Annotated in this window: 107 protein-coding genes, 3 pseudogenes and 1 riboswitch (2 of these 111 running past the window's edge); of the genes and pseudogenes, 66 read left to right on the top strand and 44 right to left on the bottom strand. The window is 54.4% G+C overall.

Annotated elements, in window-relative coordinates; all coding sequences use genetic code 11:
* The 8 genes in view from FFS28_RS04005 to FFS28_RS03970 are tightly spaced (at most 12 nt apart) and all read left to right on the top strand, a layout consistent with a single transcriptional unit that may run on beyond the window.
* Positions 1-937, top strand: partial view of a DUF2345 domain-containing protein gene (locus FFS28_RS04005; protein WP_137848841.1) — the end only. The gene continues 1,577 nt to the left of window position 1, outside the view; only the last 937 of its 2,514 coding nucleotides appear in the window; the start codon falls outside the window, past its left edge; the stop codon is at positions 935-937.
* Positions 934-3,042, top strand: coding sequence for a T6SS effector phospholipase Tle3 domain-containing protein (locus FFS28_RS04000; RefSeq protein WP_137848840.1), 2,109 nt, complete (start codon positions 934-936; stop codon positions 3,040-3,042). Before FFS28_RS04005 ends, FFS28_RS04000 begins: the two co-directional genes overlap by 4 nt.
* A 9-nt stretch (positions 3,043-3,051) precedes the next feature.
* Positions 3,052-3,759, top strand: a complete 708-nt coding sequence (locus FFS28_RS03995; RefSeq protein ID WP_137848839.1) for a T6SS immunity protein Tli3 family protein — start codon at positions 3,052-3,054, stop codon at positions 3,757-3,759.
* A 3-nt stretch (positions 3,760-3,762) separates the two neighbouring features.
* The gene (locus tag FFS28_RS03990) at positions 3,763-4,470 is read left to right on the top strand and encodes a T6SS immunity protein Tli3 family protein (RefSeq protein ID WP_137848838.1); all 708 of its coding nucleotides are present in this window, start codon (positions 3,763-3,765) and stop codon (positions 4,468-4,470) included.
* Positions 4,471-4,473: 3 nt separating this feature from the next.
* Positions 4,474-5,193 (top strand): T6SS immunity protein Tli3 family protein, encoded by a 720-nt coding sequence (locus tag FFS28_RS03985; RefSeq protein ID WP_137848837.1) that lies wholly within the window; start codon positions 4,474-4,476, stop codon positions 5,191-5,193.
* A gap of 3 nt (positions 5,194-5,196) precedes the next feature.
* Positions 5,197-5,904, top strand: a complete 708-nt coding sequence (locus tag FFS28_RS03980; RefSeq protein ID WP_137848836.1) for a T6SS immunity protein Tli3 family protein — start codon at positions 5,197-5,199, stop codon at positions 5,902-5,904.
* A 12-nt stretch (positions 5,905-5,916) separates the two neighbouring features.
* Positions 5,917-6,174 (top strand): PAAR domain-containing protein, encoded by a 258-nt coding sequence (locus FFS28_RS03975; RefSeq protein ID WP_137848835.1) that lies wholly within the window; start codon positions 5,917-5,919, stop codon positions 6,172-6,174.
* Positions 6,174-7,556, top strand: coding sequence for a hypothetical protein (locus FFS28_RS03970; RefSeq protein ID WP_137848834.1), 1,383 nt, complete (start codon positions 6,174-6,176; stop codon positions 7,554-7,556). Before FFS28_RS03975 ends, FFS28_RS03970 begins: the two co-directional genes overlap by 1 nt.
* A gap of 103 nt (positions 7,557-7,659) precedes the next feature.
* On the opposite strand, the gene purT is transcribed toward FFS28_RS03970, so the two are convergent.
* The gene (gene purT / locus FFS28_RS03965; protein ID WP_137848833.1) at positions 7,660-8,838 is read right to left on the bottom strand and encodes a formate-dependent phosphoribosylglycinamide formyltransferase; all 1,179 of its coding nucleotides are present in this window, start codon (positions 8,836-8,838) and stop codon (positions 7,660-7,662) included.
* A gap of 171 nt (positions 8,839-9,009) precedes the next feature.
* Here purT and FFS28_RS03960 point away from each other — a divergent pair, with 171 nt between their 5' ends.
* The gene (locus tag FFS28_RS03960; protein WP_137848832.1) at positions 9,010-9,666 is read left to right on the top strand and encodes a tellurite resistance TerB family protein; all 657 of its coding nucleotides are present in this window, start codon (positions 9,010-9,012) and stop codon (positions 9,664-9,666) included.
* An 87-nt stretch (positions 9,667-9,753) separates the two neighbouring features.
* Positions 9,754-11,814, top strand: coding sequence for an oligopeptidase B (gene ptrB / locus FFS28_RS03955; protein WP_137848831.1), 2,061 nt, complete (start codon positions 9,754-9,756; stop codon positions 11,812-11,814).
* Here ptrB and exoX read toward each other — a convergent pair.
* From exoX to FFS28_RS03940, 3 genes are all read right to left on the bottom strand, one after another.
* Positions 11,811-12,473 (bottom strand): exodeoxyribonuclease X, encoded by a 663-nt coding sequence (gene exoX, locus FFS28_RS03950; protein ID WP_137848830.1) that lies wholly within the window; start codon positions 12,471-12,473, stop codon positions 11,811-11,813. The two genes, ptrB and exoX, sit on opposite strands and share 4 nt — an antisense overlap.
* A gap of 23 nt (positions 12,474-12,496) precedes the next feature.
* Positions 12,497-13,147, bottom strand: coding sequence for a carbon-nitrogen hydrolase family protein (locus FFS28_RS03945; RefSeq protein ID WP_137848829.1), 651 nt, complete (start codon positions 13,145-13,147; stop codon positions 12,497-12,499).
* A 110-nt stretch (positions 13,148-13,257) separates the two neighbouring features.
* Positions 13,258-13,488, bottom strand: coding sequence for a DNA polymerase III subunit theta (locus FFS28_RS03940; RefSeq protein ID WP_006176029.1), 231 nt, complete (start codon positions 13,486-13,488; stop codon positions 13,258-13,260).
* Between the two features lie 137 nt (positions 13,489-13,625).
* Between FFS28_RS03940 and yobA the strand changes: the two genes are divergently transcribed.
* From yobA to FFS28_RS03925, 3 genes are read left to right on the top strand one after another with little or no spacing between them, the layout of a single operon-like run.
* Positions 13,626-13,997 carry a CopC domain-containing protein YobA gene (yobA, locus tag FFS28_RS03935; protein ID WP_137848828.1) on the top strand — a complete coding sequence of 124 codons (372 nt, stop codon included), beginning with the start codon at positions 13,626-13,628 and terminating at the stop codon, positions 13,995-13,997.
* 1 nt (position 13,998) lies between these two features.
* Complete coding sequence (copD, locus tag FFS28_RS03930; RefSeq protein WP_137848827.1) at positions 13,999-14,868, top strand: copper homeostasis membrane protein CopD; 870 nt, start codon at positions 13,999-14,001, stop codon at positions 14,866-14,868.
* A 14-nt stretch (positions 14,869-14,882) separates the two neighbouring features.
* Complete coding sequence (locus tag FFS28_RS03925; RefSeq protein ID WP_006176023.1) at positions 14,883-15,221, top strand: YebY family protein; 339 nt, start codon at positions 14,883-14,885, stop codon at positions 15,219-15,221.
* A gap of 321 nt (positions 15,222-15,542) precedes the next feature.
* On the opposite strand, the pseudogene FFS28_RS03920 reads toward FFS28_RS03925, so the two are convergent.
* A pseudogene (locus tag FFS28_RS03920) lies at positions 15,543-15,815 on the bottom strand (tyrosine-type recombinase/integrase); the annotation flags it as partial.
* A gap of 98 nt (positions 15,816-15,913) precedes the next feature.
* On the opposite strand from FFS28_RS03920, the gene FFS28_RS03915 reads away from it, so the two are divergent.
* The gene (locus FFS28_RS03915) at positions 15,914-16,282 is read left to right on the top strand and encodes a hypothetical protein (RefSeq protein WP_137848826.1); all 369 of its coding nucleotides are present in this window, start codon (positions 15,914-15,916) and stop codon (positions 16,280-16,282) included.
* Entirely contained in the window at positions 16,282-16,788 is a 507-nt protein-coding gene (locus tag FFS28_RS03910) for a YqhG/Tai3 family protein (protein ID WP_137848825.1), read from the top strand. Before FFS28_RS03915 ends, FFS28_RS03910 begins: the two co-directional genes overlap by 1 nt.
* A gap of 134 nt (positions 16,789-16,922) precedes the next feature.
* On the opposite strand, the gene FFS28_RS03905 is transcribed toward FFS28_RS03910, so the two are convergent.
* Positions 16,923-17,873 (bottom strand): VirK/YbjX family protein, encoded by a 951-nt coding sequence (locus FFS28_RS03905; protein ID WP_137848824.1) that lies wholly within the window; start codon positions 17,871-17,873, stop codon positions 16,923-16,925.
* Between the two features lie 169 nt (positions 17,874-18,042).
* Between FFS28_RS03905 and pphA the strand changes: the two genes are divergently transcribed.
* The gene (gene pphA / locus FFS28_RS03900) at positions 18,043-18,687 is read left to right on the top strand and encodes a protein-serine/threonine phosphatase (protein WP_137848823.1); all 645 of its coding nucleotides are present in this window, start codon (positions 18,043-18,045) and stop codon (positions 18,685-18,687) included.
* A gap of 34 nt (positions 18,688-18,721) precedes the next feature.
* Here the strand turns inward: pphA and FFS28_RS03895 are convergent, their stop codons facing one another.
* The 4 genes from FFS28_RS03895 to yebS form a co-directional block, all read right to left on the bottom strand.
* On the bottom strand, positions 18,722-18,961 hold the full coding sequence (locus FFS28_RS03895) for a YebV family protein (RefSeq protein WP_006176013.1): 240 nt from the start codon (positions 18,959-18,961) through the stop codon (positions 18,722-18,724).
* A 105-nt stretch (positions 18,962-19,066) separates the two neighbouring features.
* On the bottom strand, positions 19,067-20,530 hold the full coding sequence (gene rsmF / locus FFS28_RS03890; RefSeq protein WP_137848822.1) for a 16S rRNA (cytosine(1407)-C(5))-methyltransferase RsmF: 1,464 nt from the start codon (positions 20,528-20,530) through the stop codon (positions 19,067-19,069).
* A gap of 56 nt (positions 20,531-20,586) precedes the next feature.
* A complete protein-coding gene (locus FFS28_RS03885; protein WP_137848821.1) occupies positions 20,587-23,220 on the bottom strand; it encodes a PqiB family protein in 2,634 nt (877 codons plus the stop codon).
* Positions 23,189-24,472 (bottom strand): membrane integrity lipid transport subunit YebS, encoded by a 1,284-nt coding sequence (gene yebS / locus FFS28_RS03880; RefSeq protein WP_137848820.1) that lies wholly within the window; start codon positions 24,470-24,472, stop codon positions 23,189-23,191. Before yebS ends, FFS28_RS03885 begins: the two co-directional genes overlap by 32 nt.
* Positions 24,473-24,604: 132 nt before the next feature.
* Here yebS and msrC point away from each other — a divergent pair, with 132 nt between their 5' ends.
* The 4 genes from msrC to htpX all read left to right on the top strand — a co-directional run bounded on the left by msrC (position 24,605) and on the right by htpX (position 29,028).
* Positions 24,605-25,102, top strand: coding sequence for a free L-methionine (R)-S-oxide reductase MsrC (gene msrC / locus FFS28_RS03875; protein ID WP_006176006.1), 498 nt, complete (start codon positions 24,605-24,607; stop codon positions 25,100-25,102).
* 96 nt (positions 25,103-25,198) lie between these two features.
* The gene (proQ, locus tag FFS28_RS03870) at positions 25,199-25,885 is read left to right on the top strand and encodes an RNA chaperone ProQ (RefSeq protein ID WP_137848819.1); all 687 of its coding nucleotides are present in this window, start codon (positions 25,199-25,201) and stop codon (positions 25,883-25,885) included.
* Between the two features lie 19 nt (positions 25,886-25,904).
* Positions 25,905-27,953 (top strand): carboxy terminal-processing peptidase, encoded by a 2,049-nt coding sequence (gene prc, locus FFS28_RS03865; protein ID WP_137848818.1) that lies wholly within the window; start codon positions 25,905-25,907, stop codon positions 27,951-27,953.
* A gap of 193 nt (positions 27,954-28,146) precedes the next feature.
* Positions 28,147-29,028 carry a protease HtpX gene (gene htpX / locus FFS28_RS03860; protein WP_101737478.1) on the top strand — a complete coding sequence of 294 codons (882 nt, stop codon included), beginning with the start codon at positions 28,147-28,149 and terminating at the stop codon, positions 29,026-29,028.
* 51 nt (positions 29,029-29,079) lie between these two features.
* Here htpX and FFS28_RS03855 read toward each other — a convergent pair whose 3' ends face one another.
* Positions 29,080-30,453, bottom strand: a complete 1,374-nt coding sequence (locus tag FFS28_RS03855) for an MFS transporter (protein WP_137848817.1) — start codon at positions 30,451-30,453, stop codon at positions 29,080-29,082.
* Positions 30,454-30,631: 178 nt separating this feature from the next.
* On the opposite strand from FFS28_RS03855, the gene kdgR reads away from it, so the two are divergent.
* Positions 30,632-31,423 carry a DNA-binding transcriptional regulator KdgR gene (gene kdgR, locus FFS28_RS03850; protein ID WP_006175999.1) on the top strand — a complete coding sequence of 264 codons (792 nt, stop codon included), beginning with the start codon at positions 30,632-30,634 and terminating at the stop codon, positions 31,421-31,423.
* A gap of 61 nt (positions 31,424-31,484) precedes the next feature.
* On the opposite strand, the gene FFS28_RS03845 is transcribed toward kdgR, so the two are convergent.
* The gene (locus FFS28_RS03845) at positions 31,485-31,724 is read right to left on the bottom strand and encodes a YobH family protein (protein WP_042320581.1); all 240 of its coding nucleotides are present in this window, start codon (positions 31,722-31,724) and stop codon (positions 31,485-31,487) included.
* Positions 31,725-31,883: 159 nt separating this feature from the next.
* Here FFS28_RS03845 and mgrB point away from each other — a divergent pair, with 159 nt between their 5' ends.
* The 7 genes from mgrB to rlmA all read left to right on the top strand — a co-directional run bounded on the left by mgrB (position 31,884) and on the right by rlmA (position 37,119).
* Entirely contained in the window at positions 31,884-32,027 is a 144-nt protein-coding gene (gene mgrB, locus FFS28_RS03840) for a PhoP/PhoQ regulatory lipoprotein MgrB (RefSeq protein ID WP_006175995.1), read from the top strand.
* Between the two features lie 74 nt (positions 32,028-32,101).
* On the top strand, positions 32,102-32,392 hold the full coding sequence (locus FFS28_RS03835) for a YebO family protein (protein WP_137848816.1): 291 nt from the start codon (positions 32,102-32,104) through the stop codon (positions 32,390-32,392).
* 23 nt (positions 32,393-32,415) lie between these two features.
* On the top strand, positions 32,416-33,405 hold the full coding sequence (locus FFS28_RS03830; protein ID WP_137848815.1) for an MBL fold metallo-hydrolase: 990 nt from the start codon (positions 32,416-32,418) through the stop codon (positions 33,403-33,405).
* Positions 33,406-33,930: 525 nt separating this feature from the next.
* Positions 33,931-34,047, top strand: coding sequence for a DUF2627 domain-containing protein (locus FFS28_RS03825; protein WP_042320041.1), 117 nt, complete (start codon positions 33,931-33,933; stop codon positions 34,045-34,047).
* A 39-nt stretch (positions 34,048-34,086) separates the two neighbouring features.
* A complete protein-coding gene (gene cspE / locus FFS28_RS03820; protein ID WP_001062678.1) occupies positions 34,087-34,296 on the top strand; it encodes a transcription antiterminator/RNA stability regulator CspE in 210 nt (69 codons plus the stop codon).
* 236 nt (positions 34,297-34,532) lie between these two features.
* Complete coding sequence (gene ftsI2, locus FFS28_RS03815; protein WP_474210460.1) at positions 34,533-36,233, top strand: peptidoglycan DD-transpeptidase FtsI2/PBP3(PARA); 1,701 nt, start codon at positions 34,533-34,535, stop codon at positions 36,231-36,233.
* Positions 36,234-36,303: 70 nt separating this feature from the next.
* Entirely contained in the window at positions 36,304-37,119 is an 816-nt protein-coding gene (gene rlmA, locus FFS28_RS03810; RefSeq protein WP_137848813.1) for a 23S rRNA (guanine(745)-N(1))-methyltransferase, read from the top strand.
* On the opposite strand, the gene mntP is transcribed toward rlmA, so the two are convergent.
* From mntP to manX, 5 genes are all read right to left on the bottom strand, one after another.
* Positions 37,116-37,682, bottom strand: coding sequence for a manganese efflux pump MntP (mntP, locus tag FFS28_RS03805; protein WP_137848812.1), 567 nt, complete (start codon positions 37,680-37,682; stop codon positions 37,116-37,118). The two genes, rlmA and mntP, sit on opposite strands and share 4 nt — an antisense overlap.
* Before the next feature lie 10 nt (positions 37,683-37,692).
* Positions 37,693-37,882: riboswitch (yybP-ykoY riboswitch) on the bottom strand.
* Positions 37,883-38,079: 197 nt separating this feature from the next.
* Complete coding sequence (locus tag FFS28_RS03800) at positions 38,080-38,538, bottom strand: DUF986 family protein (RefSeq protein ID WP_006175981.1); 459 nt, start codon at positions 38,536-38,538, stop codon at positions 38,080-38,082.
* 52 nt (positions 38,539-38,590) lie between these two features.
* A complete protein-coding gene (locus FFS28_RS03795; RefSeq protein ID WP_006175979.1) occupies positions 38,591-39,442 on the bottom strand; it encodes a PTS mannose transporter subunit IID in 852 nt (283 codons plus the stop codon).
* A 12-nt stretch (positions 39,443-39,454) separates the two neighbouring features.
* A complete protein-coding gene (gene manY, locus FFS28_RS03790; protein WP_006175977.1) occupies positions 39,455-40,255 on the bottom strand; it encodes a PTS mannose transporter subunit IIC in 801 nt (266 codons plus the stop codon).
* Positions 40,256-40,301: 46 nt separating this feature from the next.
* Positions 40,302-41,264 carry a PTS mannose transporter subunit IIAB gene (gene manX, locus FFS28_RS03785; protein WP_006175975.1) on the bottom strand — a complete coding sequence of 321 codons (963 nt, stop codon included), beginning with the start codon at positions 41,262-41,264 and terminating at the stop codon, positions 40,302-40,304.
* Positions 41,265-41,725: 461 nt separating this feature from the next.
* Here manX and yoaE point away from each other — a divergent pair, with 461 nt between their 5' ends.
* On the top strand, positions 41,726-43,285 hold the full coding sequence (gene yoaE, locus FFS28_RS03780) for a CNNM family cation transport protein YoaE (protein WP_006175974.1): 1,560 nt from the start codon (positions 41,726-41,728) through the stop codon (positions 43,283-43,285).
* 6 nt (positions 43,286-43,291) lie between these two features.
* Here the strand turns inward: yoaE and pdeD are convergent, their stop codons facing one another.
* The 4 genes from pdeD to pabB form a co-directional block, all read right to left on the bottom strand.
* Positions 43,292-44,890 carry a cyclic di-3',5'-guanosine monophosphate phosphodiesterase PdeD gene (gene pdeD, locus FFS28_RS03775; RefSeq protein ID WP_137848811.1) on the bottom strand — a complete coding sequence of 533 codons (1,599 nt, stop codon included), beginning with the start codon at positions 44,888-44,890 and terminating at the stop codon, positions 43,292-43,294.
* 130 nt (positions 44,891-45,020) lie between these two features.
* Positions 45,021-46,385 (bottom strand): L-serine ammonia-lyase, encoded by a 1,365-nt coding sequence (sdaA, locus tag FFS28_RS03770; RefSeq protein ID WP_042320025.1) that lies wholly within the window; start codon positions 46,383-46,385, stop codon positions 45,021-45,023.
* A gap of 183 nt (positions 46,386-46,568) precedes the next feature.
* The gene (locus FFS28_RS03765; RefSeq protein WP_058610213.1) at positions 46,569-47,147 is read right to left on the bottom strand and encodes a CoA pyrophosphatase; all 579 of its coding nucleotides are present in this window, start codon (positions 47,145-47,147) and stop codon (positions 46,569-46,571) included.
* A 3-nt stretch (positions 47,148-47,150) separates the two neighbouring features.
* Positions 47,151-48,500: an aminodeoxychorismate synthase component 1 gene (gene pabB / locus FFS28_RS03760; RefSeq protein ID WP_137848810.1), complete on the bottom strand. Its 1,350-nt coding sequence runs from the start codon at positions 48,498-48,500 to the stop codon at positions 47,151-47,153.
* Positions 48,501-48,560: 60 nt separating this feature from the next.
* On the opposite strand from pabB, the gene FFS28_RS03755 reads away from it, so the two are divergent.
* A complete protein-coding gene (locus tag FFS28_RS03755; RefSeq protein WP_003859925.1) occupies positions 48,561-48,743 on the top strand; it encodes a YoaH family protein in 183 nt (60 codons plus the stop codon).
* A 6-nt stretch (positions 48,744-48,749) separates the two neighbouring features.
* Here FFS28_RS03755 and FFS28_RS03750 read toward each other — a convergent pair whose 3' ends face one another.
* Positions 48,750-49,094: a RidA family protein gene (locus FFS28_RS03750; RefSeq protein WP_042320579.1), complete on the bottom strand. Its 345-nt coding sequence runs from the start codon at positions 49,092-49,094 to the stop codon at positions 48,750-48,752.
* A 132-nt stretch (positions 49,095-49,226) separates the two neighbouring features.
* On the opposite strand from FFS28_RS03750, the gene yoaA reads away from it, so the two are divergent.
* The 5 genes from yoaA (at position 49,227) to rnd (ending at position 55,606) form a co-directional block, all read left to right on the top strand.
* Positions 49,227-51,137, top strand: a complete 1,911-nt coding sequence (gene yoaA, locus FFS28_RS03745) for a DNA repair helicase YoaA (protein ID WP_006175964.1) — start codon at positions 49,227-49,229, stop codon at positions 51,135-51,137.
* A 66-nt stretch (positions 51,138-51,203) separates the two neighbouring features.
* Positions 51,204-51,899, top strand: a complete 696-nt coding sequence (tsaB, locus tag FFS28_RS03740; RefSeq protein WP_006175962.1) for a tRNA (adenosine(37)-N6)-threonylcarbamoyltransferase complex dimerization subunit type 1 TsaB — start codon at positions 51,204-51,206, stop codon at positions 51,897-51,899.
* Positions 51,900-51,936: 37 nt separating this feature from the next.
* The gene (locus tag FFS28_RS03735; protein WP_137848809.1) at positions 51,937-52,518 is read left to right on the top strand and encodes a Slp/YeaY family lipoprotein; all 582 of its coding nucleotides are present in this window, start codon (positions 51,937-51,939) and stop codon (positions 52,516-52,518) included.
* 203 nt (positions 52,519-52,721) lie between these two features.
* Positions 52,722-54,407, top strand: coding sequence for a long-chain-fatty-acid--CoA ligase FadD (gene fadD, locus FFS28_RS03730; protein ID WP_137848808.1), 1,686 nt, complete (start codon positions 52,722-52,724; stop codon positions 54,405-54,407).
* A gap of 71 nt (positions 54,408-54,478) precedes the next feature.
* On the top strand, positions 54,479-55,606 hold the full coding sequence (gene rnd / locus FFS28_RS03725) for a ribonuclease D (RefSeq protein WP_102892052.1): 1,128 nt from the start codon (positions 54,479-54,481) through the stop codon (positions 55,604-55,606).
* Between the two features lie 85 nt (positions 55,607-55,691).
* Here rnd and minE read toward each other — a convergent pair whose 3' ends face one another.
* The 3 genes from minE to minC are packed head-to-tail and all read right to left on the bottom strand — an operon-like array spanning position 55,692 to position 57,504.
* Entirely contained in the window at positions 55,692-55,958 is a 267-nt protein-coding gene (gene minE, locus FFS28_RS03720) for a cell division topological specificity factor MinE (RefSeq protein WP_003859937.1), read from the bottom strand.
* A gap of 3 nt (positions 55,959-55,961) precedes the next feature.
* Positions 55,962-56,774, bottom strand: coding sequence for a septum site-determining protein MinD (gene minD, locus FFS28_RS03715; RefSeq protein WP_137848807.1), 813 nt, complete (start codon positions 56,772-56,774; stop codon positions 55,962-55,964).
* A 22-nt stretch (positions 56,775-56,796) separates the two neighbouring features.
* On the bottom strand, positions 56,797-57,504 hold the full coding sequence (gene minC, locus FFS28_RS03710) for a septum site-determining protein MinC (protein WP_137848806.1): 708 nt from the start codon (positions 57,502-57,504) through the stop codon (positions 56,797-56,799).
* A gap of 124 nt (positions 57,505-57,628) precedes the next feature.
* Between minC and FFS28_RS03705 the strand changes: the two genes are divergently transcribed.
* The 3 genes from FFS28_RS03705 to ycgN all read left to right on the top strand — a co-directional run bounded on the left by FFS28_RS03705 (position 57,629) and on the right by ycgN (position 59,145).
* Positions 57,629-57,904 (top strand): YcgL domain-containing protein, encoded by a 276-nt coding sequence (locus FFS28_RS03705; RefSeq protein ID WP_058610254.1) that lies wholly within the window; start codon positions 57,629-57,631, stop codon positions 57,902-57,904.
* A gap of 47 nt (positions 57,905-57,951) precedes the next feature.
* On the top strand, positions 57,952-58,611 hold the full coding sequence (locus FFS28_RS03700) for a fumarylacetoacetate hydrolase family protein (protein WP_058610221.1): 660 nt from the start codon (positions 57,952-57,954) through the stop codon (positions 58,609-58,611).
* Between the two features lie 93 nt (positions 58,612-58,704).
* Complete coding sequence (gene ycgN, locus FFS28_RS03695) at positions 58,705-59,145, top strand: cysteine cluster protein YcgN (RefSeq protein WP_137848805.1); 441 nt, start codon at positions 58,705-58,707, stop codon at positions 59,143-59,145.
* Between the two features lie 115 nt (positions 59,146-59,260).
* Here ycgN and dsbB read toward each other — a convergent pair whose 3' ends face one another.
* The gene (gene dsbB / locus FFS28_RS03690; protein WP_088208285.1) at positions 59,261-59,791 is read right to left on the bottom strand and encodes a disulfide bond formation protein DsbB; all 531 of its coding nucleotides are present in this window, start codon (positions 59,789-59,791) and stop codon (positions 59,261-59,263) included.
* 143 nt (positions 59,792-59,934) lie between these two features.
* A complete protein-coding gene (gene nhaB / locus FFS28_RS03685) occupies positions 59,935-61,473 on the bottom strand; it encodes a Na(+)/H(+) antiporter NhaB (protein WP_137848804.1) in 1,539 nt (512 codons plus the stop codon).
* A 201-nt stretch (positions 61,474-61,674) separates the two neighbouring features.
* Here nhaB and fadR point away from each other — a divergent pair, with 201 nt between their 5' ends.
* A complete protein-coding gene (gene fadR / locus FFS28_RS03680; RefSeq protein WP_006175945.1) occupies positions 61,675-62,394 on the top strand; it encodes a fatty acid metabolism transcriptional regulator FadR in 720 nt (239 codons plus the stop codon).
* Between the two features lie 113 nt (positions 62,395-62,507).
* Here the strand turns inward: fadR and FFS28_RS03675 are convergent, their stop codons facing one another.
* Positions 62,508-64,040 (bottom strand): SpoVR family protein, encoded by a 1,533-nt coding sequence (locus FFS28_RS03675; RefSeq protein ID WP_006175940.1) that lies wholly within the window; start codon positions 64,038-64,040, stop codon positions 62,508-62,510.
* A gap of 321 nt (positions 64,041-64,361) precedes the next feature.
* Between FFS28_RS03675 and FFS28_RS03670 the strand changes: the two genes are divergently transcribed.
* Complete coding sequence (locus FFS28_RS03670; protein WP_137848803.1) at positions 64,362-65,660, top strand: D-amino acid dehydrogenase; 1,299 nt, start codon at positions 64,362-64,364, stop codon at positions 65,658-65,660.
* 9 nt (positions 65,661-65,669) lie between these two features.
* Positions 65,670-66,740: a catabolic alanine racemase DadX gene (gene dadX / locus FFS28_RS03665; RefSeq protein WP_006175937.1), complete on the top strand. Its 1,071-nt coding sequence runs from the start codon at positions 65,670-65,672 to the stop codon at positions 66,738-66,740.
* Between the two features lie 52 nt (positions 66,741-66,792).
* On the opposite strand, the gene FFS28_RS03660 is transcribed toward dadX, so the two are convergent.
* Both FFS28_RS03660 and ldcA read right to left on the bottom strand, forming a co-directional pair.
* Positions 66,793-68,526: a potassium/proton antiporter gene (locus FFS28_RS03660; protein ID WP_101737491.1), complete on the bottom strand. Its 1,734-nt coding sequence runs from the start codon at positions 68,524-68,526 to the stop codon at positions 66,793-66,795.
* A 97-nt stretch (positions 68,527-68,623) separates the two neighbouring features.
* Positions 68,624-69,538: a muramoyltetrapeptide carboxypeptidase gene (ldcA, locus tag FFS28_RS03655; RefSeq protein WP_137848802.1), complete on the bottom strand. Its 915-nt coding sequence runs from the start codon at positions 69,536-69,538 to the stop codon at positions 68,624-68,626.
* Between the two features lie 108 nt (positions 69,539-69,646).
* On the opposite strand from ldcA, the gene emtA reads away from it, so the two are divergent.
* Entirely contained in the window at positions 69,647-70,258 is a 612-nt protein-coding gene (gene emtA, locus FFS28_RS03650; RefSeq protein ID WP_042320010.1) for a membrane-bound lytic murein transglycosylase EmtA, read from the top strand.
* Between the two features lie 35 nt (positions 70,259-70,293).
* On the opposite strand, the gene ycgR is transcribed toward emtA, so the two are convergent.
* The gene (gene ycgR / locus FFS28_RS03645; RefSeq protein ID WP_101737493.1) at positions 70,294-71,025 is read right to left on the bottom strand and encodes a flagellar brake protein YcgR; all 732 of its coding nucleotides are present in this window, start codon (positions 71,023-71,025) and stop codon (positions 70,294-70,296) included.
* 206 nt (positions 71,026-71,231) lie between these two features.
* Here ycgR and FFS28_RS03640 point away from each other — a divergent pair, with 206 nt between their 5' ends.
* The gene (locus FFS28_RS03640) at positions 71,232-71,486 is read left to right on the top strand and encodes a GlsB/YeaQ/YmgE family stress response membrane protein (protein ID WP_006175932.1); all 255 of its coding nucleotides are present in this window, start codon (positions 71,232-71,234) and stop codon (positions 71,484-71,486) included.
* Positions 71,487-71,600: 114 nt separating this feature from the next.
* On the top strand, positions 71,601-73,703 hold the full coding sequence (locus FFS28_RS03635; RefSeq protein ID WP_137848801.1) for a TonB-dependent siderophore receptor: 2,103 nt from the start codon (positions 71,601-71,603) through the stop codon (positions 73,701-73,703).
* An 88-nt stretch (positions 73,704-73,791) separates the two neighbouring features.
* Here the strand turns inward: FFS28_RS03635 and FFS28_RS03630 are convergent, their stop codons facing one another.
* Positions 73,792-75,474, bottom strand: coding sequence for an alpha,alpha-trehalase (locus FFS28_RS03630; protein WP_137848800.1), 1,683 nt, complete (start codon positions 75,472-75,474; stop codon positions 73,792-73,794).
* 434 nt (positions 75,475-75,908) lie between these two features.
* On the opposite strand from FFS28_RS03630, the gene FFS28_RS03625 reads away from it, so the two are divergent.
* Positions 75,909-77,249, top strand: coding sequence for a carbohydrate porin (locus FFS28_RS03625; protein ID WP_137848799.1), 1,341 nt, complete (start codon positions 75,909-75,911; stop codon positions 77,247-77,249).
* A gap of 12 nt (positions 77,250-77,261) precedes the next feature.
* On the opposite strand, the gene FFS28_RS03620 is transcribed toward FFS28_RS03625, so the two are convergent.
* Positions 77,262-78,218, bottom strand: coding sequence for an AraC family transcriptional regulator (locus FFS28_RS03620; RefSeq protein ID WP_137848798.1), 957 nt, complete (start codon positions 78,216-78,218; stop codon positions 77,262-77,264).
* Between the two features lie 116 nt (positions 78,219-78,334).
* On the opposite strand from FFS28_RS03620, the gene FFS28_RS03615 reads away from it, so the two are divergent.
* From FFS28_RS03615 to FFS28_RS03605, 3 genes and pseudogenes are all read left to right on the top strand, one after another.
* A complete protein-coding gene (locus FFS28_RS03615; protein ID WP_088208295.1) occupies positions 78,335-79,528 on the top strand; it encodes an MFS transporter in 1,194 nt (397 codons plus the stop codon).
* A gap of 123 nt (positions 79,529-79,651) precedes the next feature.
* The gene (locus tag FFS28_RS03610; RefSeq protein WP_137848797.1) at positions 79,652-80,611 is read left to right on the top strand and encodes a fatty acid desaturase; all 960 of its coding nucleotides are present in this window, start codon (positions 79,652-79,654) and stop codon (positions 80,609-80,611) included.
* Positions 80,604-81,388: pseudogene (locus FFS28_RS03605) on the top strand (phosphate/phosphite/phosphonate ABC transporter substrate-binding protein). Before FFS28_RS03610 ends, FFS28_RS03605 begins: the two are co-directional and overlap by 8 nt.
* On the opposite strand, the gene FFS28_RS03600 reads toward FFS28_RS03605, so the two are convergent.
* On the bottom strand, positions 81,368-83,671 hold the full coding sequence (locus FFS28_RS03600) for an FdhF/YdeP family oxidoreductase (RefSeq protein WP_137848796.1): 2,304 nt from the start codon (positions 83,669-83,671) through the stop codon (positions 81,368-81,370). The pseudogene FFS28_RS03605 and the gene FFS28_RS03600 sit on opposite strands and share 21 nt — an antisense overlap.
* Positions 83,672-83,855: 184 nt before the next feature.
* Here FFS28_RS03600 and FFS28_RS03595 point away from each other — a divergent pair, with 184 nt between their 5' ends.
* From FFS28_RS03595 to FFS28_RS03580, 4 genes are all read left to right on the top strand, one after another.
* Complete coding sequence (locus tag FFS28_RS03595; RefSeq protein WP_137848795.1) at positions 83,856-84,668, top strand: ABC transporter ATP-binding protein; 813 nt, start codon at positions 83,856-83,858, stop codon at positions 84,666-84,668.
* A 21-nt stretch (positions 84,669-84,689) separates the two neighbouring features.
* Entirely contained in the window at positions 84,690-85,646 is a 957-nt protein-coding gene (locus FFS28_RS03590) for an ABC transporter substrate-binding protein (protein ID WP_137848794.1), read from the top strand.
* Positions 85,646-86,653, top strand: a complete 1,008-nt coding sequence (locus FFS28_RS03585; protein WP_137848793.1) for a FecCD family ABC transporter permease — start codon at positions 85,646-85,648, stop codon at positions 86,651-86,653. The genes FFS28_RS03590 and FFS28_RS03585 overlap by 1 nt, the downstream gene beginning before the upstream one ends.
* Before the next feature lie 440 nt (positions 86,654-87,093).
* Positions 87,094-88,389 carry a phage tail tape measure protein gene (locus tag FFS28_RS03580; protein WP_137848792.1) on the top strand — a complete coding sequence of 432 codons (1,296 nt, stop codon included), beginning with the start codon at positions 87,094-87,096 and terminating at the stop codon, positions 88,387-88,389.
* Between the two features lie 132 nt (positions 88,390-88,521).
* Here FFS28_RS03580 and FFS28_RS03575 read toward each other — a convergent pair whose 3' ends face one another.
* A complete protein-coding gene (locus FFS28_RS03575) occupies positions 88,522-89,505 on the bottom strand; it encodes a BrxR family helix-turn-helix transcriptional regulator (protein ID WP_482849013.1) in 984 nt (327 codons plus the stop codon).
* Between the two features lie 186 nt (positions 89,506-89,691).
* Here FFS28_RS03575 and FFS28_RS03570 point away from each other — a divergent pair, with 186 nt between their 5' ends.
* The 5 genes from FFS28_RS03570 to FFS28_RS03550 all read left to right on the top strand — a co-directional run bounded on the left by FFS28_RS03570 (position 89,692) and on the right by FFS28_RS03550 (position 97,728).
* Entirely contained in the window at positions 89,692-91,098 is a 1,407-nt protein-coding gene (locus FFS28_RS03570) for a Wadjet anti-phage system protein JetA family protein (RefSeq protein WP_039294301.1), read from the top strand.
* On the top strand, positions 91,088-91,759 hold the full coding sequence (locus FFS28_RS03565; protein ID WP_137848790.1) for a DUF4194 domain-containing protein: 672 nt from the start codon (positions 91,088-91,090) through the stop codon (positions 91,757-91,759). The genes FFS28_RS03570 and FFS28_RS03565 overlap by 11 nt, the downstream gene beginning before the upstream one ends.
* Positions 91,743-95,255 (top strand): SbcC/MukB-like Walker B domain-containing protein, encoded by a 3,513-nt coding sequence (locus FFS28_RS03560; RefSeq protein ID WP_137848789.1) that lies wholly within the window; start codon positions 91,743-91,745, stop codon positions 95,253-95,255. The genes FFS28_RS03565 and FFS28_RS03560 overlap by 17 nt, the downstream gene beginning before the upstream one ends.
* A gap of 1 nt (position 95,256) precedes the next feature.
* Complete coding sequence (locus tag FFS28_RS03555) at positions 95,257-96,495, top strand: Wadjet anti-phage system protein JetD domain-containing protein (protein WP_212743966.1); 1,239 nt, start codon at positions 95,257-95,259, stop codon at positions 96,493-96,495.
* Between the two features lie 255 nt (positions 96,496-96,750).
* Complete coding sequence (locus tag FFS28_RS03550; protein ID WP_137848787.1) at positions 96,751-97,728, top strand: hypothetical protein; 978 nt, start codon at positions 96,751-96,753, stop codon at positions 97,726-97,728.
* 596 nt (positions 97,729-98,324) lie between these two features.
* Here FFS28_RS03550 and FFS28_RS03540 read toward each other — a convergent pair.
* The 3 genes and pseudogenes from FFS28_RS03540 to pth all read right to left on the bottom strand — a co-directional run bounded on the left by FFS28_RS03540 (position 98,325) and on the right by pth (position 101,529).
* Positions 98,325-99,509, bottom strand: a pseudogene (locus FFS28_RS03540) (tyrosine-type recombinase/integrase).
* A 214-nt stretch (positions 99,510-99,723) separates the two neighbouring features.
* Positions 99,724-100,818 (bottom strand): redox-regulated ATPase YchF, encoded by a 1,095-nt coding sequence (gene ychF, locus FFS28_RS03535; protein ID WP_006175915.1) that lies wholly within the window; start codon positions 100,816-100,818, stop codon positions 99,724-99,726.
* A 126-nt stretch (positions 100,819-100,944) separates the two neighbouring features.
* Positions 100,945-101,529 (bottom strand): aminoacyl-tRNA hydrolase, encoded by a 585-nt coding sequence (gene pth / locus FFS28_RS03530; RefSeq protein WP_006175913.1) that lies wholly within the window; start codon positions 101,527-101,529, stop codon positions 100,945-100,947.
* A 273-nt stretch (positions 101,530-101,802) separates the two neighbouring features.
* Here pth and ychH point away from each other — a divergent pair, with 273 nt between their 5' ends.
* Positions 101,803-102,078, top strand: a complete 276-nt coding sequence (gene ychH, locus FFS28_RS03525; RefSeq protein ID WP_137848786.1) for a stress-induced protein YchH — start codon at positions 101,803-101,805, stop codon at positions 102,076-102,078.
* 56 nt (positions 102,079-102,134) lie between these two features.
* On the opposite strand, the gene dauA is transcribed toward ychH, so the two are convergent.
* The 4 genes from dauA to lolB form a co-directional block, all read right to left on the bottom strand.
* Positions 102,135-103,814 carry a C4-dicarboxylic acid transporter DauA gene (dauA, locus tag FFS28_RS03520; RefSeq protein ID WP_137273331.1) on the bottom strand — a complete coding sequence of 560 codons (1,680 nt, stop codon included), beginning with the start codon at positions 103,812-103,814 and terminating at the stop codon, positions 102,135-102,137.
* Between the two features lie 124 nt (positions 103,815-103,938).
* Positions 103,939-104,886, bottom strand: coding sequence for a ribose-phosphate diphosphokinase (gene prs, locus FFS28_RS03515; RefSeq protein ID WP_003856663.1), 948 nt, complete (start codon positions 104,884-104,886; stop codon positions 103,939-103,941).
* A 123-nt stretch (positions 104,887-105,009) separates the two neighbouring features.
* A complete protein-coding gene (gene ispE, locus FFS28_RS03510; protein WP_137848785.1) occupies positions 105,010-105,879 on the bottom strand; it encodes a 4-(cytidine 5'-diphospho)-2-C-methyl-D-erythritol kinase in 870 nt (289 codons plus the stop codon).
* Positions 105,876-106,487, bottom strand: coding sequence for a lipoprotein insertase outer membrane protein LolB (lolB, locus tag FFS28_RS03505; RefSeq protein WP_137848784.1), 612 nt, complete (start codon positions 106,485-106,487; stop codon positions 105,876-105,878). The genes ispE and lolB overlap by 4 nt, the downstream gene beginning before the upstream one ends.
* Before the next feature lie 200 nt (positions 106,488-106,687).
* On the opposite strand from lolB, the gene hemA reads away from it, so the two are divergent.
* Genes hemA through kdsA form a run of 6 tightly spaced genes read left to right on the top strand, consistent with a single transcriptional unit; the run spans position 106,688 to position 111,991 of the window.
* Positions 106,688-107,944 carry a glutamyl-tRNA reductase gene (gene hemA, locus FFS28_RS03500; RefSeq protein ID WP_042319992.1) on the top strand — a complete coding sequence of 419 codons (1,257 nt, stop codon included), beginning with the start codon at positions 106,688-106,690 and terminating at the stop codon, positions 107,942-107,944.
* A gap of 41 nt (positions 107,945-107,985) precedes the next feature.
* Positions 107,986-109,068 carry a peptide chain release factor 1 gene (gene prfA / locus FFS28_RS03495; protein WP_006175899.1) on the top strand — a complete coding sequence of 361 codons (1,083 nt, stop codon included), beginning with the start codon at positions 107,986-107,988 and terminating at the stop codon, positions 109,066-109,068.
* Complete coding sequence (gene prmC / locus FFS28_RS03490) at positions 109,068-109,898, top strand: peptide chain release factor N(5)-glutamine methyltransferase (RefSeq protein ID WP_137848783.1); 831 nt, start codon at positions 109,068-109,070, stop codon at positions 109,896-109,898. Before prfA ends, prmC begins: the two co-directional genes overlap by 1 nt.
* Positions 109,895-110,287, top strand: coding sequence for an invasion regulator SirB2 (gene sirB2, locus FFS28_RS03485; RefSeq protein ID WP_137848782.1), 393 nt, complete (start codon positions 109,895-109,897; stop codon positions 110,285-110,287). The genes prmC and sirB2 overlap by 4 nt, the downstream gene beginning before the upstream one ends.
* 3 nt (positions 110,288-110,290) lie before the next feature.
* On the top strand, positions 110,291-111,100 hold the full coding sequence (gene sirB1 / locus FFS28_RS03480; RefSeq protein WP_006175892.1) for an invasion regulator SirB1: 810 nt from the start codon (positions 110,291-110,293) through the stop codon (positions 111,098-111,100).
* A 36-nt stretch (positions 111,101-111,136) separates the two neighbouring features.
* Positions 111,137-111,991, top strand: a complete 855-nt coding sequence (kdsA, locus tag FFS28_RS03475; protein ID WP_006175888.1) for a 3-deoxy-8-phosphooctulonate synthase — start codon at positions 111,137-111,139, stop codon at positions 111,989-111,991.
* Positions 111,992-112,065: 74 nt separating this feature from the next.
* Here the strand turns inward: kdsA and chaA are convergent, their stop codons facing one another.
* Positions 112,066-113,166, bottom strand: a complete 1,101-nt coding sequence (gene chaA, locus FFS28_RS03470) for a sodium-potassium/proton antiporter ChaA (RefSeq protein ID WP_042319988.1) — start codon at positions 113,164-113,166, stop codon at positions 112,066-112,068.
* A gap of 269 nt (positions 113,167-113,435) precedes the next feature.
* On the opposite strand from chaA, the gene chaB reads away from it, so the two are divergent.
* Positions 113,436-113,666: a putative cation transport regulator ChaB gene (chaB, locus tag FFS28_RS03465; protein ID WP_006175884.1), complete on the top strand. Its 231-nt coding sequence runs from the start codon at positions 113,436-113,438 to the stop codon at positions 113,664-113,666.
* Between the two features lie 177 nt (positions 113,667-113,843).
* On the top strand, positions 113,844-114,542 hold the full coding sequence (locus FFS28_RS03460) for a gamma-glutamylcyclotransferase (RefSeq protein WP_137848781.1): 699 nt from the start codon (positions 113,844-113,846) through the stop codon (positions 114,540-114,542).
* 22 nt (positions 114,543-114,564) lie between these two features.
* On the opposite strand, the gene FFS28_RS03455 is transcribed toward FFS28_RS03460, so the two are convergent.
* Positions 114,565-115,343: the end of a methyl-accepting chemotaxis protein gene (locus tag FFS28_RS03455; protein ID WP_137848780.1), read on the bottom strand. 1,006 nt of this gene lie beyond the right edge of the window; 779 of the gene's 1,785 nt are visible here — the last part of the coding sequence; its start codon lies beyond the right edge, outside the window; it ends in the stop codon at positions 114,565-114,567.

Below are 115,343 nucleotides of genomic sequence, written 5' to 3'. Positions count from 1 at the left end.
GCAAGTCAGCGTTGGGCATCTGGTGGATGCTGAAGGGAAAAAGCGCGGAGAGGGTATAGAGGCCCGCACCGACGACTGGATGGCGCTGCGAGCCTCCAAAGGGGTAATGATTACCACCGAGGCCCAGCCGCGCGCGGCGGGCAAACAGCTTGATATGACCGCTGCCATTGCTCAACTGGAAAAAGCCTTATCGCTGGCAATGACCCTGCAACAAAGTGCGTTAACGGCAGGTGCAGGCAATGTGGAAACCGATCGGCAAAGGGCGCTCAGCCAGACGCTGAGCAACCTCACGGGACCGGGCATTCTTTCGTATGGCATGAGCGGGATTGCACACGTGACTCCGGATAGCCTGCAACTTTCAGCCGGGGAAGACCTGATTGCAACGTCGCAAAGCAACGCCAGCATGAATGTGGTGAAAAAATTCTCGCTGGCTGTGGGGGAGAAGCTATCGCTGTTTGCCCGCAAACTCGGCATACAGATGATTGCCGGTGCGGGGGATATTACGACGCAGGCGCAGCGTGGAGGTATGCACATGCTGTCGCAACAGGATTTCACGCTGACGAGTACTGCCGGAAAGATGAACGGTAGTGCTAAAGAAGGCATGCAATTTGTCTGCGGCGGGGGTGGGATCCGCATTAGTCCGAGTGGGTTGGTCACGATTTTCTCACCGACAGGTATCGAATTGAAAGCGCCGAGCCTGAAATACGAGGGCCCGGAAAGTGCGTCGATACAACCGCCAGCCTTTGACAAAGGTGTGTTCAAACTCCGTTACAAGCTGCATGCGGGTGATGACCCGGAGCAGATTCTGGCAAACAAAAAATTCAGGCTAACAAATTCGGCTGGTCAGGTGGTGGAAGGGGTAACGGACAACCGCGGTCAGTCACCGCTGCTTGATGCCGACGACCTCGACAGTTACAAAATGGAGTTGTTGGAATGAAGGATACGAAGATAAAACCGTATGCTCCGAGGATCGTCTCTGAAGGCGACATCCCGGTACACAAAAACCTGGGAGAAGTTGCCCAGACGCGCAACGTCGGGGTGCCTCGCCCTATGCCGGGTATCGTTATTCTTGTCCATGGAGTGAATGACGTGGGTGAGGCCTACCAGAACCAGGAGAGGGGCATTCTTGCAGGGTTGGGAAAACGGCTTAACCGCCAGGATTTTTACGCCCACGAATGGAAGGACTACAGGATCATCACCCCCGGTCGATCTCCCATTATACCGTTTTACTGGGGGTATAAGCCTGTCACGCATGATGACTACAGGGCGGATCAGAAACGTTACCGGGAAGAAGTCGGCAAATTAAGCCACAGCGCTCATCTGCCCTATGACGCTTATCAGGAAGATAACGAGAACAATAAAAAAGTTCTGGGAAATGACGGGCAAGGACCGTTTAAGTATCAGAACGATAACTTTAAAAACGCATTAGATACGAATTTTGCCAAGGGGGGCGGGACGTTTGCTAATGCAACAACCAATATTCCCGATATGTTAGGACCGGGAGCGGGTGGCATAGCGCTGGCGGCCGCAGGGTTTGCCACGTTGTACATGAACGGTGGCGATTATACGCACCCGATTTTCCCGAATCCGCACCGCATTTATCAGTTTTTTGCTGCTCAGCGCCTGGCCGATTTGATTATCCAGATTAGAAGTGAGCCTGTCACAGCGAAGGATGTTATTAACATTGTGTCGCACAGTCAGGGTACGATCATTACCATGCTGGCAAATATGCTCGTCAAGCAGGCAAATTTCGTTCCGGTTAACTGTACCATCCTTAATCATTCGCCGTATTCGCTTGAAGGCCGCCTCAGTGAGGATTTACAACCCGGTCATCACCAGACAGCGTTTGCCCGTCAGGAGACGTTCAAAAACTTCTGCGCTTTAATGGCTACGCAGTATAAAGACGGTGAACTGTCTGATGCTGACCTCCTGGCGATGGAAGCCGACTGTACGTTACGTAAACCTTCTGATAATCCATTGCGAAAGGAGATTAAATACCGACGCGACAATAATGGCAAAGTGTATAACTATTGGTGTCCGCAAGATGGCACCGTCTCACTGCAAAATATTCAGGGCTTTGGCTGGAGAGGCATACCTGCTCAAATTGCAAGCAATATTCCCAACCTTCGTCAGAGGGCGTTCTGCCAGCACCGCTGGGTGGGGCGCCTGGAGACTGAGCTGTTCAGTATGGCCCCGGAACGTAAAGGTGATTTCTGCACCACACCTGTGATGAACGCGAGTTATTCATATAATGACGTGGTGATTAACGGAGAAGAGTTACCCGAGCCGTTTATATTCAAGCTACAGGGTCAGGATAACCATCCTGATAACGATCCGAAAACCTCTGACGAACCCTACTCAACTTATATCGATCCGGACAGTCCGGACGCTTACATTTCCTACTCTGCCAAAGCCTATGCAATTAAACGTACAGCGTCGGCAACGTATGTGGTTAATAGCTATCAAAGTATTGGCTGGCGTCCCGGTCATGTATTGACGCCTTATGAGCGAGAGGTTGAGAGCATTGAACGCAAGCATAAGGTTATTCATGGTGAGGTGTCAGGTTCAAAAGATTTTCAATTGCTCACTCTGACCTGGCTCAAAACACCAGAAGAATTACAGGCTGAATGGCAGAAAATCGATCCGGTTGGTTACAGCCAGCACTCATCTATTGTAATGAGTGAATTCGCACCTTCACATGCGATGGCGTTTGATCTGGCAATTGGGCAGTGCAAATCATTCGATTACCAGGCGGGAAAATTCTGGGAAGGGTTATTACATCGTGCGGACTGGCGTGATCCGCAGAATAGTTATCAACCTGCTACTGAATATCACCGAAGCGGAAAATTACCTGAAACACAAACCAAATTTTACATGAATAAACCCGATGAGGTGCTACCTAAAGGAGAGTATGGCGTGAAAAATCAGTTTAACCATGCCACAACTATAAAGCCGTCAGGAGATGTGGCCAAGGGAAATCAGGTAGTAGCAAATCTGCAATGGGATATGCCGAAGCCCATGAGTGATAATCAACTAGCTTAAGGATTAAGCATGAAAAAATTATTTATAAGACTTGTGTCCACTGCTATCCTTTTTGTGACCGGTTGCCAGGCGAAAGAACCGCCAACGCAGATAGTTTATCGTTTTGATGAACATCGTTACCTCGAGCTCAAAGGATGGGACTGCGAAGGGGAACTCTGGTATACGGATACTCAACTGGGTATTCATACCGAACCAGTCAGTCAATTTTATCGAATTTTTACCAAAAAATTTATTCATCCTTCAGAACGCTATATTGCCATACCAACCTGGGATGACCCAGGAACAATAATATCAAAAGATTATGGTAAAACATGGTTCCCCCAGTTTTTTTCGGTAGGTCCCAACGAACCTGATGGTACTAATCAACCATATTATGACGATATAATCTCTTTCACCGTCGTCAACGATCAAGGTTTTTTGCAGACCAGGCACCGACTGTATATGTCCTCAAAACCCTTTGAAGATCCTCGGATTCTGCCCGGCGGGCCGGGGATTACCTATACCGTGGATGATGGAATGGGCAATAAAGTAAATGGGGTGCTGGAACCTCATTCTTCGGGTTGGGCCTGGGGGACAGTCTATTTGACGAAACAAGGACTGGCACACAGCACGCAACAATTTAAGACCAACTGGCAAGATTTACCCGACAGCGTTCCCGAAGTGAAGGGATATACCGGCTGGGATCATATGCGATGTGATATCAATGCGGGGCGATAACTGATGAAAGGATTCTGTATCGTTCTTGCAGCTACAACCGTTTGGCTGGCGACAGGTTGCCAGGCGAAAGAGCCACCGACGCAGGTGGTTTACCGGTTTGATGATCATCGTTATCTCGAACTAAAAGGATGGGACTGCGAAGGGGAACTCTGGTATACGGATACTCAACGGGCCATTCATACCGAACCAGTCAGCCAGTTTTATCGAATTTTCACTAAAAAATTCATACATCCTTCAGAGCGCTATATTGCTATCCCTACATGGGACTCTCCGGGAACAATCATTTCAAAAGATTACGGAAAAACCTGGTTCCCGCAATTTTTTTCAGTCGGTTCTAACGAACCTAATGGAGATTCTTCGCCATCCTACGAGGATATTATTTCTTTAACTGTCGTTAATGACCAAGGTTTTTTACAGACCAGGCACCGACTGTATATGTCCTCAAAACCCTTTGAAGATCCGCGGATTCTGCCCGGTGGCCCGGGGATTACCTATACCGTGGATGATGGTATGGGAAATAAAGTTTATGGAAAGCTAAAACCGGGTTTTTCTGGACCAGCTTGGGGAATGGATTACATCACCAGACAGGGTCTCAAAGAGGATATATCTCAATTTAAGTTAAATTATCAGGGTCTACCGGATAAGGTCCCCGAAGTGAAGGGCTATACCGGCTGGGATCATATGCGCTGTGATATGAATGCGGGGCGATAACTGATGAAAGGATTCTGTATCGTTTTTGCAGCTACGTCCGTTTGGCTGGCGACAGGTTGTCAGGCGAAAGAACCGCCAACGCAGGTAGTATATCGGTTTGATGGTCATCGCTACCTCGAACTCAAAGGCTGGGATTGCGAAGGGGAAATCTGGTACATCGATATAAAGCGAGGTATCCGTTCACAAATAGCCAGCCAGTTTTATCGAATCTTTACCAAAAAATTCGTGCATCCATCAGAACGCTATCTCGCAATTCCATGGTGGGGAAATGTTACTGGTGGGTTTTCAGTATCCAAAGATTATGGGAAAACATGGGAAAGAGGGGGGGCAACTATGTCGCCAGGAAGTAACGAACCTGACGGAAGTAACGCTCCTTATTATGATGATGTTATCTCTTTCACCGTCGTCAACGATCAGGGTTTTTTACAGACCAGGCACCGACTCTATATGTCCTCAAAACCCTTTGAAGATCCTCGGATTCTGCCCGGCGGGCCGGGTATTACCTATACCGTGGATGACGGTATGGGAAATAAAGTCAGTGGCAAGCTGGAACCCCGTTCACCTGGCTGGGCCTGGGGGATGGTCTATATGACTAAGCAGGGGCTTGAGGGCAGCACGCAGCAACTCAAGACTAATTGGCAAGATTTACCCGACAGCGTACCCGAAGTGAAGGGATATACCGGCTGGGATCACATGCGCTGTGATATGAATGCGGGGCGATAACTAATGAAAGGATTCTGTATCGTTCTTGCAGCTACGTCCGTTTGGCTGGCGACAGGTTGCCAGGCGAAAGAGCCACCGACGCAGGTGGTTTACCGGTTTGATGATCATCGTTATCTCGAACTAAAAGGATGGGACTGCGAAGGGGAACTCTGGTATACGGATACTCAACGGGCCATTCATACCGAACCAGTCAGCCAGTTTTATCGAATTTTCACTAAAAAATTCATACATCCTTCAGAGCGCTATATTGCTATCCCTACATGGGACTCTCCGGGAACAATCATTTCAAAAGATTACGGAAAAACCTGGTTCCCGCAATTTTTTTCAGTCGGTTCTAACGAACCTAATGGAGATTCTTCGCCATCCTACGAGGATATTATTTCTTTAACTGTCGTTAATGACCAAGGTTTTTTACAGACCAGGCACCGACTGTATATGTCCTCAAAACCCTTTGAAGATCCTCGGATTCTGCCCGGCGGGTCGGGGATTAACTATACCGTGGATGATGGTATGGGAAATAAAGTAAATGGGGTGCTGGAACCTCATTCTTCGGGTTGGGCCTGGGGGACAGTCTATTTAACGAAACAAGGACTGGTGCACAGCACGCAACAATTTAAGACCAACTGTCAAGATTTACCCGACAGCGTACCCGAAGTGAAGGGCTATACCGGCTGGGATCATATGCGCTGTGATATGAATGCGGGGCGATAGGGAGAGTAAATAATGAAAGGCGTTATTCGATTACACGATCCGCTGGTAAGCGGAGGCAAAGTTACAAAAGCTTCCGGTGCAGACTTTATGGGTAAGGCCGTGGCATTGAAAGATGATTTGGTGCAGTGTCCGACCCACAGAGGCATTTTCCCAATCAATGAATGTCACCCAACCTGGACCATGAAGGGTCGTGGGGTTGTGGTAGATGGCTGTCATGCGGCGTGCGGATGCGAAATTAAAAGTACCTTGCCCGTTGCGGGAGCAGCGTAATGAGAGCGTGGTGGTTATACAAGAAACAGCCTGACCCCGATACCGATGTACCGGTTGTCGTTATTATACTCATATATGTGATATCCGTCGGAATGGGCCTGCTGATGCGGGCTCTTACCTGGCCTGAGACAGAACACGTGACTGCTATATTTTTTGTACCCTCAGTTATTCTGCCTATCTGTATGGTGTCTGTCTTTATTTATACAGGACTCATATTTCATAACGCCACGCTTCACTACTTTGAAACCCGTAAGTTCATTGAAAAAGAAAGAGAGAATAATTTAAAAGCGTATGCGCGGAAAAACATCGCTATCGCAGCATGGTCTGTAATCACTCCTCTGGAGCAACCTGCACTGAATATGTTGAAGCTGGAAGGGGAATTTCCGCTGGCACCGAAAACGCCGGTTAAGATTCAACTTGAAGGTCGGTTCGATCAAACTCGTGATGAGCAAATTTTTTACCGTTTATTGGCTCCAATGGCTGAAAAGTTGAAGGGATATAACTACCGAATTTTTGAAACTCTTCTCTGGGTTCGTGGAGGGAGTGAGTCCTGTATTGACGAGCTGAGACGATCTCTGGCGTTGTTGGGGATCGAACATGCCAGTGAATGTAATATTGAGCACAGCGCGGAATGCCCTGGTTACGCACTTATCGGTAAATGGATGAACGCTTCAAATGACAGAGTTGAAAACCGATTGATAGTTATCGTTGATTTGCATCAAGAGGGCGCTAACTCAGCGAGTATGGAAAATGCGAGTGCGTTCCTCCTGACCAGTCATTATATCGGTGAAGAAGGTGAAAAACCGGTGTATCTTTACCAACCTATGTCAGAAGTGACAGATGTAGAAGAAAAAATGGCGGTTTACCTGGCGACGGGCTCCGTGCTTACCCCGAAAAAACTTTGGTATACCGGGCTATCTCGAACGGAAAAATATCCTTTAATACAGGCACTGGATGAAAAAGGGCTGGCGATAGAACGCCTGGATATAGATGTCTCTTTGGGAGAAAAAAGCGCCGGGTATCGGTGGCTGGCGCTGGGACTGGCGACAGATGCAGTTAAATATGCCCAGGGGGAACAACTGATAGCATATTCGGAAAAAAATAAACTGAGCATAACTGCCCTTTCTTCCAAAAAAACGGATATCCCGGAAAAACTTATATGGGGTGACTGGAATAACCCTCTTCTTCCAGCAGGTATGGCGGCTTTATTTTGTGTGCTTTCTCTCGTTGCATATCATATTAGTTTTACATCTAAAAATGAGACGCTAACAGGCTGGGAAATCGCTGCGGCGATCATTATACCCATCGTTCTTTTTATTGGCACAGGTGTGTATGTTTTTATAATGAAGACCAGTGAAGCTTACAGGGATGTAGGGTACTGAAAAGACCACGAGAGGTGGGGCTTCTACTGCAGGTGAAGTCTACGTGCAGGATGCAAATGCATAACAAAGCGGCTGGCCACCAATGTGACCAGCTAACTTTTTATTACCCTTTAACGTTCACCGCACTGGCGGCCGTTTTCGCTCTCGCGACCGCATCCTCCACGGCCTGACCGGTGGCTAACGCCACGCCTAACCGACGCGTTCCGTCGATGTCTGGCTTACCAAACAGGCGCACCTGCAAACCGGCACCCACCGCGTTCTCGACGTTATCAAACGTGACGTTCTGGCTGGTTAACTGCGGCAGGATCACCGCTGACGCGGCCGGGCCGTACTGACGGATGCCGCCAACCGGCAGGCCGAGGAAAGCCCGCACGTGCAGGGCGAATTCGGAAAGATCCTGTGAAATCAGCGTTACCATCCCGGTATCGTGCGGACGCGGGGAGACTTCACTGAAAATCACCTCGTCACCGCAGACAAACAGTTCCACGCCAAACAGCCCGTATCCGCCGAGCGCCAGCACCGTCTTGCGGGCGATCTCCTGCGCGCGTTGCAGCGCCAGAGCGCTCATTCGCTGCGGCTGCCAGGATTCACGGTAATCGCCATCTTCCTGGCGATGACCGATCGGATCGCAGAAGTGTACGCCGTCTGCGGCACTGATGGTCAGCAGGGTGATCTCGAAATCAAACTTCACGACGCCCTCGACAATCACGCGTCCGGCCCCTGCGCGGCCACCCTGTTGTGCATAATCCCAGGCGCTATCCAGCTGTAAGCTGTCACGGATAAAGCTCTGACCTTTCCCTGAGGAGCTCATCACCGGCTTAATGATGCACGGGTATCCAATCTCCTTAACGGCCTGCAGAAAACCGGCTTTGTCGCCAGCAAAACGGTAGCTGGAGGTGGGGAGTTGCAACTCTTCTGCCGCCAGGCGACGAATGCCCTCGCGGTTCATGGTAAGTTTCGCGGCGTTTGCGCTGGGTACGACGCGCTGGCCTTCCTGCTCAAGCGCGACCAGCGTATCGGTGGCGATGGCTTCGATTTCAGGCACCACATAATGCGGTTTTTCTTTGGCAATCAGCGCGCGCAGAGCCTCGCCGTCCAGCATGTTAATCACATAAGAACGATGCGCGACATGCATGGCCGGCGCGTCCGGATAACGATCAACAGCAATCACCTCAACGCCTAAACGCTGGCACTCGATGGCGACTTCTTTACCCAGTTCACCCGATCCCAGCAGCATTACGCGCGTCGCTGCCGGACGCAGCGCGGTTCCTAAACGTGTCATAACTATCCCCCTGAAAAAGTTGCGTGCAGTATAAACGAAAACGTTTGCGTCTGTCTTGTCAGGGGCAAAGGTGACGGGCAAGAAATTTGCGCTTCTTTAGTGCCAACAGACATTTCCTGACGTCCACTCGCTTAGGCTGTGAAGCATGTTCACCGTTAAGCGAGAGAAATCATGTCAGGTTGGTTGAATCAATTGCAATCCATGCTGGGTCAGAAAACGTCCTCTTCGGGGACGGGCGAGCAGGGGCTCAGTAAACTTCTGGTTCCCGGTGCGCTGGGCGGGCTGGCAGGGCTACTGGTCGCGAACAAATCCTCACGCAAGCTGTTGACCAAATATGGCACTGGCGCGCTGCTTGCGGGCGGAGGGGCTATCGCCGGCTCCGTGCTGTGGAACAAATACAAAGATAAGGTGCGTACCGCGCATAACGATGAGCCGCACTATGGTGAGCATACCTCGCCGCTGGATATTCGTACGGAACGGTTGATTCTGGCGCTGGTGTTTGCCGCGAAGAGCGACGGACATATCGACGACCAGGAGCGCACGGCAATTGAACAACAGATGAGCGAGGCGGGCGTCGAAGCACAGGGCAGGGCGCTGGTGGCGAAGGCCATCGAACAGCCGCTTGACCCGCAGCGACTGGCTCAAAGCGTTAAAAATGAAGAGGAGGCGCTTGAACTCTATTTCCTGAGCTGCGCGGCTATTGATATCGATCACTTTATGGAGCGGAGCTACCTTAATGCGCTGGGCGATGCCCTGAAGATCCCTCAGGACGTGCGGGAAGGCATCGAGAAGGATATTCAGCAGCAAAAACAGGCCCTGGCGGGCTAATGCTTTCCTAAACTGGCTATGTTTCGCTTGCATCATGCGTGTGTTTTGCCAACCTTATAGGGTGTAAAACTCAAAAGTAAAACGAACATGCCACCGAAAGCCCGACGCACTGCTTACGCGATCACCACGCATGGAGATACGCGTATCGACAACTATTACTGGCTGCGGGACGATACGCGCTCGCAGCCGGATGTCCTCGACTATCTGCACGAGGAAAATGACTATGGCCGTAAGGTCATGGCCAGCCAGCAGGCGCTGCAGGATCGCTTGCTGAACGAAATGGTGCAGCGTGTCCCGCAGCGCGATATTTCCGCGCCCTGGACTAAAAATGGCTATCGCTATCGCCATGTCTATGAGCCTGGCAACGAGTATGCTATCTACCAGCGTCAGTCCGTGCTCAGCGCCGAGTGGGATGAGTGGGACATCTTGCTGGATGCCAACAAGCGCGCGGCCCACAGCGAGTTTTATACATTAGGCGGCATGTCCATCTCGCCGGATAACGCCATTATGGCGCTGGCGGAAGATTATCTCTCGCGCCGTCAGTACGGCCTGCGCTTTCGCAATCTGGAAACCGGAAACTGGTATCCGGAAATGCTGGACAACGTCTCGCCGGACTTCGTCTGGGCGAACGATTCCGAAACGGTCTACTACGTAAAAAAACATGCCTCCACGCTGCTGCCTTACCAGGTCTGGCGGCATACCGTGGGCACCTCGTCTGCCGACGACGAACTGGTGTATGAAGAAAAAGATGAGACGTATTATGTCAGCCTGCATAAAACATCGTCCCGCCACTATGTGATCATCTACCTGGCCAGTGCGACCACCTCGGAAGTGCTCTTGCTTGATGCGGAACTTCCCGATGCACAGCCGCTTTGCTTCCTGCCTCGCCGCAAAGATCACGAATACAGCCTCGACCATTTCCAGCACAGCTTTTACCTGCGCTCCAACCGTGAGGGTAAGAACTTCGGGCTGTATAAAACCAAGGTGCGCGACGAGCGCAAATGGGAAGTGCTTATTCCCGCGCGTGAACAGGTCATGCTCGAGGGCTTTACCCTGTTTACCGACTGGCTGGTGGTGGAGGAGCGCCAGCGCGGGCTGACCAGCATCCGGCAGATCAACCGTAAAACGCGGGAAGTGGTGGGTATCGCCTTTGACGATCCGGCCTATGTGACCTGGATTGGTTTTAACCCTGAACCTGAATCGTCGCGGCTGCGCTATGGGTATTCGTCAATGACCACCCCTGATACGCTGTTTGAGCTGGACATGGACACCGGGCAGCGTCAGGTGATCAAGCAGGCCGAGGTGAAAGGCTTCGACTCTGACAATTACCGCAGCGAGCACCTGTGGGTGACCGCGCGGGACGGTGCGGAAGTGCCCGTGTCGCTGGTCTATCACAAGGCGCATTTCAGTAAGGGTAAAAACCCGCTACTGGTTTACGGCTATGGCTCGTACGGATCCAGCATGGACGCCGACTTTAGCAGCAGCAGGCTGAGCCTGCTCGACCGGGGTTTTGTCTATGCCATCGCCCATATTCGCGGCGGCGGCGAGCTGGGTCAGCAGTGGTACGAAGACGGTAAGTTCCTGAAAAAGAAAAACACCTTCTACGACTATCTGGACGTGTGCGATGCGCTGGTGGAGCAGGGCTATGGTCATCCCGATCTCTGCTTTGGCATGGGCGGCAGCGCCGGTGGCATGCTGATGGGGGCGGTAATCAACCTGCGTCCCGATCGCTTCAAGGGCGTTATCGCCCAGGTGCCGTTCGTGGATGTGGTGACCACCATGCTGGATGAATCTATCCCGCTGACCACCGGGGAGTTCGAAGAGTGGGGAAATCCGCAGGATGAAACTTATTATCGCTACATGAAAGAGTACAGCCCGTACGACAACGTTGAGGCGAAAGCCTATCCGCATATGCTGGTGACGACGGGCCTGCATGATTCGCAGGTGCAGTACTGGGAGCCGGCGAAATGGGTGGCGAAACTGCGCGAGCTTAAAACCGACGATAATCTGCTGTTGCTCTGCACCGACATGGATTCCGGGCACGGCGGGAAATCGGGGCGCTTCAAATCCTATGAAGGGGTGGCGCTGGAGTATGCGTTTCTGATTGGCCTGGCGCAGGATACGTTGCCAGGCCGTGCAGAACGTTAGGCTTCGCCGAGATAGTGCTTCAGCGTTAAGCGCAGCTCCGGGCTCATTCTGTCGAGGTTGTTATACAGCCAGCGCAGATAGCCCGGATCGTTGTCCGCGACTTCGGCTACCGCTTTGCCGCGGTATTTGCCGAAGGTGAAGGTGGTTAACAGCGCAGGGCGACCGGTTATGGTTGCCATATCTTCCGGCGTCCAGCCTGACGTATTCATAATATCAACCAGCAGCGCAGCGGTGATATAGCAGTCATACAGCGCGCGGTGGTGATGCAGCCCCTCCGGCGTTTGGACGCTGAGCTTGCGGGATTTATACAGCGCCATATTGCTGTATTTGATCCCCGGCCACAGGCGGCGCGCGAGCTTCATGGTGCAGATCCACTCCCCGGGCATCTCCGGCAGCACGCGACGGTCGAAGCTGGCGTTGTGCGCCACATACCAGGGGCTACCGTGATAGTGAGGGATAACCTCCTCAATCCAGGGTTTATCCGCCACCATCGATTCCGTGATGCGATGGATAGCCATCGCCTGCGGGCTGATCGGGCGATCGGGGCGAACCAGATGACTCATTGGGTTGACTATCTGTCCGTCGACAACGTCGACAGAGGCCACTTCCACAATCCCGCCCTGAAGATCGCAAGTTTCGGTATCGATGACGCGCAGCATTGAATGCTCCTGACCAAAAACGCTTAGCGTAATGGAATGATATCCCCTTGCCAACCCCGTCTGTCCAGTGAGCCGGTTAACAGCAGTTCCCCTTTATCGGCGCGAACGATGAGCTGCCCTCTCTCATCCCACAGTGCGCTGCCGCTGCGCGCGTTAGCCATTAAGACCGCAATGGCATATTTATGGGCAAAACGCTGTAACGTGCCGATGGACTGACGCCAGCGGTTATCCCCCACGTCCTGACTGCTGGTAAAGAGCGTCGCCTGAGGATCGAGATCGAGGGCATCTGCCGGGGTTTCGATAATGGTTAACCGCTTTTCGCCCGGCGTCAGGCTCGCACCGCTGCCCTGAGGGTAGCGCAGGATCGACTCGCGGTAGGGCGCGAAAAGGGCAAGGCCCTTGTGGCGCTGCCCATGCTTTTCGAGCGGAAGCCCGGCAACAATGGTGATGCCGTAGGTCTGGGCGGCAAGGAGGAGAGGGGCGAGTTGGGTATCGTCCGGCGGCGGGGGAAGCGTCGCCGTGCCGGGGCCAGTGAGCGAGAGCTCCGGGAACACCAGCAGATCGCATTGCAAACGAACCGCTCTATCGACGAAGCGGAGGTGATGTTCAACATGATCGTCAACACTGCCGTGCTGTCGGGCATACTGTGCCGCAGCAATATTCCAGCGTGACATCGTGATTTCCTTATACACTGAGTCGCTGTGATCTAAGAATACACCTATTTCTATAAGGTTTTTCTTATCCTGCCACAATGCGCGTAAGGAAGTGTAACGAGTCTTTAATGTTATTTAACTTTAGGCTCGTACGGCAGACGGGAAAGGTTTACGGAGGCGAGACGGTGCGCAATTAAGCGCTCACGGAACCAGTCGCGCAGGTGTGCAGGCTGTTCACGCTCAACCACCTCTGCCACGATGGGCATGTTATAGCGCTCTTTGAACGCGACGCCAGCGGCGGCGAGGTCGACGTTTACTTTGTCCATCTCCTCCTGAGGAAGGGCAGCCAGATTAGTCTTCATTTCCTTCTCCTTTGTTATGCGGCGGCAACGTTACCGCGATTACACGATGATGACAAGTCAGCGCAGGATGTTCCTCGACTCGGATATTATACAGCGTTATCCTTTGCCATACAGGCATAACAAAAAGGAATGATAAGATGAACGTTTCCTCTTCACGTGCAGTACAGGCGTTGGCTTTCCTGGTCGCGTACGTTGTGGCACCGTCCGCGCTGGCTCATGCTCATCTTCAGCAACAGACCCCGGCAGCGAACGCCCAGGTTTCGGCACCGCAGCTCCTTACGCTGAGTTTTTCTGAGGGTATCGAACCGCAGTTCAGCGGCGTGGTCGTAACCGATGACCAGCAGAACGCGGTTAAAACGGGCGCGGTGAAGCGCGATGAGAAAAACAAGGCGCAGCTTATTGTTCCGCTTGAGCAACCGCTGACGGCGGGTACCTATCAGGTCGACTGGCATGTGGTGTCGGTAGATGGCCACAAAACGAAAGGCAGCTATCACTTTAGCGTGAAATAGTATGCTGGCGTCGCTCTACGTTGCGCTGCGCTTTATCCATTTTGGCGCGCTGATGCTGATTTTTGGCAACGCGCTTTACAGCGTCTGGTTTGCCCCTTCCTCCCTGCATCGTCTGATGTCGAGACGCTTTCAGTCTCAGCAGCAGCGTGCCGCCGTCATCAGCCTGACGGCTGCGCTTTTAATGTTTGCGGTTCAAGGGGGACTGATGGCCAACGGCTGGCCCGATGTGGTCAACCCGGATATCTGGCACAGCGTACTCACCACGCAGTTTGGCGGCGTCTGGCTGTGGCAGATGATCCTTGCCGTTGTCACCGTGGGTGTTGCCTGGCTTGTGCCGCAGAAAGGCTCAAGGCTGTTACTGCTCGCCATGGGCCAATGCGTGCTGCTGGCAGGCGTCGGGCATGCAACCATGAACGAGGGGCTTGCAGGCGCATTGCACCGGCTTAACCATGCCGTACATTTGTTATGCGCTGCCACCTGGGTTGGGGGGCTGCTCCCGCTGCTGTTTTGTATGCAACTGGCGAAAGGGCGCTGGCGGGTTGCTGCGATCTACACCATGATGCGCTTTTCCCGGGTGGGACATTATGCCGTGGCGGGTGTCGTGCTGACGGGGATAGTCAACGCGCTCTTTATTCTGGGATGGGATCTGCCATGGCATTCGGCGTACGGACAGCTTTTATTGTTCAAATGTGCGCTGGTGGCGATGATGGTGGTAATTGCGCTGGCGAATCGGTATTTTCTGGTGCCACGCTTTCGTTCGGATGCCGGGCGAGAACAACAAATTTTTATCAGGATGACACAGGCAGAGGTTGTTCTGGGTGCGCTGGTGCTGGCTACGGTCAGCCTGTTTGCCACCTGGGAACCTTACTGACAAGGTTAAGACTTATGAAAAAAACAGTGCTTTCTCTTTTACTGCTGGCCTGCACCGGGAGTGCGCTGGCGGCACCGCAGGTTATTACCGTCAGCCGTTTTGAGGTGGGTAAGGATAAGTGGGCATTTAATCGCGAAGAGGTGATGCTGACCTGCCGTCCTGGCCACGCTCTGTATGCAATTAACCCCAGCACGCTGGTACAGTACCCGTTGAACGATACTGCTAAGCAGCAGGTTGCCAGCGGGAAGAGCAACGGCCAGCCCATCAGCGTGATTCAAATTGATGACCCGGCAAATCCTGGGCAAAAGATGAGCCTTGCGCCGTTTATCGCACGCGCTGAAACGCTCTGCTAGACCTCGGGTTTCCAATAAAAAAAACCGCAGACGCTGATGCAGCACTGCGGTTTTCTTGTATTTAATGATGCTCTGACGCTTTTTTTCAGGCCACTTTTGCTGTGGACTGGAAAACCTGGCGTCGTCATCTATTCTTAAAGTGCAAGGCGATTGAGCCTGCATTAATGCCAACTTTTAGCGCACGGCTCTCTCCCAAGAGCCATTTCCCTGGACCGAATACAGGAATCGTATTCGGTCTCTTTTTATCTATTTGTATTTTAAGGGTTTTTTCGGTCTCAACACGAATTCCCCCGAAAATTACTCGAACATTCCATATTCTGTCTAAACCATAACATACTCTGCACCGCGTGAGTCCAGGTATTTTTTCGTCATTGTTAAATTTTTGTGGCCCAGCAATCGCTGCGCAAAATCCTCTCCACGCTCTTTTTCATACAGCCTGCTCGCCAGACTTCTGATCTCATGGAACGGAGGTGGGTTAGGTCCGAATTTTAATCCAGTTGAGTCTCTTATTTCTGCAAATGTCAGGTGAGTCCGGCAGGGGTATTCGCGAGGGTGCACTGCACCAGTACCCCTGTCAGATCGCCGTATTTTAGAAATTGTTGAAATCAGAGGTAAAATCAGCATTTTTAATCCCCTTCGTTAATTATGGTTAATGTGATAATTCCGCTATAAATTACTTAAGGGAACTAAGAATGGGCTGGAATAAAGAGGCTGCTGTATCGTATCTCCGATCGCACGCACTAGGGCGCTCTCATAGCGAATGCGCTAAGTTTACCCGTCTGGCAATCCAGGCTGGTGGCGTTAAGGTCGCGAACACAGATTATGCAAAGGACTACGGGGCACAATTATTACGGGCGGGATTTAGTGAGGTTCCGCCCGGCTCCTCCACAATTTCAGGGGATGTGGCTGTGATCCAGCCGTATCCTGGAGGAAACGGCATAGGCCACATGACGATGTATGACGGCACAAAGTGGATTTCTGACTTCGTTCAAAAAAGCATGTATCCCGGCCCCGGCTACCGCAAAATGCAGCCCGCCTTCAAGATTTACAGGATGAATTGATGAAAATAATATTTTTATCAGTCGTCATGTTGATGGCGGGATGTAGTTCGACTGCCAATCAAGATAAGCAGGCGAAAGACCTTACCGCTTCATTTTATAGGTCTTATTTGTATGAATTTGGGAGCGACGAAGCCAGGCCTTACCCCGTTGAGCAGCTACGCAAATACGTTTCAGCTGATACCCTTGCTCGCATTGATACTGTTCAGGATATCCCTGAACAGGAATTAATAGAGTCTGACTATTTCACCTACGCGCAGGATTATTCACGCGATTGGCTACCCGCCTTACGAGTGGAAAACGCCAGGCCATTTTTAAACGGTGAAGTTGTCCAGGTAATAGAGGGGGCAGGAAACGGAAAGAGCATTCATCTGGAAGTATTCCTTCGACGTGAAGATGGCGCATGGAAGATATACAGGGTCCGAGATGTCACTAATAACTTCGAACACCCTATATTCAGTGCCGGAGCGATCGCCCGGGCGAAAGCTGCAGCTGAAAGCGGCCTGTAAACCATAATATTACTCATGCCCTGGCATCCGCCGGGGCTTTTTTTGCCTTTGCGGAATGTCAGTCATGCCCTACAAACAGGCCGCCTCGGTAGTATTCATTGAGTTTTTACAACTCAATACTGAACCGATCATCCTCATGCTGGTTGCCAGCGCGCGTTTACCGCGGCGTCGATCTGATCCAGCAGCTCGAAGCGGCGGCGGTATTCGGCCCGTTTTTTACTTGCAATGTCGTCCAGCGATTTGCGCTTGATCGCCAGCGGTAGCTGCCAGCAGAAAGGTGACACCTTTTTAGCATCCAGGCTTTCCCAGAATTCGTCGTAGCTGGCGTGGAAATGTCGCCCTTTACTCAGCCGGTAACGCAACGCCCGGAACACGTGCCCCTCATCGCTGACGGCAAAAATGGCGGTAATGCGTGTCTGCTTAGCCAGCGTCAGCAGGGCTTCCATCAGCACGCGTTTCGGGAACAGGCCGTGGCAGGCGCGGGTGGCTTGCTTGATCACGTCGCGGGAAACGTGGCGACGAGGTCCCTGCAGGCCGCCAATGACTATCACCGGTTGGCCCTTACTGCGGGCCACGCTGAAGGTCAGGCTGGCGAGCAGCGTGTTGTCGTTGTCGCGCAACCACAGCGTGCTTTCACCCTCACGCTCGGCGCTCAGGGCAGACGAAGCGTTAAGGGTATAAACGGCAGCGTTTTTCGCCTGAAACTGCGCGATGGTCTGCTCTTTCGGGCTACTCAGCGCATGGGCAAGCGTGGGATCGCTCAGCCCATCGATCCAGTGATAGTGGCTTATCACCGCGTCGGCGCGATCGCTGGCGTTAAGGCCGCGCATCAGATACTGGCGATGCGTTTTGCTGGGTAACGTAATCTGGGAAGCGAGAAGTCTGTCAAAATCATCCCGGCTGGATAATGCTTCCAGCATGCGATGGGTGGATGACCAGAAAAGGAGCGAGCGCAAAAAGAACTTGAGCCGATATTCGCGTTTTTGCCAGATGGGGCCGGGGACGAGTTTTCCTTTCACCAGTTCGGAGATGATATGAGTACGATGTGGATAAAGCACATCGTTTTGCAGGTGGATGTTTGACACGTGATGACCTCTCGTTTTATTCGCTTCCTATTCTAGAGGGGGGATATAAAGGGATTAATAGCGCGCGGATCTTTATTTCCGTTTGGTTTACGGTTTGTTGGGATTTGTCAATCTCAGGCTTATCTGATGCTATTTTCTGAGGCGGCTATACTTTCTTGGAGGGGGCATTATGTATCAGCGAAGAAACGGTGAGGAGTGGCGTCACGTCTGGGTAGCGGGTGACATTCATGGCTGCTATCAGACACTTATGGGCGAACTCAAGCGCCGCCATTTTAATCCTTATGAAGATTTACTCATCTCCGTGGGCGATATTATCGATCGCGGTCCGGACAGCCTGAAATGCCTCCAGCTGCTGAATGAAAAATGGTTCTGCGCGGTGCGGGGTAATCATGAGCAAATGGCCCTCGACAGTCTGGAAAATAATGATTTTTCACTCTGGACGCTGAACGGGGGAATGTGGTTTTCGCGGCTCGATAAAGCCTCGCAAAATCTGGCCATCACGTTATTAGAAGCGTGTCGAACGCTGCCGTATATTATTGAGATACCCTGCGCGAATGGCCTGAACGTTGTCGCTCATGCAGATTATCCGGCAAAAGAATATGTCTGGAACCAACCCGTCAGCGCGCAACGCATAGTGTGGGATCGGGACCGGCTGATGGGGTTTATGGCAGGCAAAGGGCAGGGCATTAGCGGCGCGGACCATTTTTGGTTCGGGCATACGCCTGTTGATCGACGCTATGATTTTCACAATCTGCATTACATCGACACGGGAGCGGTCTTCGACGGTTACTTAACGCTGGTGCAGTTGCAGTAATAAATAACCCGCCTTCGGGCGGGTTCTCTTTAGGTCAGGCAAGACGCAGGACCCAGGCATCGGTTTTACTGTCGTAGTGCTCGCGGTAAAGGACGGAATGTTCGCCATCAAGAATGGCCGGCACGCTGGTGTCGGCGTCCCAGGCGTCGAGTTGCATACACAGATCCGGGTCGGATTTGCAGGGGATACTTAACGTTCGATCGCCTTGTGCTTCGCCGCGCAACTCTGCGTCGTCGATTTCGAAAGCGCCAATACGCACGCTGGTTTTCGTCATAGTGCTCTCCGGGTTTGGGTTAAAAATCTGGTATGACCAGTACAGTCACCCAGTTTTTAGCGTAGCCAAGGAGAGCAAAATCGCCAGTAAAAAAATGCGCTTTTTTTAGTCGGTGCGATCGTTACCGGTAAACAAACGCCCGTCGCGCACCAGCTCACGCGGATAGCTGTTCTTCAGCCGCGAGCCGACTTTTTTTGCCAGCCCCAGCGGATAGCCCTGATAAGTCACGATGACCTCATCGCGCGCCGGAGTGTTTTCCGGGTAAACGTCACGCCCGCGGTACCACTCTTCAGCTTCCTGATGCGTCAGGGCAAAGGTATTCTCGTCTCCGGCAAGAGCAATCACCGCTTCGTGCTGCCAGCGATAGCCTTTGTTGTGAACTTCCGCCAGGCGAATACCGAGGCGGGAGAAACGCACTTTGCCAATCAGCGGCTCAATGTTGGCCGGGAAAAGCCAAATCTCTTTGTCGCGCGACCACAGGTGCAGGCTCTCGTCCCAGACCAGGCCAACCTGGCTTGCCGCTTCCTTAAGCTGTGCGGTTTCACGGCCCTTAAGCGGGGCGAACGGAAATTTCCCCACCTTGAACGACGGCGCGGGCAACGGGGGAACGGCTTGAGTTTTGCGCAACCGTGCGACGAAGAAGCCTTCACAGTCGTAAATCTGTGGGAAGACGTGGAGGAAGCCTTCCGGCGTTGCGGACTCTTTTGCCGCGTTAAACAGATCGTCGAGCGGGAGAAACTCCACTGCATCGGGATACTGAGCTTTCAGCCACAGGCAGACGTCTTCATTTTCGTCGCGGTTAAGCGTACAGGTGGAGTACACCAGCGTTCCGCCGGGGCGCAGAGCGTGGAAGGCGCTGTCGATCAGCTCCCGCTGCGTGGCGGCAATGTCCAGATTGCTCTCCACTGACCAGTTTTTTAAGGCATCGGGGTCTTTACGCACGACGCCTTCGCCGGAGCAGGGGGCATCGAGCAGGATCGCATCAAAGGTTTCAGGCAGGGCAGCGCCAAATACGCGGCCGTCGAAGTGCGTCAGCGCGACGTTATGGATCCCGCAGCGGCTGATATTGGCATGCAGAACTTTAACGCGGCTGGCGGAGAATTCATTGGCAAGAATGGCCCCCTGATTGCCCATCCGCGCCGCTATCTGGGTGGTTTTGGAACCCGGCGCAGCGGCGACGTCCATCACGCGCGCGGGCGAATTACCGTCGGCAAAGAGCGCGGCGACCGGCAGCATGGAGCTGGCTTCCTGAATATAAAACAGACCGCTCAGATGCTCGGCAGTGCTGCCCAGCGGCAGGGCCTCTTCATCATCGCGCTCGATCCAGAAACCCTCTTCGCACCACGGAACCGGCGTCAACTGCCAGCGGTAGGGCGAAACCAGTTCAAGAAAGGCCTCAACGCTGATTTTCAGGGTATTGACGCGAATGCTGCGGCGCAGCGGACGCTGGCAGGCAGCGATAAAATCGTCAAAGGAGAGATGAGCAGGAAGCGCCTCGCGCATCTGCGCCAGGAATTGTTCAGGAAGAAATACGGAGTTTTGAGCCACGGGCACACCACAGGGAAACATTCAGGCGCGCAGTGTAACATAAAGGCTCCGGCGCGTTGACACCGGAGCCTGCAGGATTAACGCGGCAGAGCGGTTCCCCACTCGCGCCACTCTTTCGGTTCACTCTCCAGCAGCAGGAAGTGTTTGCCCGGCTGCGCTTTCGGTGCCAGTGGCGTGCCTGGCGGAGTCGCAAAGGCAATACCGCCACGTATGAACTGGTTGAAGGTGCCGGTTTTCACCACGCCGCCCGTCAGCCCGAAGTCCAGCGAATAGCCTGAGGCCAGCCAGAACACCGAGTTGTTGCGCACCAGATGCTGATAACGTTCGCTGATGCGCAGCGTCACCATCACGCGATCGGCAAGCGAGCCGAGCGTCAGGCCGGTCACGGTGCCTACCTCCATGCCGCGGAACAGGACCGGGGTACCGATGTTCAGCGATCCGGCCTCCGGCACCTCAACCACGATACTCAGCCCGTCAAGGTAGCGGGAGTCCGTGATGGTGGCTTCCTGCAGCTCAAAATCGCGACGCGCGTTGCCACGCCCCGGTTCGACGTTGATGTACGGCTGCAAAATGGTGTCAAGATGTTCAACGCCCGCCGCCGAGATTTGCGGTGTCACCACGGAGAAACGCGTGCCGGTTCGGGCGAAGGTCTGCACGTATTCCGGATAGAGTACGGCGGTTGCCTGTACTTCATTTCGCGCAGTAATCAGCGTCAGCTTCTGGATCTGCCCGATATCGATGCCGAGATAGCGGATCGGCATGCCTTCGGCAAGCTTGCCCGCATCAAAGGCGTGAAGCGTAATCTGGCCCCCCACGGCGCGCGCAGCCGTTTCGGACGGGAAGAGAATACGTTTGTCACCTTTACGTAAATTGCCCCCGGCACCCGTCAGATTGTCGAAACTGATTGCCCCGCGCAGCGCACGCGAAAGAGGGGAGGCCTGCACGGTCAGCCCGCTGCCGTTAAGCTGCACCTTAGCCCCGCCTTCGGCCCAGAACACGCTGTTTGGCGTCAGCAGTTTGCGGTACTCGGGCTTGATGTGCAGCTCAATATCAAAGGCTTCGGCACGGGGACGTACAGTAATGACCTCGCCCACTTCAAACTTACGGTAAAGCACCACTGAGCCGGCCTGCACGTCTGGCAGGGTTTCCGCCGTTAAGGTCAGCGTGGTAGTCGGCAGATCGCTCAGGCTGTTTTCAATGGCTTTATCCAGGTTGGCATACAGAGGGTAACTGTCGCGCAGCGGCCCTTTGTTACCCGGCAGGATCCGGACCCCGCCGTTAACCCATTCGCTGGCGCTGGCGCCAAGGAACTCAATGCCGTCGAGGCCGACCTTCACGTCCACACGGCTATTGACGACAAACTTGCTGTCACCGCGCACCAGGTCGCTGTACTTCGGATCGATGGCGGCAGAGAACGAGACGCCTTTTTCGGTGAGCTTGCGCTCCAGCACCTGGCCGACCTGCACGCCGTGTAAAATCAACGGCTGGCCCGCTTCGATCCCGTAGCTTTCCGGGGCGGTCAGCGTCACCGTCACCACGCCCGGTTTTTGCAGAAGGGCTTTATCTGCAGGAGCGACAACAAAGTTATTGCTCGGCTGGCCTTCACCCGGGATCAGCTCAAAGGTATTGCCCGTCAGCAGGCTGCTGAGGCTGGCATCGTTCAGGGACAGTTTGGGGCTGCGCATTTCGATACGGGTTTTCTCCCGCAGGAGATCGACCACGCTTGGGTCGACGGTCATCTCGCCGGTGACAGAGCCACCCGGATTGAGCGTCATTTTGGTGAGCTGGCCCACCTCCAGCCCCTGATACATCAGCGGGGTGGAACCGGCTTTCAGCCCTTTGGCGTCCGGCAGGGCGAGCTTAACGATCACCCCGCGTTGGCTATGGGCGAGGTCCGCATACAGGCCAAAGGTGTCATCGGCGGCGGCGGGGCTGGAGTTTTCCGGCGAGTCAAAGGCGATCGCGCCATTGACCAGCGCCGCCAGACTCTCGAGTTTGACCTTCGCGCCGCTCAGGCTCAGATCTGCATCCACGCCTGAGACGTTCCAGAAGCGGCTGCCTTTTTTAACCAGATTGGTAAAGCGCCGCTCAATCAGCACATCAATGGTGACGCCCTGTTTGTTGGGGTTAATCGCATAATCGTAAACGCGGCCCACGGGGATTTTGCGGAAATAGACCAGCGAGCCGCTATTCAGCGAACCCAAATCCGGAGATTGCAGGTGGATCATCAAATCGCCGTTGTTGAGACGGTATTTCGGCTGCGTGTCCAGCGCGACGAAGTGATCCTGCGGTTCCCCTTTGCCCGGCATCATGCCGATGTAGTTCCCGCCAACGAGCGCATCCAGCCCGGACACGCCGGCCAGCGACGCTTTCGGCGTGACAAGCCAGAACTGGGTTTCGCTGCGCAGGGCATCCTTCATATCAGACTTGATGCTGGCGCTGACCTGAATTTTATTCAGCCCCTTACCGAGCTTGATATCCTGAACGGTTCCGACTTCCACCCCCTGGAAGCGCACCGGGGTGCGCCCGGCCACAATGCCGTCGGCGGACTGGAAATCAATGGTGATGGTATTGCCGCGATCTTCATAGCTCGTCCAGATGAGCCAGCCTGCAATCATCAACGCGATGACGGGCAGCAGCCAGAAGGGCGAAATACGGCGTTTTGTTTTAATTCTCGCTTCAGTCTGCGAAGCGGGCGTTTCCTGACTCATGTGCGTCCCAAAGTAAGCGGCTGTCCAGCCATTCCACTGCAAGAATAGTCAATATCACCGCAGAGCCGAAATAAAAAGCTGCGGGTCCCATAGTAAAAGCAAGGAGCTGATCGCGATTAATGAGCGACATCATCAACGAAATCACAAACAGATCCAACATCGACCAGCGGCCAATCCAGGTAACGAAACGCAAAAGCAAGATGCGCGTACGTAATCCTTGTTCACATTTGAAGTGAATGCTGATGAGTAGCGTAAACATCACCATCACCTTGGTAAACGGCACCAGAATACTGGCGATAAAGACTATCGCCGCCACCCCGACGTTGCTGTGGCCAAGAGAGATAATACCGGAAAGGATAGTATCTTCCTGACGGGCGCCGTTCACATAAATCACGGAGATAGGCAGCATATTTGCCGGGATCAAAAACACGATCGAGGCAATCAGCGCCGCCCAGCATTTTTGCAGGCTGTTGTTGCGCCGCAGCCTCAACGGGATGTGGCAGCGCGGACAACGACCGCGCGCATCCGGCAGGCCGGTGTAATGGCAGCCCAGACAGACGCGAAGATTTTCATCAGCCCGTGTTGCGGGGCGCTGGGGATAAAATCGTTCCCACAACTGCTCAACGTTCAGGTGAATCAGGGTCAGAATGCTCAGCAGTACCAGCGAGATAAAGGCGAAAAGCCCAATGCCGGGCTGCAGAAACGCATAATCCTGCACCTTGATGGAAGCAACGCCAATGCCCACCAGATAAATATCCAGCATCACCCACTCTTTCAGCTTGTCCAGCATGAGCAACACGGGCCGCAGATTCATGCCGAGAATGTTGCCGAACCACAGATATGCAATGGCGGCCACCAGCACCAGCGGGGCGCCTATAGTGCAAAACAGCACCATCGCTGCGGTGAGCGGGTCGCCCTGACGGGTCATCTGCCAGATACCCTGCACCACGTTTGCATCGATACGCACGCCGAGAAGGTACAATTTCAGCAGCGGCTCGCTCCAGGCAAACGGCATCAGCAGCAGCATGGCCGTCGCCATTGCCGCGAGTCGGGTTAACGACCAGTCGCGCCCGTCCCGGATTTTGGCATCGCAGCGAGGGCAAAAAGCACTTTGATGCGATTTCATCTTCGGCAGCATAAAAAGCGTATCGCACTGGGGGCAACGCTGATAATGTGCACGGGGCAAAGCTTCGCTTACCGTATGGACGGTGATCTTTCTTGTCGGCGTAATCCTGGGTATTTTTATGGGCATCTGTCGCGCACGGATAAGTATTGTTGAACGTTATATTAACTCATGATTTGATTCATCTTGAGCATGAGCGCATTTAATGCTTATTTTAATAGCCTATGCGGTAAATTTGTAAGACAACTAAGTGATTGAATAATGAACAAATCAGAATTCTACGCGGATCTTAATCGCGATTTTCAGGCATTGATGGCAGGTGAAACCAGCTTCTTAGCCACTCTGGCAAATACTAGTGCATTACTGTTTGAACGTCTCTCTGGCGTGAACTGGGCCGGTTTTTATCTTCTTGAAGATAACACGCTGGTGCTGGGTCCTTTCCAGGGAAAAATCGCCTGTGTGCGTATTCCGGTTGGCCGTGGCGTATGCGGGACGGCGGTCGCGACTAACCAGGTCCAGCGCGTAGAAGATGTCCATGCTTTTGATGGCCACATTGCCTGCGATGCTGCCAGCAATTCTGAAATCGTCCTTCCGCTGGTGGTGAAGGGGCAGATTATGGGTGTTCTGGACATCGACAGTACCGACTTTGGCCGCTTTAGCGCTGAAGACGAGCAGGGGCTGCGCGAGCTGGTCGCGAACCTGGAAAACGTGTTGGCAACAACCGATTATCAAAAATTCTTTGCGAGCGTCGCAGGATAATCAACGGATAACGTAGCATTTACTGATAGCGTCATTATAATGACGCCTGTTCATGCCTGCGCTTGTTGGCAACGTCCGTTGTAATCAGGAAATTTCATGGAAAATCAACCTAAGTTGAATAGCAGTAAAGAAGTTATCGCATTTCTGGCAGAGCGTTTCCCACAGTGCTTCAGCGCTGAAGGTGAAGCTCGCCCCCTGAAAGTCGGTATTTTTCAGGATTTAGTCGCGCGCGTTGAGGGTGAGATGAATCTCAGCAAAACCCAGCTTCGCTCTGCCTTACGTCTTTATACTTCGAGCTGGCGTTACCTGTACGGTATCAAAGCGGGCGCTACCCGTGTCGACCTCGACGGCAACCCTTGCGGTGAGCTGGACGAGCAGCACGTTGAACACGCGCGTAAACAGCTGGAAGAAGCGAAAGCTCGCGTTCAGGCACAGCGTGCTGAGCAGCAAGCGAAAAAACGCGAAGCCGCCGCGGCAAACGGCCAGGAAGAAGCGCCTCGTCGTGAGCGTAAACCGCGTCCGGCACCGCGTCGCAATGATAATAACGATCGCAAACCGCGTACTGATAAGCCAGCAGCTAAAGCCCCGCGTGCGCCTCGTGAAGAGCCGCGCCACACTCCGGTTTCGGACATCAACGCGCTGAGCGTGGGTCAGGCACTGAAAGTGAAAGCGGGTAACAATGCAATGGATGCCACCGTTCTGGAAATCACCAAAGATGGCGTTCGTGTGCAGCTGACTTCTGGTATGTCAATGATTGTACGCGCAGAACACTTGTTGTTCTGAAACGGAGGCCAAGCCTGGCATGAACACTTTTTTTAAGCTCACCGCGTTAGCGGGCCTGTTTGCTATAGCAGGCCACGCTTTCGCAGTGGACGATATTACGCGTGCTGATCAAATTCCGGTGTTGAAGGAAGAGACGCAGCACGCGACGGTGAGTGAGCGCGTGACGTCGCGCTTCACTCGGTCGCACTATCGTCAGTTCGATCTCGATCAGGCCTTTTCGGCCAAAATTTTCGACCGCTATCTGAACTTGCTGGATTACAGCCATAACGTGCTGCTGGCCAGCGACATCGAAAAGTTTGCCAAACGTAAATCCGAAGTGGGTGATGAACTGCGTTCCGGCAAGCTGGACCTGTTTTACGATCTGTATAATCTGTCGCAGCAGCGCCGTTTTGAACGCTATCAATACGCGTTAAAAGTGCTGGAACGTCCGATGGATTTTACCGACAACGACACCTTTAATCTGGACCGCAGCAAAGCGCCATGGCCGAAAGACGAAGCCGAGCTGAATGCGCTGTGGGACGGTAAAGTCAAATACGACGAACTGAGCCTCAAGCTCACGGGCAAAGACGAGAAAGAGATTCGTGAGACGTTAAACCGTCGCTACAAATTTGCTATCCGTCGTCTCGCGCAGACTAACAGTGAAGATGTGTTCTCACTGGCGATGACCGCGTTTGCCCATGAAATCGATCCGCATACCAACTATCTCTCCCCGCGTAATACCGAGCAGTTCAATACCGAAATGAGCCTGTCTCTGGAAGGTATCGGCGCGGTGCTGCAGATGGACGATGATTACACCATGATCAACTCCATGGTGGCGGGCGGCCCTGCAGCGAAGAGCAAAGCCATTAGCGTTGGCGATCGCATCGTGGGCGTGGGTCAAACCGGACAAAAAATGGTTGATGTGATCGGCTGGCGTCTTGATGACGTCGTCGCGCTGATCAAGGGACCGAAAGGCAGCAAAGTGCGCCTTGAGATCCTGCCTGCCGGGAAAGGCACCAAAACCCGTATCGTTACCCTGACCCGCGAGCGCATCCGTCTGGAAGACCGCGCGGTGAAAATGTCGGTGAAAACCGTCGGGAAAGAGAAGGTGGGCGTGCTTGATATCCCGGGCTTCTATGTTGGGCTGACCGACGATGTGAAAGTGCAGCTGCAGAAGCTTGAGAAGCAGAATGTCAGCAGCGTCATCATCGACCTGCGCAGCAATGGCGGTGGGGCGCTGACCGAAGCCGTTTCACTGTCTGGCCTGTTCATTCCGTCTGGTCCGGTGGTTCAGGTGCGCGATAACAACGGTAAAGTGCGTGAAGACGCCGATACCGATGGAGTGGTGTACTATAAAGGCCCGCTGGTGGTCTTAGTGGATCGCTTCAGTGCCTCTGCATCCGAAATCTTTGCCGCTGCGATGCAGGATTATGGCCGTGCGCTGATTGTGGGTGAACCGACCTTCGGGAAAGGCACCGTACAGCAGTACCGTTCTCTCAACCGTATTTACGACCAAATGCTGCGCCCGGAATGGCCTGCACTGGGGTCGGTTCAATACACCATCCAGAAGTTCTACCGTGTGAATGGCGGCAGTACGCAGCGTAAAGGCGTTACGCCGGATATTCTGATGCCAACAGGTACGGAAGAGACGGAAACGGGTGAGAAGTTTGAGGATAACGCGCTGCCGTGGGATAGCATCAACGCTGCCACCTTCGTCAAGTCTGGCGACATGACGCAGTTTGGCCCGGCCTTGCTTAAGGACCATCAGGAACGCATCGCCAAAGATCCGGAATTCCAGTACATCATGAAGGACATTGCGCGCTTCAATGCCCTGAAAGAAAAACGGAATATTGTCTCTCTGAACTACGCTCAGCGTGAGAAAGAGAACAACGAGGATGACGCGACGCGTCTGGCGCGGGTTAACGATCGCTTCAAGCGAGAAGGCAAACCGCTGCTTAAGAAACTGGACGATCTGCCGAAAGATTACCAGGAGCCGGATCCGTATCTGGACGAGACGGTGCATATCGCGCTCGACTTGGCGAATCTGGAAAAAGGCAAGCCAGCACTGCAGCCGACACCGGCGAAATAAATACCCAACAGGCACAAGAAATTGTGCCTGTTTTTTTTAGTTCTGCAACCTCCCGTCAAACTGACCTTCAATTGTGTAAAGTTGTGTCTTTCTGGTGACTTACGCCCCCCGAATCCTTGAAAATAGCCACAATACCCATACGATGTGGGTAATCGCATAGTGCGCTTTGTTAAACTGAGGTTAAAAGAAAATTATGATGCGAATCGCGCTCTTCCTGCTCACCAACCTGGCGGTGATGGTGGTATTCGGGCTTGTGCTAAGCCTGACAGGAATTCAGTCGAGCAGCGTTCAAGGCTTGTTGATCATGGCGCTGCTGTTTGGTTTTGGTGGCTCCTTTATATCTCTGCTGATGTCGAAGTGGATGGCGCTCAAATCCGTGGGTGGCGAGGTCATCGAACAACCGCGTAATGACATGGAACGCTGGTTGATGAACACGGTGGCCCAACAGTCAAAGCAGGCGGGCATCGCCATGCCGCAGGTGGCTATCTACCACGCGCCTGATATCAACGCGTTTGCAACGGGCGCGCGTCGTGACGCTTCCCTGGTTGCCGTCAGTACCGGTCTGTTGCAGAACATGAGCCGCGATGAAGCCGAAGCGGTTATCGCCCATGAGATCAGCCACATCGCTAACGGCGACATGGTGACGATGACGCTGATTCAGGGGGTGGTGAACACCTTCGTGATCTTCATTTCCCGTATTCTGGCGCAAATTGCGGCAGGATTTATGGGCGGCAACCGTGACGAAGGTGAAGAGAGCAACGGTAACCCGCTGATCTATTTTGCGGTGTCGATGGTACTGGAACTGGTATTCGGTATTCTGGCGAGCATCATTACCATGTGGTTCTCCCGTCACCGTGAATTCCACGCGGATGCCGGCTCGGCAAAACTGGTGGGGCGCGAGAAGATGATTGCCGCCCTGCAGCGTCTGAAAACCAGCTATGAGCCGCAGGAAGCGAACAGCATGATGGCCTTCTGCATTAACGGTAAATCAAAATCGCTGAGCGAGCTGTTTATGTCTCACCCGCCGCTGGATAAGCGTATCGAAGCACTGCGCAGCGGGGAATACCTGAAGTAACGCAGAGCGTTTAAAGATAAACCGGGCGGGGTAAACCTCCGCCCGGTTTTTTTATGCCTGCGCGCGGGGTTGCGTGATCCGCAATCCGCTGACAATGGCCGCAATCGTCGCCAGTGTTCCGGCCGTGAGCAGCGCAACGTGGGTGCCGTTCTGTCCGGCAAGGTTGAACATCAGCGCAACCAGCGCGGCGCCGGTACTTTGCCCTAACAGACGTGCCGTTCCCAGCATGCCGCTGGCTCCGCCGCTGCGATCGCGTGGGGCAGCGGTCATAATGGTATGGTTATTGGGCGACTGGAACAGGCCAAAGCCGGCTCCGCACAGGACCATTCTCCAGATGATATCCATGTCGGAAGGCGCGGAGGGGAGCAGCGCCAGCGCAAACAGGCCGCTCGCCATCACTACCAGCCCTAACGCACCCAGCAGCCCGGCATGGACCCGTTCAATTAAATAGCCTGCCAGCGGGGCCATCACCATGGTTGCCAGCGGCCATGGCGTCAGCAGCAGCCCTGTCTCTACCTCGGAACGACCCACGATGCTCTGCAAAAAGAATGGCAACGCGACCAGCGCCAGCATCTGGGCGCAAAACGAACAGATTGAGGTGCAAATAGAAAGCGAAAACAGCGGAATACGCAGCAGGTCAACCGGCAGCAACGGCACCGGCAGCGCCAGCTGGCGACGGACAAAGAAGAAACCCACGATCAGCATGGCGGCGACTTCTGCCGTGATAAGCGTCAGAGATTGCCCTTGCGCGAAGCCACTCAGGGCCGTGATGAGCAGGCCGAAGGTTAGCGCATTCATCACCGCGCTCGGTAAGTCGAAGCGCGGCTTGCTGCTTTTGGGGCCATTAGCCGGGAGATAACGCAGGGCGAAGAAAATAGCCACAATCCCGAGCGGCACATTTATCGCAAACAGCCACTGCCATGAGGCAACAGACAGGATCGCGGCAGCAATCGTGGGGCCTGCCGCAGAGGAAACCGCCACAATAAACGAGTTGATGCCCATCCCCCGGCCTAGCTGGCGCTGGGGATAGATAAGCCGTATCAATGCCGTATTCACGCTCATCAGGGCCGCGCCGCCGAAGCCCTGAGCAATACGGGCCAGCGTCAGGGCATGCAGTGAGTCCGAGAGGGCGCAAAAAAGCGAGGTCAGCGTGAAGACCACCAGGCCGCACTGATAGACCCGCCGGTAACCAAACATATCCCCCAGAAAAGAGAGCGAAAGTAAGGAGATCACAATCGCGATTTGATACGCATTCACAATCCAGATGGAGCTGGCGGGGGAGGCGTTGAGGTCGCTGGCGATTGTGGGCAATGCGACGTTGGCAATCGCGCCGTCGAGGACGGCCATCGAAATACCAATAATAATGGTGGCGATAGCACCATACCGCTGGGGCAACGGCAGGCCATCGGAAGCGTGTTTTTCCATGGGAAATGAAAGGCTCAGGATGAAATTATTCTCAGGGTAACTATTTTAGCATCGTTATTTCGGTTTTATGTCGCAGATTTGTAACGAAGTAAACGCAGATTGATTGCAGGCAGCATGACTCGAATTTATAATAAAAACCGGTTCTGATTTTTATAAAACACTCTGTATGAGGTGATAAATGGCAATCGCAGATTTGGATAAGCAGCCAGATTCTGTTTCTTCCGTGCTGAAGGTGTTTGGCATCTTGCAGGCGCTCGGAGAAGAGCGTGAAATTGGTATTACAGAATTGTCGCAGCGCGTGATGATGTCGAAAAGCACCGTTTATCGCTTTTTGCAGACCATGAAGTCTTTGGGCTATGTCGCTCAGGAAGGCGAGTCTGAGAAATACTCTCTCACGCTGAAGCTGTTCGAGCTGGGTGCCCGCGCGTTACAAAACGTCGATCTTATTCGCAGCGCAGATATTCAGATGCGTGAACTGTCACGCCTGACGAAAGAGACGGTCCACCTGGGCGCGCTGGATGAAGACAGTATCGTTTACATCCACAAAATCGACTCGATGTATAACCTGCGTATGTACTCGCGTATCGGACGTCGTAACCCGCTGTACAGTACGGCAATCGGTAAAGTGCTGCTGGCCTGGCGCGATCGCGAAGAGGTGAAGCAAATTCTGGACGGCGTGGAGTATAAACGCAGCACCGACCGCACCATCACCAGTACCGATGAGCTGCTTAAGGTACTCGATACCGTTCGCGAGCAGGGCTACGGGGAAGATAACGAAGAGCAGGAAGAGGGGCTGCGCTGCATTGGCGTACCTGTTTTCGATCGCTTTGGCGTCGTGATTGCGGGCCTGAGTATCTCATTCCCGACGCTGCGCTTCTCGGAAGAACGCCTGCATGAATATGTTGCTATCCTGCACACTGCGGCGCGTAAAATCTCTGAGCAGATGGGTTATAACGACTATCCGTTCTGAGTGCTGTCAGGCATAAAAAACGCCGCATCGTCTGCGGCGTTTTTTTTATACTGTTAAAGGGTTAGCCGTTATCAATGACCACGGACGTTTTACGCAGTACCGGGCAGTTGGTTAATCCAATGATACCGCTGTCGGAGTGCAGATACTGGGCGGTACTCATACCCTGTGCCGTGACGTACTTACACTGAATGCCTAATCCCGCTGCATTTTCGGTGCTCCCCACAAGCACTCCATATCCGGTTAATAAAAGGCCAATCCACACAACGGCCAGTGCAATAGTTGTTCGAATGATAAAATGCATCATTACCTCTTTATCTTTGTTGTCATGCACTAAGCCTAAACGGTTTACGGTGTGAAACAAGTGAACTATTCCGAAAAGGATTTGATGCGGTTACAGTTAGCCGCTGTTTAAGATTAGCGTGCTAACCTGGTAACATACGGTCATAAGACGGAGTGTGGAGTGAAAAAAATACGCTGGGTGATTCTGATTATTGTGCTGATAGCATGCGTCGTATTGTGGACGCAGACTATCAATGTGATGTGCGATCAGGATGTACAGTTTTTTAGCGGCGTTTGCGCAATCAATAAGTTTATCCCGTGGTAGACCGCATTTTTTCTCAATGTGATGCCCTTCCTTCGCGCCAGTGGTAAAATAGCCGTTTTTATTGAGGTGGTGAAATGGGTGAGTTACTGAATTCAGGGCTGTTAAGCCTGGCGTCCCTGGCAGTCTCGTTGATTGTTATGGTGGTAGGGCTTGTCATATGGTTTTTCGTCAACCGTGCCAGCTCCCGGACTAACGAGCAGATTGAGCTGCTGGAAGCGATGCTCGATCTGCAAAAGCGTCAGAATGCGCTGCTGCGTCGTTTGTGTGAAGCCAACGAGCCTGAAGAGAAAGCGGTAGCGAAAGAGAGTGCGCCAGACGCTAAAGACGATGAAGACGATTTCATTCGTCTGGTGGCCGAACGCTAGGTTGTTAATGACGGGAGGTGGCCGTGATCTGGAAAAATCCCTGGTATGACCCCTCCCTGAAACACCACACGCCGAATGGTTTTCGCAATACCCATGCCGCAGGACACCAGCCCGGCGATGTCGATCGCTGGCAGAAAGAGCGTAAAGCCGCTGGCCTGCCGAAACCCCCGTCTTCAGGATACGACGCCTTTATCCAGACCTGGTGGCAGCCTGTTGAACTCAACGCGCGCCCGGAGGATGGTGCATGGTGGCTTGGGCATGCCAGCGTGTTATTACGCATGGACGGCAAGTATCTCCTGACCGACCCGGTTTTTTCCCATCGCGCATCTCCCGTGCCCTTTCTTGGACCACAGCGAAAAACTCCGCCCGCTATCACCGTCGAAAGCCTTCCTCCACTGGATGCGTTGCTGATTTCCCATAATCATTATGATCATCTTGATGCCGCAACGGTGCGAAAGCTTTTGCGGCGCTTTCCGGGCCTGACCGTATTTGTCCCTCTGGGCCTGGGGAACTGGTTCCGCAGGCGGGGGGCAAAAAATGTGGTTGAACTCGACTGGTGGCAGAACGTCAACTGGCAGGGTATAAACCTGACCGCCGTACCGGCGCAGCACTGGAGCATGCGCACGCCGTGGAATCGCAATCGTTCATTATGGTGCGGCTGGGTTGTCGAGGGGCGGCAGCACCGGTTTTGGTTTAGCGGGGATTCCGGATATTCGCCGGAACTGCTGTTAATCCCTGAGCGGCTTGGTGCAATTGATTTTGCCGCACTGCCGATTGGCGCATATGCACCGGAATGGTTCATGGCGGTGCACCATATGGACCCCCATTCTGCTGTGGCGCTTTGGCAGGGCCTCGGGTGTCCGACTGCTTTTCCCATTCATTGGGGCGTGTTCGAACTGGCCGATGAATCCCTTGATGAACCCGTACAGGCGTTAAGAAGGGCGCTTGATAATGTAGCACCCGTTAATACTTCATTCAGGATACTGAAAATTGGCGAATATTTATCCGTATAAAGCGTGTGCCGGTTCGTTATCTATTTTCGTCATGGGCCGCCGCCCGGAAAGGTTTTAATTTTATCGAAACGTTTTGCTTGCCTTCTTATGATGCAGCGTCATAAATATTTCATTATTTTAGTGCAACGTATTTTTATTAAGCGGTGGTTTTTAATACAGTTTGCCAAAGGCAATTAAAACTGTTTTTGAAATGTTACTTTTCAGGCACCTTGCAATCATTTCGGCATAACTTTTCACAATAAGTTCTAACTCAATCATTGTAATCAAGAAAAACAGGCTGAAGTCTGGACGTATCGAAACGCGTGAACTATGTTAAAAAAGTCTTAGATTACAGCGGTTGTGAACACAACGGCGCGGTAGTATAGGCTGGCAATATTGTCCATAGCCAGAAGCATATTTTTGCAGAATGGCCAGGGACGGAGCCAGAATTTGTGCGGCGGATCGAGACGCGTTTAAAAATGGCTTGCCATATTAAACGTTGTATGTGATAACACGGTTTGGGTCAAACGAGGTACAGTTCTGTTTATGTGTGGCATTTTCAGTATAGAAGTCCTGAGTAAACACGTTGTCGTTGAATACCGCTTCTCTGCCGAACCTTATATTAGTGCCTCATGCAGTAATGTCTCAGTTTTATCTAGGTAATGCCCGCGGGCAAAGAAAACACTCTAAGGAATTTTGCAAATGGCAAAGATTAAAGGTCAAGTTAAGTGGTTCAACGAGTCTAAAGGTTTTGGTTTCATTACTCCTGCTGACGGCAGCAAAGACGTGTTCGTACACTTCTCTGCAATCCAGGGTAATGGTTTCAAAACTCTGGCTGAAGGCCAGAACGTTGAGTTCGAAATTCAGGACGGCCAGAAAGGCCCAGCTGCAGTTAACGTAACTGCTATCTGATCGAACCACTGCTGACAGAAGTGCTATCGCGCTTCACCATCAGACATAAAGCCTCGCACCGTGCGGGGCTTTTTTACGCCGTTTCTTTCAGAATATGACTGACGGCGACCTTGTTCGCAACTTGTTGCAAAGCTTCGACATTATTAGCATTGTTTTTTTCCCTTATGACAAAGTTTTCCCGTTAAATCAGGGCGTTGATTCATTGTCCTGGGGTTCAGGTGAAAAAGAAAACCATAATGACCACCGGAAACTTCACGCCGGTGCGTTTTGCTCTGCTGTGTCTCGCCATTCTGGGTAGTCTCGTTTTTCTGCTGGGCCGCGTGGCCTGGCTGCAAATTATCAAACCCGATAATCTGGTTAAGCAGGAAGATATGCGCTCCCTGCGACAGCTCGCGATCGACGCGCCGCGTGGCATGATTGTCGATCGCGAAGGACGGCCCCTTGCCGTGAGCGTGCCTGTCAGAGCCGTGTGGGCCGATCCGAAAACGGTGCTGGCAAAAGGTGGTGTGGGGTTCGATGAGCGCTGGCAGGCACTGGCGAAAGCGCTGCATCTGTCTCTCGGGACGCTTGCCTCCCGAATTAACAGCAATCCTCATGGGCGGTTTATCTATCTCGCCCGCCAGGTGGACCCGTCTCAGGCGCAGTGGATCGATAAGCTCAATTTACCGGGTATTAACCTGCGTGATGAGTCGCGGCGTTTTTATCCCGCCGGGCACGTCGCGGCGAATCTTATCGGTTTTACCAATATTGATGGTCAGGGTATTGAAGGCGTAGAAAAAAGCTTCAATACGCAACTGACGGGCAAGCCCGGTGTCCGGCAGGTGCGGGAAGACCGCTACGGCCATGTTATCGAAAACCTCACGGAAGTCGCTCCGGTGCCCGCGCATAACATCCAGCTGAGTATCGATGAGCGTTTGCAAACCATCACTGAAGACGCGCTGGACAACGCCGTCGCCTGGAACAAAGCCGAATCGGGCGCGTCGGTGCTGATTAATATCCAGACCGGCGAAATCCTGGCGATGGCGAATTTCCCGGACTTCAACCCCAACAACCGCGAGGGGGCGACGCTGAATGATTTCCGCAATCGCGCCATCAGCGACACCTTTGAACCCGGCTCGACCGTCAAGCCGCTGGTGCTCATGACCGCCCTCCAGCAGGGGCTGGTTCAGCCGGACAGCGTGATCGACACCCATCCCTACACGCTGGACGGCCACCGTATCCGCGACGTGGGTTATTACCCGGAGCTGACCATGACAGGGATCCTGCAAAAGTCCAGCGATACAGGCGTATCCCGCCTGTCGTTGGCGATGCCCATTCAGCGGTTGCTTGATACCTACAAAAACTTTGGCTTTGGCACCAGCACCGGCCTTGGCTTAACCGGCGAGAGTTCCGGCCTTCTGCCAAATCGCAAGTACTGGAGCCAGCTCGATCGCGCGACGTTTGCCTTTGGCTATGGACTGATGGTCACGCCGCTGCAGCTGGCCCATGTTTACGCCACTATCGGAAGTTACGGACTTGAACGCCCGCTGTCGATCACCCGCATCGATCCGCCCGTTATTGGCAAACGGGTGATGCCGGAAGAGATTGCCCATGAAGTCGAGCATATGATGGAGAGCGTTGCGCTTCCGGGCGGAGGCGGCGTGAAGGCGGCGGTACGCGACTACCGCGTGGCGGTGAAAACCGGCACGGCGAAGAAAATTGATGAAAGCGGAAAATATGTCGATAAATACGTTGCCTACACCGCAGGCGTCGCCCCCGCCAGCAATCCGCGTTTTGCGCTGGTCGTTGTGATTAACGATCCTCAAAATGGCGCTTATTACGGCGGGGCGGTTTCAGCCCCGGTGTTCAGCGAAATCATGGGCAATGTCCTGCGCCTCGAAAACGTCAAACCGGATGGCCTGGCGGCAGATTCTGACCATCTGATCGTCATGCGTTAACCCAGCCGTTTTCTATAAGGGCGAATAGCGGTACACTTTCGCCCTTTAATGAATGCCCCCCGGAGTCACCATGTCTTTCAGCTGTCCCCTTTGCCACGCACCGCTGACACGCTCAGCGAAAAGTTTTGCCTGTCCGCAGGGACACCAATTTGATATGGCAAAAGAAGGGTATGTGAATCTTCTTCCGGTGCAGCACAAACGCTCCCGCGATCCGGGTGATAGCGCGGAGATGATGCATGCCCGCCGTGCATTCCTTGATGCCGGACACTATCAGCCGCTGCGCGATACCGTTTCACAGCTGCTGGCAGCAAACCTGATGCAGGGCGCAACGGCCGTGCTGGATATTGGCTGCGGGGAAGGGTATTACACGACGGCGTTTGCGGACGTTGCTAAGGCAAAAGGGGCAGAAACCTGGGGGCTGGATGTCTCAAAGGTGGCGATTCGGGCCGCGGCGAAGCGCTATACGGCCGTGACGTTTTGCGTAGCATCAAGCCATCGCCTGCCGTTTGAAAATGCGAGTATGGATGCCGTGGTGCGCATCTACGCGCCCTGTAAGGCGGAGGAGCTGGCGCGCGTAGTGAAACCGGGGGGATGGGTGATAACCGTCACGCCTGGCCCGCGTCATCTCATGGAATTAAAGGGACTCATCTATGACGACGTGCGCCTGCATGCGCCGCACTCGGAGCAGCTGGGTGGCTTTACGCTCAAAGACGAGCATGCGGTAGCGTATGAGATGAACCTGAACGGGGAAGAGGCTGTGGCGTTACTGCAGATGACGCCGTTTGCATGGCGGGCAAAGCCGGATGTGTGGGAAAAATTAGCGCAACAGACAACCTTTTGCTGCCAGACGGATTTCAGTATCCACTGCTGGCAGCGCGAAGATTAACCCGCGAAGTGTGCCCAGAGGATTTGGGCACCAATGCCGATCAACACGATCCCGCCCAAAATTTCGGCTCGCTTGCCCAACAGCGGGCCAATAAACCGACCAACCATCATGCCCAGGGTAGACATAATGAGCGTCGCACAGCCGATAGCCAGCGCGGTGGCAATGATATTCACCTGCAGGAAGGCCAGACCCACCCCGACCGCCATTGCATCAAGGCTGGTGGCAATCGCGGTGGTGACTAACAGCCAAAAACCGTGGCGGTGCTGAGGCTCTGCGTCGTCGTCGCTGTTTCCGCGCACGCCTTCGATCACCATGCGTCCACCCAGAAAGACCAGCAGGACAAAGGCAATCCAGTGGCTCCACTCCAGCACGAACTGGCTGGCAAGCATACCCAGCCCCCAGCCTATTAGCGGCGTGAGCGCTTCGATAGCACCAAAAATCAGACCCGTGCGCAGTGCTTCAGAGAATTTAGGTTTGTGGAGCGTGGCACCTTTGCTGATGGAAACCGCAAATGCGTCCATAGACATGCCGAAAGCGAGAAGGATTGTGGCGGAGATATTCATGACAGCATCCAGACCGGGGATATCCATATGACACATCACTGCCCCCAGTAAACAGCAGTTGATGTATCTATGGTCTCGCCTGACCGTGACGCACGTAAACCGTGCTACAAACGATCCGTACGCGCCACGTTTTTCAACGAGTATGTTGACACGTACATTTTCTGAAAACAGAAAATTAGCTACTCCCCAACGACGGGCGCAACCTTAACATAATTTGAGAATATAAAACAACAACGGCGCGCTATTAATTTATTAACTTGTTGATAACGATTTTCATTTAGGTTTATTAGTGAATTTATCGTTAATAAATATAAGGGAAATAACGCGATGAATATAGCTTTGGCTATATTTAGGTCCTGAAATAAAAACAGGATATAGCCATGGCTATATAGTTAACTCACTGAGTTTTAAGGAGTAATTGATATATTCTTTCCAGGTCGTCAATATTCTTCACGCGAATAAGCAGGCGGCGCTGTTCTAATTGCATCACCAGTACGCCGTCTTCGGATAAATTCATCTCTTTAATACGGTTATATTCTATCCATACATTGGCGAAGAAAAAACCACTGCGTTTGAAGATGATTTTTGGCGTACGGATCCAGAAAAGATAAATGGCCATCAATGCCAGCGCACATAATAACCATGTGGTTAATAATGCACCGTGGCTCATGACGTTGTTGTAAATAAGAATAACGATAAGGCCCGCGAAGATAAACGCATCAACGCGTCCACGGCGCAGAAGGGGCAGGGCAAGCAGCGTCTCGCCGTGACGGCGAGGCATGATGAATTCGTCATAGATAGCGTAAGCCAGAAGGGCAACAATAAACAAAACCAGTACGATGTCCGTGACAGTCATTCATCCTCCAGATAAAAAAACCGGGGGCAAGCCCCCGGCTTATAACACGTTCTTACAGACCCAGCAGGCCGACCGCGTAGCCCGCGATACCGATGACGAAGAAGCCAACGATGATCCACAGCGGGTTAACTTTTTTGCGCAGCAGCCACATACAGGCGAAGGTCAACAGCAGCGGTACCAGGCCCGGCATCAGCTGGTCCAGAATAGTCTGCACGGTGGTCACGCGAGTCTGTCCATCCTGGCCGGTGATGGTTGAGACCACCAGCGGGATGTTCACGTGCGTCCACTTGTTAACCAATGCCCCCATGACAAACAGGCCGAGAATAGACGCCCCCTCGGTCAGTTTCTGCAGGAAGCCGCCGCCCATGTCCTTCACGATATCCACGCCCTTGCGGTAGCCGTAAGCCACACCGTAGTAACGGGTCAGCAGACGGACGGCATTGAACAGGATGAAGAACAGCAGAGGGCCGAGCAGGCTACCGCTCATCGCGATCCCGGCACCCAGCGCCGCAAAGACCGGACGCACGGTTCCCCAGAAGATAGGGTCACCCACGCCTGCCAGCGGCCCCATCAGACCAACTTTGATACCGTTGATGGCACCATCGTCAATCTCTGCACCGTTTGCACGCTGCTCTTCCATCGCCAGCGTCACGCCCAGTACCGGGGCGGCGACGTAAGGATGGGTGTTGAAGAATTCCAGGTGACGCTTTATCGCCTGACGGCGCGCTTCGTTGTTTTCAGGGTAGAGGCGTTTGATCGCCGGTACCATGGAGAAGCAGAAGCCCAGCGCCTGCATACGTTCGAAGTTCCATGAACCCTGAAACAGGTTAGAACGGATGAACACGCCACGAATATCACCCGGAGTCAGTTTCTTCTCAGGGGTAGTTTTTGTCATATCAACCATGTCGCTCACCTGCTAGTCCAGTTCGTTATCGAGATCGTTATTACCAGCGGCCTGCACCGGCGCACCCGCAACGCGGTTATATTTCGGGCTCAGCTGGATATAGAGAATCGCCATGACGGCACCAATCACACCCAGTGCAACCAGGTTGAAGTTGGTGAAGGCCGCAGTCACGAAGCCGAGGTAGAAGAACGGCATCAGGTAGCCCGCACGCATCATGTTGATAACCATCGCATAACCGACCACAACGATCATGCCGCCTGCGATGTTCAGACCACCGGTGACCACTTCTGGAATGGCGTTCAGCATGCTCTGCACTTCGCTGGTACCGACGGAGATAGCAACGATAACCGCCGGGATCGCGATACGCATCGCCTGCAGGAACAGGGACGAAACGTGGATCCAGGAGAGCGCCGTCAGGTTGCCATTATCCGCCGCCTTATCCGCCGCGTGCTGGAAGGCCACGGTGATAGTACGAACGATGATGGTCAGCACCTGGCCTGCTGCTGCCAGTGGGATCGCCAGGGCAATACCCGCACCGATGCTCTGATGACCGGCAATAACCAGAACGGTTGAGATGATAGAGGCCAGCGCGGCATCAGGCGCAACGGCGGCACCGATGTTCATCCAGCCGAGGGCGATCATCTCCAGGGTACCCCCGATGATGATACCGGTTTTCATATCACCGAGAACGGCACCAATCAGCGTACAGGCCACCAGTGGGCGGTGGAACTGAAATTCATCAAGTACGGATTCCATACCCGCAATACATGCGACGACGAACACCAGCACAATCTGAAGAGTGGTAATCTCCATTGTACTTCTCCTATTACATAAGCTTTATGTGAAAAACCGGCGCGGGTTATTTCCCGACTTTGCCGATCAAATCCATCATCTTCAGTTTCTGGTCAGTGGAAACTTTACGGGCTTCCAGCTCAATACCGCGCGCATTCAGTTTGTTGAACGCCTCGATATCTTTCTCATCGACTGAAATCGCGTTGTTGACCTGCGTTTTGCCCTGGCGGAAAGCCATGCCACCGATGTTAACGGAGGTAATTTTCACGCCGCCTTCAACAATGCGCTCGACGTCTGTCGGGTTAGTAAACAGAAGCATCACGCGTTCGCCCGCGTATTTCGGGTTGTTATAAACACGGATCATTTTGGCAACATCCACCACGTGGGCGGTGACGCCCGGCGGAGCTACCTGGGTGAGAAGGGTTTTACGAACGGTGTCCGCGGCCACTTCGTCGCTGACAACGATAATGCGCTTAACGTTGGTCTCTTTGGTCCAGCGCGTCGCGACCTGGCCGTGGATTAAGCGGTCATCGATACGCGCAAGGCCGATGACCATGTAATCGTTAGCCCCCATCGGTTTCACCGGTGCGGCGGCTTTAGGGGCCGCGGCAACAGGCGCGGGTTTTTCAACCGGCTGCGCTTTCAGTGCTTTCACACCTTCGCGGCCGGTTTCAACCGCCAGCGCGACCAGTTCGTCAAAATCAGGGTTGTCGTCGCGCGCCATGAAGGTTTCCACCAGCATCGGGATATTTACCCCGGCGACAACTTCATAATGCTCTTTATCGACGACAATGCGGCTGGCAGCATTAAACGGGCTGCCGCCCCATGTATCAACGAGAAACAGCACGCCTTTGCTGGTATCCAGCTTCTCAAGCTGAGCAGTATATTTCTCGATCAGCGTTTCGGCGTTTTCACCGGGAACGAAATCGATCCAGCCTACGTTTTCCTGCTCACCCAACAGCATTTCTGCCGTTTTGAGTAGCTGCTCTGCAGCCCAACCATGTGTGCCTATGACAATAGCAATGGTCACTTGCTACCTCCTTTTATTATCATTGATACGCCCACTGTGAGGCGTACTGAGAATCGTCTTACGTGTACCGAATCGATTCAGATAAGGGTTAGAGTAAAATTAACTAAGACTTCCGCGATTTATTTTAGACAGTGAAAAAATAATTTATGTGATGAAGATCCGTAATTTAGCTTTCGAAAAAGAGAAATTACGCGTCGAAAATTTAGTCGTAACAGGTTTTTGCAAAAGAAAGTAAATCTTTGCCAAAATCTTATTGTCTCTGATATGTTTAGCCTCCGTTTAATCGTTCAGGAGTATAGGGCAGCAGCCCACTATATGGACCGTCACCGACGTCAGTCATCCTCCAGGCCACATTGCGCCTGTTTCACCGGCGATCCTCGCCACGCACCGACTCTGTCTGCCTTTGATTTGCCCACCTTGAGTGGGGCACCGTTTCGTCATTCCTTTAGCAGGAGCTTGTCATGGAATTCTTAATGGACCCGTCAATCTGGGTAGGATTACTCACGCTTGTCGTGCTCGAAATCGTTCTCGGTATTGATAACCTGGTGTTTATCGCCATCCTTGCCGACAAGCTGCCGCCTAAGCAGCGCGATAAGGCACGTCTGATTGGCCTCTCGCTGGCGCTGATCATGCGTCTGGGCCTGCTGTCCGTGATCTCGTGGATGGTCACGCTGACCAAACCGCTGTTCTCGGTGATGGACTACACCTTCTCCGGGCGTGATTTGATTATGCTCATCGGGGGTATCTTCCTGCTCTTCAAAGCGACTACCGAGCTTCACGAGCGGCTGGAGAATCGCCAGCACGACGATGGCCACGGGAAGGGCTATGCCAGCTTCTGGGTCGTGGTGTTGCAGATTGTGGTGCTGGATGCGGTCTTCTCCCTGGATGCGGTGATCACGGCGGTCGGTATGGTGAACCACCTGCCGGTGATGATGGCGGCGGTTGTTATTGCTATGGCGGTCATGCTGCTGGCGTCTAAACCGCTGACGCGTTTCGTCAACCAGCATCCGACGGTGGTGGTTCTGTGTCTGAGCTTCCTGCTGATGATTGGTCTCAGCCTGGTGGCAGAAGGTTTTGGCTTCCATATTCCGAAAGGCTACCTGTACGCCGCGATTGGTTTCTCGATCATTATCGAGCTGTTTAACCAGATTGCGCGCCGGAACTTTATTAAGCAGCAGTCGAACCTGCCGCTGCGCGCCCGCACCGCCGACGCCATTCTGCGTCTGATGGGCGGTCGTCGCCAGGTGAACGTGCAGTCTGACAGCGAAAACCGTAACCCGGTGCCGGTCCCGGAAGGGGCGTTTGTTGAAGAAGAGCGCTACATGATCAACGGCGTGCTCTCGCTGGCTTCCCGCTCTTTGCGCGGTATTATGACGCCGCGCGGTGAAATCAGCTGGGTGGATGCCAACCTGAGCGTCGACGAAATTCGCCAGCAACTGCTCTCTTCGCCGCACAGTCTATTCCCGGTGTGCCGTGGTGAACTGGATGAAATTATCGGCGTTGTGCGAGCAAAAGAGATGCTGGTGGCGCTGGAAGATGGGGTTAACGTTGAAGCGGTGGCTGCCGCCTCCCCGGCGATCGTGGTGCCGGAAACGCTGGATCCGATCAACCTGCTGGGCGTACTGCGTCGCGCACGCGGCAGCTTTGTCATCGTCACCAACGAGTTTGGTGTGGTGCAGGGGCTGGTCACGCCGCTGGACGTGCTGGAAGCGATTGCCGGTGAATTCCCGGATGCGGATGAAACGCCGGAGATTGTGAACGACGGCGAAGGCTGGCTGGTCAAAGGGACCACCGATCTGCATACGCTCTCGCACATGCTGGGCGTTGAAAACGTGGTCAACGACGAGGAAGATTCTGCAACGGTTGCCGGGCTGGTGATTGCCGTTAACGGGCAAATCCCGCGCGTCGGTGACGTTATCGAGCTGCCGCCGCTGCATATCACCATTGTCGAAGCCAACGACTATCGTGTGGATATGGTGCGTATTGTTAAAGAGCAGTCCGCGCATGACGAAGAAGAGTAAGGCTGTTTAACGCATCGGCATCAGGGGCACAATGTGCCCGTTATGCTGCGCTGGCGGGGGGCTACTCCCCGCCAGCCACGTCGGAAACTCCTGCAGCGGCATTGGCCGCGCATAAAGATACCCCTGCAAAATGTGCACCCCGTGACGGCGCAGATACCGCGACTGTTCTTCTGTCTCAACCCCTTCCGCAACCAGTTCAATGTTCAGCCTCTGGCCCAGCGCGATAATAATATCCGTCACCGCCGAATTTACGGCGTCAGTGCCGATGGCGGTGGTGAACGACTTATCAATTTTCAGCACGTCCGGGTGAAGTTTTTCCAGCCATGACAGCGAGCTACTGCCGGTACCAAAATCATCAATCGCCAGCTTAATACCCTTGCGGTGGAGCTCGCGCACGATGCGGTAATCAACATCCAGCAGAGCGTCGCGCTCCGTTAGCTCGATCACCAACTGCTGAATGGGGTGCGAATGGAACCACAAGCGGTTGAGATCCTGTAGCAGGATGCCCCGGCGGAAATGGCTGGCAGCCACGTTAATGCCGATGTGAAAACCGGGCGTCGCCGGGAAATAACTGAGCTGGCGCACGGTTTCAAAAATGACGTAGCGGGTGAGGGGGGCAATCAGGTTGTGCTCCTCGGCCAGGGGAATAAACACGTCGGGCGAAATCCAGCCCTGACGCGGGTTATTCCAGCGCAGCAGGATCTCAACGCCCACGCACTCCTGCGTTCTGGCATTGACCAGCGGCTGGCAGAACAGCTCAAATTCACGCGCCGCCAGCCCCATATTGATCTCCCAGGTAAAGCTCATCCGGCGGGCGGTGGCAAGCCAGGCGATGTACCCCACCAGCAGGCTCAACATCAACGCCAGCGGGAGTTGGGTGGGGAGGTTTTTCAACGCCATGACACCGGGGCCGGGGCCGCTCACGGTGATGCTGAAAGGGTAGCGAGCTGAATCCTGCGTCAGCAGCATGTCGCTATCATCAAAGGTCAGCGAATCGGTCACCTGTTGGCCGTAACGCAATGACTGGTCGCCTACGGTCAGCACCACGTCAGTGATCAACGGGCGCTGGGGCTCCAGAAGCATTCGGGTGAGCAGTTCAATATTGACGACTTCCATCAGCCCGTTTTCGCCGTTTTCAGAAACCGGGTACCACTGGATCAGGATCGGGCTGCCGAGCAGCAGCCAGCGGTCGGTGGATAAAATCAGCCTGGGTTCGCTGGCCGGCAGCATCGGCTGAACCTCGCGCACGGGGAGGTTTCGGCTGCCAAAAATACTGGAGCAATAGACCACCCCGTCCTGAACAAGGGCGATGGAGCGAACGGTCTGAAGCATCGCAGCCTGCTTGCGCAGCACCAGATGGGCCTGCGGACAGGGTTCGCCCACCAGGGATTGCAGCACCTCACGGTGATTGTCCAGGGCTATCAGGATGTTATCGAGAGAGACGACGGTATGGCGGGTAAAGTCCAGGATGCGTTCCTGATTGACGTTCCGCTGAGAAATAAACCGGATGCCCAGCGTCAGGATGAGCGTAAGGAGCGCAACCGTTACACAGACGATAACGCGTTTTCGGCGATAGTCTTTAATGATCGTCTGTGCAGTTTGCATGAACGGTCGCCCGATACGCTGCCAGCCCCAAAAGCCGGAAGCAACAGAGAAAGTGTAGTGGGGATTGCGGGAGGAGACGAGACGGGAGATAAAAATTCGCCCATCTGTTGCAGATGGGCGATAGGGAGTATTAGTCGCACTGAACCTTGATGGCCAGGCCGCCGCGGGAGGTCTCGCGGTACTTCGCGTTCATATCTTTGCCGGTCTCGTACATGGTTTCGATAACCTTATCCAGCGATACGCGGGGTTCGCTGGTACGGCGCATCGCCATACGCGAGGCGTTGATCGCTTTCACCGAGGCAATCGCGTTACGCTCAATGCACGGTACCTGAACCTGGCCTGCAACCGGATCGCAGGTCAGACCAAGGTTGTGCTCCATACCGATTTCTGCCGCCACGCACACCTGCTCAGGGCTTGCGCCCAGCAGCTCTGCAAGACCGGCTGCGGCCATCGAACAGGCCACGCCCACTTCACCCTGACAACCTACTTCAGCACCGGAAATCGAGGCGTTCATCTTATACAGCGCGCCAATCGCACCCGAGGCGAGGAAGTAACGGATGTAAATATCCGGCGTGACCGGCTCAATGAAGTGATCGTAGTAGGCCAGAACGGCAGGCACGATACCGCACGCACCGTTGGTTGGCGCCGTCACCACGCGGCCACCGGCGGCGTTCTCTTCGTTTACCGCGAGGGCAAACATGTTCACCCAGTCCACGACGTTCATCGGGTCATTGGAGAACTTGTCGGTGGTAACCAGCATGCGGCGCAGGGCAGAGGCGCGACGCGGAACGCGCAGCGGGCCAGGAAGCACCCCTTCGGTATTCATCCCGCGATCGATACAGGCGCGCATGGTTTGCCAGACGTTAGCAAAATAGTCTTCAATCTCTTTTTTGCTGTGCAGCGCCAGTTCGTTCTGCATCACCATGCCGGAGAGCGACAGGCCGGTCTCTTTGCAAAAGCCCAGCATCTCCGTGGCTGACTTGAACGGATACGGCACGTTCACGTCGCCTGCGGTATCTTTACCGAAATGCTCTTCATCCACGATGAAGCCACCGCCGATGGAGTAATAGGTTTTGCTGTAAATCTCTTTTTCACCGCTCCAGGCGTGAATGGTCATGCCATTTTCATGCAGCGGCAGGTTGTCGCTGCGAAAACGCATGCCGTCGTTTTGCGGGAAATCCACTTCCTGCTGACCGTTGGCCAGCAGCAGGCGACCGCGCGTTTCAACGTCGCGGATAAATGCCGGAATGGCATCAATATCTACGGTGTCCGGCATGTTACCTGCCAGACCCATAATAATGGCGATATCGGTGTGGTGGCCTTTACCCGTTAATGACAGTGAACCGTAAACATCCACGGCGACACGGGTAACGCTTTCCAGTAATCCTTTTTCGACCAGATCATCGACGAACTGTTTACCGGCCTTCATCGGCCCTACAGTGTGGGAAGAAGAAGGACCAATTCCCACTTTGAACATGTCGAATATACTAATCACGTTTACACTCCTGACAGGGTTACCGGGTCTCCAGTAACGATGTTATAACTGCGCATAGTGTATGAGGGAACGTCGGTGTCGGCTTAACTATTCACATGAATTAAACTAATGCTTAACCTCTGAATTACTAATGCTGAGACGCGCCTCGCAAACCGTCACCGTTTCCAGGAATGTAAAGTATAGTCAAGGCTTCAGGCCGATTTGCAGAGCCAGCTCACGAATGATGCCTGCGGTCATGCCCCAGACAAAATAATGCTGGTACCAGGATAACCACACCCGATGTTCGTGCCCACGGCGCTGAATATCCAGAGGGTGATAGCGGCTAAGACGCAGCGCTTCTTCCAGCGGCATTTCGAACACCGCGGCTACCTCGTCGACGCTGGCGTGATACTGAAGGTCGGGCGGGATAATACCGACGACGGGGGTGACCTGAAATCCGGTGACGCTGTCAACGGGCGGCAGCACGCCGATGATTTCCACGGCCTCAGGCGGGATGGCGACCTCTTCGTGCGCTTCGCGCAGCGCAGCGGCAATCAGCGAGGCGTCGGTACTGTCGACGGCCCCGCCGGGGAACGCGACCTGACCGGCATGCTTACGCATATGCGGCGAGCGCTGGGTCAGCAGAAGACCGGGTTGTTCGCGACGTACCACCGGGATCAGCACCGCGGCCTGACGTTGATTCAGGGTTTCGCGGCTCACCTGCGGGCGCAAAAGCTGAAAGCGTGACATAAACGCATCGAGCGTCAGGTTCTCGTTCTTCACCCGTTACTTCTCCAGTTGCTTCAGGATACGGTTAACTTTATCAAAGGTTTCCTGATATTCCGACTGTACCTCACTGTCTGCAACAATGCCGCCGCCCGCAGAGCAGTATAGGCTGCCGTCCCAGGCGGTCACGGTGCGGATGGTGATGCTGGTGTCCATGGTGCCGCACAGGCTGATGTAGCCAATGCTGCCACACCAGGCGTTGCGGCGGTGCGGTTCCAGCTCGTCGATGATTTCCATCGCCCGGACTTTTGGTGCGCCGGTAATCGACCCGCCGGGGAATGCGGCGCGCAGCAGGTCGCAGGCGGTGCGTGAGGCGGGCAGTCGTGCAGTGATGGTGCTCACCAGATGGTGAACGGCCGGAAACGCTTCAACCACAAACAGCTCAGGCACGCGTACGCTGCCCGGCTCGGCCACGCGACCAATGTCGTTGCGCATCAAATCGACAATCATCAAATTTTCGGCGCGGTCCTTCGGGGATGACGCCAGTTTCTCCGACTGCTGGCGGTCGGCAACCGGGTCGGCAACGCGTGGCAGCGTGCCTTTGATGGGGCGGGTCTGAATAGTCCGCTCGGCCAGATGAATAAAACGCTCCGGCGAAAGGCTCAGGATCGCACCCTCGTCCAGGCGGATAAAGGCGCTAAAGGGCGCTTTATTGCTGGCATTAAGATGGCAAAACGCCTGCCACTCGTCGCCCTCATAGGTCGCCTGGAACCGCTGGGCAAGGTTAACCTGATAGCAATCGCCGCTTTGCAGCCAGGCCTGAACGCGGGCGAACTTCTCGGCATACGCCGGGGCGGTCATGTTGGACCGCCAGCCCGAGGTCAGGCTGAAAGGCTGTAGTGTCGCGGGTGTCTGCGCCTCAAGCCAGGCGAGCCGGGCGTGGACGTCCGCGTGGCTCAGCAGCGAGACGCGCTGCTGGTGGTGATCGACAATCAGCGCCCAGTCGTACAACCCTACCGCCATATCCGGAATGGCAATATCCCGCTGTGCGATGTCAGGCAGCGTTTCATACCGACGCCCGAGATCGTAGCCAAACAGCCCGAGCGCGCCGCCCTGGAAGGGCAGATCAGGATGGGGCGAAGCAGATAAGCCAAGGGCATCGAGGCGCTGCTGGAGCAGGGTGAGCGGATCGTCGGTGGATTCCAGCCCTCCCACCGTGGTGAGGTTTCCCCGCGTGACCAGGGTTTCCAGCGGGTCAGCAACCAGGATATCAAACCGGCTATAAGGATGGTCAGCATGGCCGGAGTGCAGCAGCATGGCGTACGGACGGTGGCTCAGGCGGGCAAACCAGAATTCGGCGGCGTCAGCACGCCAGGGCAGGGTAATAACAGTGGGCAAGCGCGTGTTCATGTGTGGCATACTACCGGCAGCGTGAAATAATGAGCGCGAATAATTTAGCAGGAGTTGACGATGTTTGCAGGTTTACCTTCTCTGAGCCACGACCAGCAGCAGAAAGCGGTTGAGCGAATTCAGGAGCTGATGTCCCAGGGGATGAGCAGCGGACAGGCTATTTCTCAGGTGGCAGAAGAACTTCGCGCCACCCATACCGGTGAGCGGATCGTGGCGCGTTTCGAGGATGAAGACGAAGAGTAATCGGGCTTAAACCGCCGCGATAATCTTAATCTCAACCTTATATTCCGGTTTCATCAGCGTGGCCTGTACGGTGCAACGTACAGGCGCGTGACCCGCCACAACCCACGCATCCCAGGCTTTGTTCATCGCCGCAAAATCTTCTTTATTCGCCAGGAAAATAGTGGCATCCAGAATGCGGGATTTGTCGCTGCCCTGTTTCTCCAGTACGGCATCAATTTGTGCCAGGGTGTTAGCCGTCTGCTCAAAGGCATCTGCGTCCAGGTTGGCCGGCACGCCGGTGTAGTAAAGCGTCTGGTTATGGATCACAACGTCAGACCAGCGGGCTTCGGCATCAATGCGCAAAATTGACATAAACGTTTCCTCGTTATTTTTCATATCAGGCGGCAAGACTGCCATATTGTTCCCTCTTCGTCACTATTTGGGGTGGCACAGGAAGGGATGGGCTGACATAATCCCTGTGCAAAAATACAGTGAGAGAGCACCGTGGCAGACGATTTTTCCCCAGAAGGCCAGTTAGCAAAGGCCATTCCCGGCTTTAACCCGCGTGAACCTCAGCGGCAGATGGCGCACGCCGTCGCAAAGGCAATTGAACAGGCGCAGCCGCTGGTGGTTGAGGCCGGTACCGGCACGGGGAAAACCTACGCTTACCTCGCACCTGCGCTGCGTGCAAAGAAGAAGGTGATCGTCTCGACCGGGTCGAAAGCGCTGCAGGACCAGCTCTACAGCCGCGATTTGCCGACGGTGGCAAAAGCGCTGAAATACAAAGGGCGGCTGGCCTTGCTGAAAGGGCGCTCAAACTACCTCTGCCTCGAGCGGCTTGAGCAGCAGGCGCTGGCGGGGGGCGATCTGCCGGTACAGACCCTGAGTGATGTCATTATTCTCCGCGCCTGGGCGAACCAGACCGAGGAGGGGGATATCAGCACCTGCGCGAGCGTGCCGGAAGATTCCCCGGCCTGGCCGCTGGTAACCAGCACCAACGATAACTGCCTTGGCAGCGATTGCCCGCTGTATAAAGAGTGTTTTGTGGTCAAGGCGCGTAAAACCGCGATGGACGCAGACGTGGTGGTGGTCAACCATCATCTGTTTCTGGCCGATATGGTGGTGAAAGACAGCGGCTTCGGTGAACTCATCCCTGAAGCCGAGGTGATGATTTTCGATGAAGCCCACCAGCTGCCGGATATTGCCAGCCAGTATTTCGGCCAGTCGCTCTCCAGCCGCCAGTTGCAGGATCTGGCAAAAGATTTCACCATTGCCTACCGCACCGAACTGAAAGATACCCAGCAGCTGCAAAAGTGTGCCGATCGACTGGCGCAAAGCGCCCAGGATTTCCGTCTGCAGCTGGGTGAGCCGGGCTATCGCGGCAACCTGCGTGAACTGCTGGCGGACAGCAATATTCAGCGCGCGCTGCTGCTGCTCGATGATGCGCTGGAGCTGTGCTACGACGTCGCGAAGCTGTCGCTGGGCCGCTCTGCGCTGTTGGATGCCGCCTTTGAGCGCGCGACGGTCTATCGTACACGTCTTAAAAGACTCAAAGAGATCAACCAACCGGGATACAGCTACTGGTACGAATGCACTTCGCGTCACTTCACCCTGGCCCTGACGCCGCTGACCGTGGCGGACAAGTTCAAAGAGGTGATGGCACAAAAGCCGGGCAGCTGGATTTTTACTTCCGCAACCTTGTCGGTGAATGACGAGCTGCACCACTTCACCGAACGTTTAGGCATTGAGCAGGCTGAATCCCTGCTGTTACCCAGCCCGTTTGATTACCAAAAACAGGCGCTGCTCTGCGTGCCGCGTAACCTGCCGCTGCCCAACCAGCCGGGGGCGGCCCGTCATCTGGCGGCGATGTTAAAACCGATGATCGAGGCCAACAATGGCCGCTGCTTTATGCTCTGCACATCCCACGCGATGATGCGCGATCTGGCGGAGCAGTTCCGCGCTACCATGACGTTGCCGGTACTGTTGCAGGGCGAGACCAGCAAAGGGCAGCTTTTGCAGCAGTTTGTCAGCGCGGGTAACGCCCTGCTGGTGGCGACCAGCAGCTTCTGGGAAGGGGTGGACGTGCGCGGTGATACGCTTTCGCTGGTTATTATCGACAAGCTGCCGTTTACCTCACCGGACGATCCGCTGCTCAAGGCGCGAATGGAAGATTGCCGCCTTCGCGGGGGCGATCCGTTCGATGACGTCCAGCTCCCGGATGCGGTCATCACGCTGAAGCAGGGGGTAGGGCGTTTGATCCGCGACGTCTCCGATCGCGGCGTGCTGGTGATTTGCGACAATCGCCTTGTTATGCGCCCTTACGGCGCGACCTTCCTCGCCAGCCTGCCACCCGCGCCCCGAACGCGGGATATTAAACGCGCGGTTCGCTTCCTGGCGAACCCGACGGCGGAGTAATTCGCCCCGGAGTATGGTAAAATGCGCGCCATTTTGTGACTGACCCTTGCGAGAGCGCGACAACTAATGCGAATTCTGGCTATTGATACGGCAACAGAAGCCTGTTCTGTTGCCCTGTGGAACGATGGCGCGATCGGTGCCCATTTCGAAGAGTGCCCGCGAGAGCACACCCAGCGTATTCTTCCTCTGGTTAAGGCGATCCTGAACCAGGGACACACCGCCTTAACCGATCTTGATGCGCTGGCCTATGGCCGTGGGCCGGGCAGTTTTACCGGCGTGCGTATCGGGATTGGTATTGCTCAGGGCCTGGCGCTGGGTGCAGAACTGCCGATGATTGGCGTCTCCACGCTGATGACCATGGCGCAGGGCGCATACCGTATGACCGGCGCAACGCGCGTGCTGGCAGCCATTGATGCCCGCATGGGCGAAGTCTACTGGGCTGAATACACCCGCGACGAGCAGGGCGTGTGGCACGGCGAAGAGACGGAGGCGGTGCTTAAGCCCGAGGCCGTGACCGAGCGCCTGACGCAGCTCTCCGGCGAGTGGGCAACGGTCGGCACGGGCTGGGCCGCCTGGCCGGAGATGGCAAGCAATACGGGCATCACGCTGGTCGAGGGCAACATGCTGCTGCCTGCTGCAGAAGACATGCTTCCCATCGCCTGTCAGCTTCTCGCGGCGGGAAAAACCGTGGCCGTTGAGCATGCAGAACCTGTTTATTTACGAAACACCGTCGCGTGGAAGAAACTTCCTGGCCGCGAGTGAATCTCAGTAACAGGAACTGAGAAAAAGGAGTCGCATCATGGCGGTTCAGAGTAACGTAGTACGCCTTTTACTGGCAGGCGCGGTTGCCATAGCACTGAGCGGTTGCGTAACCGTTCCTGATGCGATCAAGGGCAGCAGCCCGGTGCCTCAGCAGGATCTGGTGCGCGTAATGAATGCCCCTGAGCTGTACGTGGGCCAGGAAGCGCGCTTTGGCGGCAAAGTGGTTGAGGTGGTGAACCAGCAGGGTAAAACCCGTCTGGAAATTGCCACCGTGCCACTGGACAGCGGTGCGCGTCCGAGTTTAGGTGAGCCTTCTCGTGGGCGCATCTACGCTGACGTCAGCGGCTTCCTCGACCCGGTCGACTTCCGCGGGCAGCTGGTGACGGTGGTGGGGCCGATTACCGGCACGGTTGAGGGTAAAATCGGCAGCACGCCGTACAAATTTATGACCATGCAGGTAACCGGCTATAAACGCTGGCGCATTGTTCAACAGGTTGTCATGCCTCCGCAGCCGATCGATCCGTGGATGTGGGGTCCACATCCATACCGCTATGGCTACGGCGGCTGGGGCTGGTACAACCCAGGTCCGGCACAGGTACAAACGATCGTAACTGAGTAACTTACTGTTTTAATTATGAAAGAGACAGCGGCTCAGCCGCTGTCTCTGTTTTTTTACGGATAAAACGAAAAAAAAGAGTGACGCGCTTCGCAACCTTAAATCTGGGTAATTAATAAACTGGTACGCTGAGTTAATATAATGTTAACGAACTGTTTATTATCGGGGTTGTGATGACGACGAACGCTCATTTCAGAGGTGATGCATTGAAAAAGGTTTGGCTAAACCGTTATCCCGCGGATGTTCCTGCGGAGATCAATCCTGACCGTTATCATTCCCTGGTTGAATTATTTGAACACTCGGTACGGCGCTACGCCGACCAGCCCGCCTTTGTGAACATGGGCGAGGTCATGACCTTCCGCAAACTGGAAGAGCGTAGCCGGGCGTTTGCTGCTTATCTGCAGGAAGGGTTAGGGCTGCAAAAAGGGGACCGCGTCGCGCTGATGATGCCGAACCTGCTGCAATATCCTGTGGCGCTGTTCGGTATTCTGCGCGCCGGGATGATCGTGGTGAACGTCAACCCGCTGTATACCCCGCGCGAGCTGGAGCACCAGCTGAACGACAGCGGTGCAGCGGCAATCGTCATCGTATCGAACTTTGCCCACACGCTCGAAAAAGTGGTCGAGCGTACGCAGGTTAAGCACGTCATTCTTACGCGAATGGGCGATCAGCTTTCGACGGCCAAAGGCACGCTGGTGAACTTCGTTGTGAAGTACGTAAAGCGCCTGGTGCCGAAGTATCACCTGCCGGATGCTATCTCCTTCCGTCGTGCGCTGCAGGCGGGCTACCGGATGCAATATGTCAAACCCGAAGTGGTGGCAGACGATCTCGCTTTCCTGCAATACACCGGCGGTACCACCGGCGTGGCCAAAGGGGCGATGCTGACGCACCGCAACATGCTGGCTAACCTTGAGCAGGTTAACGCGACCTACGGGCCGCTGCTGCATCCGGGTAAAGAGCTGGTGGTCACGGCGCTGCCGCTGTACCACATTTTTGCCCTGACCATGAACTGCCTGCTGTTTATTGAGCTGGGCGGGCAAAACCTGCTGATCACCAACCCGCGAGATATTCCGGGCCTGGTGAAAGAGCTGGCGAAATACCCCTTCACCGCCATGACGGGCGTGAATACCCTGTTCAATGCGTTGTTAAATAACAAAGAGTTCCAGCAGCTTGATTTTTCAACGCTGCACCTCTCTGCCGGCGGCGGCATGCCCGTCCAGCAGGCGGTCGCCGAGCGCTGGGTAAAACTGACGGGCCAGTATTTACTGGAAGGCTACGGCCTGACGGAGTGCGCGCCGCTGGTGAGCGTTAACCCGCACGATATTGACTACCACAGCGGAAGCATCGGTCTGCCGGTGCCGTCGACGGAAGCCAAACTGGTCGATGATGAGGATAAGGAAGTGGCTCATGGCGAGCCGGGCGAGCTGTGTGTGAAAGGGCCGCAGGTAATGCTGGGCTACTGGCAGCGGCCGGACGCCACCGATGAAATCATCAAAGACGGCTGGCTGCATACCGGCGATATCGCGGTGATGGATGACGAAGGCTTCCTGCGGATTGTCGATCGTAAAAAAGACATGATCCTCGTCTCCGGCTTTAACGTCTATCCGAATGAAATCGAAGACGTCGTGATGCAGCACAGCGGCGTGCTGGAGGTGGCGGCCGTGGGCGTGCCTTCCGGCAGCAGCGGTGAAGCGGTGAAGATATTTGTGGTTAAGAAAGATGCATCGCTGACTGACGAAGAGCTTATTACCTTCTGCCGTCGCCAGCTCACCGGTTATAAAGTGCCTAAGCTGGTTGAATTCCGCGATGAACTGCCAAAATCCAATGTCGGGAAGATATTACGACGAGAATTACGTGACGAAGCCCGTGCCAAAGTGGACAATAAGGCCTGAGCTTCACGCTAATCGCCCAGACGCCGGTTAAGCCGGCGTTTTTTATGGGCGCAAACAAAAGAGAAACTGCTTTGAATTACCAGATGATCACGACCAACGACGAGCTGGCTTCGCTGTGCGAAGTGACGCGCGATTTCCCTGCTATCGCCCTGGATACCGAGTTTGTCCGCACGCGGACCTACTATCCGCAGCTGGGGCTGATTCAGATGTACGACGGCAAGCGCGTCTCGCTGATTGACCCGCTCGGCATTACCGACTGGACGCCAATGCGCGACCTGCTGCTTGATACCGCCGTCACGAAATACCTGCATGCGGGCAGTGAAGATCTGGAAGTGTTTCTCAATACCTTTGGCATCATGCCGCAGCCGCTGATTGACACGCAGATCCTTGCCGCGTTCAGCAACCGCCCGCTTTCCTGGGGATTTGCGGCAATGGTCGAAGAGTACACTGGCCTGGCACTGGACAAGAGCGAGTCGCGCACGGACTGGCTGGCCCGTCCACTGACCGCTCGCCAGCTTGAGTATGCGGCTGCCGACGTGTTTTATCTGCTGCCGATTGCCGGACAGCTGATGAAAGAGGCGGAAGCCTCAGGCTGGCTCTCAGCCGCGCTGGACGAGTGCCGCATGGCACAGCAGCGTCGTCAGGAAGTGGTCGATCCGAAAGAAGCCTGGCGCGATATCAGCAACGCCTGGCAGCTTCGCACCCGTCAGCTGGCCTGTTTGCAGCTGCTCGCCGACTGGCGTCTGCGTAAAGCGCGTGAGCGCGATCTGGCCGTTAACTTTGTGGTGCGCGAAGAGCATCTATGGGCGGTGGCACGCTACATGCCGGGTAGCCTGGGCGAGCTGGACAGCATTGGGCTTTCGGGCAGTGAAATTCGCTTCCACGGCAAGACGCTGCTGGCGCTGGTGGAAAAAGCGCAGCACATGCCGGACGACGCACTGCCGGAGCCGTTGCTCAATTTGATGGACATGCCGGGCTATCGTAAGGCGTTCAAAGATATCAAAGCCCTGGTGCAGACGGTGGCGAGCGAAAGCAAGCTGAGTGCAGAACTGCTGGCGTCTCGTCGTCAGATTAACCAGTTGCTGAACTGGCACTGGAAGCTGAAACAGCAGAATGGTTTACCCGAAATGGTGTCGGGCTGGCGTGGGGAACTGATGGCCGAACGTCTGAAGACGCTGCTGGAAGGTTATCCGCGCTAAGAAATGTAGCCCCGGTAAGCGCAGCGCCACCGGGGAACGTGCCGGGCGGCGCGATGCGTGCCCGGCCTACAAAACCACAAAGGAATTAACGTGACTCTTCCGCTTCCGGCAGCGTCACGTTCAGCTCCAGAATCGAAATATCCCCGTCTTTCTGCTCCAGCTGTACCGTGACCATTTCCGGGTCAATCTGCACGTACTTACAGATCACTTCCAGAATGTCCTTGCGCAGCTGCGGCAGGTAGTGTGGCTCGGCGTCGCTACGACGACGCTCCGCAACGATAATTTGCAGACGCTCTTTAGCGATATTGGCGGTGCTTTTTTTCCGCGAGAGAAAAAAGTCCAGTAATGCCATAACTTATCCTCCGAACAGGCGTTTGAGGAAACCTTTCTTCTCTTCTTCAATGAAGCGGAAAGGACGTTCTTCTCCCAGCAGACGGTCAACGGTATCGGCGTAAGCTTTACCTGCATCTGCCGTTGCATCCAGAATGACTGGCTCACCCTGGTTAGACGCGCGTAATACGGACTGATCTTCCGGAATAACGCCAACCAGCTTGATGCGCAGAATTTCCAGTACGTCTTCCATGCTCAGCATATCACCTTTGTTCACACGGCCCGGATTGTATCGGGTCAGCAACAGGTGTTCTTTAATCGGCTCCTGACCATTTTCCGCGCGGCGGGATTTGGAAGCAAGAATGCCCAGAATGCGGTCAGAATCTCGCACGGAAGAGACTTCAGGGTTGGTGGTGATGATCGCTTCATCCGCAAAGTAGAGCGCCATCAGGGCACCGGTTTCGATACCGGCAGGGGAGTCACAGACCACAAAATCGAACTCCATTTTTTTCAGTTCGTCGAGGACCTTTTCAACGCCTTCACGGGTCAGGGCATCTTTATCACGGGTCTGAGACGCCGGTAAAATGTAAAGGTTCTCGGTGCGCTTGTCTTTAATCAGCGCCTGGTTAAGCGTGGCATCGCCCTGAATGACGTTAACGAAGTCATACACGACGCGACGCTCACAACCCATGATCAGGTCCAGGTTACGCAGGCCGATATCGAAGTCGATAACGACGGTTTTCTTTCCCTTCTGGGCCAAACCTGTAGCGATGGCCGCGCTGGAGGTGGTCTTGCCAACGCCTCCTTTACCCGAAGTCACAACAATAATGCGTGCCATAGAAATTCCTTGTTAAAAGGGATCAATTCAACGGTTGAACAGTCAAAGCGTCTTCTGCCAGGAGCAGGCGGGCCGCTTTGCCATAAAATTCGGCTGGGATCTTGTCGCTCAGCCAATATTCTCCTGCGATGGAAACCAGTTCCGCCGTCAGGTGAGTACAAAAGATTTGTGCGTTCCTGTCGCCACTAGCGCCCGCGAGCGCGCGTCCACGCATCATACCGTAAACGTGAATGTTGCCATCGGCAATCAGTTCAGCGCCCGCGCTGACGTGACTTGTAACAATCAGATCACAGTTTGGCGCATAAATGCGCTGACCGGAACGAACCGGCACATCAATCAATCGCGTTTTTGTGACAGGCGTATCGTTCTGTGCGGGTGGCGGGGGCGTTGGCACGGCTTCCGGGGCTGGACGAGGGGCTTTTTCTTTGCCTTCGTTCAGAAGCGGCAATCCTGCCCGATCAATTTCGGCTTTCAGCGTCGCGTCTTTACACCCGCTGATACCCACGATACGCAGCCCGGTTGATGCAACGGCCTGCTGGAGCAATTTCCAGTTCACCGGAGCAGCAAGGTCGCTCACATTGACGACGACGGGGGCATGTTTCAGAAATGCAGGAGCCTGCGCAATTTTGTCTTCTAACGCCTGACGAATAACCTCGGGTTTTGCATCATGCAAATGAACCACTGATAAGGTGAAGCTACTGCCTTTAAGCTCGATGGGCGTGTTTGACATCCTGGCCTTACTCAATTTGCTATTAACCGCAACACCGCCGTTGCGATATTCCGAAGAGTATCAGGCATGTTATAGTCAGGAGTATATTGAGGCAAGCAACCACCCATTAATTCAGAGTAAAAACATGTTTTGTGTGATCTACAGAAGTTCAAGTCGTGACCAGACTTACCTTTATGTCGAAAAGAAAGACGATTTTTCCCGCGTACCGGAAGAATTAATGAAAAGTTTTGGCCGCCCGCAGCTGGCTATGCTGCTGCCGCTGGATGGACGTAAGACGCTGGTTAATGCGGATCTGGAAAAAGTGAAAACGGCATTAACCGAGCAGGGCTATTATTTACAACTTCCACCCCCACCCGAGAATTTATTAAAACAGCATCTTGAGGTGAACGGAAAGAAATAATCCCGAAGGCATTCGGGAACAACACATCAACCGTTTAGGGAGCGACCATGTATCAACATCATAACTGGCAAGGTGCATTACTGGATTATCCCGTGAGCAAAGTGGTCTGCGTGGGCAGCAACTATGCAAAACACATTCAGGAGATGGGCAGCGCCACGCCAGAAGAACCGGTGCTGTTTATTAAGCCTGAAACCGCGCTGTGCGACATTCGTCAGCCGCTGGCGCTGCCCCAGGGGCTGGGGTCGGTGCATCACGAAGTGGAGCTGGCCGTGCTGATTGGCGCAACGCTGCGTCAGGCTTCCGAAGCGCATGTGGAGCAGGCGATTGCCGGTTACGGCGTGGCGCTCGATCTGACCTTGCGCGACGTGCAGGGCAAGATGAAGAAAGCGGGGCAGCCGTGGGAAAAAGCCAAGGGCTTTGATAATGCCTGCCCGATATCCGGTTTTGTCCCGGTGAGCGAATTCACTGACGACCCGCAGAACACGCCGCTTAGCCTGAAAGTTAACGGCGAGATCCGCCAGCAGGGTACCACCGCAGATATGATCCACAAGATCGTTCCGCTGATCGCCTACATGAGCCGCTTCTTCACCCTGAAGCCGGGCGATGTGATCCTCACCGGCACGCCGGAAGGCGTTGGCCCGCTGAACGGTGGGGATGAACTGGAGGTCAGTTTTAACGGCCTGTCACTGAAAACCCGCGTACTGTAAAAGCCTCTTGCCGCCTCAAAAGGGCGGCAAAACTTGCATCAACGTGCCAGACTCGTTATAAGGTGCGCTTTCTTTTGACGTGTGGACATCCTGATGAACGACATCCCTTTCTGGCAAACTAAAACGCTCGACGACATGACCGACGCAGAGTGGGAGTCGCTGTGTGACGGCTGCGGGCAGTGCTGCCTGCACAAGCTGATGGATGAGGATTCCGACGAAATTTACTTCACCAACGTCGCCTGTAAGCAGCTGAACATCAAAACCTGCCAGTGCCGCAACTACGAGCGCCGCTTCGAGTATGAGCCGGACTGCATCAAGTTAACCCGTGAAAACCTGCCCACCTTTGAGTGGCTGCCGCACACCTGCGCGTATCGCCTGCTGGCGGAAGGCCATGACCTGCCCAAATGGCATCCTTTATTGACCGGGTCGAAAGCGGCGATGCACGGAGAGCGTATCTCCGTGCGGCACATCGCGGTGAAAGAGTCCGAGGTGCACGACTGGGAAGACCACATTATGAATCATCCTAACCGTTGATATTAAAAAACCCGCCGAGGCGGGTTTTTTAATATGCGCGGGTGTGTCGGGTGGCGCTGCGCTTACACGACCGACAAAACTGCAGGACCGCGCAAGCGAAACGCCGCCGGGCAAATTAGCGCCCAAAGAGATCGCGTTTTTTAGGCTTGAACGGCTGTGCAATCAGCACCAGCAGCGCAACAACGAAGTAGGCGACAAAAATACCCACCAGCCACTGCGGCATCTCCAGCGTCAGGAACTCCCACTGACGAACGGAGCAGTCACCGGATGCCACAAACACCTGCGGCAGCCATTTATCCAGCGGCAGCCAGCTCGGGAAGCGGGCGGCAAAATCACAGGTCATAAACGGTGATGGGTGCAGCTGCATCACGGTGTGCTGCCAGGAAAGCTCAATCCCTTTCCAGGCACTGTACAGCCAGATGGCGATCCCGACATAGCGCAGCGGCGTTTTCGGGGCAATCGCACCCACCAGGCCTGCGCCCATAATGCCGAACAGTGCGCAGCGTTCGTAGATGCACAGCACGCAGGGTTTAAGCCCCATGACGTGCTGGAACCACAGCGCGACCATTTCCAGCGCAAAGGCGGTCAGGGCCATCAGTAACCACGCTCCGCGACCGCGAGAGCACTGGTTTAAAAATCTCAACATAATCATTTCCCTGGGACATGCTTAGAAAGCGCAGTGTAAACGAATTCGTTTCATGCGCCACCTGTACCTGACGAAATAAAACGTAATTGGATGTTTATCATGCGAAAAGGTAAACGGGCAGCGCGCTGCCCGTTAAAACCTGCTTAGTGCGCGGCCAGTATACCCGCTTGTATTAACCACTGCGTATAGGGAATGAGGGTAATTTTGACGCACAGCAACCCGACAAGCGTCAGCACCAGCGTGTAAGGCAGCGCCATCCACACCATTCGGCCATACGAAAGTCGTATGAGTGGCGCGAGGGCGGAGGTCAGCAGGAACAGGAAAGCGGCCTGCCCGTTAGGGGTTGCTACCGACGGCAGGTTGGTGCCGGTATTGATGGCTACGGCCAGCAGCTCGAACTGCTCAGCGTTGATGGCCCCGTGTTGCAGCGCCGCTTTTGCCTCGTTGATATACACCGTCCCGACAAACACGTTATCGGAGATGGACGAGAGTAGCCCGTTGAACAGGTAGAACAAGGTCAATTGCGCATCCGCTTCTGCCCTCAGAACGTAGGCGATAATCGGGGAGAACAATTCCTGATCGATAATCACCGCCACGACCGCAAAAAATACGGTCAGCAGGGCGGTGAACGGCAGTGCCTCGGTAAAGGCTTTGCCGATAGCATGCTCGTCAGTGACGCCGGTGAAGGTGGTCGCCAGAATAATCACCGATAAACCAATTAAGCCGACTTCCGCGAGATGGAACGCCAGCGCGGCGATAAGCCAAAGGCCGATAATCCCTTGTGCTACCAGGCGCAATTTATCCTGACGCGTGCGCTGGCTGCGGCTTTGCTGGTCAAATTTTTGCAGCTCGCGGCGTACCGGTTCAGGAAGCTGGGCGCCATAGCCAAAGACGCGGAATTTCTCCAGCAGTATGCAGGTGACAAAACCGCAGACCAGCACCGGGACGCTTACCGGGGCCATTCGCAGGAAGAATTCGCTGAAATTCCAGCCCGCCGCCTTGGCGATAATCAGGTTTTGCGGTTCGCCCACCATGGTCATCACGCCGCCTAATGCTGTCCCGACGCCCGCGTGCATCATCAGGCTGCGCAGAAACGCGCGGAACTGCTCCAGCACTTCGCGCTTCTGGGCATCGACGTCGCTGTCATCGTGCAGGTCGCCTTCCGGTTGTGAAGACGCCACGCGGTGATAAATACCGTAGAAGCCAACGGCGACGCTAATCACCACCGCGACGACCGTCAGTGCATCCAGGAAGGCGGACAGGAAGGCCGCCGCGAAGCAAAAGGCCAGCGAAAGGATTGTTTTGGAGGAGATGCTTAACAGCAGTCGGGTGAAAATAAACAGCAGAAGCTGTTTCATAAAGTAGATCCCGGCCACCATAAACATCAGCAGGAGGAGCACCTCCAGGTTTGATGCGAGCTCTTCTTTAACGTGTTCAGCGCTGGTCATGCCGATGATGACGGCTTCAAACGCCAGCAGGCCACCCGGCAGAAGCGGATAGCATTTCAGCGCCATCGCCAGAGTGAAAATGAACTCGGCCACCAGCAACCACCCGGCTGCGAACGGGTCTACCAGAAAAACGACAGGATTAACAATCAGAAATACCAGCAGCGTGAGTTTGTACCAGTCAGGCGACTGGCCTAAAAAATTGCGCCACAACGCGCGGCCATAAGAGATTTCCACGACAGACGTCCTTCCCCGTCAATTAAGATAAGTGACCAGTATACGCATAATTAGTCTGAAAGGCGGCGTAAAGAGGGGAATGTAAATTTCATTAAAATGAAACGGCGATCCCTCTTTTCTCACTTTGACGCGCTATCTGCCTCTGTACGCCTCTGGTATGATGAGTGCAATTTGCTAAAGCTGTGTAATGGAAATCTTACTATGGTCATTAAGGCGCAGAGCCCGGCGGGTTTCGCGGAAGAGTACATCATTGAAAGCATCTGGAATAATCGTTTCCCTGCGGGGTCCATTCTACCTGCTGAACGCGAACTCTCTGAACTGATTGGCGTCACCCGCACCACGCTGCGAGAAGTGCTTCAGCGCCTGGCGCGCGATGGCTGGTTGACAATTCAGCACGGTAAACCCACCAAAGTGAATAACTTCTGGGAAACGTCCGGGCTGAATATCCTTGAAACGCTGGCGCGTCTCGACCACGAAAGCGTTCCGCAGCTGATTGATAATTTGCTTTCCGTGCGTACCAACATCGCCACCATCTTTATTCGGACCGCGTTCCGTCAGCATCCTGAAGACGCGCTTGCGGTACTCGCCAGCGCTAACGCGGTGGAAGACCACGCCGATGCCTTTGCGACGCTCGACTACAACATCTTCCGCGGCCTGGCGTTTGCCTCCGGTAACCCAATCTATGGGTTGATCCTCAACGGCATGAAAGGGCTGTATACCCGCATTGGTCGTCACTACTTTGCGAACCCAGAAGCGCGCAGCCTGGCGCTCGGTTTTTATCACAAGCTGAGCGAGTTGTGTTCTACCGCGCAGCACGACCAGGTCTATGAGACGGTGCGTCGTTATGGCCGGGATTCCGGGGAGATCTGGCACCGTATGCAGAAAACCCTGCCGGGTGATTTAGCGATTCAGTCGCGCTAAAAGAAAAACCTCTCAGATGAGAGGTTTTTTTTCGTCGGGTGGCGGCTTCGCCTGACCCGACCTGTGGGGTTTGCAGGCCCGGTAAGCGCAGCGCCACCGGCAAAAAGGCTGCATCAGAGCGTATTCAACCGCGTCGGGCAGCGTTCCAGCAGTTCCACGCTGCCATCTTCATTCTGCTGCTCCATTATGACGTCGAATCCCCACAGGCGATGCACATGCTTCAGCACCTCTTTACGCCCTTTATCCAGTGGCGCGCGGTTATGCGGGATGTAGCGCAGCGTCAGGGAGCGATCACCGCGAAGATCCACGTTCCAGACCTGAATGTTCGGCTCCAGGTTGCTCAGGTTGTACTGAGAGGAGAGGCGCGAGCGGATCTCGCGGTAGCCCTCTTCGTTGTGGATCGCCGAAATCTCGAGGTAGTTATTTCTGTCGTCATCCAGCACGGTAAAGAAGCGGAAGTCGCGCATAATCTTCGGTGACATGAACTGGCTGATGAAGCTCTCGTCCTTAAAGTCGCGCATCGCAAAATGCAGCGTCTCCAGCCAGTCAGACCCGGCGATATCCGGGAACCAGTATTTATCTTCTTCCGTTGGCGACTGGCAGATGCGTTTAATATCCTGGAACATCGCAAAACCGAGCGCATACGGGTTGATCCCGCTGTACCACGGGCTGTTGTAAGCAGGCTGGAACACCACGTTGGTGTGGCTGTGCAGGAACTCCATCATAAACCGCTCGGTGACTTTGCCTTCGTCATACAGATGGTTAAGGATGGTGTAGTGCCAGAACGTCGCCCAGCCTTCGTTCATCACCTGCGTCTGCTTTTGCGGATAGAAATACTGGCTCACCTTGCGCACAATGCGCAGGATCTCACGCTGCCACGGCTCCAGCAGCGGGGCGTTTTTCTCCATAAAGTACAGCAGGTTTTCCTGCGGCTCAGAAGGGTAGCGCCGCGCCTCGGCCACGGTTTTCTCCTCCTCACGCTTCGGCAGCGTGCGCCACAGCATATTCACCTGGCTTTGCAGATACTCCTCGCGGCTTTTCTGCCGGGCTTTCTCCTCCTGCAACGAGATTTTTTGCGGACGCTTGTAGCGGTCGACGCCGTAGTTCATCAGCGCATGGCAGGAGTCGAGGAGTTTTTCTACCTCATCCACGCCGTAACGCTCCTCGCAGTCAGTAATGTATTTGCGGGCAAAGATCAGGTAATCGACGATCGAACTGGCATCCGTCCAGCTGCGGAACAGGTAGTTATTCTTGAAGAAGGAGTTATGCCCGTAGCAGGCATGCGCCATCACCAGCGCCTGCATGGTAATGGTGTTCTCTTCCATCAAATAGGCGATACACGGGTTGGAGTTAATGACGATCTCATACGCGAGCCCCTGCTGACCGTGTTTGTAGAGCCGCTCGGTTTCAATGAACTTTTTACCGAACGACCAGTGAGGATAATTGATTGGCATCCCGACGCTGGAGTAAGCATCCATCATCTGTTCGGACGTAATGACTTCAATCTGATGCGGATAGGTGTCCAGACGATAGAGTTTCGCTACCCGGTCTATCTCGGCGAGGTAGACATCCAGCAGCTCGAAGGTCCAGTCGGGTCCATCGCTGAGACGTGTGCTGTTCCTGGACATGGAATCAATAGTAGCCATTAGCGCGCCCTCATTGTTGGTGCTCTCTCTGGCTGGAGAGCCTCCTTTCAAGCATAGATCACCGTGTTAAAAAGCGTGCTGATGGAGAAATTTTTTCTTTGCGATTTCTTCTTTTCAATAAGGTAAAAAATGCGGCCCTTGCAGCATTTTATGCTGGTTAAAAATAGCGCGCAGCAGGAGATCCCAAATAAGCGCCATCCCCACGGGCAGGGGAAGATGTGAGGCAAGTCACCATAAAAAAGTCGTATGTTGAATAATATTTTCAACTAGGTTATCAATCTGTAATCAGATGATTGTTCTTTTGCACATAATGGAGTGGCTATGCGTGTTGTCATACTGGGAAGTGGTGTGGTTGGCGTAACCAGCGCCTGGTATTTAAGTCAGGCAGGGCATGAGGTTACGGTTATCGATCGTGAATCCGGCCCGGCCCTGGAGACCAGCGCGGCGAACGCCGGCCAAATCTCCCCGGGCTATGCGGCACCGTGGGCAGCACCCGGCGTCCCGCTGAAGGCGATTAAATGGATGTTCCAGCGCCACGCGCCGCTGGCGATCGGCCTTGACGGCACGCCGTTCCAGCTCAAGTGGATGTGGCAGATGCTGCGCAACTGCGACACGCGCCACTACATGGAAAACAAAGGGCGTATGGTGCGCCTGGCAGAATACAGCCGTGACTGCCTGAAAGCTTTACGCGCCTCGACCGGCATTGAGTACGAAGGGCGGCAGGGCGGCACGCTGCAGCTGTTCCGCACCGCGCAGCAGTATGAAAACGCCACCCGCGATATCGCCGTGCTGGAAGACGCGGGCGTACCTTATCAGCTGCTGGAGGCCAGCCAGCTGGGGCAGGTCGAGCCTGCCCTGGCGGAAGTGGCGCACAAGCTTACGGGCGGGTTACGTCTGCCAAACGACGAAACCGGGGACTGCCAGCTCTTTACCCAGCGTCTGGCGCAGATGTGCGAGCAGGCAGGGGTGACATTCCGCTTTAATACGTCGGTCGATAAGCTGTTGTCGGAAGGCGAAAAAATTTACGGCGTGAAGTGCGGCGACGAGGTGATTAAAGCGGATGCCTACGTCATGGCGTTTGGTTCCTACTCCACCGCGATGCTCAAGGGCATTCTCGACATTCCTGTTTACCCGCTTAAAGGCTACTCCCTGACCATTCCGGTGAAAGAGGACAGCGGCGCGCCGGTCTCTACCATTCTTGATGAAACCTACAAAATCGCCATCACCCGCTTTGATAACCGGATCCGCGTCGGCGGCATGGCGGAAATTGTGGGCTTTAATACCGAGCTGCTTAAACCGCGTCGTGAAACGCTGGAGATGGTGGTCGGCGATCTCTTCCCGCGCGGCGGGTTTATTGAACAGGCGACCTTCTGGACCGGTCTGCGCCCTATGACGCCGGACGGCACGCCGATTGTGGGTCGTACGCCTTATAAAAACCTGTGGACCAACACCGGGCACGGAACGCTGGGCTGGACGATGGCCTGCGGATCGGGCCAGCTGTTGAGCGACCTGCTTTCTGGCCGCACCCCGGCGATTCCGTTTGACGACCTGAGTGTGGCACGCTATCAATCAGGGTTTACCCCATCGCGTCCACAGCATCTTCACGGCGCGCATCAATAAGGAGTTGCCATGTCACGTCCTGTTCTGGCGCAGCTCGATTTGCAGGCCCTGAAGGATAACCTGCAAATTGTCCGTCGTGCTGCGCCGGGTTCACGCGTCTGGTCGGTTGTCAAAGCGAACGCCTACGGGCACGGTATTGACCGTATCTGGGGCGCGCTTGGCGCGACCGACGGCTTTGCCTTACTGAACCTTGATGAGGCCATTCTTCTTCGCGAACGCGGCTGGAAGGGGCCAATTTTACTGCTGGAAGGTTTTTTCCACGCCGACGATCTGCCCCTGCTGGATAAATACCGCCTGACCACCAGCCTCCACAGCAACTGGCAGATCAAAGCCCTGCAGGATGCGAAGCTGCATGCTCCGCTGGATATCTATCTTAAGGTAAACAGCGGCATGAACCGCCTGGGCTTCCAGCCTGAGCGCGTACACACGGTCTGGCAGCAGCTGCGTAATCTGAAAAACGTTGGCGAAATGACGCTAATGGCGCACTTTGCCGACGCCGAAAAACCGGACGGCATTGCTGATGCGATGGTGCGCGTTGAGCAGGCGGCGGAAGGGCTGGATTGCCCGCGCTCCCTGTCAAACTCGGCGGCGACGCTCTGGCATCCTGAAGCGCATTTCGACTGGGTTCGCCCGGGCATTATCCTCTACGGTGCTTCACCGTCCGGCCAGTGGCAGGATATTGCCAACAGTGGCCTTAAGCCGGTCATGACGCTGCGCAGTGAAATCATCGGTGTTCAGACGCTGAAAGCGGGCGATACCGTAGGCTACGGCAGCCGATACCGTGCGACGGGGGAGCAGCGTATCGGGATTGTCGCGTGCGGCTATGCCGACGGTTACCCGCGCATTGCCCCCAGCGGTACGCCCGTGTGGGTGGATGGCGTGCGCACCGGAACCGTTGGCACGGTCTCGATGGATATGATGGCGATTGACTTAACGCCTTGCCCGCAGGCAGGCATTGGAACCCCGGTTGAGCTGTGGGGTAACGAGGTCAAAATCGACGATGTTGCCTCTGCGGCGGGCACCGTGGGCTATGAGCTGATGTGTGCGTTAGCGCCGCGCGTACCGGTTGTGACGCTGTAACCTTCCACGTTGTAACAGGCCGGGTGAGGTGAAGGCATCACCCGGCAAATCCTTACTCCGATTCTTCTTCCATCGGCCTGACGCCGACCTTGCGTACCGCGTTATCCTCTTTCTCTGCCACCGTCCAGATCATGCCGGCGAATTCCACCTGGTCACCGACCACCGGCGCTGCGCCCAGCAGTTTCTGGATAATGTCCCCGAGCGTCTGCTGGTTGTCGCGATTTTCCAGCCCGTCTTCCAGGCCGTAAATCAGCGCAACATCGGCAAACCGGGCGCTGGCTTCAAGAATAAAATCGCCGAAGAAGCGCTGGTCGAGCGCAACGGGCGGCGACTGGCTAAACAGCTTGCCGAGAGCGGGGAGATCGCGCTCGCGACCAATCACGCAGAGAATATCGCCCTCACGCAGGCGCGTGCTGCCCGTGGGGTGGAGCAGGACGTTGTCGCGGAACATGGCAGCAATGCGCGTTTCGGAGGGCATATGCAGATCGCGCAGCGAGGCCCCGACGCACCATTTGTCGGCGCTGAGCTGATAGACAAACTGCTCCCACGGATTTTCCGGATGAAGATCCAGCCCGACGCGGGACACCGGCCAGCCGACCGGCGGCACCACCACTTTGGCCCTTTTCGCCGCCCATCCCAGCGAGGTACCCTGGAACAGCAGCGACACCAGCACGACGAAGAAGGCGACGTTGAAGAACAGCCGCGCGTTATCCAGGCCTGCCATCATCGGGAACACGGCGAGGATAATCGGCACCGCGCCGCGCAGACCGACCCAGCTGATAAAGATCCGCTCGCGCAGGTTAAACCCGCGAAACGGCAGCAGGCCGGCAAACACCGACAGCGGGCGCGCGAAGAAGATCATCCAGGCCGACAGGAGCAGGGCCGGAACGGCAATCGGCAGCAGGTCCGACGGCGTCACCAGCAGACCAAGCACCAGGAACATGCCGATTTGCGCCAGCCACGCCAGACCGTCAAAGTTCTGCAAAATGGCATAGCGGTTGCGGATGGGGCGGTTGCCGAGTAAAAAGCCGCACAGGTACACGGCGAGGATCCCGCTTCCGTCCAGCGCCGTCGTCACGGCAAATATCAGAATGCCGCCGCTCAGCGCCAGCAGCGGGTAAAGGCCCGCCGGGAGCGAAATGCGATTAATCATCTGCTGCAGGAGATAACCTCCGGCCAGGCCGAGGATGATCCCAAGACCGAACTGCTGAATGATATGCCAGGCAAACATCCAGCTCAGGCTGCTCTCATGCTGCTGGATCATCTCAATCAGCGTGATGGTGAGAAACACCGCCATCGGGTCGTTGCTGCCGGATTCAATCTCAAGCGTGGAGCCGACGCGTTCGTTAAGCCCCTTACCGCCGAGCAGCGAAAATACGGCTGCCGCATCGGTGGAACCGACAATAGCGCCAATCAGCAGCCCTTCCATCATGTTCAGGTGAAACAGCCATGCCGCCATCATCCCGGTTAAGCCGGAGGTGATCAGCACGCCAACGGTCGCCAGCGACAGCGCCGGGCCTAACGCAACGCGAAACGAACTGGCCTGGGTACGCATCCCGCCGTCAAGCAGGATCACCGCCAGGGCCAGGTTGCTCACCATGTAGGCGAAAGGGTAGTTATCGAATGGAATACCGCCGATGCCATCGATGCCAGCCAGCATGCCGATGGCAAGAAAAATAACAAGAATAGGTATGCCAAGACGCGATGAAAATGAACTCAATAAAATACTGCAGGTTACAAGGACCGAACCCAGAATGAAAAGGCTGATTATCGCTGTGGCATCCAATGTTCTCTTACTCCCACCTCAATGTTGTTGTCTCTGTTAAAACCCTAACATATTAACGGCAGAGACAACGTTTAATTAAGGCGGTATCACCGCTTTTTTATGCTTTTATAACCGGATGGCCACCCATTGTTAACTGACTGCCCGAATCTTCATGAATCAACTGCGCGTGCGCCCCCAGCGGCAGGGTGACCGTCTGCTGTTCGTGGCCAAACGGAAGACCGGTGATCACCGGAATATCCAGCCGCGAACGGATAAAGTCGACCATGGTTTCAAGCGTATAGCCCGCATCGTAATCATTGGGCTGTGCGCCGCTAAAACTGCCCAACACGATAGCGGACTGGCGGGCAAGAATTCCGGCATGATAAAGCTGCAATAACATGCGCTCGACGCGGAACGGATGCTCGTTAATATCCTCCAGCACCAGAATGCCATCTTCGATCTGCGGCAGCCACGGGGTGCCAATCAGCGACACTAACATGGCCAGGTTGCCGCCCCACAGCTGACCCTCGCACGACCAGTGCGGCCCGTTACCCTGCCACTCCACGCTGAAGGTGGGGTTTTCCAGCGCCCGCCAGAAGTGCTCCTGGGTGTAAGCATCAAGTTCCGGCGCGCCAAAATTACCGGCCAGCATCGGGCCGCTAAAGGTGACGACGTTATGCAGGGCAAGCAGGCCAAGCTGGATCGCCGTGAAATCGCTGTGGCCGCAAATCAGCAGCGGATCCTGCTGCTGGCGTTTGGCCAGCCCCGCCCAGTCGATGCTCTCCAGCAACCGGCTCGCACCGTAACCGCCGCGCACCGCCAGCACGATGTTATTGCTGCCACGCAGGTTCACCAGGCCGTTGATATCGTTCAGCCTTTGCGCCTCGGTGCCGGCGAAACGCTGCGACCGACGGGGGATAATTGTCTGATTTTCTACCCGATAGCCGGATTCCAGTAAGCGCTGAACCCCGCGCTGTGCCGCGTCCTGGTTGATGCAGTAGCCGGAAGGGGCAATGAGATGAAACTGTGGCATGGCAATTCCTTGCTGAATGAGACGCTAATTGTCTATATGATGCCGCTTATCCGCTGCCCGCTTCAAGGGGCAGCGTAACCGCGAAGACCGGCTATAAGGATAGAAGACGTGAAATTGAGATGGTTTGCTTTTTTGATTGTGTTGCTTGCTGGCTGTAGTTCAAAACATGACTATCAAAATCCACCCTGGAACCCTGAAGTGCCCGTGAAACGGGCGATGCAGTGGATGCCGATCAGCGAACAAGCCGGTAAGGCATGGGGCGTCAGCCCGCGCCTGGTCACGGCGATTATTGCAGTAGAATCCGGCGGGAATCCGACGCTGGTCAGTAAATCGAATGCGGTTGGGCTGATGCAGCTGAAGGCCTCTACGGCCGGGCGAGAAGTGTATCGCTATATGGGCTGGAGCGGTCAGCCATCAACCAGCGAGCTGAAAAACCCGGAGCGTAATATCTCCATGGGGACAGCTTATCTGAGCATTCTGGAACACGGCATACTGAAAGGTATTGAGGATCCGGAAGTGATGCAGTATGCGCTGGTGGTGTCGTACGTTAACGGCGCGGGCGCGCTGCTCAGAACCTTCTCCTCCGATCGCAAAGAAGCCATTGAAGAGATCAACGACATGGATAAAGACGAGTTCTTTGAACATGTGGTGAAAAACCATCCGGCCCCGCAGGCGCCGCGTTATATCTGGAAAGTTCAGAAAGCGATGGATGCCATGTAAGACGAGTGTCGGGCGGCGCTGCTGCCCGACGCGTGTTACAACACTTTATTTGCCCGCTCCCGCGCTTCGCGCTCCAGGGAGAAGATAATGCGCTGCAATTCACGTTCCGCCCCCGGGCCAACGTTGAGAAAGCGAAAGCTCAGACGCGGCGTGCTCACGGTTTCGTTTTTACTGTCTACCACCGTCCGCTCGCCGATCGCAATTAACTGCGCATCAAACCAGAAACGGCCCCAGCCGCCCATATCCAGCTCAATCTGCGAGAAACGCATCCCTTCGACCAGCCCGTCAGGCGCAGGGGTATCCATCAACGCGCCCATGCCGCCCAGCGACAGATCGAACAGACGAAAGCGGAACTCTTTTTTGTCCGGCATTTTGGCTTTGCAAAAATAGGCGGGATGGAGCGGGGCGTGGATACGAAAGTATTCCCGGCGCTGCACAAACCAGAGGTTATCCGGAATCGAAGAGACAAACGCGGGCAGGCCCTGATACTCGCTCAGCTCAAGACGCGGTAAAACAAACTCCACCTTCGCGCCCTGGGTTTCAGCCAGCACCGAGACGTTTTCCGCGCGCAGTGCGGCACGGTTCTCGTACTCCTGGCTGCCCAGATCGACCACAAGGCGTTCTGCCGACGCGTCCAGAATATTGCTGATGAACTGACCGGAAGGCCAGCTGATGCGCAGCGGTACCTTTCCTTTTTGCAGGTCGCGTAATATCCCTAACACAGCCAGCGGATTTTGTTTCAGGAACTGCTCACTGTAATTACTCACGCCAGATGGCTCCTCGATGTGTGACAGACTGTCTGTGGGTTATCGGCAGCCTGGGGTGAAACTTAATACAAACCGATGAGATTTTTTCACTGCAAGGGCAATTTAAGTCGGTGAGATGAAAACGGTTTTATGACGGTGACCTATAATCAGGATAGCTGCGCGGAGGGTTTTCTGCGCGTGCGTTAAACCTGAAAGAGGGTATCGCTATGGGTATCATCGCCTGGATTATTTTTGGTCTTATTGCCGGTGCAATCGCTAAGCTGCTCATGCCGGGTAACGATGGTGGCGGCTTTATTCTGACCTGCGTGCTCGGGGTCATCGGCGCGGTTGTGGGCGGTTGGCTGGCGACGATGTTTGGCCTCGGTGGCAGCATCAGCGGTTTCAACCTGCACAGTTTCCTGGTGGCCGTCGTGGGCGCGATTGTCGTGCTCGTGGTCTTCAGATTGCTCAGACGGGCATAATCCTGCTAAACACGGCTCTCTTCGGAGGGCCGTTTTTTTTGCGGCTATCTTGATTTGCAAATTGAAATGATAATAATTGTCGTTCCTAATATCATTTATAATAATGAACACAATATGAACACCTCACGTTTCGCGTTTTGTGCGTTGGCAGGAGCCGTAGCGCTGGCATTGCAGGGACCGGCATTTGCCGAAGAGTCAACGATAGTCGTGACCGGGACAGAAGAGGGAAGTTCCCTTCCGGCCTGGACCAACAGTGCGACCAAATCTGCGGTCGCCGAAAGCAAAACGCCGCAGGTGATTAACACCCTTTCCGCTGAGGAGATCGCGCAGCGTCATGCCAACTCGGTAAACGAAATCCTGCGCTATGCCCCGGGCGTGTCGACTGAAGTGCGCGGAAACACCTCGTACATGAGCGAATACAAGATCCGCGGCTTTACGGTTGAGCAGGAGTTTTATAATGGCCTGCAGCTGCCGTACAACGTGACCGGGAATACCAAGGCACGCATCGACCCCCTGTTGATTGAGAGCGTCGACATTCTCAAAGGCCCCTCATCCGTGCTTTACGGCGGCGGATCGCCGGGCGGGCTGATGAATATCCAGAGCAAAAAACCGCAGAAAGCGGCGAAAACCGAGCTGGGTTTCAACACCGGAAACCGCAACCTGAAAGAGGGCTACCTTGACTCGACCGGGCAAATCGCCGACAGCGACTGGAACTACCGTCTGCTGGGCAAAGCCACGGAAAACGATGACCAGCCGCACACCACGCGCTATGAAAACTATCTGGTCGCCCCTTCCGTCACCTGGCAGCCCGACAGCAAAACGCGCCTTACGCTGGATGCGATCGCGCAAAATACCCCGAGCCTGTCACCTTCTAACCCGCTGCCGCTGTCGTTCCTGCGCTCGAAATACGCCGATCGCCGGGCCTATGCGGGTGATGAATGGGCGGGATTCAAACAGCGCCAGTGGATGCTGGGCTACAGTTTCGAACATGAGTTTGACAGCGGCTGGGGGTTCAACCAGAAAGCCCGCTACTTTGACGTCGACACCCATCAGCGCAGCGTCTACGCCACGGGCACCGGCAGCGAAGTTTATCAACTCAACCGCTTCGCCTATACCACGGACGAAGATCTGCAAAGTTTTAACATCGATAACCAGGTAACCAAAACCGTTGCCCTTGGCGAGTGGAAACATCACCTGCTGGCGGGCTTTGACTACCAGAAGCTGAACTCACATTTCCACTATCGTTACGCCTCGGCAACGCCGGGCATCGACATGCGCAACCCTGACTACGCGCAGATCGATCAGAATGCGCTGGGGCTGTATACCGCGCAGAAAAACCGCCTGAGTTATCAGCAGAACGGCTATTACCTGCAGGACCAGGTGGAATTTGGCGGGTTAAATCTGCTCGGCAGCCTGCGCTATGACGACTACCGGTCGGTCAATACCAACTACATGCAAAACGGCGACAAGGCCTGGGTATCGCAGGACCGCGTCACCAAACGTCTGGGTGCGCTTTACGCCTTTGAAAACGGTCTCTCGCCGTTCGTCAGCTATTCGGAAGGCTTTGCGCCGGTGTCGCCGCAGGGCACGCTCCTGGCCAAAGACGTTAAGCCGACCACCAGTAAGCAGGTGGAAGGCGGGGTGAAATACCTTCTGGCAGAATATGCCACCACCTTTACTGCCTCGGTGTTTAACATCCGTCAGAAAAATGTCGTCACCAGCGATCCGGGCTTCCTGAACTATCGCCAGACCGGTGAAATGGAATCGAAGGGGGCGGAGGTGTCCGCCATCAGCCGTCCGACGGATAACCTGACGCTGATTGCCAACTATGCCTACACCCATGCCATCAATACCGAAGATGATAAATTCCAGGGCAAACGTCCGACGCAGGTTCCGGAGAATGCGTTCAATCTGTGGGGGGATTACACCCTCGACAGTTCGCCGCTGAGAGGGCTGACGCTGGGGGCCGGGGCACGCTATACCGGACCGATGGAAATCTCCCAGAGTAACGATGCGGGCAAACTGGGGGGCACCACGCAGTACGATCTTGCCGCGTCGTATCGCATGGGTGAAGCGTTCCCGTCGCTGGCGGGGTTAACCCTGAAAGCCAGCGCGCAAAACATTACCAATAAAGAGACCTTAACCTGCTACGACGCGACCAACTGCTGGATTGGCCGTGACCGTACCTGGCAGGTAGGGGCAAGCTACAGCTTCTGAAAAAAGCCCGGTGGCGTGAGGGCGCTTCCCGGGCCAACAGATTCAACGTAGGCCGGGTCAGGCGTAGCCGCCACCCGGCAATGCTCACTTACTGTGCGGACGCCTTCACCGGCGTCCCCTCATCATTTGCCGCAGGGCGATTCTCCGGCACGCTATCGCAAGGCTTCTCTTTCGGACACACCAGATCCAGCATCTTCAGCGTCACGCCGTTGCTCCAGCCAAAGCCGTCCTGCAGCGGATATTCCCCGCCGCCGCCGCCCGTGCCGGTAGAGGAGACATCATACTTCTCGACCAGCTTCTGCTCACGATCGTAGGTGTGCTGCACGTTTTTCAGGAAGCGCCAGGTCACGTCCATCGCCACCTTATCTTGGCCGTAGTTCTGTAAACCTTCAACGGCAACCCACTGGAGTGGCGCCCAGCCGTTCGGCGCGTCCCACTGCTGGCCGCTGTTGATGGTAGTGGTGGAGATGCCGCCCGGTTTCAGCAGGCGCGATGAGGCCGCTGCTGCAACCTTGTCGGCGCGATCCTGTGCTGCGGCTTTAACATACAGCGGGAAGAGCGCTGCCGCCGTTAGCTGATTACGGACCTTTTTGGTTTTCAGATCGTAATCCGCGTACCACCCCTCTTTTTCATTCCAGAGGTGGCTTTCCATCGCTTTTTGCCGGGCGTTAGCCAGGGCGTCATATTTGCTGGCGCCGGCGGTATCGCCGTCCTCCTGGCTTGCCCGGGCCAGCAGTTTTTCCATTTTGAACATCAGTGCGTTCAGGTCAACCGGCACAATGCTGGTGGTGCGGATGGTGCCAAGCTTTTTCGGATCGTCCATCCAGCGGGAGCTGAAATCCCAGCCTGAGGCGGCGGCAGAACGCAGATCGCGGTAAATCTCGGTGGCCGGGCGGTCAGGATTGTTTTTGGCGGTGGTCACGTCATCCAGCCAGGATTCCGGGCGTGGCGTATCGTTATCGTCCCAGTAACGGTTGAGGATCGCCCCGTCATCCAGTTTTACCACCCGCTTGTTGGCGCTGCCCGGCTGCAGGGCATCAACACCCTCCATCCAGTAGGCATACTCTTTTTCCATCTGTGGGCGATATTTCTTCAGCGCGTCGCTGTCATGGGTCGCCAGCAGTTCAACCATCAATGAGAAGAACGGCGGCTGGGAGCGGCTCAGATAGTAGCTGCGGTTGCCGTTCGGAATATGCCCCCATGTGTCGATTTCGTAAGCGAAATTGTCCACCATGTCGCTGATTTTGTCCCAGTGGCCGCTCTCCGCCAGGCCAAGCATGGTGAAATAGCTGTCCCAGTAGTAAACCTCACGGAAACGTCCGCCGGGCACGACGTAGGGCTTTGGCAGCGGGAGAAGGGAATCCCATTGACTGGCCTTATCGGTGGTGCGGGTCAGCACCGACCACAGGCCATCAATGTGCTCACGTAAATTTTGACCAGCAGGCGGAACATACTTTTCACCTTCCGTCGGCAGGGTAAAGTTCATCTCCACAAAGTGGCGCAGATCGAACCCGGACTGGGTGTGTTGCATCCGGTAGTCCGCCAGGATCATCAGCGGGTCGCTTTTTGGCACCGCATCGGCAAAGGTCTTTTGATCGGGGAACAGTTTTGCGCTTTGCACATCGTTAAAAAGGGGGCCAAGCATGACATCGGGGGAGCTTTTCTCATTTGTGGTTTGCTCCTCTGCATAGCCGCTCACGGTAAAACCGAGTAGCGCGGCGCCCAATGTCAGGGGTAAAAGCGCAGGGTGTAAAGTACGAGGTCTTATCATCGGTGCATCTCCTGTATTCGCTGTGCAGCGTGTCCACTGCCGTCAATCACTTGAAAACCTTAGACGAATATTGCCCGCTTCGCGTGTTGGATATCCCATTTTTCGCACAACCAGACAATTTACCGCACCGTTCAGCCCGGCCCGGGCGTTCAAATATTTAATTGATGAATAGATAATTATTATATATAGGTTTATTTACTCATATACAAAAGAGTACGAAATATAAATAAGACTTATAGTCATTAATGCAGATAATAATGTGAGTTGACGGGCTTTTTCACCGTTAATAAGGCCGGAAACGCTCAGTGACGATCACATAAACTAAAAATCATAATAACAAAACCAAAAAACATAATAGCGTGGTCAGGGTTATTTGTCCGAAATGTGAAGGCTCAACCTTTTGGGTATTCACTTTTATTATCAGGATGGATTCTATGAGATTAAAAAAACGGGTTATCCTCATGGGCGCGCTTTATTCAGGCTCATTGTTCGCGGCGCAGCCGACAGCAAGTATTGAAGACAAACTGGCGCAGCTGGAAGCGCAAATTCAGGAGCTTAAGCAACAGCAGCAGGCGGCGGCATCCCAGGCCAACCGCGTTGTCGTGCAATCCGAAGAACCCGTAAACAAGGCGGAACCGCCAAAACTGACGTTATCTGGCTACGGCGATATTAAATTTTACGGTGACGTCGAACTTAATATGGATGCCGCCAGTAAAACCGGCAGTCTGACCTCTATTAGACGTAGCGCGAATAGTGACTGGGCACCCGGGGATAATGAACGCTGGGATATTAATGGCCGTATTTTACTCGGCTTTGACGGCTACCGGAAAATGGATAACGGAAATTACGCGGGCTTTTCCGTTCAGCCTCTCGGGGATTTAGTGGGGCAAATGTACCTCGATGACGCCGCGTTTTACTTTGGTCATCAAAATGACTGGGAGATAAAAGTCGGGCGTTTTGAAGCCTACGATATGTTCCCGCTCAATCAGGATACCTTCGTTGAATATTCAGGCAACACCGCAGACGATCTCTACAGTGACGGATACGGTTATATCTACATGCTGAAAGAGGGGCGCGGGCGTGCCGACAGCGGCGGTAATTTCATGCTGAGCAAGACCCAGGATAACTGGTATTTCGAGCTCAACACGCTGCTGAAAGACGGCAGCGATCTGTTTGTCGACCAGCGTTATCACGGGGCCGAGCTTGAAAACGATAAAAACGTGGCCTACATCCGCCCGGTTATCGCCTGGCAGAACGGTCCATTCTCAACTGCGATAGCCATGGAATCTAATCTGGTGAATAACGCTTATGGCTATCGCGACAGCAGCGGTCAATGGGTCGATCAATCCGATCGTACCGGTTACGGTTTTACAATGACCTGGGATGGGCTCAAAACGGATGCGGAAAACGGCGTTGTGGTCAACCTCAACACAGCCTACCTTGATGCTGCGGACGAAACAGATTTCACCAGTGCCATCAACGGGCTGTGGCGTAACGTTGAGCTGGGCTACATCTATGCGCACAATGAGATCGACGAATTCAACACCTCAACCTTCGACGCCGAGTGCGAGAACGACTGCTGGATCACCGATCCGGGAGAATATGACATTCATACCATCCATGCGTCATATCTAATCCCTAACGTGATGAAGATGAAGAACTTCAATATCTACCTCGGGGCCTATGCGTCATGGGTGAACGCCAGTCCGAAAGAGGGCGACGCCAATAATGATGAGCGCTACGGCGGTCGCGTTCGCTTCAAATACTACTTCTGATAATGCCTGCGGTCAGGCCTCTTCCGGGGCCTGACTGCTCTCCCGCAGCGTGCCCGGCGCATGGCCGACAATCCGCTTAAATGCCCGGCTAAATGCCGCCAGCGAGCCGTAACCAAGACGCAGCGCCACCGTTTCAATGGGCTGATGTTCGTGGCGGATGTACTGAATCGCCAGCCGCATTCTCAGCTCGCTCAGGTATTTCGCCGGGGTCGTTCCCGTGGCGGCCAGGAAACGTTCCGCAAATACCGAGCGGGACGTTCCGGCCTCTTTTGCCAGCTCCGCCACGCTCCAGTTCACGCCGGGCTGCTGATGCATGGCGTAAATCGCCCGGCTCAGACGCGGATCCCGTAAGACCTGCACCCAGCCGGTGGCCTTTCCGCATCCGGCTTCAACCCAGCCGCGCACGATCAGCGCCGCTACCACGTCGGCAAGGCGCGCGAGGATCCCGGCGAAACCGACCTGCCGGGTCATGGATTCACGCTCCATGGCCGCCAGCAGCGGGTGGATCTCCGGCCAGGTGGACATCAACCGGCTCACCATCATCACCTCTGGCATCGCTTTGATCAGCGGCTGCATCCCGCCCAGCTCAAAATCCATGCATCCGCTGAAGATGATGGTGTGCTCACTTTCCGGACAGGGTTGGCAGGTGATGGCGCACACCGAATTGCAGATAGGCTCGCTTGGGAAAGCGCTCACCGGCGTAATGGTTGCCTGCTCGTCCGAGAGAAGGGCATGTGCGTTGCCGTTGGGGATAAACAGCGCATCGCCGCCGCTCAGCGCAAAGCTCGCGCCGCTTTCCATCCGTAACAGGGCTTTGCCGTGGCTGACGAAATGGAACTGGGCTTTACCAGATGCCTGATGAAACGCCACGCCAAACGGCGCGCTGGCCTCAATGCGGCGGTACTTCACCCCGGACAGGCGCATACCGCGCAACAACTCGCTGATCAAATCGGGTGACTGAACGGTCATCGGCACAACTCCGGACGCATAATCAATAAGTGGGGATTATATGTCATAGATCGTCCAAGGGGAACGCTCTATGCTTTTGCGACATTAGTCACATTTTTATAACGGGAGTACAACAGATGAGTGCATGTGTCGCGGCGAGAGAGGCGCAGGCCCCCGCAAAACCGGCCTGGCGAGCCGTCTGGTCACTGGGGTTAGGGGTGTTTGGCTTGATTACGGCAGAGTTCCTGCCGGCCAGCCTGCTGACACCCATGGCCGCGAGCCTGAGTGTAACGGAGGGGATGGCCGGACAAGCGGTGACCGCAACGGCGATTGTCGCGCTGGTCACAGGGCTGCTGATTACCCCGGCCACCAAAAATATCGACCGGCGTTGGGTGCTGATGTTCTTCTCGGTGCTGCAAATTATCTCCAGCCTGCTGGTGGCCTTTGCGCCCACGCTGAACGTCATGCTGATGGGGCGTCTGCTGTTGGGCATTGCTATCGGCGGATTCTGGGCAATGTCCACCGCCACGGCGATGCGGCTGGTGCCTGCTGAGCACGTGCCGAAGGCGCTGGCGGTGATTTTCTCCAGCGTCTCGGTGGCGACGGTGGTTGCCGCGCCGCTCGGCAGCTATCTCGGCAGCCTGATTGGCTGGCGCAACGTGTTTATCCTCTGCATTCTGCCGAGCATGCTGGCGCTGCTGTGGCAGCTTTGGGTTCTGCCATCAATGAAGCCGGAGAGCAGCGGCAGTCTGGCGACGTTGTTTCGCGTGCTGCGCCGCCCGGGGATGGTCGGTGGGATGCTGGCGACCATTCTTATTTTCAGCGGCCATTTTGCCTTCTTCACCTACCTGCGCCCGTTCCTTGAAACGGTCGGCCAGGCGAGCGTTGAGAGCGTTTCCCTGATCCTGCTGGGCTTTGGGCTTGCCAATTTTGTCGGGACATCGATTGCCGGGCATCTGCTGGCGCGGAACCTGCGGCTCACACTGGCGCTGGTGCCGTTCGTCATGGGCGTGCTGGCGCTCACGATGGTGGCATTTGGACATCTGGCGATGCTGGACGGGCTGCTGGTTGCGCTGTGGGGCTTTGCCTTCGGTCTGGTGCCGGTTGGCTGGTCAACCTGGCTTGCCACAACGGTGCCTGACGAAGCCGAAAGCGCCGGGGGGCTGCTGGTGGCATCCATTCAGTTTGCCATTGGCGCAGGTGCCGCGGGCGGTGGGGCGATCTTCGATCTCAACGGGGCCAGCGGCGTCTTCGCCGGAAGCGGCCTGCTGCTGGTGAGCGCGATGGTGATTGTACTGATGGCCGTCAACGTGGCAGATAAGCGTGCCTGACGCCGGGGCGCGATAAACACCGCGCGATTCTGGCAAAGCAAAGCGATTTAAGTTCGTTGTTATTTCAGGCGCTATCCCGGATTGTCAGCGCACTGTGCCACTGTCGGGATAGCGTCTGAAGCCATGGGAAACTACTTACACGCGCAGCAGCGAAAGCATATTGACCACCTTGCCAGTCGCTGGCTGTGGCGAAGCGAGCTGCCGACCTGGATACTGATTATCGTCATTTACGGCGGCTGGTTTGCGACGCTGTCGTTCTGGCGCACGCTGGGTTTGATACCGGCCACGCTGCTGCTGATTGGCTTTACCGCCTGGTATATGTCGCTCCAGCATGAGCTGATCCACGGACATCCCACGCGCTTTGCCCGGCTCAACCAGCTTTTCGGCACGCTGCCGCTGGCGGTGTGGTTTCCCTACGGCCTGTATCGCGATTCCCACCTTGCTCACCATCGTAACGATCACCTGACCGTGCCTGTCGACGATCCGGAGTCTTACTACTTCACCGACGAGAGCTGGGCGCGCCTTTTGCCGTGGCAGAAAAAAATCATTCATGTACGCAATACCTTCACGGGCAGATTGCTGCTGGGGCCGCTGCTGGATATTACCCTGACGCTGAACGGTGCGGCGAGGGCGTTTGGTCAACGCCACTGGCGCTCAATCATGATGTGGCTGGTGCACGGCGTACTGCTGGCTGTGCTCTTTACCTGGATGGCGCAGCGCGATTTCTCCCCCGTCTGGTTCGTACTGGCGGTCAGCTATCCGGCGCTGGCCCTGACGAAGGTTCGTTCTTTCTTTGAACATCGCGCGGCGCACGATCCTCTGGCACGTTCGGTGATCAACGAGGCCGGCGGGTTCTGGCGGGTGTTGTTTCTCAATCTCAACTACCATTCAGTACATCACGATTTGCCGGGCGTGCCCTGGTATGGCCTCAGAGCGATCTACGCGCACAGTCGTGACGAGTACCAGCAGCGCAATCAGGGGTTTGTGGTCAAGGGCTATGGTCAGTGGTTGCGCCAGTTCTGGAACACGCCGGTGGATGTCACCGTCCATCCGGGAAACCAAAAAGAGGATCGTTATGAGTAGTTCTGTCGCGTTTCCGATGTATGACATCGATCGGGACAATACCGAAGCCCTGACGCGGGCGGTCATTGCGCTTTTACAGGAACGCGGCGTCGCGGCAGGCGATGTCACGCCAGAACCGCCGCCTGATGACCTGCTGGCCCACTGGCAACAGCCAGGTCTGCTCCTGAGCCAGACCTGCGGATATCCCCTGATGACGGCGCTGCCGCAGGTGCAGGTCGTCGGCTGTTTTCACTATGCGGCACCGGGCTGCGAGGGCCTGCACTACCGTAGCTTTCTGGTGGTACGCGATGAAGATAAACACTGCCAGCTTGCGGATTATCGCCATCGCCGGGCGGTATATAACTCTGCGGACTCGCAGTCTGGCTACAACGCGCTGATGAAAAGGGTGGCCCCTCTTGCGGTTAACGGCCATTTTTTTTCAGACGCGACCGCCAGTCGCTTATCAGGCTAAAGCAAGGGGCAGGGGATATTGCCGCCATCGACTGCGTAACCTGGGCGCTGTTGCTACGTCATGAACCGCAGCTGCTGGCGGGGCTGTCCATTATCGACTACACCCCGTTGACACCGGGTTTACCCCTTATCACGGGGCGCGACACCCCAGCCGACAGGCTACTCGCTATCCGCGATGCGCTGCATACGCTGGTGAGCGCCGAACACTATCGGGCGCTCTGCGCGGGGGCGCTCATCCAGGGTTTTAGCGCCGTTACGCGCCAGCCGTATCACGCGCTACTCGGCTGGCGTGAGGACGCGGCAGCATCAGGCGTTATTTTGCGTTAAAGGCCGAATCTCCTTTGAGCGCAGCGTGACGCGAATGGGCACCGACTTATAGGACGGCGTGCCGCTGTCCTTATCGAGATAGTCCAGCGGGACCAGCACGTTGGCCTCCGGGTAGTAGGCCCCGACGGAACCGCTGGCGATGCTATAAGCCACCACGGTGATATCCTCCAGGCGCTGCTGATTGCCGGGAAGTGCGGTGGTGATATCCACGCGGTCGCCGTGCTCAAGGCCCCGCTTTTCCATATCCTCTTCGTTCATAAATAACACGTCGCGGCGTCCGAACACGCCCCGGTAGCGGTCGTCGAGGGCATAGATGGTGGTGTTGTACTGGTCGTGGCTGCGAAGCGTAATCAGGCGCAGGATGTTATCCCCTTCGCCTTTGGCATTCTCGTCGACGCCGTCAAACACCGAGAACATCGCCTTGCCGGTTGCGGTCGGCCAGACGCGCTCGGTGGGCGGCAGCGGCATACGAAAACCGCCCGGAATGCGGATACGGGCGTTGTACTGTTCAAAGCCGGGGATGGTCCGTTCGATCAGATCCCGAATTCTGTCGTAGTCAGCCACCAGCTCCGCCCACCCGACCTGACTGTCAGGCAGCGTGGCGCTGGCCATGCCTGCCACAATTGCCGGTTCGGAGAGCAGATGCGGCGAGGCGGGTTTCAGCTTGCCGGACGACGCATGCACCATCGACATTGAATCTTCCACGGTGATCGACTGTCGCCCGGTGCGCTGCATGTCCAGCTCCGTGCGCCCGAGGCACGGCAGGATCCAGGTCTCTTTCGCGACCAGCAGGTGCGTGCGGTTGAGCTTGGTGCCAACGTGAACGCTAAGTTCCAGCTTCTGCATGGCGGGAAAGGCCTGCTGATGGTCGGGCATGGCCACGGCAAAATTGCCGCCAAGGCAGCTCAGCGCTTTGGCTTCCCCGGCGATCATCGCCTGCGTCGCCATTACCGCGTCGTGCCCATGTTTCGCGGGGGGCGTAAAACCAAATTCCGCCTCCAGACGTGAAAGAAACGCGGCCGTCGGCTTCTCGGTAATGCCCACGGTACGGTTTCCCTGCACGTTGGAGTGCCCGCGCAGGGGACAAATACCGGCGCCGGGCTTACCGATATTGCCGCGCATCAGCAGCAGGTCGGCAATGAGGCGCACGTTGGCGGTGCCTTTGTTGTGCTGGGTAATGCCCATGCCGTAGGTAATGATGGTGGCGTTGGATTTGGCGTAGGCCTGCGCCACGCCCAGCAGATCCTGACGATCTAAGCCTGATTCCAGCTCAATGGCCTCCCAGCTTGTCGCCTGAATATCGGCGGCGAATGCCTCAAAACCCTGGGTATGCGCGTCGATAAATTCCTGGTCGAGCACGCCGCCTTGCTCTGCTTCAATGTGCAGGAGATGTTTTGCTATGCCCTTAAGCGCCGCTGCATCGCCTCCGGCTTTCACCTGGAAGTAGGTTGATGCAATGTCCGTTGAACCGTACGTCGCCATCTCGATTACGCTTTGCGGATCGGCAAAGCGCTCCAGCGCCCGCTCGCGAAGCGGGTTAAACACAATAATCGGCACGCCGCGGCGGGAGAGTTCGTGCAGAGTGCCCATCATCCGCGGGTGGTTGGTGCCCGGATTATGGCCCATCGAGATGACCAGTTCGGTGTTATCAAAATCGTCGAGCGAAACGGTGCCTTTGCCAATCCCAATGGAACGCGGCAGACCGGTGCTGGTGGCTTCGTGGCACATGTTGGAACAATCCGGGAAATTATTGGTTCCCAGTTCACGGGCAAAAAGCTGAAGTAAATAAGCAGCCTCATTCGACGCGCGCCCGGAGGTATAAAACTCCACGGCGTCTGGATCGAGCGCGCGCAGTTTCTCACCAATCTGCGCAAAGGCCTGCTGCCACTCTACGGGGCGGAACGTATCACTCCCCCGGTCGTAAACCAGCGGATGCGTCAGACGACCGTAGCCTTCCAGTTCGTAATCGCTTTTCGCCAGCAGCGAGCTGACGGTATTGGCGGCAAAGAATTCGGGCGTCACGCGTTTGTTTGTCGCTTCCCAGGTGACGGCTTTAGCGCCGTTTTCACAGAACTGGAAGGTGGACTTGTGCTCTTTATCCGGCCACGCGCAGCCGGGGCAGTCAAAGCCGTCGGGCTGGTTAGTGCGAAGCAGGGTGGCAGGCGCCTCCAGGGTGTCCATTTGCGTGCGCACGGCAATCGCCGTCGCTTTCAGCGCGCCCCAGCCGCCGGCAGGACCGTTGTAGTGGCGAATGCCGGGAACCGGGCGGTATTTGTTGTTCATCAGGACTCCTGCGGTGCGGTATGTCATTCAATTCTACACCTCGTTTATTAACCTAATGACAACAAAAAAACATCATTTAACGAGAAGCGAGGCAAGCACATGAGGGTTGTTAATTGTTATGTTATAACATATATTTCTCGACGCGTTTTAAACTGGCTTTTCGTTGAAGTAAAAGGATCACCCCATGTCCGTTTCCGTGCATCGCCTGTCATCAGGCAGTGTTGATAACGTGCTCGACGTCACTATCCAGGCGTTATCCAGCCCTGGCGGCACGACGCTGCTGTCAGACGTCTGTTTTGAAGCCAGAGCCGGAGAGTGCCTGGCCGTCATCGGCCCTAACGGCAGCGGAAAAACCTCGCTGCTACGGGCGATTGGAAGCGAGCTGACGCACCTGAAAGGTGACATCCGCCTGATGGGGCGCACCGTGACTGCGTTGACTCGCCAGCAGCGGGCAAAACAGGTTGCCGTGCTCTCCCAGCACGACGCGCCGGATTTGAGGCTCTCGGTTGAGGATTACGTCGCCCTTGGACGTATACCGCATGCGGGCGATGCCCCGCGACATATCCACGACGCCATCATCGACGATGCCATCCGCGAAACCGGGCTGCAGCGGCTGCGTGAACGATCGCTGTTTGCGCTTTCGGGCGGTGAACGCCAGCGCGCGGCGCTGGCGCGGGTGCTTGCCCAGACGCCAAAACTGGTGCTGCTGGATGAGCCGACCAACCATCTTGATCCTCCAGGGCGGGTGGAACTGCTGTCGCTGGTGAAAAGCAAGGGCATCACCGTTGTGGCGGTTCTGCATGATTTGACCCTGGCGGAGTCTTTTGCCGACCGCATTCTTCTGCTGTCCCGGGGGCGGTCGGTGGTCTGTGACGTGCCTGAAAAGGTGCTGGTGTCTGAGCATCTCTATCCCATATTTGGGCTAACCAGCTTTACCGTAGCGCATCCGCATACCGGGAAATCGCTGCGTATTTTTGACGTTCCACGCTGTGCGTGAACCCTGTGTTGAGAACCTGCTATGAAAAACTTTGTAATCGCGCTGACGCTGATGGCGTCGGCCTACGCCGCGAGCGCCGCGGATTTTCCCGTTACCGTTGAAAGCTGCGGAACACCGGTCACCTTTTCCGCGCCGCCCAGGCGGGCAATCATTAACGATCTCAACATGGCGGAAATGGCCTTTGCGCTGCATCTGCAGGATCGCATCGTCGGGCTGACCGGGATCAGCGGCTGGTACAAAATGACCCCGGACTTCCGGCAGGCGATGGGGGCGATCCCCGAGCTGGCGCCGAAATACCCGTCGCTGGAAACTCTGCTGGCCGCCGAGCCTGATTTCTTCTTTGCCGGCTGGAACTACGGCATGAAGGTGGGCGGGGAAGTGACGCCCGGGACGCTGGCGAAATACGGCGTGAAGACTTTTGTGCTGAGTGAAAGCTGCGTCTTTACCGCAGCCCACAAAAAGAAGGCCACTATGGACCTGCTCTATGGCGACGTCCTGACGTTGGGACGCATTTTCGGCAAGCGAAATGAAGCGCAAACGCTGGTCGAGGGTTGGAAACAGCGGCTGAGCGCATTGCCCAAACCGGCAACGGGCGCGCGGCCCCTGAAGGTCTTTGTCTATGATTCCGGGGAGGACAAGCCGTTTACCAGCGGACGATACGCGATGCCAACGGCGATTATCGAGGCGGCGGGCGGCAAAAACGCGATGGAGGCGCTGGATATCAGCTGGGGCACCACCTCCTGGGAAAACGTCGCGGCAAGCGAGCCGGATGTTATTATTCTGCTGGACTACCAGACCGGAAGCGGGGCGGACGCGCTGCGCCGCGTGCTGGAAAACCATCCGCTTATGAAACTGACGCCGGCGGTAAAACAGGGGCGCTACCTTAAACTTCAGTACGCCGAGCTGACCCCGGGACCGGCGAATATCGCGGCGGTTGAAAAACTGGCCCGGACGCTCTACCCGCAGGCCGGGAAGTAATGCGCATCCCGTACCGCTACCACTGGGCGCTGGGGAGTGCCATGCTGGTGCTGCTCGGGCTGATGGCGCTCAGTGTGGCAACCGGCACCGTTTCACTCACCCTGGGGCAGATTCTGGGGGCTCTGGGGCTGGCGGATGTTCCGGTATCGGAGATGGTGACCCGCATTGTGGTCGACCTTAGGCTGCCCAGAACGCTCCTCGCCGCCCTGACGGGCGCGGGGCTGGCCATGGTCGGCGCGCTACTGCAGACCACAACGCGCAATGATTTGGCCGATCCGTTTTTGTTCGGGCTTTCCTCCGGCGCGTCGGCAGGCGCGGTGCTGGTGATCACCCGCTTTGGCGACCGGCTTGGCGCATTGACGCTCCCCGCATCGGCTTTCGCCGGGGGCATTTGTTCGGCGGTTGCCGTCATGCTGTTGTTTCACTTCAAAAAGCAGCGTGGGGCGGAACATCTGGTGCTTTGCGGGCTGGCGATCTCTTTTCTCTTTGGCGCGCTGACCAGCTATCTCATTTTTTCTGGCGATCAGCGTGCGGCCAGCTCGGTGCTGTTCTGGTCGCTGGGCGGGCTGGGGCTGGCGTCGTGGAGCAACCTGCCTTTCGCTGTCTTGAGCGTGCTGCTGCTGGGCGGGTTCGTCCTGCTGCGCTGGCGCGCACTGGACGGCATTCTGGCCGGGGAGCAAACGGCGCTCTCCCTTGGGATCAACGTCAGCCGCCTGCGGGGCGAGATTTTCCTTTGCTGCGCTCTGGCGACCTCTTTTCTGGTGGCACTGACCGGGGTGATTGGCTTTGTCGGCCTGATGGTGCCGCACCTGTGCCGCCACGTGGCGGGCGTAAGGCATCTGCTACTGCTTCCCCTGTGCGGGGTGTGGGGAGCGGTGCTGTTGTGCGGGGGAGATATCGCCAGCCGGACGGTACTGGCCCCGCAGGAGTTGCCGATCGGCATTATCACCGCCGGGATAGGCGGGGCGTTTATTATTGTGCTGCTGACGCGCAATACGCCGCGATAAAAAAATCCACGCCGTGGCGTGGATTTTCTCGTGAAGCAGTAACGTCAGACGTTGAACCGTAATTTTATTTTTATATTATTGATATTTAACATTTTTATATTTATTAACTAATCTTGCACTCACATTCGTACTCACTTTAGCTGATGCTACCAGCTGAGACCAGTTATCACAGCTACAGCCAATTCTTGTTCACCGGATTGTGTGGTACGACTTTTCTTTATCAATGAATTGTTTTGATGGGATTGTCGAGTATTCAATAAGTGGAAGTGTAGTTGTAAGCACTTTCACAGGAATATATCTTATTTGACAGAGAGATTTTTGCTGGTAACGGGCATTTCGAACGCGATTGATACGTCAATCGATGGAGAGCCCGGCCAGAGTCCTTTCAATGACCATCAGGCAAATATTTCTGATACTTTTAGCCAAAGAAGGGTAATGTGATGTCAGATATTAATCCACAGGATGCTGCACATATTTTCCCCCAAGATCGGGAAGCGCTGTATCACTTGGTCTGGCGTGAGCCTGCGGAGCGTATAGCTGCCCTGTATGGCATTAGTACGGATTTACTGGCGAAACAATGCAGTGAAATGCGTATACCCAGGCCGCTTGCGGGTTACTGGAAAGCGCTGGCGAAAGGGGTTGCACCTGCAATCCCCGAGCTACCAGCTCTGAAAAAGGATAAGGTGGTGAAGGCGCTTGAGAATAGCAACCCACCAGTGCAACCTTCCACCACTGCGTTACCAAAACCAGTAATTTCCGTAACCCGAAAGCAAGCTCCTGTTACAGGGAATGGCTATGGGTTAATAAATGATCTCAAAACGTATCTGCCGGTCTCCTCGGTTACAGAAGATGGCTATTACAAGCCTACGAAAAAGAAATTATTGGATCTCAACGTTTCTGATACGGGATTTGATAGTGCGATAGAGTTCCTGAGTAGATTCTTTGATGCCCTGGGAAATAAGGGATACCGGGTTACGTTGGATGCACCGGGAGAAAGGCTACATCGTGCGGATATTGATATTAAGGAAGATTCGAAAGAGGGTGGGTATCGCTGGGGCAATCTATGGCGGCCTTATACGCCAAGTATTATTTGTATTGAGGATATGTACTTTGCGTTTAGTCTTGCTGAAATGACGGAGTATGTTCCAGCGAAAAAAGTCAAGAATCGCTATGTACGTGACGAACAGATGGGGAGATGGATACGGGGAAGAAATAGTGAACCTTTTCTTCACGTATCGAAACATACCTTGCCTACTGGGCGATTTCTGTTGCAGCTTTACTCACCTTATACTTCCGCAAAATGGTTACTTCAGTTCCGGCAGACAAAACAATGTGGATTAATTAGTCAGATCCCTAAGATGATTTCGGCAATGCAACAGGCTGTTCCGTTAATTTCAAAGCAACTAGAACAGGCCAGAATTGAAGCTGAGGAGTGGCGCATTCAGCGTGAGCGGGAACAAGCCATTTACTTGGAAAAGAAGCGGATAGAGCAGGCGGAGGAAGCGCGTAATGCCAGTCGTACTGAGCTGAAATCCATTATTGCCCAGTGGGCAGAAGACAAACGGCTGGAGCAGTTTTTTTACGAAGCAGAGATGGATGCAGCAATGCTTGATAACCAGCAGAAGATACAGGTCATGGAACGCCTGCAACTTGCCCGTCAGTTCCTGTCTGACGATACGGCAATTGAGCGGTTGTTGAAGTGGAAAACACCAGGAGAGTGGTTAAACAAAGGATGAGTCTATTTCCTCGTCACGGTGTTAAATTAATGTGGATTGAACCTGATAACCCAAAGCCGACATTTGGCCCGGATCGGCCAACTTAGCTCTGAGATACTTCGAATATTCTACAGAACTTTTTCTTACTAGAAATCAACTTGGGTCAAATCCGAGTTCGTGGGCAAGTTTATTTGAGTCAGTTATGAAGGCAAATACTGGCCAAGCCTTAGGATTTTCATTAACAGCAAGATTGTATTCAGCTTCACTTGCAGGAATGCGATTGTCGATCAGAAAATAACCGATTAGCGGTTTGCGAAGTGCGAACCGTTTGGTGATTCCATCCTGATCCAACTCATAATCGATCACGATTAATGCCTGCTGATCTTGGCTGAGGTGTGGATTAGGCCTCAGCTCAAGTTCGATCATCTGCTCCCACTCAGTATCAGGATTAGGTGGGACACCTCTACAACGTTCAAAGGCAGGTGCATTATCGCCCCAGTTCTGCGTGTTTTTCGAGGGTTTAACTACTTTTGGGGTGTTTTTGAAACGACCAATGAGAAAATCGCGATACGCCATATTATCCCAACAAAAAGCGCGTACGTGGTAACGGTTATTAACGAACGCGATAGCCGTGGGTGTTAGCCGTCGGCTACGTCCTTTAGGTGAATTCATTGTTGCTACTACAGCTTCAATAGACTGCTGGTGCTCAATGGCCGAGAGTAATCGTGCCAGAACACGCAAATTATGATGGCGTAACAGCATGGGCATTTCAGTGGTGTGTGCAGTTATGGGCGGCGCGAACTCTTCAATGGCCTGCCACTGCAAATCTGCCTTGGATAATAACACCGGCTCAAACCCGTCAGTAGGTTGATAGTAGGGAATACCCAACTGATATGGCTTTAGCGCCTTAGGCGAGAGTTGCTGGTAAAGCTTTATATCTTTCTGAGCCTGAGGGCGTGAGATACCAAAGGTTTCCATCAGCATGGTCGTTGTTAGCCGACGCTCCCAGAGCAACTGACGCTCAATGTAACACAAACGCAGCCACTGAGGATGCGAGTATGCCCCAGTCTCTAGCCGCTTACTGGCTAAATCCGTTACGGAGACTGTTTGCGTGTCTGATGCGATCGCGGGTTTCATGTACTGTGAGTACTGCATATAGTGGCCCTTCTAATATCTAAAATGTGCAGACATCCGAAAGTATAAGTTGGCACTGTATAAATATCTACTACCATTACTTAATAATGGGGTGTATAAAATATACATATAGCTATGTTGTACTTTCAGGTGAACTCAAAAAGTAACGAAAGAGCGTAGGACGATTCCGTGAGCTTTAACACACTCAATACCAATCTGTTTAAACCGATCTCGGGCGAGAATGGACGATCGATGCTTGCGTTATTAGTCGATCTCGATACTTTCTTGGATCCGACACAACTGGTAGATGAACCTACGCCGCAACAGGTACGGGTCTTTCTACGAGACTATATCGCCAATAAGAATTTGAGCCTTGAGATAGCGTCGGTTGAGTCAACGATAGGAAATCCCGCTCTGGAACATTATGTCTATAACCGGTTGCGAGATACGGGGTGGATTCGAGAAGAGCAGGAGAGCGGGTATCGATACGTCGTCTGGATGGCGCAAGATGCTCGTAGGCTGTTGAACTTCCTTGGCAATATGAGTGCTGAGCATCCCTCGTTAGGTGTGGTGTGTCTGGCGGTACGCTCGAACCTTTCTGAAGTGGTTAAAGACCCAACCAACGGATCGTTAGTGCGCAAAGCGGCTGATGACATGGAGGATTTCTTAAATCGACTCAGAGCTCTCGTGGGCAATATCCGCGAAATCCACCATGCAATTAGCGGTGGTTCCGTCCAAGGTAGTGGCCATTTCACTTTTTACTTTGAAGAATACTTGGCCGAACTCTTTCTACCCAATATTGAGAAACTCTCCCTGAAAGGAAACCCCAACCTTCATGCCAGTAAAATTCGTAAGCTAGTTAGCGATATCCGTTTCAGCTCAGAGCGCCTGGAAGCATGCGCTAGAGCCTATAAGCGTGATGATATTTCTAATCCTTCGGTTCAGCTTGTGGAAGCAGATCTAGATCGATTGAGCAAAGCGTTTGACGGAATTGCTCCACTGTTCAAGAAAACGCAGGACTATGCTCGTCGTATAACCCGGCAGATGTATGAGAAGATCAAGTATACCGTGCATACCCCAAGTAATATGGGGCAACAGATTCAGGCGCTGCTTGAGCGCATCGGGAGTGAAGCCTTGTTAGGCTCATTACCTAGCCCGTTGATAGGTGAAGAACTCCTTGCTGATTGCCGGTTGGCCACACCCAAGGCAAAGTCAATACTGCCTGTTCCGACGGTGCGCAGACAGCCAAAACCGTTGTGGGAAAAACGGGCATACAACCAGCTCAAGCAAGAACATATCAGTTTCCAGAAATGCGACCCTACACGTGTTGCCAACTTCATTGAATCGAATCTTGGAGAGCGAGTACAGATGACCACGGATGATCTTAGGATCGATACCGCTGATGACATGATGGCAGCGCTTCATTTGCGCCTTTTGGCACAAGGCATATCGAAAACTCATCCACTTTTTTCTCTGCAGTCCATGTACTGCGTTGAGTTCGATGAAGGGGAGTGGACGGACCTTAAACAGATGGCCGGTCGTCGCATCATAATTCGTCGGATCGTCACTATGGAGAAACGCACACATGACCAGTGAAATTGTGCTCAGAGAGTTGAAAGATATCGAGGCCAAGACATCTGCTGACTATGCCGATAGCTTACGTAACACGGCAGCATACCTACTGCAGAAGCAATGGGTATGGAAGGGAAAACGCGGCCAAAAAGAGCACTTCAAGTTGTGTGAGGATAATCTGGCTTATTTTAACAAGCTTTTTGATGGGTTGGATATGGGGTGGTACTACGATCGTAACTTCGGTTATGCGGGGATTTTACCGCGTGGTTCTGGTAAGCAACTGGATATCACCTCTACGCTGTTCCTGCTCATTCTACGGAAAATGTATGACGCTGAAGCGTCGATGGGACGTACGGAGCTTGGGTGTGTAACACCGCCAACGGTCGAGCTTCTTAATCAGTACGAACATGTCAGGGGGGAGATGCCCCCCATAACAGAAACCAATAATGCCCTGGAGAACCTAAGGAAGAAGGGAATTATTGAACTCGGAATTAAAGACCCCGATACCAAACTCCACGAGTTGACCGTTCTCCCTAATATTACCCGTGTGGTCGATCAAACCTATGTGGGCATGCTTAACCGCTTTATGGATAGTTACACACCTGAATCTGCGTCTGGCGAAGCGGTTTTCGAAGGAACTGATGATCTTGAGACACTGGAGGTCTACGATGACAGTGCAGAATAACCCCATACAAGCACATATTCTTCATAATGTGGTGTTGGCGCAGTGGTATCTGTTTGAACTGGAGACGATCCATCTCAATGCTCCAGCCACGCTAGTATCAGGCGAAAACGGAGCGGGAAAAACAACGATTTTTGATGCGATCCAGTTTGTTCTGATGGGGGGGGATCAACGTAAAACCCGCTACAACTCTGCCTCTGAAACCAAAACCTCTGGGCGTTCTGCGCGTAGTTATGCGCTGGGCGAGTTCAAAGAAAACGATGCAAAGAGTTGCCAACGTGAGAATGCCAATACTTACATTTTCTTAAACTGGTACGATAATCATCAATGTCCTTACGCTTTTGGACTGTCTGTTTATGCCAACAGTCAGTCACCAAACATTGAGACCCGCGGGCATATCATTAAAGGCCGCCACATTACTGAAGCTGATTTACTGTCCGGGGATGACGCCTTTCTACCATGGCGTGACTTTGTTGACCGCATGAAACAGGATGCCAAAGAGCGTCATGGTGCGATGAGCTATGAGTTGCTTGACAGTGCGCGGACGATACGTGAAAAAATGGCTGAGGCGATGTCGGTTAATCAGACGCGCAGCGCCAAAATTGAACCTGATTTATTGGTTAAGACATTATCAAATGCGTTACAACTGAAAATGGACAGCCCGATTGATCCATTTATCAGGGACTTTATTCTTCCTCCCGACCTCATTGAAACCTATCAATTGCGCGAAGATCTTCTTGAGCACCAGCGTATTGAGGCGGAAATCGCACGTGCCGAGAGCCACAAAAATGCGCGCGAGTTACTGATTGCCGAAGCGAAGAAGCTTACCCGGCATTACGCCAATGCCCACCATGCTCTTTGGGTTTCGCAAGAGGCCGATACTGTTCGGCTCAATGAAGAACTTGGCCGCACAGAAGATGCTCAAATAGCTGCGCAAGAGCGCCAGACAGCAGCTAAACGCACCATTGACAGAGAAGAGCCACGACTGCCGGAGCTGAAACAATGTCGTGATGATGCCCTGATCGCGTGGCAAAATTCTGATGCTGCAAGTCTGAGTAGAGCCGTTGATGCTGCAAAAAGCGCCGTTTCTAAATCCACAAACAGTCTTACCAACCGAATATTTTCACTGCAAAATGCTGTGCGTGAAGTTATCCGTCAACGATTTCCTGACACGCTGGGTATCCAGAGTTTCGAGCTATTAGCCCGGCACTGGGCGACATCCGTGGACATTCTCAATCGGGCAGGCATTGAGAGCCTCTCAGCATCGGAACATGAGAATACGCTTAAGGTAACCGATAAACTTAAAAGCGCAAAAAAATTACTGGACGAGATAGCTGAACGTATAGAAGTGGCTGATAAAAATGTGAGCCACGACTTAACACAAACCATGCATGAATGTAAGGCCTTGCAGGTGCGTATTGAACGGCTGAGAAAGGGACTTTCGGACATCAATCCGGCGACGGCTAAGGTCATCGAATTACTCAAACAAGAGAGAATAGAATCCATGCCCGTCTGTGACCTCTGTGAGATCGCTGATAGAGACTGGCAAGAAGCAGTGGAGTCGTACTTGGGTCCGAATCGCGAAGCACTGGTGGTGAGTGTACGTGATTTTGACCATGCATTGGAAGTGTACGAAGTTGCACAGAAGCGAGAGCCGCAACTCAAACGAGTACGCATGATTAACCCTGATCATGCTTTAGCCGCCAACAAAGCGCCCACTGAAAGAATGGTTTCAAAGCTGATCGAAACCAGCGATCCGATCGCTCGTGGTTTTATGAACATCATTCTGGATAGAACTAAGATGGCGGCAACGCGCGATGAACTACGAAGAGAGCGCAAAGCGCTAATGGCATCAGGCCTTGCGACCGGTAGTGGAACGGTGGGCGGTACCGCTCATATTCGCGGGTTATTGATGGGGAAACAGGCTAAAGCTGAGCAGCTTAAGCTCCTGGAGCATGAACGGGATGTGCTCGCACAACGGCTCTCTGGCGTTGAGAGATCAGCACAAACGCTGAGCAGGCTTAACCGCAACTGGGCTGGGCTATCTACATCTATTGTGGAGGGCTCATCGTCCGTACGGGAAAATAGTATCCGCCTGATGCAAGATAAAAAAGCATTGTCTGCCGCTCAGGAACAGTTGAAACCGCTGACATCGAAAGATGAACAGCTCAAAGCCGCAAAGGCGCAGGCTGACGACAATTATGAAGCATGTAATACGGCGATCATCAATGCCACGGCCGAACAAAAGAACGCTATTGCAACGTTAAATAACTTGAACACCGAGATTGAAAGCCTCTCAAAAAATAGGGACGAGGCAGAACGAATCCGCAGTGAAACAGAAAAATCTCCTATACACAATACCGCCAAAGCAGATGAATGCTGGCAAACTTATGAGCAGAAGTTTGGGGGCGAAGAAGGATGCTATTCCCTGATTCGAAACAAAGCCCAGAATGAGGCTCAGGTTGAACGGGAGAAGGCGCTCAATACACGTGGAGATCTGTATTACAAGGTCGTTAGATTCACGACAGACTTTGCAGAGGATATAGCGAATCGTCAGGCGCTTCTTGAAGCCGCAAAAACTGATAACGTGAATACAGAGGCGTACCACTTTATTGAGGCAGATTGTACGGAATGGGTTGAGCGTATCCTGGCAGCACAGCTTTTAGTGCATCGTCAGGCGGCCCGGGAAGCTGCTGAACAGATGGAAAAAAACTTTCGAGGCATCATAGTAGGGGAGCTTCAAAGCCGCTTTGAGCAGATGAGATATACCTTCAATCAACTCAATAACTTGCTCAAGAAAGTCCCGTTTCACGACCACATCTACAGCTTCCACTTCAAGGTTCGCGAGATAGAGAGCTTGCGCACCGTCTACGAGTACATTACGACTGCAGATAGAGAAGAGACCGAGTTAGTTGGGACAATGTTCGAAACAGTATCAGAACATCCTGCTATAGACCTGTTGAAAGAGGCATTGCTCAGTGGTGACGATCTAATTAATGAGATCAGTGATTATCGCAGTTTCTTCACCTATGACATGAAGATGCGTAACCCTGACACCGGGACTGAGCGCAGCGTGGCAGATATGCAAAGCACAGGTTCAGGCGGAGAGCAACAAACACCAGCGTATATTGCGCTGGCTGCGAGTTTTATGAACGTTTACAAGATTAGTGGTCATTCAGATCGAGGGGCGTCTTTGGTACTCCTTGATGAAGCGTTCAATAACATGGATGGTGGCAATGCGAGCGCAGCAGTGGCCTTTCTCAAAGAAATCGGGTTGCAATTACTGATTGCTGCCCCGCCAGAAGTGACTCTGAAAATTGGTAAAGAGATGGATCAAATTTATACCATTTGCCGTGAGGACAGAGATGTGGTGATTGACCACACGCAGATTTTCGAGGCAGGTCAGGATCTTATAGACCAACGTAATCCAGTTTACCATCCAGAGCTTGTGGCTGAACGCGCTGCTGAATTGAAAGCTAAAGCCGAGATGGTTGAATGATATGAACTCTTATGTTGAGAAGTTCATCAATCAATTGATCAAGAAGATAGATAAACCAGAAGGTGTGGAACTTGAGTGCAGGATACGTATCACAGATCACGCCTATCGTTGGTACTTCGCCCTCAATAATAGTACCAAAACGGCGTTGCATAAGACGTTGGAATCCATTGCATACTTGAATATCCACTATCAGCGTAAAGTCGCGCTGGGAGCGTTTAAACATATTGAGTATATCCAGATCGTTGATGGCTACAGATTAATGGATAGTCAGGGAGTTATACCACAGGCTGATGAAATCAAAGTTTCATTTCGGCATTTAGAGACAACGGTGTTCAATGTACCTTGGTGGGATAATACGAAGCTGGAGATTGCCAAGGAATGGTCGAGCAACAAGACGTTTTGTGGTGTGAATCGCAACCAGGCAGACCGACTTTTTGATGCAATGAAAGTTATTGAGTGGATCGTTCAACTGCCTGTCTCTGAGAATGTTCCCGATATTCGGACCCTCAGTGCCATGTTGTATGGCAACTCCAAGAAGTTAGAATGTAAGAGCTTTTCCGGTCTTATTCGAAAGTTGATGTTGCCGCATATTGACGATGATGTTGTGGATTTGCTTGACGATGGCGTTAAGCTGCTGGAGTATTTTGGGATTAGTAAATACCCAATACCAATGCGTTTCAAAGCCAATGGGTTGTTGCATTGCAGGGGGATTATCGATTTATCTGCACTCCACTACGGAATCGGTGTTTCCCCGGATGAAGTCAAAGGCATTGTGTGGGGACAACGGCCACCCTATGTGCTTTTCATTGAAAATCGTGCTAGTTTCGAGCGGTATGTGCGCGAAATTGATGATTTGGGTGTGATTATTTACACCGCCGGCTTCCCGCCGCGCTCTTGGGTACATGTAATAGAGATCATTATCGCTGAACTGCGTATGGAGATACCGATTTACCATTGGGGTGATCGAGATGCCGGTGGCTATCGTATTCTTGCATTTTTGGCGAAGCGACTTGATATTGATATTCAGCCATATCTGATGGGGGTGGAGGCTGAAGCATTGACTCAGGCTGATGATGAGCTCGTTGATAAACCTATAGTCGAATTAATGCAGGCGCTGGAGTCAGCAAAGCACTATCCAGCTATTTTAGCGCTTTATAGAGATCTAGCGAAACTCCAAATTAAGAATCTACCTTGGATCGAGCAGGAGCAGATAGCCCCTGTTAGCCCTCAGAAATATTGAAAGTTCTCCCTATTCGCTGATATTTCATGTCATTATGTCGGGATCTCAAAATTGCGTGGAACTAAAAGGGGGGTGCTTACAATAGCACTTAAAAGGATATGCCTACCTCCAATACTCATTTGCAAATGATGATGTGTGTCAGGCGGAGATTGAGGGAGTGAAAAAGAGCTCCCTGTAACTAATTGTGCGAAAAGCCTCATGAACTGGCGCTTTTGCTGATGCTATAATTAAAAGTATTGTGTTTATGGAGGGGTTATGAATTCACGCGATGAACCTGGTTCGTTTGGTTTGCCTGAAGGAGAGAAGGGCGAAATAATTTCCATGATAAATTTTGGTGAGTTTATGGAGGTTTACACAGAAGAATCTACATATAAACTCATGACTCCAGATAGTATTGATCCTGAGAGAGAACATCAAAATGTGCCTTGGATATACACTAAAGTTTCTGATTTTGGAGCATCTAACCCCTTGGTTGCTAATACAGTAATTCTAACTGATGAATTTTTACGGCAACTTTACTCCAATGAAGATAGTAACCGCATTCAAATCATTGGTAAGGCCAGAGACATTAAAAATGTTCTGTTGAATTATTTGCTGTCTTTGCAGTCTTTAATAGATAATTCAAATATTGAAATCAATAAATTTATTGATAATGAAAATGTCATGAACGGCAAGGCTCATGCTTACTTCCCTCAGCTAAAAGGTCTTGATGGATATGCAACGGATTTTTTAATTTCAGCTAAGCGATGCATTCAGGAAGTTTCTGTGATGGTGAATTTTTTCTTACCATTAAAGAGCAAACATGGGCGAATTGATAGGTTGTTACAGGATGTAAAGGCCAATCACCAGGATGCGACAATGCTAATTAATGTTCTAAACGAGCACTTGCCGATGTGTGAGCATATATATAGCCTTAGAAATGCTCAGGAACACGCCGCCACAACTGATACACCATTGATAGTTAATAACTTTAAATTTGAAAATGGAAACGAATTAAATCCTCCCAAATGGGGGTTAAAAGGACAGGGGTTTAAGTATGTTCATGAAGAAGCAAATGAAATACTTTTGTTTCTGATTACATTCTTCGAAGAAGTATTTTTGTCATGTGTGACTTTGGCTTTCCCTACATTCCCAAAATATGAAATAGTTTTTAATAAAAATCCAGTGAAAGCGAACCCGGTGCGCTACAATCTCCATTTATCACTTCCAGATGAATTTATTAATAAAGAGTAGAAATACGCTTCTTAAGTAAACTTATAATGTGGTTGGGTATACTAATTTTTATAGCATGTATCTGTTGTTAACTAATGCAGCTTATGCCCATCACATTGGTGTAAGCCGCCAGACCGTCTATGACTGGGTGGTGAAGGGGGAGGCAGTGATCTCCTGTAGCAAGATTGACGTTGAAGGTACTAAACAAATGCAACATGGCAACGACCGTTCTGGGGGCAATGGCTAGCTTGTCCTGTCTACTTCACAGGTGATTGAATGGATTTATACCAGTCAAGATAAGTTGACTGCGCACAAAGCCAAGATGAAGCGAAACAACTGCTGGAAGCCGCCCCCACGAATTCCTAAATCCCCTGACACTGGAAGAGTATCGGCTGGTGGCTGAAATCACGGAAATCTCAAAAGGTTCGTGGAACTAAAATGGGTCTATTTACATTATTAGAGGGATGGAAAACAGAGAGATTATAACGCTGGATGAGTACAGCAAACAATATTCACAAAATCAGATGGTTACTAAAGCATAGGCTAAAGTGTGGTTTTTATAATTTCATGGGGCATTATCTTTAATAATCAGTATAAACACACCAATGCATCATCGTTTACGAAACATCAGCACTGCTGTCAGTACTGCTTACCCATTCATCAAGTTTATCAGCCCATTCCTGCATCATCACTTTACGCTCATCAAGATAAGTTGCATGGTTGTACGTGCGACGAACATTGTTGGTATCAGCGTGTGCAAGTTGAGCTTCAATAGCATCAGGTCGATAGCCCATTTCGTTTAAACGCGTACTTCCTGTAGTTCTGGTAGCATGGGGGCTATAAATGCTACTCCAACCGAGGCTTTTAAGTAGCTGGCGCAGAGAGTGCGATGTCATCGGGCCACGTGGGTTATCTCGGCCCGGGAAAAGGTGCTGTCGATGCCCGGTTAATCCTTGTAGCGTTCTAAGAGTTTTGACAGCTTGAGAGGGCAGGGGAATAACGTGTTCTCTGCGAGCTTTCATTCGCGCTGCTGGAATGGTCCACAGGGCGTTATCAAGATCGAATTCTGTCCATTCTGCTTCGGTGGCTTCTGCAGGACGCGCCAATGTCCACCACATAAGCCACATGCAATAGTTAACCTGATACGAGCCGCGACTATTATCAAAACAGCTTAATAGCTTCCCGATTTGCTGTGGGTTTAATGCCTGTTTGTGCTGTGTCTTATTTGCCGGAATCGCCTTACGCACTGGCCAGACAGGATCGCTATCAGCTCTAAGCGTCGCGACTGCCAACACAAAAACTGATGAAATGGTGCGACGGGCTTCAGCGGCAACATTCGGTGCTCCTCGTTTAGCAGTTTCCTGAAGAATTTTAAGAATGTGGTGTGGGGTTATCTCTCTGACCGGGAGCTTACCGATTGCGGGAAAGACCACATGTTCAAGCATATCCAGTCGCCGCGTTTTGGTGATTTCGGCCCAGTCTTTCATCTGCAACCACTCTTTGGCGATTAGCTCAAAGGTGTTGGATGCGTCGTTGATCTTGCGAATCTTATCTAACTGACGAGCCTGTGTTGGACTAACTCCATCCGCGACCTGCTTTCGCGCTTGCTCGCGAGCTTCTGCAAGTTTGACCGTCGGGTAATCACCTAGCGCAAACATGCTGGATTTACCGTTGAGTTTAAACCGATAGCGCCAGGCCTTTTTGCCCCTGGGTTACACTTCGAGGTAGAGACCGTTGAAATCATTAAGTCGATAGAGTTTTTCTTTCGGCTTGGCAGTGCGGCTTTGCGTATCGTTGAGCATAACGGGGCCTTTTTTATTTATTATACCGTTATTGTACTGACTTAAAATGAAGATGGAAGAATGTTGTACTCATCCATGTACTCTTTTTTGACAGCGTTGTTACGAGATGAATTGCGACATTGTGAAATGAAAAATCCACGCAATTGCGTGGATTTAATAGGGTTTCGCCGTTGTTATGAGATTCAGCGAAACCTCATGAGACAACAAAACTAATTTAGACGTTGAACAGGAAGTTCATCACGTCGCCATCTTTCACGATGTAGTCTTTACCTTCCGCACGCATCTTACCGGCTTCTTTCGCGCCTTGCTCACCCTTGTAGGTGATGAAGTCTTCAAACGCGATAGTCTGTGCGCGGATAAAACCTTTCTCGAAGTCGGTGTGGATCTTACCTGCCGCCTGCGGAGCCGTTGCACCAACAGGGATGGTCCAGGCACGCACTTCTTTCACGCCAGCGGTGAAGTAGGTTTGCAGGTTCAGCAGCTCGTAGCCCGCGCGGATCACGCGGTTCAGGCCTGGCTCTTCCAGACCCAGCTCGGCCATGAACTCGTCACGGTCGGCATCGTCCAGTTCAGCGATATCAGATTCAACGGCTGCACACACGGCAACCACCACAGAGCCTTCCGCCGCGGCGATTTCGCGCACTTTGTCCAGGTATGGGTTGTTCTCGAAACCGTCTTCGTTGACGTTAGCGATATACATGGTTGGCTTCAGGGTCAGGAAGCTCAGGTATTTGATCGCCGCCTTATCTTCTTCCGTCAGGTTTTTCAGTGCGCGCAGCATGCCAGCATTTTCCAGCTGTGGCAGGCATTTTTCCAGCGCGGCCAGCTCGGCCTTCGCGTCTTTGTCGCCGCCTTTGGCTTTCTTCTGCACGCGGTGAATCGCGCGCTCGCAGGTGTCGAGGTCAGACAGCGCCAGCTCGGTATTGATCACGTCGATGTCATCAGCCGGATCCACTTTATTGTTAACGTGGATGATGTTGTCGTTTTCAAAGCAACGCACAACGTGGCCGATCGCTTCGGTTTCGCGGATGTTGGTCAGGAACTGGTTACCCAGACCTTCGCCTTTGGACGCCCCTTTTACCAGGCCCGCGATGTCCACGAATTCCATGGTGGTAGGCAGAATGCGCTGCGGCTTCACGATTTCCGCAAGCTGATCGAGACGCGGGTCGGGCATTGGAACGACGCCGGTGTTGGGTTCGATGGTACAGAACGGGAAGTTCGCCGCTTCGATACCCGCTTTGGTAAGCGCATTAAACAGGGTGGATTTGCCCACGTTTGGCAGACCGACGATACCGCATTTGAATCCCATTTCTAAATCACCTTAATATCTTGATAATCAATCCGTTAGCGTTAACCGATTGAAGAAAAGTAAATAACTACGCCTATTATACACGTAACCCGCACGGTGCGCGGTAAAAATGCCAAACGGCGCGGATTATTGCGCTTTAAAGGCGTGAAGACGGTTCGTTGCTTTTGTTAAGCCATCCTGCAGCCAGATCTCGGTGCAACGCACGGCTTCGTCTACCGCCTCGTCAATTAATTTTTGCTCAGAAACCGGGGGTTTACCAAGCACAAAGCCAACAACTTTGTTTTTATCGCCCGGATGGCCGATTCCCACGCGCAAACGGTGGAAATTGGGATTATTGCCCAGCTTGCTGATGATGTCTTTCAGACCATTATGGCCGCCGTGACCGCCGCCGAGTTTGAACTTTGCCACGCCCGGCGGCAGATCCAGCTCATCGTGGGCAACCAGAATTTCATCCGGATTGATGCGATAAAACGTCGCCATCGCCGCGACCGCTTTTCCGCTCAGGTTCATAAAGGTGGTAGGCACCAGCAGACGCACGTCCGCACCGGCAAGGTTGATGCGCGAGGTGTAGCCATAGAATTTCGGCTCTTCTCGAAGGGGAGCACGTAATCGTTCAGCCAGCAGGTCGACGTACCAGGCACCCGCGTTATGACGGGTGGCCGCATACTCTGCGCCTGGGTTAGCAAGGCCGACAATCAGTTTAATCGTCACGATTCATTTCCTAATGGGTTCTGGATCCGGGGCGTAGTTTACTGTCTGGCGAGGCGCTTGACAAAGTTCTGCGCCAGGAACGCCAAAAGATGAATAATTGCGGATCTGAACCATTAGAATTTCAAGCTGTTCAGGGGCTTATTTGTAAACTTTTGTCTGGGCATGTTCCGTAAATGTGATCATTCACTCAACTCATATAAGCCCTGTTGTCTATACTTTACACACAAGGAATAGGGACTTATTCCCTACAACCCAAGGTTCCGGAGGTGACACATGAAACGCAAAAACGCTTCGTTACTCGGTAACGTGCTGATGGGGTTGGGACTGTTCGTGATGGTAGCCGGTGTGGGTTATTCTATTTTAAACCAATTGCCGCAGCTTGACCTCCCGCAATACTTCGCGCACGGCGCGGTGCTGAGCATTTTCCTCGGTGCGGTGTTGTGGCTGGCAGGTGCTCGCATCAGCGGCCATGAGCAGGTGAGCGACCGATACTGGTGGGTGCGCCATTATGATAAACGATGCCGCCGCGACCAGCATAAGCACAGCTAACAGAACGGATTTAAGAATATGCGAACGACTCCTTTCGGAGTCGTTTTTTTTATGGATTACAGATCGGCTAATGCGGCGTCACGGTTAGGATAAAAGGCGAGGCGGCCAGGGATAGGCTGTACGCCCGCGCGCGCCATGGTGCGCAGCGGCTGAAACTCAAGGTTGCTAATCCGCAGCTCGCAGCCTTCCGGCAGACGGGCAACAAACCGCTGGAAGGCATCAAGACCGCCAGCATCCAGTACCGGGACGGCATCCCACTTCAGCACCACAATGCGTTTGCCCGCGATGCGCGATTCCAGCTCGCTGAACAGCCCCTCTGCGGCGGCAAAGAACAGCGGGCCGATCACGCGCAGCACCAGAACATCGTCAGGCACTTCAACGTTAACCGCTGAAAGGCGCGTCATCTGCGCGATGCGGCGCATAAACAGCAGCGAGGCCAGCACAATGCCAACGCTGATGGCGATCACCATATCGAACAGCACGGTCAGCGACATACAGATCAGCATGACGATGATGTCGTCTTTCGGCGCACGACGCAGCAGGTTCACGACCTTATGCGCCTCACTCATGTTCCAGGCGACCATCAGCAGCAGGGCGGCCATAGCGGAAAGCGGCAGCCAGGAGAGCAGCGGGGCGAGGATCAGCAGGGCCATGATCACAAGCACAGAGTGAATGACCGCTGAAACCGGTGACGTTGCACCTGCGCGGACGTTCGCGGCAGAACGGGCAATCGCCGCCGTAGCGGTAATGCCCCCGAAGAACGGCGCAATGATATTGCCCAGGCCCTGGCCGACCAGCTCGCTGTTCGCTTTATGTTTGGTGCCGGTCATGCCATCCAGCACGACGGCGCACAACAGCGATTCAATCGCCCCCAGCATCGCCATCGAGAACGCGGCAGGCAGCAGCGCTTGCAGAGAATCCCAGCTCAGGGTAAAGCTCGAGCCGGGCATGTCCCACGGCAGCACCAGTTGCGGCAACAGTTGTGGGATGCCGTTACCCTGTGAGCCGTCTGCCAGAATATAGTGGAACTGCGAGCCGATGGTCGCGACGTGGCCGCCGAGCAGATTCACGACGCCCATCACCGCGCAGCCCAACAGCAGGGCAGGCAGATGCCCCGGAAGGCGAATCCCCAAACGCGGCCAGACGATCAGCGTGCCGAGGGTCACAATCCCGATGGCGGCGTCGCCCAAATTAGCCGTTGGCAGCGCCATAAACAGCGCGCCCACTTTCTGCAAATAGTGTTCCGGGACATGCGCCATCTGCAGGCCGAGAAAATCCTTGATCTGCATGGTCCCGATGGTGATACCAATCCCGGAGGTGAACCCCAGCGTCACGGAAAGGGGAATATATTCAATCAGGCGGCCAAAGCGGGCCAGACCGAACAGAATGAGAAAGACGCCGGACATCAGGGTGGCGACCAGCAGCCCTGCCAGACCAAACTGCTGAGAAACCGGATAGAGGATCACCACAAAGGCGGCGGTGGGACCAGACACGCTAAAGCGCGACCCGCCGGTCAGGGCAATCACTATCCCGGCAACGGCCGAGGTGTACAGCCCGTACTGCGGCGCGACGCCGCTACCAATCGCCAGCGCCATTGCTAGCGGGATGGCAATAATGCCGACGGTAATCCCGGCAATCAGGTCACGGACAAAGCGTGACGAGGTGTATTTCTCTTTCCAACAGGCGTCGATGAGGGCGCGAAAGGGAAGAACATGTGAGGAAGTGACGTTTTTCACAATTATCTATCATCCGTGTGCGCATCATCTGTCATATAAATGGCAGGTGAAGGAGGCATTAGTCATACAAATAAAATACAGAGACAAAAAAACCCGCCGCAGCGGGTTTTTCGGCCGTGTTCGATTAGTGTTCGAACATTGCAGAGATGGATTCTTCGTTGCTGATACGACGAATCGCTTCTGCCAGCATCCCGGACAGGGTCAAGGTGCGCACGTTTGGCAGCGCTTTGATCTCGTCGCTCAGTGGGATGGTATCGCACACCACAACTTCGTCGATAACGGAGTTGCGGAGATTATTCACCGCATTACCGGAGAAGATCGGGTGAGTCGCGTAGGCGAATACGCGTTTAGCACCACGCTCTTTCAGCGCTTCCGCCGCTTTACACAGCGTACCGCCGGTATCGATCATGTCATCAACCAGCACGCAGTCGCGACCAGCAACGTCACCGATGATGTGCATCACCTGAGAAACGTTAGCGCGCGGACGACGCTTGTCGATGATCGCCATGTCGGTATCGTTCAGCAGCTTAGCGATGGCACGGGCACGTACCACACCACCGATATCCGGAGAAACCACGATTGGGTTGTCCAGGTTCAGCTGCAGCATGTCTTCCAGCAGGATTGGGCTGCCGAATACGTTATCAACCGGAACATCGAAGAAGCCCTGAATCTGCTCTGCGTGCAGGTCAACGGTCAGAACGCGGTCAACGCCCACGCTTGAGAGGAAATCAGCAACCACTTTTGCGGTGATAGGTACACGCGCGGAACGGACGCGACGGTCCTGGCGAGCATAGCCGAAGTAAGGGATTACAGCAGTGATACGTCCTGCAGAAGCACGGCGCAGGGCATCGACCATAACAACCAGTTCCATCAGGTTGTCGTTGGTTGGAGCACAGGTGGACTGGATGATGAAAATATCACCACCGCGTACATTTTCATTGATTTGTACGCTGACTTCGCCGTCGCTAAAGCGACCTACAGCGGCGTCGCCGAGGGAAGTGTACAGGCGGTTGGCAATACGTTGTGCTAGTTCCGGGGTGGCGTTACCAGCAAAAAGCTTCATATCAGGCACGAGATAACCTCAGGCATGCGTCCAGTGGTGGATAGCTTCGCCGCAAACTGCGGGGCCTAAGCGAAAGCTATCCAGGCGGTGTATTAAAGAGCGCGATGCAACGTCTGGAACAGGGTGACGTTGTCACCGAAACTCAGTCTGCGCCAGAATGGCATGCTGTAGCGGGGAGGAATTCATCCCGCGCGCTACAAAACCATGCAGCCAAACCGGCGCTTGCTCAAGCACCTGACGAGCGGCGGACTCGGTGTCAAATTCAGCAAAGACACAAGCCCCTGTGCCAGTCAGGCGCGACGGCGCGTATTCTAACAGCCAGGAAAGCACGGCATCAACCTCGCGAAAACGTTTTCTTGCGATAACCTCGCAATCGTTGCTGAATTCACATTTTAATAACGTTTCTATTGACCGCGTCGGGGTATTTCGCGGCAGGTCCGGATCGTTGAAGATGACGGGCGTGGGAATGCTCACGCCAGGATGGGCAATCAGATACCACTTTTCCGGCGGCTGTACCGGCGAGAGCACTTCGCCCACGCCTTCTGCAAATGCGGCATGGCCCCGCACAAACACCGGGACATCTGCGCCCAGCGTCAACCCCAGAGTCGCCAGTTCGTCTTTCGACAGGCCACAGCCCCAGAGATGATTTAACGCCACCAGAATCGTTGCCGCGTTGGAAGACCCACCCCCCAGGCCGCCGCCCATGGGCAGACGCTTCACAATGCTAATATCTGCTCCGCTCCCGGCAGGTAAACGCCCGGTGTCGTGCGCTGCCTTCATCAGCAGACGCGCGGCGCGCACAATCAGGTTATCTTCCTGTTCCACGCCGTCCACCGGCGTGAGCAGGCGGATCTGCCCGTCCTGGCGCAGGTCGATGGTGATCGTGTCGCCGTAATCGACAAACTGAAACAGCGTTTGCAGGGTGTGATACCCGTCAGCTCGCCGCCCGGTAATGTATAAAAACAGGTTCAGTTTTGCTGGAGAGGGCCACTGGGTCATCATTTCACGATCCAGTTGTCCATTTTCAGCTTGATGCGCTGGCTCCCCTGCGTCAGCTCCATATTTGACGGCAGTGACGGCTGCGTTTTGCTGTCATAGGCGTTGTACACCACTTTCCAGCTTTTGCCGTTCTGGGTATAGTTCACCTGGCTCAGACGGTATTGATCGTCAAGGGTATAATCCGTCGCCTCGCCCGGCAGGCCCAGGATCCACTGGCGCAGGCTGTTGAGCGGGATCGGCATCCCGGTCAGCTTGCCAATCATCTCTTCGGCATCGGTCGCGGTGTAGTGCTGGCCTTTATTGTCGGTGATCTGCGCTTCACCCGGTTTAGCAATAAGCTCCAGCTCGGTGCTGCCAAGCGGGTTCAGCAGCAGCAGGCGATAGTGATCCTGCCCGGTTTGCTGCCAGAAGAAGCGTGCATACACTTTTTGATCGTCGGAGAGATAGGCAAACGCACCGCGCGTCTGGTACTGACTCAGTTTCAGCACGTCCTGCTGGTGCTGACGCCACTGCGGTGAGTCAGGGCTTTTGCCCGGCCCTTTAGGAGGGGTGATAGAACACGCGGTCAGAACCAGGGCCGCCAGAGGCAGCAGGCGAATCAGTCGGGTCATAATGATGACAAATCCTTGAGATACGTTGCAGTTATAACTGTTAATGCTAGCGTCCCGCAGTGGCAGCGTCTACGTTCAAATTGTCTCAAAGCGCGTTGTAAGCTATTACTCCGAAAGGATGCGGTCTCTTTTATTGATCTCGCGCATCCTGTATGATGCGACCTGCTAACCTTATTAACGCTGGTACTACTCCCGCTCACATGACCCTATTAGCACTCGGCATTAACCACAAAACGGCCCCGGTTTCGCTGCGAGAACGCGTTACGTTTTCGCCGGATACGCTCGACCTGGCGCTGGACAGCCTGCTTGCACAGCCGATGGTGCAGGGGGGCGTGGTACTCTCGACGTGCAACCGTACCGAGCTTTATCTGAGCGTAGAAGAGCAGGACAATCTGCACGAAGCGCTGATCCGCTGGCTTTGCGACTACCACAACCTTAACGAAGAAGAGCTGCGCAACAGTTTGTACTGGCATCAGGACAACGACGCGGTCAGCCACCTGATGCGCGTGGCCAGCGGTCTCGATTCGCTGGTGTTGGGCGAGCCACAGATCCTCGGTCAGGTGAAAAAGGCGTTTGCGGATTCCCATAAAGGGCATCTTAAGGCCAGCGAACTGGAACGCATGTTCCAGAAATCATTCTCCGTGGCGAAGCGTGTGCGAACCGAAACCGACATTGGTGCCAGTGCGGTTTCTGTTGCTTTCGCCGCCTGTACCCTGGCGCGCCAAATCTTTGAATCGTTATCGACCGTGACGGTGCTGCTGGTGGGCGCGGGTGAAACCATTGAACTTGTGGCGCGACACCTTCGCGAACACAAAGTGAAAAAGATGATTATTGCCAACCGCACCCGTGAACGCGCGCAGGTTCTGGCGGAAGAAGTGGGTGCCGAGGTGATTGCGCTGAGCGACATCGATGAACGCCTGAAAGAGGCTGACATCATCATCAGTTCTACCGCCAGCCCGCTGCCGATCATTGGCAAGGGGATGGTGGAACGCGCGCTGAAATCCCGCCGTAATCAGCCGATGCTGCTGGTGGACATCGCCGTCCCGCGCGATGTCGAACCTGAAGTCGGCAAACTGGCGAACGCCTATCTTTACAGCGTGGACGATCTGCAAAGCATCATTTCGCACAACCTCGCCCAGCGTAAAGCGGCGGCGGTGCAGGCGGAAACCATTGTTGAGCAGGAAACCAGCGAGTTTATGGCCTGGCTGCGCGCGCAAAGCGTCAGCGAGACCATCCGCGACTATCGCGGACAGGCCGAACAGGTGCGTGATGACCTGACGGCTAAAGCGTTGGCTGCCCTTGAACAGGGCGGAGACGCAAGCGCTATCATGCAGGATCTGGCCTGGAAACTGACCAACCGCCTGATCCATGCACCAACCAAATCACTTCAGCAGGCCGCCCGGGACGGGGATGATGAACGCCTGACTATTCTGCGCAACAGCCTCGGGCTGGAATAGCGCCCTATACCCATTTTCCATTACAAGGTGCACTTACGCCTATGAAGCCTTCTATCGTCGCCAAACTGGAAGCTCTACACGAGCGCCATGAAGAAGTCCAGGCGCTGCTCGGCGATGCCGGGACCATTGCAGACCAGGAACGTTTTCGCGCGCTGTCGCGGGAATACGCGCAGTTAAGTGATGTATCAAAATGCTATACCGACTGGCGACAGGTCCAGGACGATATTGAAACCGCGCAGATGATGCTCGACGACCCGGAAATGCGTGAAATGGCGCAGGAAGAGTTGCAGGACGCCAAAGCGCGTTCTGAAGAGATGGAGCAGCAGCTCCAGGTGCTCTTACTGCCAAAAGATCCGGATGATGAACGTAACGCCTTTGTTGAAGTGCGCGCCGGAACCGGCGGTGACGAGGCGGCGCTGTTTGCCGGTGACCTGTTCCGCATGTACAGCCGCTATGCTGAAGCGCGTCGCTGGCGCGTCGAGATCCTAAGCGCCAACGAAGGCGAACACGGTGGTTTTAAAGAAGTTATCGCCAAGATCAGCGGCGACGGCGTGTACGGGCGTCTGAAGTTTGAATCGGGCGGCCATCGCGTGCAGCGCGTACCGGCAACGGAATCCCAGGGGCGTATCCACACCTCGGCCTGTACCGTTGCGGTGATGCCAGAGCTGCCGGAAGCCGAACTGCCGGACATCAACCCGGCCGATCTGCGTATCGACACCTTCCGCTCCTCGGGCGCGGGCGGTCAGCATGTTAACACCACTGACTCCGCGATCCGTATTACCCACCTGCCGACTGGCATCGTGGTGGAGTGTCAGGACGAGCGTTCCCAGCACAAGAACAAAGCCAAAGCCTTGTCCGTACTGGGCGCACGTATCCGTGCCGCCGAAGTGGCGAAGCGCCAGCAGGCTGAAGCCTCTACCCGTCGCAACCTGCTGGGCAGCGGCGATCGCAGCGATCGTAACCGCACCTACAACTTCCCGCAGGGGCGCGTAACCGATCACCGCATCAACCTGACGCTCTACCGCCTGGATGAAACCATGGAAGGCAAGCTCGATATGCTGATTGAGCCTATCGTCCAGGAATACCAGGCCGACCAGCTGGCGGCCTTGTCCGAGCAGGAATAATGGATTTTCAACACTGGTTACGCCACGCCGCCAGTGCGCTTTCAGAGAGTGAAAGCCCTAAACGCGACGCCGAAATTTTGCTGGAGCATGTGACGGGGAAAACCCGTACCTGGCTGCTTGCCTTCGGCGAGACGGCGCTGACCGCTGAACAGGAAGCGGCGCTTTCGGTGCTGCTTGCCCGCCGTAAGACCGGTGAGCCGGTGGCGCACCTGGTCGGCGAGCGCGAGTTCTGGTCGCTGCCGCTGTATGTCTCTGCCGCTACGCTGATCCCCCGCCCGGACACCGAGTGTCTGGTCGAACAGGCGCTGGCCCGGTTGCCAGAGCAGAGTACGGCGATCCTCGATCTGGGTACCGGCACCGGCGCGATTGCCCTGGCGCTTGCCAGCGAGCGTCCTGATTGCAGCGTAACGGCCGTCGATCTGATGCCTGATGCGGTCGCGCTGGCGCAGCGCAACGTCCAGCGCCTTGAGCTGTGCAACGTGACGGTGCTGCAAAGCAGCTGGTTCAGCGCGCTTGAGGCGCGCAGCTTTGGGATGATTGTCAGTAATCCCCCCTACATCGACGAAAATGACCCCCATCTGGCGCAGGGTGACGTTCGCTTTGAGCCGCGCACGGCGCTGGTGGCGTCCGGCGAGGGGCTTGCCGATCTCGATCACATTGTGACAACGTCACGACAACATTTGCTTCACGGCGGCTGGCTGCTGGTGGAACATGGCTGGACCCAGGGCGAGGCGGTGCGTGACCTGTTCACCCGCGCGGGCTACACGGGCGTCGAAACCTGTCGTGATTATGGCGGCAACGAACGCCTGACGCTGGGTCAATGGGCATGAGTCTTTTTACCGTGCTGATTACCGTCCACCTTGTGTGTGTCGCGTTGACGATAGCGTTCTTTATCGTCCGCTACGCGTGGCGTTACAGCAATAATCCGTTGATTGACGCCCGCTGGGTGCGTATTGCGCCGCACTGTATCGACACGCTGCTGTTCCTTTCCGGGGCCGGGTTGATGTGGAAAACGGGCTATCTGCCATTTACTGATAAAGGCGCATGGCTGACTGAAAAGCTGTTTGGCGTTATCATCTACATCGTTTTGGGTTTTATCGCGCTTGGGCGTCGTCGTCCGCGCAGCCAGCAGACCGGGTTTATCGCCTTTCTGCTGGGTTTGGTGGTGCTGTACATCATCATTAAACTCGCCGCCACAAGAATACCGATACTGGGGTAAGTCATGAGGTCCTTAGCCGATTTCGAATTTAATAAAGTGCCGCTCTGCGATGGCATGATCTTGATTTCAGAGATGATCCGCGACGACTTTACGTCGCAGTTCGTATACGCGGAGCTGGAGAAGCTGGTCAGCCTGGCGCGTGAGGAGATCAATCAGGCGCGTCCGCAGGACTGGCAGCTTGAAAAGCTGGTGGAGCTTTTCTACGGCGAATGGGGTTTTTGCGACACGCGTGGCGTGTATCGCCTGTCTGACGCCTTATGGCTGGATCAGGTTCTGAAAAATCGTCAGGGTAGTGCCGTCGCGCTGGGCGCTATTTTACTGTGGGTCGCCCATCGTCTGGATATTCCGCTGGTGCCGGTCATCTTCCCGACGCAGATGATCCTGCGGGCGGAGTGGCTGGACGGTGAGATGTGGTTAATCAATCCGTTTAACGGCGACACGCTGGATGAACACACGCTGGACGTCTGGCTTAAAGGCAACATCAGCCCGGTCGCCGAGTTGTTTAACGAAGATCTCGACGAAGCGGATAACGCAGAAGTGATCCGCAAGCTGCTCGATACGCTGAAGTCCGCGCTGATGGAAGAGCGGCAGATGGAGCTGGCCTTACGCGCAAGCGAGGTGTTGCTGCAGTTTAACCCGGAAGATCCGTATGAAATTCGCGACCGGGGGCTGATTTATGCCCAGCTCGACTGCGAGCATGTGGCGCTGAATGATTTGAGTTATTTCGTTGAACAGTGCCCGGAAGATCCGATTAGCGAAATGATCCGCGCGCAGATTAACGCGATCTCGCACAAACAAATTACACTGCATTAATCTTAATTCCGATTCACACCTGAATAAGGCGATCCTATGAAACAAAAAGTGGTTAGCATTGGTGATATCAACGTGGCAAACGACCTGCCGTTCGTGCTGTTTGGCGGTATGAACGTGCTGGAATCCCGTGATCTCGCGATGCGTATCTGCGAGCACTACGTGACCGTGACCCAGAAACTGGGCATCCCGTACGTGTTCAAAGCCTCTTTTGATAAAGCCAACCGCTCCTCCATCAACTCTTACCGTGGCCCGGGCCTGGAAGAGGGGATGAAAATTTTCCAGGAGCTGAAGCAGACCTTTGGCGTTAAAGTGATCACCGACGTGCATGAAGCCTCACAGGCGCAGCCTGTGGCAGACGTGGTAGACGTTATCCAGCTGCCTGCGTTCCTGGCGCGCCAGACCGACCTGGTGGCAGCGATGGCGAAAACCGGTGCCGTCATCAACGTGAAGAAGCCGCAGTTCGTGAGCCCAGGGCAGATGGGCAACATCGTGGATAAGTTTATCGAAGGCGGTAACGACAAAGTTATCCTGTGCGATCGCGGAGCCAACTTCGGCTATGACAACCTGGTGGTTGATATGCTGGGCTTTAGCGTGATGAAGAACGTCTCTAACCAGTCTCCGGTGATTTTCGACGTAACCCACGCCCTGCAGTGCCGCGACCCGTTTGGTGCGGCGTCCGGCGGCCGTCGTGCTCAGGTTACCGAACTGGCGCGCGCCGGTATGGCGACAGGTCTGGCGGGCTTGTTCATTGAGGCGCACCCGGATCCTGCCAACGCCAAGTGCGATGGCCCGTCCGCACTGCCGCTGGACAAACTTGAACCCTTCCTGAAACAGATCAAAGCGATTGACGATCTGGTGAAGAGCTTCGACGAGCTGGATACCAGCAACTAATAAAAAAACCCGCTTCGGCGGGTTTTTTTATGGCGTTTATTGCCGGGTGGCGCTGCGCTTACCCGGCAAACACGCTACGCAAATATCGTCATCAAATACGCAATAAACAGCGCCATGTGCGCCGCACCGTTCAGCACGTTGGTGCGCCCGGTCGAGAACGAAATCTGGCACAGCAGCAGGGAGGCCAGCATCACAATCATCTCCGGCGCGCCCAGCGCAAACTGCAGGTCATTACCCGTCATAAAGGCAATTAACGTCACCACCGGCACGGTGAGGGAGATCGTTGCCAGCACCGAACCGAAGAACAAGTTCATGGCGCGCTGCACCTGATTGTTCAGCACCGCTTTCAACGCGCCCAGCCCTTCCGGAGAGAGGATCAACAGCGCTACCAGGAAGCCGGTAAAGGCAACCGGGGCATTCAGCTCGGTTAACAGCGTTTCAAGCGGGTTTGCGTTCATCTTGGTCACAGCGATAACCGCAACCAGATGCACGATCAGCCAGACGGTGTGCCACGCGCTGCTGTGGGCCGAGGGTTTGCCGTGATGCGGATCATCGTCGTCGCCGTCATCTTCATGCTCATAGACAAACAGGCTCTGGTGCGTTTTGGTCTGGATCAGCAGGAACACGCCGTACATGGCTGCGGAAATCAGGGCAACCAGCAGCGCCTGCCCGGTGGTAAAGTTCGCCCCCGGCAGCGCCATCGGGAAGACCAGCACAATGATTGCCAGCGGGAAAAGGGCGATCAGGTACTGTTTAATCCCAAACAGATTCATATATTGGGTCGCGAATTTACGCCCGCCCAGTAACAGCGAAAAGCCCACCAGACCGCCGGTCACAATCATGATGATGGAATACAGGGTGTCGCGCATCAGCGTAGGTGCGGCGTCGCCCGTCGCCATCAGGGCGGAGATCAGGCTGACTTCGAGAATAACGACCGAAAGGCTTAAGATTAAGGAGCCGTACGGTTCGCCCAGGCGGTGGGCTAATACGTCGGCATGGCGGACTACGCTAAAGGCGCTGGTTAAGATCCCGACCAGCGCAAGGATATTGATACCAACCACCACTGGCAGTGACTGACTGCTTCCCCAGAAGAGCAGCACAGCCAGTGCCAGAACCGGGAAAATGAGTGACGTCTCCTTGTGGCGGGTCTTAACCGCCTCGTGTGCTGCTGTCATGTGCTTCTCCATCAATGCAGGTGTTGTCATTATAGATAGAATTTTAAGGTCAATAAACTAACAGAATTCTGCTATTTCCCCTTTATTTTTTACTTAATTTTACCCTTTTAGCAAAAATTTAAGGCTGATGGTCAAAAAGATCATTCTTGGAAGAATACTTCATAAATAACAGGTAATTAATATTTGTATTAATCCAAATTCTTAATCGGCGTGGCAACCTGTGGCATCGTCGTCCACACTTAACCTTTTACACAAAAGTGAGGTAAACCATGCCCTATAAATCGAAAAGCGAACTGCCCGATAGCGTACAGCACGTCCTGCCAGCCCATGCCCAGGATATCTACAAAGAAGCGTTTAACAGCGCCTGGGATCAGTATAAAGATAAAGACGACCGCCGGGATGATGCCAGCCGCGAAGAGACCGCCCATAAAGTCGCCTGGGCGGCAGTGAAAAATGATTACGAGAAAGGAGACGATGATAAGTGGCATAAAAAGAAATAGCCGCGAAACCCTTACCTGGCCCGGTTTTGACTTTTAAGGCGGTTGAACTTCCGTTGTATTGCAACTGGCCCGCGAATTGCTTATCGTTAATCCCCTGCTGGTAAAATGACCAGTAGATAATGTCGGGAAGGCGGATTACAGCGGTCGCAAGGAAGCATGCAGTGGCGGAGGTATAAAGTGTTAACGCGTGATTTCTTGATGAAAGCGGATTGTAAGACGGCATTTGGTGCTATTGAGGAATCGCTTCTCTGGTCGGCTGAACAACGTGCGGCGTCGCTCGCTGCCACGCTTTCCTGCCGTCCTGACGATGGCCCGGTATGGATCTTTGGCTATGGTTCGCTGATGTGGAACCCGGCCCTCGAATTTGTCGAATCGGCGACGGGCACGCTCCCCGGATGGCATCGCGCGTTTTGCCTGCGCCTGACCGCGGGCCGCGGCAGTGCCTGTCAGCCAGGGCGCATGCTTGCACTGAAAGAGGGCGGACGCACCACGGGCGTGGCCTACCGCCTGCCGGATGCCACACTGCAGGAGGAGCTGACGCTGCTCTGGAAGCGCGAGATGATCACCGGGTGCTACATGCCCAGCTGGTGCAAGCTGGAACTCGACGACGGCCGCACCGTCAACGCGCTGGTGTTTATCATGGACCCACGCCATCCACTGTATGAAGCCGATACCCGCACGCAGGTGATTGCTCCGCTGATCGCGGCCGCCAGCGGCCCGCTGGGCACCAACGCGCAGTACCTTTTCTCCCTCGATCAGGAGCTGACCCGCCTTGGCATGAAAGATGATTGCCTGAATGAGCTGGTGGTGAAGGTGAAAGCGCTGCTGGAAGGGAATGTGCCGGGGCTGTGCCTGACCCCGGCGGGCGCGCGTTAAGGCCTCCGCGCGTAAGAACGGTTTAAATGCGGAAATGCCCGGCCGTTTCCGCCAGATCGCCCGCCTGGCTCTGCAGGGCGCTGGCCGCAGCGGCCGACTCGACCACCAGTTCCGCGTTCTGCTGCACCATCCGATCCAGATGCGTCACCGCGTGGTTTATCTCGTGAATACCTTTCATCTGCTCACTGGTGGCGATGGAGATTTCGCGCATGATGCCCGAGACGCTGCCGATGCTGGCCCGGATCTCATTCATGCTGTCACCCGCCAGATGCACATAGCGCGATCCGGTTGCCACGCTGTTGGTGGTGGAGTCGATAAGCGATTTGATCTCTTTCGCCGCCTGCGCACTGCGGCTGGCAAGATTACGCACTTCCCCGGCCACCACGGCAAACCCACGTCCTTGCTCGCCAGCGCGCGCCGCTTCGACCGAGGCATTCAGCGCCAGAATGTTGGTCTGGAAAGCAATACCGTCAATCACGCTGGTGATATCGCCAATTTTTGCCGACGCCACCTCAATCGACTGCATGGTACTGATGGCCTGAGAGACCACCTCGCCCCCGCGTGAGGCGGCGGCGGAGGCCTTGCTCGCCTGATCGTTGGCTTGCGCCGCTGACGCATTGGACTGGGTCACCGACGCGGTGATCTGCTCTACGGCGCTGGCCGTCTCACGCAGGCTGGAGGCGGCCTGCTCGGTGCGCCCCGAAAGATCCTGGTTGCCTGCGGCAATCTCCTTCGCCGCATTCTTCACGGATGCGCTGGCATCGCGCAGTTGCACCATCACCACCGAGAGTTTGTCGCTGA

It is taken from the genome of Enterobacter sp. 2VL (genome assembly GCF_005503595.1).
Classification (GTDB): Bacteria; Pseudomonadota; Gammaproteobacteria; order Enterobacterales; family Enterobacteriaceae; genus Enterobacter; species Enterobacter cancerogenus.
The sequence above is the reverse complement of the archived record's forward strand: the minus strand, read 5'-3'. Positions and strand labels throughout refer to the sequence as shown.

Bases quoted from the DNA above. Each gene is read 5' to 3' on its own strand.
- FFS28_RS04000 (WP_137848840.1), top strand. From the start codon at position 934: ATGAAGGATACGAAGATAAAACCGTATGCTCCGAGGATCGTCTCTGAA.
- FFS28_RS03995 (WP_137848839.1), top strand. From the start codon at position 3,052: ATGAAAAAATTATTTATAAGACTTGTGTCCACTGCTATCCTTTTTGTG.
- FFS28_RS03990 (WP_137848838.1), top strand. From the start codon at position 3,763: ATGAAAGGATTCTGTATCGTTCTTGCAGCTACAACCGTTTGGCTGGCG.
- FFS28_RS03985 (WP_137848837.1), top strand. From the start codon at position 4,474: ATGAAAGGATTCTGTATCGTTTTTGCAGCTACGTCCGTTTGGCTGGCG.
- FFS28_RS03980 (WP_137848836.1), top strand. From the start codon at position 5,197: ATGAAAGGATTCTGTATCGTTCTTGCAGCTACGTCCGTTTGGCTGGCG.
- FFS28_RS03975 (WP_137848835.1), top strand. From the start codon at position 5,917: ATGAAAGGCGTTATTCGATTACACGATCCGCTGGTAAGCGGAGGCAAA.
- FFS28_RS03970 (WP_137848834.1), top strand. From the start codon at position 6,174: ATGAGAGCGTGGTGGTTATACAAGAAACAGCCTGACCCCGATACCGAT.
- purT (WP_137848833.1), bottom strand. From the start codon at position 8,838: ATGACACGTTTAGGAACCGCGCTGCGTCCGGCAGCGACGCGCGTAATG.
- FFS28_RS03960 (WP_137848832.1), top strand. From the start codon at position 9,010: ATGTCAGGTTGGTTGAATCAATTGCAATCCATGCTGGGTCAGAAAACG.
- ptrB (WP_137848831.1), top strand. From the start codon at position 9,754: ATGCCACCGAAAGCCCGACGCACTGCTTACGCGATCACCACGCATGGA.
- exoX (WP_137848830.1), bottom strand. From the start codon at position 12,473: ATGCTGCGCGTCATCGATACCGAAACTTGCGATCTTCAGGGCGGGATT.
- FFS28_RS03945 (WP_137848829.1), bottom strand. From the start codon at position 13,147: ATGTCACGCTGGAATATTGCTGCGGCACAGTATGCCCGACAGCACGGC.
- FFS28_RS03940 (WP_006176029.1), bottom strand. From the start codon at position 13,488: ATGAAGACTAATCTGGCTGCCCTTCCTCAGGAGGAGATGGACAAAGTA.
- yobA (WP_137848828.1), top strand. From the start codon at position 13,626: ATGAACGTTTCCTCTTCACGTGCAGTACAGGCGTTGGCTTTCCTGGTC.
- copD (WP_137848827.1), top strand. From the start codon at position 13,999: ATGCTGGCGTCGCTCTACGTTGCGCTGCGCTTTATCCATTTTGGCGCG.
- FFS28_RS03925 (WP_006176023.1), top strand. From the start codon at position 14,883: ATGAAAAAAACAGTGCTTTCTCTTTTACTGCTGGCCTGCACCGGGAGT.
- FFS28_RS03915 (WP_137848826.1), top strand. From the start codon at position 15,914: ATGGGCTGGAATAAAGAGGCTGCTGTATCGTATCTCCGATCGCACGCA.
- FFS28_RS03910 (WP_137848825.1), top strand. From the start codon at position 16,282: ATGAAAATAATATTTTTATCAGTCGTCATGTTGATGGCGGGATGTAGT.
- pphA (WP_137848823.1), top strand. From the start codon at position 18,043: ATGTATCAGCGAAGAAACGGTGAGGAGTGGCGTCACGTCTGGGTAGCG.
- FFS28_RS03895 (WP_006176013.1), bottom strand. From the start codon at position 18,961: ATGACGAAAACCAGCGTGCGTATTGGCGCTTTCGAAATCGACGACGCA.
- rsmF (WP_137848822.1), bottom strand. From the start codon at position 20,530: ATGTTTCCCTGTGGTGTGCCCGTGGCTCAAAACTCCGTATTTCTTCCT.
- FFS28_RS03885 (WP_137848821.1), bottom strand. From the start codon at position 23,220: ATGAGTCAGGAAACGCCCGCTTCGCAGACTGAAGCGAGAATTAAAACA.
- yebS (WP_137848820.1), bottom strand. From the start codon at position 24,472: ATGCCCATAAAAATACCCAGGATTACGCCGACAAGAAAGATCACCGTC.
- msrC (WP_006176006.1), top strand. From the start codon at position 24,605: ATGAACAAATCAGAATTCTACGCGGATCTTAATCGCGATTTTCAGGCA.
- proQ (WP_137848819.1), top strand. From the start codon at position 25,199: ATGGAAAATCAACCTAAGTTGAATAGCAGTAAAGAAGTTATCGCATTT.
- prc (WP_137848818.1), top strand. From the start codon at position 25,905: ATGAACACTTTTTTTAAGCTCACCGCGTTAGCGGGCCTGTTTGCTATA.
- htpX (WP_101737478.1), top strand. From the start codon at position 28,147: ATGATGCGAATCGCGCTCTTCCTGCTCACCAACCTGGCGGTGATGGTG.
- FFS28_RS03855 (WP_137848817.1), bottom strand. From the start codon at position 30,453: ATGGAAAAACACGCTTCCGATGGCCTGCCGTTGCCCCAGCGGTATGGT.
- kdgR (WP_006175999.1), top strand. From the start codon at position 30,632: ATGGCAATCGCAGATTTGGATAAGCAGCCAGATTCTGTTTCTTCCGTG.
- FFS28_RS03845 (WP_042320581.1), bottom strand. From the start codon at position 31,724: ATGCATTTTATCATTCGAACAACTATTGCACTGGCCGTTGTGTGGATT.
- FFS28_RS03835 (WP_137848816.1), top strand. From the start codon at position 32,102: ATGGGTGAGTTACTGAATTCAGGGCTGTTAAGCCTGGCGTCCCTGGCA.
- FFS28_RS03825 (WP_042320041.1), top strand. From the start codon at position 33,931: ATGTGTGGCATTTTCAGTATAGAAGTCCTGAGTAAACACGTTGTCGTT.
- cspE (WP_001062678.1), top strand. From the start codon at position 34,087: ATGGCAAAGATTAAAGGTCAAGTTAAGTGGTTCAACGAGTCTAAAGGT.
- ftsI2 (WP_474210460.1), top strand. From the start codon at position 34,533: ATGACCACCGGAAACTTCACGCCGGTGCGTTTTGCTCTGCTGTGTCTC.
- rlmA (WP_137848813.1), top strand. From the start codon at position 36,304: ATGTCTTTCAGCTGTCCCCTTTGCCACGCACCGCTGACACGCTCAGCG.
- mntP (WP_137848812.1), bottom strand. From the start codon at position 37,682: ATGAATATCTCCGCCACAATCCTTCTCGCTTTCGGCATGTCTATGGAC.
- FFS28_RS03800 (WP_006175981.1), bottom strand. From the start codon at position 38,538: ATGACTGTCACGGACATCGTACTGGTTTTGTTTATTGTTGCCCTTCTG.
- FFS28_RS03795 (WP_006175979.1), bottom strand. From the start codon at position 39,442: ATGGTTGATATGACAAAAACTACCCCTGAGAAGAAACTGACTCCGGGT.
- manY (WP_006175977.1), bottom strand. From the start codon at position 40,255: ATGGAGATTACCACTCTTCAGATTGTGCTGGTGTTCGTCGTCGCATGT.
- yoaE (WP_006175974.1), top strand. From the start codon at position 41,726: ATGGAATTCTTAATGGACCCGTCAATCTGGGTAGGATTACTCACGCTT.
- pdeD (WP_137848811.1), bottom strand. From the start codon at position 44,890: ATGCAAACTGCACAGACGATCATTAAAGACTATCGCCGAAAACGCGTT.
- pabB (WP_137848810.1), bottom strand. From the start codon at position 48,500: ATGAACACGCGCTTGCCCACTGTTATTACCCTGCCCTGGCGTGCTGAC.
- FFS28_RS03755 (WP_003859925.1), top strand. From the start codon at position 48,561: ATGTTTGCAGGTTTACCTTCTCTGAGCCACGACCAGCAGCAGAAAGCG.
- FFS28_RS03750 (WP_042320579.1), bottom strand. From the start codon at position 49,094: ATGTCAATTTTGCGCATTGATGCCGAAGCCCGCTGGTCTGACGTTGTG.
- tsaB (WP_006175962.1), top strand. From the start codon at position 51,204: ATGCGAATTCTGGCTATTGATACGGCAACAGAAGCCTGTTCTGTTGCC.
- FFS28_RS03735 (WP_137848809.1), top strand. From the start codon at position 51,937: ATGGCGGTTCAGAGTAACGTAGTACGCCTTTTACTGGCAGGCGCGGTT.
- minE (WP_003859937.1), bottom strand. From the start codon at position 55,958: ATGGCATTACTGGACTTTTTTCTCTCGCGGAAAAAAAGCACCGCCAAT.
- minD (WP_137848807.1), bottom strand. From the start codon at position 56,774: ATGGCACGCATTATTGTTGTGACTTCGGGTAAAGGAGGCGTTGGCAAG.
- minC (WP_137848806.1), bottom strand. From the start codon at position 57,504: ATGTCAAACACGCCCATCGAGCTTAAAGGCAGTAGCTTCACCTTATCA.
- FFS28_RS03705 (WP_058610254.1), top strand. From the start codon at position 57,629: ATGTTTTGTGTGATCTACAGAAGTTCAAGTCGTGACCAGACTTACCTT.
- FFS28_RS03700 (WP_058610221.1), top strand. From the start codon at position 57,952: ATGTATCAACATCATAACTGGCAAGGTGCATTACTGGATTATCCCGTG.
- ycgN (WP_137848805.1), top strand. From the start codon at position 58,705: ATGAACGACATCCCTTTCTGGCAAACTAAAACGCTCGACGACATGACC.
- dsbB (WP_088208285.1), bottom strand. From the start codon at position 59,791: ATGTTGAGATTTTTAAACCAGTGCTCTCGCGGTCGCGGAGCGTGGTTA.
- fadR (WP_006175945.1), top strand. From the start codon at position 61,675: ATGGTCATTAAGGCGCAGAGCCCGGCGGGTTTCGCGGAAGAGTACATC.
- FFS28_RS03675 (WP_006175940.1), bottom strand. From the start codon at position 64,040: ATGGCTACTATTGATTCCATGTCCAGGAACAGCACACGTCTCAGCGAT.
- FFS28_RS03670 (WP_137848803.1), top strand. From the start codon at position 64,362: ATGCGTGTTGTCATACTGGGAAGTGGTGTGGTTGGCGTAACCAGCGCC.
- dadX (WP_006175937.1), top strand. From the start codon at position 65,670: ATGTCACGTCCTGTTCTGGCGCAGCTCGATTTGCAGGCCCTGAAGGAT.
- ldcA (WP_137848802.1), bottom strand. From the start codon at position 69,538: ATGCCACAGTTTCATCTCATTGCCCCTTCCGGCTACTGCATCAACCAG.
- FFS28_RS03640 (WP_006175932.1), top strand. From the start codon at position 71,232: ATGGGTATCATCGCCTGGATTATTTTTGGTCTTATTGCCGGTGCAATC.
- FFS28_RS03635 (WP_137848801.1), top strand. From the start codon at position 71,601: ATGAACACCTCACGTTTCGCGTTTTGTGCGTTGGCAGGAGCCGTAGCG.
- FFS28_RS03630 (WP_137848800.1), bottom strand. From the start codon at position 75,474: ATGATAAGACCTCGTACTTTACACCCTGCGCTTTTACCCCTGACATTG.
- FFS28_RS03625 (WP_137848799.1), top strand. From the start codon at position 75,909: ATGAGATTAAAAAAACGGGTTATCCTCATGGGCGCGCTTTATTCAGGC.
- FFS28_RS03620 (WP_137848798.1), bottom strand. From the start codon at position 78,218: ATGACCGTTCAGTCACCCGATTTGATCAGCGAGTTGTTGCGCGGTATG.
- FFS28_RS03615 (WP_088208295.1), top strand. From the start codon at position 78,335: ATGAGTGCATGTGTCGCGGCGAGAGAGGCGCAGGCCCCCGCAAAACCG.
- FFS28_RS03610 (WP_137848797.1), top strand. From the start codon at position 79,652: ATGGGAAACTACTTACACGCGCAGCAGCGAAAGCATATTGACCACCTT.
- FFS28_RS03600 (WP_137848796.1), bottom strand. From the start codon at position 83,671: ATGAACAACAAATACCGCCCGGTTCCCGGCATTCGCCACTACAACGGT.
- FFS28_RS03595 (WP_137848795.1), top strand. From the start codon at position 83,856: ATGTCCGTTTCCGTGCATCGCCTGTCATCAGGCAGTGTTGATAACGTG.
- FFS28_RS03590 (WP_137848794.1), top strand. From the start codon at position 84,690: ATGAAAAACTTTGTAATCGCGCTGACGCTGATGGCGTCGGCCTACGCC.
- FFS28_RS03585 (WP_137848793.1), top strand. From the start codon at position 85,646: ATGCGCATCCCGTACCGCTACCACTGGGCGCTGGGGAGTGCCATGCTG.
- FFS28_RS03580 (WP_137848792.1), top strand. From the start codon at position 87,094: ATGTCAGATATTAATCCACAGGATGCTGCACATATTTTCCCCCAAGAT.
- FFS28_RS03575 (WP_482849013.1), bottom strand. From the start codon at position 89,505: ATGAAACCCGCGATCGCATCAGACACGCAAACAGTCTCCGTAACGGAT.
- FFS28_RS03565 (WP_137848790.1), top strand. From the start codon at position 91,088: ATGACCAGTGAAATTGTGCTCAGAGAGTTGAAAGATATCGAGGCCAAG.
- FFS28_RS03560 (WP_137848789.1), top strand. From the start codon at position 91,743: ATGACAGTGCAGAATAACCCCATACAAGCACATATTCTTCATAATGTG.
- FFS28_RS03555 (WP_212743966.1), top strand. From the start codon at position 95,257: ATGAACTCTTATGTTGAGAAGTTCATCAATCAATTGATCAAGAAGATA.
- FFS28_RS03550 (WP_137848787.1), top strand. From the start codon at position 96,751: ATGAATTCACGCGATGAACCTGGTTCGTTTGGTTTGCCTGAAGGAGAG.
- ychF (WP_006175915.1), bottom strand. From the start codon at position 100,818: ATGGGATTCAAATGCGGTATCGTCGGTCTGCCAAACGTGGGCAAATCC.
- ychH (WP_137848786.1), top strand. From the start codon at position 101,803: ATGAAACGCAAAAACGCTTCGTTACTCGGTAACGTGCTGATGGGGTTG.
- ispE (WP_137848785.1), bottom strand. From the start codon at position 105,879: ATGATGACCCAGTGGCCCTCTCCAGCAAAACTGAACCTGTTTTTATAC.
- lolB (WP_137848784.1), bottom strand. From the start codon at position 106,487: ATGACCCGACTGATTCGCCTGCTGCCTCTGGCGGCCCTGGTTCTGACC.
- hemA (WP_042319992.1), top strand. From the start codon at position 106,688: ATGACCCTATTAGCACTCGGCATTAACCACAAAACGGCCCCGGTTTCG.
- prfA (WP_006175899.1), top strand. From the start codon at position 107,986: ATGAAGCCTTCTATCGTCGCCAAACTGGAAGCTCTACACGAGCGCCAT.
- prmC (WP_137848783.1), top strand. From the start codon at position 109,068: ATGGATTTTCAACACTGGTTACGCCACGCCGCCAGTGCGCTTTCAGAG.
- sirB2 (WP_137848782.1), top strand. From the start codon at position 109,895: ATGAGTCTTTTTACCGTGCTGATTACCGTCCACCTTGTGTGTGTCGCG.
- sirB1 (WP_006175892.1), top strand. From the start codon at position 110,291: ATGAGGTCCTTAGCCGATTTCGAATTTAATAAAGTGCCGCTCTGCGAT.
- kdsA (WP_006175888.1), top strand. From the start codon at position 111,137: ATGAAACAAAAAGTGGTTAGCATTGGTGATATCAACGTGGCAAACGAC.
- chaA (WP_042319988.1), bottom strand. From the start codon at position 113,166: ATGACAGCAGCACACGAGGCGGTTAAGACCCGCCACAAGGAGACGTCA.
- chaB (WP_006175884.1), top strand. From the start codon at position 113,436: ATGCCCTATAAATCGAAAAGCGAACTGCCCGATAGCGTACAGCACGTC.